Below are 112,574 nucleotides of genomic sequence, written 5' to 3'. Positions count from 1 at the left end.
CCGCACGGTGGTCAACAGCGGCGGCAGGGCCTTGGCCGCGAGCTCGTCCCGCTGGGCGGCGGGCAGATCCGTCATGGCCGCGGGGTCCGCCTCGAAGCGCTCGAAGTAGTGCTTGGACAGCTGCGACGCCCGGAACGCGGGGTAGCCCGCGTCCTGCAGGAACTGCTTGCGGCCGGCCATGTCGAAGTCCGCGAGGTGCAGCGGGGGCTTGCCGCGCCGCGCGGGCTTGAACACGAGCTGGCCGGTCTTGGGTTTCGGGGTGATCTCAACGGGTTGTGCCGTCATGGGAATCCTCTCCCTGTTCTCGGGGTGGTTCTGTGGTGTCAGGGGTCGGGTGGACGTTGCGGGACGAGCTGTGACGATCGGACCTGCGGCGGCAGGCCGTCAGGCGGCGGGGATCGGGACCGGGCGGACCCCCAAGGGTTCGAGTTCGGAGCGGCCACCGTCCTCCGCGGTGAGCACCCACACGCCCTGGCTGTGGCGGCACACGGTGTGCTCCCACTGGCTCGCGCGCGAGCCGTCGGTGGTCACGACCGTCCATTCGTCCTCGAGCACGCGGGTCTCGATCCCGCCGCGCACGAGCATCGGTTCGATGGCCAGCGCCATGCCCGTGACGAGTTTGGGCCCGCGATTGCTGACCGCGTAGTTGGGGACGTCCGGGGCCATGTGCATCTCGGTGCCGATGCCGTGGCCCACGTAGTCCTCGAGGATCCCGAGACGCCCGCCCACGGTGTCCCGCACGTGGTCCTCGACCGCGCGGCCGATGTCCCCCACGTGGGTACCGGTGGCCATCGCGGCGATGCCGCGCCACATGGCCGCACGCGTGACGTCCGACAGTTCCTGGTCGGCGGGGTCGTGGGTCGTCCCCACGAGCACGGTGCGCGCGGAGTCCCCGTGCCAACCGGCCACGATCGCACCGCCGTCGATCGATACGATGTCACCGTCCGCCAAGACGCGCTGCCCGGGGATTCCGTGCACGACCTCGTCGTTGACGGAGGTGCACACCGTGGCCGGGTAGCCGTAGTAGCCCAGGAAGTTGGACTGCGCGTCGTACTCGTCCAGGACCTCGCGGAATGCACGGTCGAGGTCCGCGGTGGTGGCCCCGGGGACGGCGGCCGCGACCGCGGCGTCGAGCGCGAGTGACGTGACCACGCCCGCCCGGGACATGGCCGCCAACTCGGCGTCCGACTTCAATTGGATCTTGCGGCGTCCGAACACGGTGCTCGGGACCTCCCCTGATGGTTGATGTTCGTCTGACGGGCGAGCCCCCAGACCGACTCTTCGCGCCGGTCTGGGGGCTCGTGATGGTTCTGGTGTTCGACGGCGCGCCCCCGGCCGCGGCCGAGCGGCGCCGTTCGTGTGGATTGCGGCTCAGGCGGGCAATGCCGCCAGGATGCGCTCGGTGACCTCGTCGATGCCGCCGAGTCCGTCCACGCGCGTGACGATGCCCCGGTCCTCGTACAGCTCCACGACCGGTGCGGTCTGCTCGTCGTAGACGTCCAGACGGTGCCGGATGACGTCCTCGGTGTCGTCCGTGCGGCCCTGGTCCTGGGCGCGGCCCAACAACCGGGAGACGAGTTCCTCGTTGTCCGCGGTAAGCAGCAGCACCACGTCCAGGGAGACCCCGTTGGCCTCGAGGATCCGGTCCAGTTCACGGACCTGGGCCACGGTGCGCGGGTACCCGTCCAGCAGGAAGCCGTCGCGGACGTCGTCGTGCGACAACCGGTCACGCACCATGTTGTTGGTCACGGAATCCGGGACCAGGTTCCCGGCGTCCGTGTAGCGCTGGGCTTCCTTGCCGAGTTCGGTCTGTTCCTTGATGTTGGCGCGAAAGATGTCACCGGTCGAGATCGCGGGAACGCCTAGTCGCTCGCAGATCCGCGCGGCCTGGGTGCCCTTGCCCGCGCCCGGCGGTCCAATGATCAACATGCGGGTCATGTTCTCTCCTTGCGTCAACGTCAGGTTCTCCCCCACTCTACCGGGCGGTGGACCAGCCTGCCGTGGCCGTGCACGGGCTCAGGTGCGCAGCAGACCCTCGTAGTGGCGCTGTTGCAACTGGGCGTCGATCTGCTTGACGGTGTCCAGACCCACGCCCACCATGATCAGCAGCGACGGGCCGCCGAAGGGGAAGTTCTGGTTCGCGTCGAAGAGCACGAGCGCCACGAGCGGGATCATGGACACGATGCCCAGGTACAGCGCACCGGGCAGCGTAATCCGGGAGAGCACGTAACGCAGGTAGTTCTCGGTGGGACGGCCCGCGCGGATCCCCGGGATGAAGCCGCCGTAGCGCTTCATGTTGTCGGAGACCTCTTCGGGGTTGAACGTGATGGACACGTAGAAGTACGTGAAGGCCACGATCAGCAGGAAGTAGACCGTCATATAGATCGGGTGGTCACCGCGAGCCAGGTACGTGTTGACCCAGTTGACCCACCCCGGAACGGGGCTGCCGTCGTCGGGCATCGCGAACTGCGCGATCATCGTGGGCAGCATGAGCATGGAGGACGCGAAGATGATGGGGATCACGCCGGCCATGTTGACCTTGAGCGGGATGTAGGTGCTGGTCCCGCCGATCGTGCGGCGGCCCACCATGCGCTTGGCGTACTGCACCGGGATCCGGCGCTGCGACTGCTCCACGAACACCACGCATGTGATGACCACCAGTCCCACGGCACACACGCCCAGGAACAGGCCCCAACCGCGGGTGCGCAGGATGTCACCGAGCGCGGACGGGAACGTGGCCGCAATGGAGGTGAAGATCAGCAGGGACATGCCGTTACCCACGCCGCGGTCCGTGATGCGCTCACCGAGCCACATGATCACGGTGGTGCCCGCGGTCATCGTGAGGATCATGATCACGAGCACCAAGAGGGAGTCGTCCGGAATGACGGGCAGGGGGCAGTTGCCGAGCAGGTTGCCCGAACGCGCCAGGGAGATCACGGTGGTCGCGTTCAACGCGGCCAGCCCGATCGTGAGGTAGCGGGTGTACTGCGTGAGCTTGGTCTGCCCCTGCGCACCCTCCTCGTGCAGTTCCTGGAACCGCGGGATCACCACGCGCAGCAACTGCACGATGATGCTCGCGGTGATGTAGGGCATCACGCCCAGCGCGAAGATGGACAGCTGCAACAGGGCCCCACCGCTGAACAGGTTGACCAGGTCGTACGCGCCACCCGTGGTGTTGCCCAGGGCGAGACACTGCTGCACGTTGCCGTAGTCCACACCCGGTGCGGGGATGAACGTCCCCAACCGGTAGATCACAATGATCCCCAGTGTGAACAGCAGCTTGTTGCGCAGCTCCGGCGTGGTAAACGCCCGTGCGAAAGCACTGAGCACAGGTCCTCCTCCAAAAACGTGGTGGCCCGGTGGGTTCCGACCCCGGGCAAGTCTAGCGAAGGATCCGCCGCGACCCCGGCGGTCGGTCTTGCGACATCCTGGTAAAGCGATTCCGGCGACGCGGTCCGGGCGTCGTCGTGGGGGTAACGCAACGGGCCCCGCGCCGGCAATCCGGCACGGGGCCCGTTCCAGTTCAGGGATTCACCCTACAACCGAACACTGGGATCGGTTCATGCGTTCTGCGTGGACCCACCAGCCGCGGCGATCTTCTCCGACGCGGACGCGGAGAACTTGTCCGCGGTGATGTTCAGTGCCACGGAGATCTCCCCGCTACCGAGCACCTTCACGGGCTGGTTCTTGCGCACCGCACCCTTGGCGACCAGGTCCGCGACGGTGACCGTGCCACCCTCGGGGAACAGCTCGCCCAGGCGGTCCAAGTTCACGACCTGGTACTCCACGCGGAACGGGTTCTTGAACCCGCGCAGCTTGGGCAGGCGCATGTGCAGCGGCAGCTGACCGCCCGCGAAACCGGCCTTGACCTGGTAACGCGCCTTGGTGCCCTTGGTACCACGGCCCGCGGTCTTACCCTTCGAGGCCTCGCCACGGCCAAGACGCGTCTTGGCCTGGTGCGAGCCGGGGGCGGGACGCAGGTGGTGGACCTTCAGAGCGTGGCGCTTGCTCTCGGTGTTTTCAGCCATGCTCAGGCCTCCTCAACCTCTACGAGATGCGACACCGTGTTGATCATGCCCACGGTGGCGGCATCGGCCTTGCGCTCCACGACCTGGCCCGGACGCTTGAGACCGAGCGAACGCAGCGTGTCGCGCATGTTCTGCTTCTGACCGACCACGGAGCGGACCTGCTTCACGCGCAGGGACGCGCCGGTGGCCTGAATGCGCTTTCCGTTCATCAGGCACCTGCCTTCTGGATGTCACGCAGCAACGGCGCGGGAACGACCTCGTCCATGGGCAGGCCACGGCGGGCCGCCACGGAGGCGGGCTCCTCGAGCTCACGCAGCGCCTGGATGGTCGCGTGCACGATGTTGATCTGGTTGGACGAGCCCAGGGACTTGGACAGCACGTCGTGGATACCGGCGCACTCGAGCACCGCACGCACCGGACCACCGGCGATCACACCGGTACCCGGGGTCGCCGGGCGCAGCATGACGACGCCAGCCGCGGCCTCACCCTGCACACGGTGCGGGATGGTGCGGTTCTCCACGCGGGGGACCCGGAAGAAGTTCTTCTTGGCCTCCTCCACGCCCTTGGAGATCGCGGCGGGAACTTCCTTGGCCTTGCCGTAGCCCACGCCGACCATGCCGTTGCCGTCACCGACGACCACGAGAGCGGTGAAGCTGAAGCGACGACCACCCTTGACGACCTTGGACACACGGTTGATGGTCACGACGCGCTCGAGGAACTTGTCCTTGTCGTCGTCGCGCCCGCCGCGGCCCCCACGACCACCACGGTCGTTGCGGCCACCGCGCTCGTTGCGACCGCCACGGTCGTTACGACCGCCGCGGCCACCGCGGTTCTCGTCGGTCCCCTGGCGCTCCGAGGTGTTCGCCTCGGTCGTCGTGTTGGAACCGTTGGTGGCTTCGCTCACCTGAGTTTCCTTCTCGTTCTTCTGCTCGCTCACAGCGCCAGACCTCCTTCACGGGCACCCTCGGCCACCGCGGCCACGCGGCCGTGGTACTTGTTGCCGCCGCGGTCGAACACGACGGTCTCGATCCCCGCAGCCTTGGCACGCTCGGCGATCAGCTCACCGATGCGCTTGGCCTTGGCGGTCTTGTCGTCGGACGACGCACGCAGATCGCTTTCCATGGTGGACGCCGAGACCAGGGTGAAACCCTTGTCGTCGTCGATCACCTGGGCGACCATGTGGCGGGTGGAACGCGTGACCACCAGACGGGGGCGCAGCGCGGTTCCGGCGATGTGCTTGCGCACGCGGCGGTGACGCCGTGCCCGCTGAGCAGCCTTCGACTTTCCCTTGATTACGAGAGCCATGATTACTTACCAGCCTTTCCGGCCTTGCGGCGGATCTGCTCGCCGGCGTAGCGCACGCCCTTGCCCTTGTAGGGATCGGGCAGACGCAGGGAGCGGATCTTCGCGGCGACCTGGCCAACCTGCTGCTTGTCGATACCGGAAACGGTGACCTTGTTGGCGCCCTCGACGGACAGCGTGATGCCGTCCGGAGCGTTGAAGGGCACCGGGTGGCTGTAACCCAGAGCGAACTCCAGGTTGGCACCCCTGGCCTGGACACGGTAACCCGTGCCCACGATCTCCAGCTGCTTGGCGTAGCCCTGCGAGACACCCTGGATCATGTTGGAGATCAGGGTGCGCGTGAGGCCGTGCAAGGAACGGGATTCGCGCTCGTCGTTGGGGCGGGACACCTGCACGGTGCCGTCCTCGACGACCACGGTGATGGGCGCGGGCACGGTGTGGGTCAGTTCGCCCTTGGGGCCCTTGACCTGCACCACGGAACCGTCCACGGAGACCTCCACACCGGCGGGCACAGAGATCGGGAGACGTCCAATACGTGACATGTCTTCTTCCTTTCTTCTTCTGTGCTACCGGTTACCAGACGTACGCGAGGACTTCCCCGCCCACGCCCTTCTTGCCGGCCTGCTTGTCGGTCAGCAGTCCGGAGGACGTGGAGAGGATCGCGATGCCGAGGCCGCCGAACACGCGGGGCAGCTCGGTGGACTTCGCGTACACGCGCAGGCCCGGCTTGGAGATGCGGCGGACACCGGCGATCGAGCGCTCACGGTTGGAACCGAACTTCAGCGACAGGGTCAGGGTCTTGCCCACCCGGGCAGGTTCTTCGGACCAGTCGGCGATGTAGCCCTCGGCCTTGAGGATGTCCGCGATCCGAGCCTTGAGCTTGGAGTACGGCATGCTCACGGTGTCGTGGTAGGCCGAGTTCGCGTTGCGCAGCCGCGTCAGCATGTCTGCGACGGGATCTGTCATTGTCATGTGGGCTTCAGCCCTTCCTCGTCAGGGTTTCCCTGCCGGTTGCAGCCCGCAGGGACCTTCTGACGTCGATGGAATCAGTTGGTCTTGAACGGGAAACCGAGCGCCTTGAGCAGCGCGCGACCCTCGTCGTCGGTCTTGGCGGAGGTGACCACGGTGATGTCCATACCGCGCACGCGATCGATCTTGTCCTGATCGATCTCGTGGAACATGGACTGTTCCGTCAGACCGAAGGTGTAGTTGCCGTTGCCGTCGAAGTGACGGTCGGACAGACCACGGAAGTCACGGATACGCGGCAGCGCGAGCGTGACGAGACGGTCCAGGAATTCCCACATCCGCTCGCCACGCATGGTGACGTGCGCGCCGATGGGCATTCCCTCACGCAGCTTGAACTGCGCAATGGACTTCTTGGCCCGGTTGACCACGGGCTTCTGACCGGTGATGGCGGTGAGGTCCTTGATGGCGTTGTCCACCAGCTTGGAGTCCTTGGCCGCCTCGCCCAGACCCATGTTGACCACGACCTTGACCACGCGCGGCATCTGCATGACGTTCGCGTAGCCGAACTGCTCCTGCAGGGCCGGGACGACGGTCTCCTGGTACTTGGTCTTGAACCGGGGGGTGAACTTGGTTTCGGTGGTTTCGCTCATCACAGATCCTTGCCGGTGCTCTTGGACACGCGAACGCGGACGGTCTTCTGCTTGCCGTTGCGCTCCACGGTCTCGGTGCGGTAGCCCACACGGGTCGGCTTGCCGGTCTCCGGGTCCACGAGCATCACGTTGGAGATGTGGATCGGAGCCTCGGACTTGACGAGGCCGCCGGCTTCGCCCTGGGCGTTGGCGCGCTTGTGCTTGGTCACGACGTTGACGCCCTCGACCACCACGCGGGAGGTCTCGGTGATCACGCGCAGGACCTTGCCCTGCTCGCCCTTGTTCTTACCGGTGATGACCTGAACCAGGTCGCCGGTCTTGATCTTGAATTTCGCCATGTCAGAGCACCTCCGGGGCCAGCGAGACGATCTTCATGAACTTCTTGTCGCGCAGCTCGCGGCCCACGGGGCCGAAGATGCGCGTGCCGCGGGGGTCCCCGTCGTTCTTCAAGATCACTGCGGCGTTCTCGTCGAAACGGATGTAGGAACCGTCGGGACGGCGCCTCTGCTTCTTGGTACGGACCACAACCGCCTTGACGACGTCACCCTTCTTGACGTTGCCGCCGGGGATGGCGTCCTTGACGGTGGCGACGATGATGTCGCCAATGCCTGCGTAACGGCGTCCGGATCCACCGAGCACACGGATGGTGAGAATTTCCTTCGCACCCGTGTTGTCGGCGACCCTCAGCCGCGATTCCTGCTGAATCACTGATTTACTCCTGTCGTCGCGCTGGTTCTCATCCGATGGTGCTGAATGCCGAGCCTTGCGGAACGGTGGTCGTGTGAACGCTCCACGCCACGGTGTTCCCCGTGACCGTAGGAGGGGTCCGGGGCGTGCGCGGAGTTCGTACGCGATGATCGCTCACACATGGATGGCGAACGGGTTCGCCGTGCTGCCCTGCTCGGATTCGTGGCTGAATGCAGAATCAACGAGCAAGTTGTGGCAGCAACCGCGGCGTGCAACGCGCGGAGCCGCCCACGGACGCACCGTGGGGCTTGCCGCCGTCCCGGTACGGTGCGCACAGCGCACGTGGGGCGGACGTGGATTCTGACTCAGCAGGGTCGAAGTCAGAGTGGGCACACGTGTGTCGACACGCGTACTGGCCTACTCTACCGCGCCCCGGCGGGGAACGCCAATCGATGTACAGGCCGACGGCCGGGGCGCGGGTGGACGCGGGAACGGCGCCGGGCAGCGCCGTCGTGCACGCGCAAGGGCCCCCGACCGCAACCGGTCGGGGGCCCTTGACGCTGTCGAGGAGGACTTACTTGGCCTTCTCGATGATCTCCACGATCCGCCAGTTCTTGGTGGCGGACAGCGGACGGGTCTCGGCGATGCGCACGAGGTCCCCGACGCCGCAGGTGTTCTGCTCGTCGTGGGCCTTCACACGCTTGGACTTGCGCAGCACCTTGCCGTACAGGGCGTGCTTGACGCGGTCCTCGACCTGGACGACCACGGTCTTGTCCATCTTGTCGGAGACCACGTAGCCCTGGCGGGTCTTGCGGTCACCGCGCTCGGCCGCGGCCGATTCGTTGTTAACCTGCTCGCTCACTTGGCATCATCCTCAGACTTGGCAGCCTTCTTCGAGGCCTTCTTCTCGGTCTTCTCAGCAGCCGACGCCACGTCCTCGCGGATCCCGAGCTCGCGCTCACGCAGCACGGTGTAGATCCGGGCAATGTCGCGTTTGACGGACTTGAGACGCCCGTTGCTCTCGAGCTGACCGGTCGCGGCCTGGAAGCGCAGGTTGAACAGCTCTTCCTTGGACTTGCGCAGCTGGTCGGTGAGGGCACCGGTGTCGAGAGCCGCGAGGTTCTCCATGTTCAGATCCTTGGATCCAATAGCCATTGATCATTCACCGCCTTCGCGACGCACGATGCGTGCCTTCATCGGGAGCTTGTGGATGGCCAGGCGCAGCGCCTCACGCGCCACGTCCTCGCTCACGCCGGAGATCTCGAACAACACGCGTCCGGGCTTGACGTTAGCGATCCACCACTCGGGGGAACCCTTACCGGAACCCATGCGGGTCTCGGCGGGCTTCTTGGTCAGGGGACGATCCGGGTAGATGTTGATCCAGACCTTGCCGCCACGCTTGATGTGACGGGTCATGGCGATACGCGCGGCCTCGATCTGACGGTTCGTGACGTACGCCGGGCTCAGCGCCTGGATGCCCCACTCGCCGAACGTGACCTGGGTTCCGCCCTTCGCCTGACCCCGACGACGCGGGTGGTGCTGCTTACGGAACTTCACACGACGTGGGATGAGCATTACTTACCACCCTCTGCGTTGGTCGCCTCCGCAGCGGTGTTCTGCTGCGGGGCTGCGGCGGAGTCGCGCTCACGGCGTCCACCACGGTCGTTACGGTCATTCGGGCGACGACGACGCTCGCCCCCGCCGCCACCGCGACGGTCGTTGCGACCCCGCGAGGAGGGAGCAGCGGCCTGCTGGGCAGCGAGTTCCTTGTCGGTGAGGTCGCCCTTGTAGATCCAGACCTTCACGCCGATGCGGCCGAAGGTGGTCTTGGCCTCGAAGAAGCCGTAGTCGATGTTCGCGCGCAGGGTGTGCAGGGGCACACGGCCTTCGCGGTAGAACTCCGAACGGGACATCTCCGCCCCGCCGAGGCGGCCGGCGCACTGGATCCGGATGCCCTTGGCACCGGCGCGCTGCGCGGACTGGATGGCCTTCTTCATGGCGCGACGGAACGCGACACGGGAGGCCAGCTGCTCGGCGACACCCTGAGCGACGAGCTGGGCGTCGGTCTCCGGGTTCTTGACCTCGAGGATGTTGAGCTGGATCTGCTTGCCGGTGAGCTTCTCGAGCTCACCGCGGATCCGGTCCGCCTCGGCGCCGCGGCGGCCGATCACGATGCCCGGGCGCGCCGTGTGGATGTCCACGCGGACGCGGTCACGGGTGCGCTCGATCTCGACCTTGGCGATGCCGGCGCGCTCCATGCCCGTGGACATGAGCTCGCGGATTTTCACATCCTCGCGGATGTAGTCCTTGTAGCGCTGACCCGGCTGGTTCGAGTCCGCGTACCAGTGCGAGACGTGGTCGGTGGTGATACCCAGACGGAATCCGTTGGGGTTGATTTTCTGTCCCACTTAGCGGACCTCCTCCTTCTCCGGGGTCGCCACGACCACGGTCACGTGGCTCGTGCGCTTGTTGATGCGGAACGCACGGCCCTGGGCACGCGGCTGGAACCGCTTCATGGTGGGTCCCTCGTCCACGAAGGCCGCGGAGACCACGAGGTCTTCCGGCTTGAACGCGAGACCCTCGCGGTCGGCCTTCTGCCGGGCGTTGGCCACGGCGGATTCGAGAACCTTGAACACCGGCTCTGAAGCTGCCTGCGGGGCAAACTTCAGAATCGCCAACGCCTCATTCGCCTGCTGGCCACGAATCAGGTTGACGACGCGCCGGGCCTTCATAGGCGTCACGCGGATGTAGCGCGCAGATGCCTTGGCTTCCATTGCTTTCCTTCTCTCGTCTTGTCGAAGAAGTGCAACGTGCTCACCCCGAGGGGTCAGCGACGCTTGCCCTTCTTGTCGTCCTTCACATGGCCGCGGAACGTGCGGGTGGGGGCGAATTCGCCGAGCTTGTGCCCGACCATCGACTCAGTGATGAACACCGGGACATGCTTGCGTCCGTCGTGCACGGCAATCGTGTGTCCGAGCATGTCGGGCACGATCATCGAGCGGCGGGACCACGTCTTGATGACGTTCTTGGTGCCCTTCTCGTTCTCCTTGGCGACCTTCACGAAGAGGTGCTGATCAACGAAAGGGCCCTTCTTGAGGCTGCGTGGCATTAGTCAGGCTCCTTAGCGCTTGTTCTTGCCGGTACGACGACGACGCACGATGAGCTTGTCGCTTTCCTTGTTGGGGCGACGGGTGCGTCCCTCGGGCTTACCGTTGGGGTTGACCGGGTGACGACCACCGGAGGTCTTGCCCTCGCCACCACCGTGCGGGTGGTCCACGGGGTTCATGACCACACCGCGGACGGTCGGGCGGATGCCCTTCCAGCGGTTACGTCCGGCCTTGCCCCAGTTGATGTTGGACTGCTCGGCGTTACCGACCTCGCCCACGGTCGCACGGCAGCGCACGTCCACGTTGCGGATTTCACCGGAGGGCAGGCGCAGCTGACCGTACTTGCCCTCACGGGCGACCAACTGCACGGATGCGCCGGCGGAACGGGCGAGCTTGGCTCCCCCACCCGGACGCAGCTCCACCGCGTGCAGCACGGTACCCACGGGGATGTTGCGCAGCGGCAGGTTGTTGCCCGGCTTGATGTCGGCATTGGGGCCAGACTCCACGACGTCGCCCTGACGCAGGCGGTTCGGCGCGATGATGTAGCGCTTGGTGCCGTCCACGTAGTGCAGCAGCGCGATCCGAGCCGTACGGTTCGGGTCGTACTCGATGTGGGCGACCTTCGCGTCCACGCCGTCCTTGTCGTGACGACGGAAGTCAATCACGCGGTACTGGCGCTTGTGCCCGCCACCCTTGTGACGGGTGGTGATGCGGCCGGTGTTGTTACGACCGCCCTTCTTGGGCAGCGGACGCACCAGGGACTTCTCGGGCGTGGTGCGCGTGATTTCTACGAAGTCCGCAACCGACGAGCCACGACGGCCCGGGGTTGTCGGCTTGTGCTTACGGATAGCCATGTTTTGAGTTCCTCGTTAAAGTGGTCTCCGCTCAAGAGAGCGGACCGCCGAAGATGTCGATGGAGCCTTCCCGGAGGGACACGATGGCACGCTTGGTGGCCTTACGCTGTCCCCAGCCGAAGCGCGTGCGCTTACGCTTACCGGGACGGTTGAGGGTGTTCACGGACGCGACCTTGACACCGAAGATGTGCTCGATCGCGTACTTGATCTCGGTCTTGTTGGCGGAGGGGGCCACCTGGAAGGTGTACTTGCCCTCGTCGATCAGACCGTAGGACTTCTCGGAGACCACGGGACGGATGATGACGTCGCGCGGGTCCTTGTTGTAGATAACGCTCACTTGGCGTCCTCCTGCTTGCTACCGGACGCGGCTGCGACGAACGAGTCGTAAGCGGCCTTGGTGAAGACCACGTCGTCCGAGACGAGCACGTCGTACGTGTTGAGCTGATCGGCGTACACGGCGTGCACGTTGACCAGGTTGCGCACGGACAGCGCGGCGTTGTCCTCGCCACGGTTCAGCACCACGAGCAGGTTCTTGCGCTCGGTGAGCGAACGCAGCGCCTCCTTGGCGGCCTTCGTGGACGGCTGCTCGCCGCTCACCAGGTCCGCGACCACGTGGATGCGGCCGTTACGGGCCCGGTCCGAGAGGGCACCGCGCAGGGCGGCAGCCTTCATCTTCTTGGGCGTGCGCTGGGAGTAGTCACGCGGCGTGGGGCCGTGCACCACGCCACCGCCGGTCATGTGCGGGGCGCGGATGGAGCCCTGACGAGCCCGGCCGGTGCCCTTCTGCTTGAACGGCTTGCGACCGGCGCCGGAGACCTCCGCGCGGGTCTTGGTCTTGTGCGTGCCCTGACGGGCGGCGGCCAGCTGGGCGACGACGACCTGGTGCAGCAGCGCCACGTTGGTCTGGGCGTCGAAGATCTCAGCGGGCAGCTCGACGTTGACGGTTTCAGTTGCCATGAGTATCAGGCTCCCTTCACGGTGGAACGGACGAGGACGACCGATCCCTTGGGGCCCGGCAGGGCGCCCTTGATGAGCAGCAGGGAGTTCTCGGCGTCGACAGCGTGCACGGTCAGGTTCATGGTCGTGTGACGGGCGTTGCCCATCCGGCCGGCCATGCGCATGCCCTTGAACACGCGAGCGGGGTACGATGCGCCGCCGATGGAACCCGGCTTGCGGTGGTTCTTGTGTGCACCGTGGGAGGCGCCCACACCGGCGAAGCCGTGGCGCTTCATGACACCCGCGGTGCCCTTACCCTTGGTGGTGCCGACGACGTCGACCTTGGCACCGGCCTCGAAGAGCTCGACGGACAGTTCCTGTCCCAGCTCGTACTCAGCGGCGTCGGAAGTACGAAGTTCGACGACATGACGACGGGGCGTCACGCCTGCAGCGGCGAAGTGACCGGCCAGTGGCTTGGTCACCTTGCGGGGATCGATCGCACCGAAGCCGATCTGCACGGCGTTGTAGCCGTCCTTGTCCTCGTTGCGCAGCTGCGTCACGACGTTGGAGTCGGCCTTGACCACGGTCACCGGCACGAACTTCCCGTTCTCGTCCCAGACCTGGGTCATGCCGAGCTTCGTGCCCAGCAGGCCCTTCACCTGGCGTTCGAAAGTGGTAGTCATTGGGGTGCGATCCTTTTTACAGCTTGATTTCGATGTTCACGTCAGCGGGCAGGTCGAGACGCATGAGCGAGTCGACGGCCTTGGGCGTGGGGTCGATGATGTCGATCAGCCGCTTGTGGGTGCGCATCTCGAAATGCTCACGGCTGTCCTTGTACTTGTGCGGCGAGCGGATCACGCAGTACACATTCTTCTCGGTGGGCAGCGGGACGGGTCCCACCACCGTGGCGCCTGCGCGCGTCACCGTCTCAACGATCTTCCGGGCCGAGACGTCGATGACCTCGTGGTCATAGGACTTCAGCCGGATGCGGATTTTTTGTCCCGCCATGGCGTCGTGACTCTCTTTCTTCAAGTACTTCCCTGTATGGAGTCCGCGGACTCCTTGTGCTCGGCGATCGTGCTCGCCACCCCGCACAGACTGAATCCGGAAACTTCCGGGTTCCTCACCCTGTCGGGGCCCCGGCACCCGAACTCGGGCGTGTCGCGCGAGGAGCGCGCCGCCCGGTCCACACAATGATGCGGTGCCGGTTGAAAAATGGTTGTCCGCGGTGATATCCGCGTGGAAGTTCGCTGCATTGCGTTTGCTTCGGTTGCGCGACTGCTCCGCACCCGGTTCTCGCAATGGACTCCACGCGCTCGACTGGCGCACGGGAATCCCGCGTCGCTGAGCGAACAACAGCGACCATTCTGCCAGAGATCCGGGGGAGCGCGCAAACCGGCCACGTCCCTACTCCCTCGGGCCGGCGGGCACGCCGCCGCCCGAACATGCGAGAACCCCGCGGTCCTGAACGGACCACGGGGTTCTCGAAGGTTCGACTCAGCGCCTCACCGGATCAACGGGTCTTACTTGTTGATCTTGGTCACACGACCGGAGCCCACGGTGCGGCCACCCTCACGGATGGCGAAGCCGAGGCCTTCCTCCATGGCGATCGGCTGGATCAGCTCGACCGTCATCTCGGTGTTGTCACCGGGCATGACCATCTCGGTGCCCTCGGGCAGGGTGATGACGCCGGTGACGTCCGTGGTGCGGAAGTAGAACTGCGGGCGGTAGTTCGAGTAGAACGGGTTGTGACGCCCGCCCTCTTCCTTGGACAGGATGTAGACGTTGGCCTCGAAGTCGGTGTGCGGGGTGATGGAACCCGGCTTGCACACGACCTGGCCACGCTCGACGTCGTCGCGCTTGAGACCGCGCAGCAGCAGACCGCAGTTCTCGCCGGCCATGGCTTCGTCCATCTGCTTGTGGAACATCTCGATACCGGTCACCGTGGTCTTCTGCACGGGGCGGATGCCCACGATCTCGACCTCGGAGTTGATCGGCAGGGTACCGCGCTCGGCGCGGCCGGTCACCACGGTGCCGCGACCGGTGATCGTGAAGACGTCCTCGATGGGCATCAGGAAGGGCTTGTCGGTGTCACGCACGGGGTCCGGGACGTTCTCGTCCACGGCCTCCATGAGGTCCTCGACAGACTTGACCCACTCTGCGTCGCCCTCGAGGGCCTTCAGAGCGGAGACGCGCACCACGGGGGCGTTGTCGCCGTCGAAGCCCTGGTCGGACAGCAGCTCGCGGACCTCCATCTCGACGAGGTCGAGCAGCTCTTCGTCGTCGACCATGTCGGACTTGTTCAGCGCCACCAGCAGGTAAGGCACGCCCACCTGGCGGGCGAGCAGGACGTGCTCGCGGGTCTGGGCCATGGGGCCGTCGGTCGCGGCGACCACGAGGATCGCGCCGTCCATCTGAGCGGCACCGGTGATCATGTTCTTCACGTAGTCGGCGTGACCGGGGGCGTCCACGTGGGCGTAGTGACGCTTGTCGGTCTGGTACTCGATGTGAGAGATGTTGATCGTGATGCCGCGCTGCTTCTCCTCCGGGGCGGAGTCGATCGCACCGAAGTCACGCTGCTCGTTGACGTCCGGGTACTTGTCGGCCAGAACCTTGGAGATCGCAGCGGTGAGCGTGGTCTTGCCGTGGTCAACGTGGCCGATGGTGCCAATGTTGAGGTGCGGCTTGGTGCGCTCGAACTTGGCCTTCGCCATGATGTGTTCCTCCTAGAACATTGAGGTGAGACTTGCTCGACTGCTCCGGACCACGGAGCGTGGGACCACAGCGCTTCAGACGCTGCGCGTGTCGAAACCTGTGCAAGTCTACTTCTGGATTACGAATTTACTGAAATCACGGGGCGTGGGCCCCGCCGGCTCACTCGCCGCGGTTCTTCTGGATGATCTCCTCGGCCACGGCCTTGGGGACCTCCGAGTAGCTGTCGAACTCCATCGAGTACACCGCGCGACCCTGGGTCTTGGACCGCAGGTCACCGATGTAGCCGAACATCTCCGACAAGGGCACCAGGGCCTTCACGAGCTTGACACCCGCGACGTCCTCCATGGACTGGATCTGGCCACGGCGGGAGTTCAGGTCACCGATGACGTCACCCATGTACTCTTCCGGGGTACGCACCTCCACGGCCATGAGCGGCTCGAGCAGGACCGGGTTGGCACGCCGGGCACCTTCCTTGAACACCATCGAGCCGGCGATCTTGAACGCCATTTCCGAGGAGTCCACGTCGTGGTAGGCACCGTCGATCAGGGTGGCCTTGACGCCCACCACCGGGTAGCCCGCGAGGATGCCCAACTGCATGGCGTCCTGGATACCGTGGTCCACCGAGGGGATGTACTCGCGCGGCACGCGACCACCGGTCACGGCATTGTCGAACTCGTACAGCTCCTCCGCGTCCAGCGGCAGCGGCTCGAAGGAAACCTGCACCTTGGCGAACTGGCCGGAACCACCGGTCTGCTTCTTGTGGGTGTAGTCGACCTTGTCCACGGCCTTCTTGATGGTCTCGCGGTAGGCCACCTGCGGCTTGCCCACGTTGGCCTCGACCTTGAACTCGCGCTTCATGCGGTCCACCAGGATGTCCAGGTGCAGCTCGCCCATGCCGCCGATCTCGGTCTGGCCGGTCTCGTCGTTGAGGGACACCGTGAAGGTGGGGTCCTCCGCGGAGAGCTTCTGGATGGCGGTGGACAGCTTCTCCTGGTCACCCTTGGTCTTGGGCTCGATGGCCACGAAGATCACAGGCTGGGGGAAGCTCATGGACTCCAGCACGATCTGGTTGTTCGAATCGCACAGGGTGTCGCCCGTGGTGGTGTCCTTCAGACCGATCGCCGCGTAGATGTGACCGGCGGAGATCTCGTCCACCGGGTTCTCCTTGTTGGAGTGCATCTGGAAGAGCTTGCCGATGCGCTCGCGCTTGCCCTTGGTGGAGTTCATGACCTGCTCGCCGGCCTTCGCCTTGCCGGAGTACACGCGGATGTACGTGAGCTGGCCGTAGAACGGGTGCGAGGCGACCTTGAACGCGAGGGCCGCGAAGGGGCCGTTGGCGTCCGCGGCGCGGGTCATGACCTCTTCCTCGTCGTTGATGGCGTGGCCCTGCACGTCCTCCACGTCGAGCGGGGAGGGCAGGTAGTCCACCACGGCGTCGAGCATGGGCTGCACGCCGCGGTTCTTGAACGCCGAGCCACACAGCACGGGGTAGGCCTGGGAAGTGATCGTCAGCTTGCGGATGCCAGCCTTGATCTCGTCCTCGGTGAGCTCCTCGCCGCCGAGGTACTTCTCCATGAGCTCGTCGTCCGCCTCCGCGACGGCCTCGACGAGCTGGTTGCGGTAGTCATCCGCGCGGTCCTTCAGGTCCTCGGGGATCTCGCGCGTCTCGTACTTGGCACCCAGGGAGACGTCACCCTTGGAGTCGCCCTCCCACACGAGAGCCTTCATGGTCACCAGGTCGATGACGCCCACGAAGTCGTTCTCGGCACCGATCGGCAGCTGCAGCACGAGCGGGGTCGCGCCCAGGCGGGACTTGATGGTGTCCACGGTGAAGTAGAAGTCGGCGCCCAGCTTGTCCATCTTGTTGACGAAGCAGATGCGGGGCACTTCGTACTTATCGGCCTGGCGCCACACGGTCTCGGACTGGGGCTCCACGCCCTCCTTGCCGTCGAAGACGGCCACGGCGCCGTCGAGCACGCGCAGGGAGCGCTCGACCTCGACCGTGAAGTCCACGTGACCCGGGGTGTCGATGATGTTGATCTGGTAGTCGTGCCAGTAGCACGAGGTCGCGGCGGACGTGATGGTGATGCCGCGTTCCTGCTCCTGAGCCATCCAGTCCATCGTGGATGCACCGTCGTGCGTTTCGCCGAGCTTGTGGTTGATGCCCGTGTAGAACAGGATTCGTTCGGTGGTCGTGGTCTTACCGGCATCGATGTGAGCCATGATGCCGATATTGCGGACCTTCTTGAGGTCGGTAAGCACGTCGAGTGCCACGATGGTTCCCTTCGTAAAAGGTAGTGCCGGGCCCTGGTGTCGGCCCCGCGCGGGGCGGGGCCGACAGGACTACCGAATTTTACCAGCGGTAGTGGGCGAAGGCCTTGTTGGATTCGGCCATCTTGTGGGTGTCCTCGCGGCGCTTCACAGCGGCACCGAGGCCGTTGGAGGCGTCGAGGATCTCGTTCTGCAGACGCTCGGTCATGGTGTTCTCACGACGCGCCTTGGAGTAGCCCACGAGCCAGCGCAGCGACAGCGCCTGGGCGCGGCCTGCCTTGACCTCGACCGGCACCTGGTAGGTGGCGCCACCGACACGACGGGAGCGGACCTCGAGGGCGGGCTTGACGTTGTCCAGGGCCTTCTTCAGGGTGGCCACGGGATCGGAGTTGGTCTTGTTGCGCACACCCTCGAGGGCACCGTAGACGATGCGCTCGGCGGTGGACTTCTTGCCGTCCTGCAGGACCTTGTTGATCAGCTGCGTGACCACGGGCGAGCCGTAAACGGGATCGACGACGAGGGGGCGCTTGGGAGCGGGACCTTTACGAGGCATTACTTCTTCTCCTTCTTCGCGCCGTAGCGGGAGCGAGCCTGCTGACGGCCCTTGACACCCTGGGTGTCGAGCGCGCCGCGCACGATCTTGTAACGGACACCCGGCAGGTCCTTCACACGACCACCGCGCACGAGCACGATGGAGTGTTCCTGAAGGTTGTGGCCCTCGCCCGGGATGTAGGCGGTGACTTCCACGCCGCCGTTGAGCTTCACACGGGCCACCTTGCGCAGCGCCGAATTCGGCTTCTTGGGGGTCGTGGTGAACACGCGGGTGCAGACGCCGCGCTTCATGGGGTTGCCCTTGAGCGCGGGAGCCTTGGTCTTCACGACCTTGGAGTGCCGGCCCTTGCGGACCAGTTGCTGGATAGTTGGCACAGTGCCTCCTGTTGGAACGGGACCGGCGGTGGCCGCCCCCGTTGATGGCGGAATATTGATCCCGGGCCCGCCGGGACGGATCAGCAGTAGTGACTGCGACGAAACCGTGTCCGAGCATGACGAAAGATGGCATCTAGGTACAAGGTGCGTACCACAGGACGGTGTCCGATTTGCCATCTGAGGACTGCCCGGAATCGAGCAATTCTTCCTTAGCATAGCAGCTCGCGTCTCAGGAGGAGAAATCGCTTTTGCCGGAGGTCACGACGTCCGCCGACAGGGCGGCGGCGCACCGTTGCAGGGCGGGGACCACGCGGCGGTCCAGGTGTTCCACGTCCCCGGATCCGAGGCCCGCGCGCATGGACACGTTGATCGCGGCCACCACCGCTCCCGTGCCGTCCGTCACCGGCACGGCCACGGAGCGCAGCCCGAGTTCGAGTTCCTGGTCCACCACGGCGTGGCCGGCACGACGCACGGCGGCGATCTGCGCCCGCAGCTGCGTGTGGTCCGTGAGTGTCAGCGGGGTCAAGCTGCGCGGTTGCGCCCGCTCGAGCAGTTCCGCGAGCTCCTCGGGGGGCAGTGCCGCGAGCAGGACCCGGCCCATGGAGGTTGCGTACGCCGGGAACCTCGTGCCGAGCGAGATGCTCACGCTCATGATCCGCTGGGTGGCCACGCGCGCGACGTAGACGATCTCCGCGCCGTCGAGCACGGACATGGACGTGGATTCCCCGAGCTCGTCCGACAACGAACGCAGGTGGGGCTGGGCCAGTTGCGGCAGCGACAGCGCGGAGAGATAGGAGTAGCCCAGGCTCAGTACCTTGGGCGTGAGTTCGAAGCGCCGCCCGTCCGAGCGCACGTAACCCAGGGACTCGAGCGTGAGCAGGAACCGGCGGGCGGTCGCGCGGGTCAGCTGGGTCTGCCGGGCCACCTCGGACAGGCTCATGGCGGGGCGTTCGGCGTCGAACGCCCCGATCACGGCGAGCCCGCGCGCGAGCGACTGCACGAAACCGTCCCCGGGGGCGGAGTCGTTGCTACCGGTCGTGGTGACCACCCTCTCTCCCCCACGACGCCGCGTGGGTCACTGATCGACACGGCGATGGCACCGCGAACGGTCCGCGCGACACCATCGGCACACTACCCGGCAGAATACCGCGCGGGTCACTGGGCGGGTGTCAGCTCCACATCCACCTGCTGGGCGAGTTCGTCGAAGCCGACACCGAAGGTCTCGCGCACCGTGACCTTGCCGTCTTCGAGGAGGAACACGCCGAGGTCCGTGTAGATCCGGGACACGCAGCCCACGCCCGTGAGCGGCATGGTGCACTCCTTCACGAGCTTCGACTGACCCTTCTTGGTCTTCAGGGTCATCATCACGAAGGTCTGCTTGGCGCCGGTGGCGAGGTCCATGGCACCGCCCACGGCGGGGATCGCGTCCGGCTTACCGGTGTGCCAGTTGGCGAGGTTGCCTTGCTGGTCCACCTGGAACGCACCCAGCACGCAGCAGTCCAGGTGACCGCCGCGCATCATGGCAAACGAGTCTGCGTGGTGGAAGTACGAGCAGCCCTCGGTCTCGACCACGGGGATCTTGCCGGCGTTGATCAGGTCCGGGTCCACCTCGTCCCCGTGGGCCTCCGCACCCATCCCGAGCATCCCGTTCTCGGTGTGCAGGGTGACGTCGTCCTCGGCGCTGAGGTAGTTGGAGACCAGGGTGGGCTGGCCGATGCCCAGGTTCACGTACGCCCCGGCGGGGATGTCCCGCGCCACGACCTCCGCGAGTTCCTCCGGGCTCAACGGGTGATCACTGTTCTGCGGAACGCTCATGCCGCACCTTCCTCTCGCGGGTCCTGCTGCTGGGGCCGGTTGATCTGCACCACGGTGTCCACGTAGATCCCAGGGGTCACCACGACCTCGGGATCGATCTGCCCGCGCTCCACGATGTCGCTGACCTGCACGATGGAGTGCGTGGCCGCCGCAGCCATGATGGGGCCGAAGTTGCGCGCCGTCTTGCGGTACACGAGGTTGCCGGCCTTGTCCGCCCGGTACGCCTTGGTCAGGGAGAAGTCCGCGTGGATGGGGTACTCGAGCACCTGGTGCTTGCCGTCCAGCTCGCGCACCTCCTTGCCCTCGGCCAGGGACGTGCCGTAACCGGTGGGCGTGAAGAACGCCCCGATCCCGGCACCGGCGGCGCGGATCCGCTCGGCGAGGTTGCCCTGCGGGACGACCTCGAGCTCGATCTCACCGGCGCGGTACTTCTCATCGAAGTGCCACGAGTCCGACTGGCGCGGGAACGAGCAGATGATCTTCTGCACGCGGCCCAGCTGGATCAGCTTGGCGAGACCCACGTCCCCGTTGCCGGCGTTGTTGTTCACGACCGTGAGGTCCTTGGCGCCGTGTTCGATCAGGGCGTCGATGAGTTCCACGGGCTGACCGGCCACACCGAAGCCGCCGATCATCACGCACGCACCGTCGTGGATGAGCTCCACGGCCGCCGCGGCGCTGTCTGCAATGTTGAGCATGGTGTGCCTTTCTCGAAAAGGTTGGAGGGGTCTCAGCCCTGGGCGTTCTCGTTCTCGAGCACCACCGCGAGGCCCTGCCCCACGCCGATGCACAGGCTGGCCACACCCCAGCGCTGCCCGCTCTCCTGCAACCGGCGGGCCAGGGTCCCCAACACGCGGGTCCCGGAGGCGCCGAGCGGGTGGCCGATCGCGATGGCCCCGCCCCACTGGTTGACGATGCTCTGGTCCACACCCCACTGGCGCAGGCACGCGAGCGACTGCGCGGCGAAGGCCTCGTTGAGTTCCACGGCGGCGACGTCGTCCCACGTGATCCCCGCGCGGCGCACGGCGATGTTGGCCGCCTCCACGGGCGCCTCACCGAAGAACTGTGGTTCGTTGGCGGCGGCACCGCGGCCGGCGATACGGGCGATGGGCTCGCGACCGAGCAGCTGCGCACCGCGCTCGCTGCCGAGCCACACGGCGGACGCGCCGTCGTTCATGGGAGAGGAGTTACCGGCGGTGACGGTCGCGTTGTCACCACTGCGGAACACGGTGCGCAGACCGGCGAGCGTCTCCGGGGTGGAGTCCCCGCGCACGGTTTCGTCCCGGGTGAGCTCCACGCCCTTCTTGGTGTTGGGGGCCACGCTGACCGTGATGTCGTCGTACTTGCCCTCGTCCCACGCCTTGGCCGCGAGCTGGTGGGAGGTGGCCGCGAACGCGTCCTGGTCCTCGCGCGAGATGCCGTGCTTCTCGCGCAACTGCTCGGTGGCCTCACCGAGGGACACCGTCCACTCGCTCGGCATGTCCGGGTTCACGAGGCGCCAGCCCAGGGTCGTGTTGGCGAGTTCGAGGTTCTGCATGGGGTAGGGCCGCTCGGTCTTGGGCAGCACCCACGGCGCGCGGGACATGGACTCGACGCCGCCCACGAGCAGCAAGTCCCCTTCCCCCACCTCGATCTGACGGGAGCCCATCATCGCGGCGTCCAGGGACGAACCGCACAACCGGTTGATCGTGGAGCCGGGAACGGACACGGGCAGACCCGCGAGCAGCGTGGCCATGCGCGCCACGTTGCGGTTCTCCTCACCGGCGCCGTTGGCATTGCCTAAGTAGACCTCGTCGATCGTGGCGGGGTCCAGCTCGGGTGCGCGTTCCACGAGCGTGCGCACCACGAGGGCCGCGAGGTCGTCGGGACGGTGGCTCGCGAGCGCGCCACCCACCTTCCCGAACGGGGTACGGATGGCGTCGTAGACGTATGCGTGGTTCATGGGGATCCTCACCGTGGTAGCTCACCCGGCCGCGGCCGGGGCGGCGCCGGGCTCGGGTGTCCGGTCACCGCGTTGCATGTGTTCAGTCTAGAGCGCGGTGCTCGCCATGTGAACACTTGTTCGCATGGCGAACAACTCCGGTCAACCCGAGTACTCCGACAGCGCCTTCTGCGCGTGCTTGAACGCGTTGTTGGCGGACGGGACGGAGAGGTAGATCGCGGACTGCAGCAGGATCTCCTTGATCTCGTCCGTGCTCAGCCCGTTGCGCAACGCCGCCTTGACGTGCATCTCGAACTCCTCCCAGTGACCGGCGGCGATCAGCGCGGTCAACACGCACGCGCTGCGCATCCGGCGGTCCAGGCCGGGCCGGGTCCAGATCTCACCCCACGCGTAGCGCGAGATGAAGTCCTGGAAGTCCTCCGTGAACTCGGTCTTGCCGGACTCCGCGCGGTCCACGTGGGCGTCCGAGAGCACCTCCCGGCGCACGGTCATCCCGTCCTGCAGAGCCTGTGCTTCGGTGCGTTGCGAGCGTGGGTTCATGTCTGTTCCTCGTTCCTGGTCTCGTGCTGGTTCGTGTCGTCGTTCCCGAGATCGTGGCCCGTCATGCCGCGTCCCGTGAATCCGTGTCTCGTGCGCTTGCGGCTCCCCGCGGGTGCCGCGGATCGATCGAGCGCGCGTGGACCGCGTCAGCGCGCGGCCGCCACGAGCTCCGCGATCGTGTGGGCCACGAGCTCGGGTGCGGCCACAGGTACGAGGTGGGCGGCGTCGTCGACGACCTCACAGAGCGCGTGCAGCGCGTCCGCGAGACCCTGGGCGACGTCGGGCCCCACCATGGCGTCCTGCGCACCGGCCACGACTGCGGTGGGGACGGACGCTGGGCGCGTGCGCTCCCGCAGGTCGAAACCACCCAGCGCACGGCAGGCCGCGGCGTAACTGAACCGGTCCGTCCCCTGCAGGTCGTGCAGCAACGGGGTCCCGCGTTCCGAGTGCTCGGCCAGGAAATCGGGGGCGAACCACGCCTTGGCACACTCGATCACCTGGGTGGGTGTGCCGGCACTCGCGACGAGCTCGGCGCGCTCGCGCCACATCCGCGGGTCCGGGAAGTAGTTGCTCGTGGCGATCAACGCCGCGGACGCCACCCGCTCGGGATCCTGGGCGAGCAATTGCTGCACCGCCGCTCCCCCGATCGAGGTCCCCGCCATGTGCCACGACCGCGCACCGGTGTGCTCGGTGACGGCGTCCGCCACGGCGCGGGCGAGTTCTCCGAGCGTGAATTCCTGCGCGGGATCGCTGACCCCGTGGCCCGGAAGGTCCCAGCCGATCACGTGGAACCGCTCGGCCAGCAGCGGGGCCACGGCCGCGTAGAGATGGGTGACCGAGGTGCCCAGTGCGGGGCCGAGCACCACGAGGGGCGCACCCTCCGCGAGGTCCTGCGGTCGGGTGAATTCCACGAGTCCCGGTGCGGGAACCGTCATGCCGTCGTCCTTTCCTCGTGCCGGGCCACGGCCCGGTCACACAGTTCGCCCGACGCGCCCAGGTAACCGCGCGGGTCCAGCAGGCTCCGGACCCAGCGGGTCACGGACTGCGGATCCCCGACGGACACTCCCTCGGGCAGAGTCGGGTCCTCTTCCGCCGCGATCTCCCGCGCCAGGGCGCTCGCGAGCGCGTCCGCGTCCCACGGCTCGGCGCGCACCGCGGCCTGCACGCGCTGCTTCGCGTTCTTGACCTCGCGCTCGCTCAGCACCGGCGCGAGTGCCGCGCTCAGCCGTTCCGCCATCACGCCCGTTCCCGCGCGCTCGAGGTTCTGCGCCATGCGCTCGGTGTCCACCGTGAGCCCCCCGGCCAGCTCGGCAGCGTGCGACGACGCCGCGGTCGCCAGTACCGCGAGCTCGCGCAACGCGGCCCATTCGGCATGCCAGCCGCCGTCCGGGCGTTCGTCGTCCGCGGCGCTCGCACCCGCGAACACCTGGGACAGCAGCCCCGGGGCCGCGATGCCCGTGCGCTTGAGCAGCACGCTCAGCACGGGGTTCTGCTTCTGCGGCATGGCCGAGGAAACACCTCGCCCCTCCGCGGTGGGTTCGCGCAGCTCCCCCACCTCCGGCCGGGACATCATGAGGACGTCGTTGGCCATGCGGGCCAGTGCGGCGGTGGTCTGCGCGTAGCCGCTCGCGACCCGCAGCACCGGCACGCGGTCGGTGTGCCACACACCGTTCGGCAGCTCCAGGCCGAGCTCGTCCGCCCAGTGGCCCAGCAAATCGGTGACCCGCCCGAAGGTCTGCTCCGACGTTGCGCCGTCGGAGCAGCGGGCCATCGTGGCGGCCAGGCTCCCGGACGCCCCGCCGTACGACACGGGAAGCCGTGCGGCGAGCACGGCGTCCACGGCGTCGTCGACCGCTGCGAGCCACGAGGCGGCCTTGAGACCGAAAGAAATGGGGAGTGCGTGCTGGGTGAGGGTCCGTCCGACCATCACGGTGTCGCGGTGCTCAGCCACGATGCGAGCGAGAGCGTCCCCCGTGCGGGCGAGGTGCGCGAGGATGCTCGAGCGGACGTCACGCATCACCAGCGCGAGGGCCGTGTCCATGACGTCCTGGCTGGTCAACGAGGCGTGCACCGCACTAATCGGCGCGCCGTTCTCCTCGGTGACCGCTGCACGGTAGGCCGCGAGCAGGGGGATCACGGGATTGCCTCCGCCCTCGGACGCGACCGCGAGGTCGTTCAAGGCCGCTTCGTCGAGCGCCACGCTTTCAGCTGCGGCGTGGGCCGCCCGAGCGGCGTCGGGCGCAACGAGCCCGGACCGCGACTGGGCCGCGACCCACGCGTCCTCCACACGGAGGATCGCGCGGGCCACGGCACGGTCGTCGGCGAGCTCTGCGGCTCGGTGGCTCCCCGGAGTGAGAAGACCGGTGAAGATCATCAGATCCCCGGGTAGGCCAGGAACACGGTCTCGCGGTCCCCCTGCAGGTGCACGTCGAAGTGCAACGAGCCGTCCGACTGACGCTCTGCGATCATCGTGGCGCGTTCGGCCTCGGACAGCGAGGACAGCAGCGGATCGTTGGTCAGTGCGTCCGTATCCTCGGGCAGGTACACGCGGGTGAACAGTCGGTTCAGCAGACCGCGCGCGAACACCGTGAGGCAGATGAACGGGGCCTTGCCGTCCTCGGTGGGGCCGGGGTTGACCGTGGTGAAGTCGTAGTGCCCCACGTTGTCCACCGCCACGCGGCCGAAACCGGTGAAGGTGTAGCCGTCCCGCTTGAGCGAACCGGGCTCCTGCGAGACCTGGCCGTTCTCGTCCGCCTGCCAGATCTCGAGCATGGAGTCCGGAACCGGCGTGCCGTGGCCGTCATACACCGTGCCGTGCAGGCGCACGGCGTTCGGGTGCGAACGGTCCACGAGGAACTCCCCGCCCTCGTAGGGCAGCGCGTAGCCGTAGAAGGGTCCGATGGTCTGGCCCGGGGTGGGCACCAGGCGCTCAGTGTTCTCAGACATTGCTGTCGTCCTCCGTCCAGGTTCGGTTCGAACCGCTCAGCACGATGTCCCAGCGGTAGCCGAGCAGCCATTCGTGCTCGGAGATGTCGTGGTCGTAGTCCGCCACGAGACGCTCGCGCGCCTTGGGGTCCACGATCGACTGGTAGATGGGGTCCAACGCGAACAGCGGGTCACCCGGGAAGTACATCTGGGTGATCATGCGCTGCGTGAAATCCGTGCCGAACAGCGAGAAGTGCACGTGCGCGGGGCGCCACGCGTTGAGGTGGTTCTTCCACGGGTACGGGCCCGGCTTGATGGTGATGAACGAGTAGGAACCGTCGTCACCGGTCAGACAGCGGCCCACGCCCGTGAAGTTCGGGTCGATCGGGGCCGGGTGCTGATCGCGCTTGTGGATGTAGCGACCGGCGGCGTTGGCCTGCCAGATCTCCACGAGCTGGTTGCGCACGGGGCGGCCGTCGCCGTCCAGGATGCGCCCGGAGATCCGGATCCGCTCACCGATGGGCTCGCCGCCGTCCTGGATTGTCAGATCCGACTCCAGCGCGTGCACGTCCCGCTGGCCGAAGGCCGGCGCGTAGAGCTCGATGGTCTCCGGGTCCGCGTGGCGGGGGTCCTTGGTGGGGTGACGCAGGATCGAGCTGCGGTACGGGGCGTAGTCCAGACGAGGCTGGGTCTCCTCCGTGCCGGCCTTCTCGTACTGCTTGCTGATGGCGGCCATCTCGTCGTTGAGCTGGTTCTGGGTGTCGGCGGCGTCGTCCGCGTCCTTGACGTACGGCGGGTCGAAGGTGTCGTCGTTCTCGGTGGTCATGATCATCTCCTCGGGTGAGTGGATCGGAGTCTGGGTCCGGTGTGCTCAGGTGCGGTCCTGCCAGCCGGTGTATGACTCGGCGAAGTAGCCCGAGCCGTACGTGGAGTTCGTGACGGTCTCGAACTCGCCCCGGCGGCGCTTCATGTTGAAGGGGTTCTCCCCCGGCTGGATATGCATCAGGTTGGTGACCCAGTACGAGAAGTTCTGGGCCTTCCAGATCCGGTCCAGGGCCTTGGCGGAGTACCCGGCCAACCCGCGCTCGTCACCGGAACCGAAGAACTCGATGATCGCCGGCGCGAGCACCCGCACGTCGCAGAACGCGAGGTTCAGACCCTTGGCGCCCGTGGGCGGCACGGTGTGCCCGGCGTCCCCCACCAGGAACATGTTCCCGTAGCGCAGGGGCTCGCACACGTACGAGCGGAACGGCAGCACGGTTTTGTCGAAGATGGGCCCGCGCTGCAGCTGCAACCCGTCCGGGCCGTCGATGCGCCGCTGCAACTCGGTCCAGATCCGCTCGTCGTCCCAGTCGTCCACGTTCTCATTGGGGTCGCACTGGAAGTACATGCGCTGCACGGTGTCGCTGCGCTGCGAGATCAACGCGAAACCGTACTGCGAGTTCGCGTAGATCAGCTCGGGTGCCGACGGCGGCGCTTCGCACAGGATCCCGAACCACGCGAACGGGTACTCGATGAAATTGTCCGTGCGCACGTCCTGCGGGATCTGACGCTTGCAGATGCCCTTGGAACCGTCCGCGCCCACGAGCAGGCGGCTACGGATCTCGAGCTTCTCGCCCTCCTTGGTGGTGCACAGCACCGTGGGCTGCTCCGTGGTCAGGTCCCGGACCTCGGTGTCCGTGACTTCCCAGCGCACGTCACCGCCGTCGCGCTCGCGCGCCGCCGCAAGATCCACGAAGACCTCGTTCTGGGGGTACAGCCACACGGACTGACCCACGAGCTTTTGGAAGTCGATGCGACGGCTCTCGCCCTCGAAGCGCAGCACGGTGCCCTCGTGCTCGTGGCCGTGCGACAGCACGCGCCCGTCCACGCCGGTCTCGGCGAGCATCTGCACGGTCCCCGCTTCGAGGATGCCCGCACGGTGGGTGTTGGCGATCTCGTCGTGGCTGCGTTTCTCCACGACCACGTTGTCGATCCCGGCCCGGTGCAACAGGTGGGAGAGCATCAGTCCGGCGGGCCCCGCCCCCACGATGGCCACCTGGGTGTCGATGATCGTTCGCTCCTCGAGCATGTGTCCTCCTTGCGCACGTCGTGGGTCACATTATGTTGGAGCCACATGGCGCGTATCTCATTGATTCCGTTCAATGGGACGGGGGCCGCGCCTGTGACGCGGGGTACGACATCGCTGCGGCCGGTACGCGGCTCCCCGTTGCGCCTTGGGCGGAGGTGTTTCCCGCGAAGATCACCCACAAGGGGTTGTCAGAATGCCCCCAGGGCGCGGGAGATCCCGTGGCCGGCAACCCGTAACGTTTGCACGATGGCCGAGACGTCCGGATCTCGCATGTCGCTCAGGGGCAGCACCGCTCCGAGGGCCGCTGCGCGGTGCCCCGGGGGGACCTTGAGCGGGACCGCCACTCCCCCACTGCCCTCGTCGATGCGTTCGCGCTGGATCGCATAACCGCGCTGCGCGAAGACCCGCAGGTCCGCCGCGAAGCGTTCCCTGCCCACGAGGGCACCGCCCGGTTCATCCGCGACCGCCCGCGCCGCGGCGGCGTCATGGTACTGCGCGATGAACTCGTCCGAACAGTGGCACAACAGGGCGAGACCCGTGGCCGAGCGGTGCAGTGGAAGGCGTCCGGCGACGATCGAGCGCAGTGGGACCGCCGAGTCACTCGCGGCGATCCGCTCGGCGAACAGGACGTCGTGGCCCTCGATCACCCCCACGTGCACGTGTTGGCGCAGCACCGCGTGCACGTCCGACATGAACGGGATCGCGACCGCTGCGAGGTTCTCGGCGGATGCCGCGCGGGACGCGAGCTCCCACAACCGGGTCCCCACCCGGTAGGTCTGCGCGGAACCGGACTCGAGCCACCTCGCGCGCTTCATGTCCCCCAGGATCCGGTGCACCGTGGAGGATGGCAACCCGGTGGCCGCGCAGATCTCGCGGAAGGTCAGCTCGGGACGTGCGGGGCCGAACGCGTCCAGGACGCGATCGAACCGGGTGATCAGTGATTCACCGGACGCCGAGTTGGCCATGCTTCGCCTCCGTTCATGGCTCCCGCGAAAGCCGAACCGCGGGATCCTTGCCCGCTTCAGCCTACGACCCCGCGGCCGTGCCTCTCCCGGCACGAAGCCGCGGCGAGGGTGGCCGCGACCGGGACGAACGCGTTCGGGTCGGTCGCAACCGGGGCGCGGTGGCCGGGTACCGCGCCGTCGTCCGGAACGGGTCCGGGTACGCGAGAGCCCGGGTGGCCCTCCCCGAAGGGAAGCCCACCCGGGCTCTCAGATCACACGCCTACTCGGCTCAGTGACCGCCGAAATCGTAGTCGTCCAGGGGGATCGCATGGAACTCGGAACCGAGCCCCCCGGCGTTCTCCTCGGCGTAGCTGAAATCGGTGAACGCGGAGGGATCCGTGAACATGGAGGCCTTGGCCTCCTCGGTGGGCTCCACGTCCACGCTGTTGTACCGCTCCAGACCGGTACCGGCGGGGATGAGCTTACCGATGATCACGTTCTCCTTCAGACCCAGCAGCGGATCCGACTTGCCCTCCATGGCGGCCTGCGTGAGCACACGGGTGGTCTCCTGGAAGGACGCGGCGGACAGCCACGAGTCCGTGGCCAGGGAGGCCTTGGTGATGCCCATGAGCTCCGGACGCCCGGCCGCGGGACGCTTGCCCTCCGCCACCGCGGCGCGGTTGGCCTCGAGGAAGCGCACGTTGTCCACCAGCTCACCCGGCAGCAACGAGGTGTCGCCGGACTCGATGATGGTCACGCGCCGCAGCATCTGGCGCACGATGACCTCCACGTGCTTGTCGTGGATGCCCACGCCCTGGGAGCGGTACACGCCCTGGACCTCATCCACGAGGTGCTTCTGCGCCTCGCGAGGACCGCGGATGCGCAGTACCTCCTTGGGGTCCACGGCACCGGTCACGAGCTGCTGACCGACCTCCACGTGATCGCCGTCCGCGACGAGCAGCTTGGCGCGGCGCAGCACCGGGTAGGCGAACTCCTCGTCACCGTTGTCCGGGACCACCACGATCTTCAGCGACTTGTCCGTGTCCTCGATGCGGATCCGGCCGGCCACCTCGGAGATTGGGGCCACGCCCTTGGGCGTGCGGGCCTCGAACAGCTCCTGGATACGGGGCAGACCCTGCGTGATGTCACCGTCCGAGGACGCCACACCACCGGTGTGGAACGTACGCATGGTCAGCTGGGTACCGGGCTCACCGATGGACTGGGCGGCCACGATGCCCACGGCCTCGCCGATGTCCACCAACTGGTTGGTGGCCAGCGAACGGCCGTAGCACGCGGCGCACACGCCCACGGCGGACTCGCACGTGAGGACCGAGCGCACGCGCACCTGGTCCACACCGGCGTTGTAGAGCTTGTTGATCATGGCGTCGGACATGTCCACGCCCGCCTCGGCAAGCACTTCGCCGTTCTCGTCCGCCACGGCGCTGGCCAGCACGCGGCCGTGCACCGTGTTCTCGATGTCCTCGTGCAGCGTGCGCACACCGGTGTCGGTGATGTCCGCGAGCGGCAGGGTCAACCCGCGCACCGTCTGGCAATCGGACTCTCGCACGATCACGTCCTGCGAGACGTCCACCAGTCGACGGGTCAGGTAACCCGAGTTGGCGGTACGCAGAGCGGTGTCCGCGAGGCCCTTACGCGCACCGTGGGTCGCGATGAAGTACTCCAACACGGACAGGCCCTCACGGTAGGAGGACTTGATCGGTCGGGGCATGATCTCGCCCTTGGGGTTCGCCACCAGACCACGGATACCCGCGATCTGACGCACCTGCATCCAGTTACCACGTGCACCGGAGGAGACCATCCGGTTGATCGTGTTCCCGGCGGTCAGGTTGTTGCGCATGGCCTCGGCGACCTCATCGGTGGCCTTGGACCAGATGTCGATGAGCTCGGAGCGGCGCTCGTCGTCGTCGATCAGACCCTTGTCGTACTGGCCCTGGATCCGCGCGGCCTGCGCCTCGTAGCCCTCCATGATGGCGGGCTTCTCCGGCGGGGTGGCGATGTCCGAGATGGCCACGGTGACACCCGATCGGGAGGCCCAGTGGAAGCCGGCGTCCTTGAGGTTGTCCAAGGTCTTGGCCACCTGGGTCATGGGGTAACGCTCTGCGAGGTCGTTCACGAGCGCGGACAGGTGCTTCTTGTCCGCGACGTTCTCGTCCCACGGGTAGTCGGCAGGCAGCGTCTCGTTGAACAGCACGCGACCAAGCGTGGTCTCCACGACGGCGGGCTGACCTTGCTCCCAGCCCTCGGGCGCTTCCCACCCGGCGTACGGCACGAAGTCCTCGAGCTCGATCTTGCAGCGCGAGTTCAGGTGCAGCTCACCGGAGTCCGCGGCCATGATGGCCTCGGCCACGGAGGAGTAGCTGTTGCCCTCCCCGGCCCAACCCTCACGCACGGTGGTGAGGTGGTACAGGCCGATGATCATGTCCTGCGAGGGCAGGGCGATCGGCTTGCCGTCCGAGGGCTTGAGGATGTTGTTCGAGGACAGCATCAGCACACGCGCCTCGGCCTGCGCCTCCGGAGACAGCGGCAGGTGCACGGCCATCTGGTCACCGTCGAAGTCGGCGTTGAACGCGCCGCACACGAGCGGGTGCAGCTGGATGGCCTTGCCCTCCACGAGCTGCGGCTCGAACGCCTGGATGCCCAGACGGTGCAAGGTCGGTGCGCGGTTGAGCAGCACGGGGTGCTCCGTGATGACCTCTTCCAACACGTCCCACACCTGCGGGCGGTAGCGCTCCACCATCCGCTTGGCGGACTTGATGTTCTGCGCGTGGTTGAGGTCCACGAGGCGCTTCATCACGAAGGGCTTGAACAGCTCCAACGCCATCTGCTTGGGCAGCCCGCACTGGTGCAGCTTGAGCTGCGGGCCCACCACGATCACGGAACGACCGGAGTAGTCCACGCGTTTGCCCAGCAGGTTCTGACGGAAGCGGCCCTGCTTGCCCTTGAGCATGTCGGACAGCGACTTCAGCGCACGGTTGCCGGGGCCCGTGACCGGGCGACCGCGGCGGCCGTTGTCGAACAGCGAGTCCACGGCCTCCTGGAGCATGCGCTTCTCGTTGTTCACGATGATCTCGGGCGCACCGAGGTCCAACAGCCGCTTGAGGCGGTTGTTGCGGTTGATCACACGACGGTAGAGGTCGTTGAGATCGGACGTCGCGAAGCGGCCGCCGTCCAGCTGGACCATGGGGCGCAGTTCCGGCGGGATGACCGGGACGGCGTCCAGGACCATGCCGAGCGGCGAGTTGTCCGTGGTCAGGAACGCGTTGACAACCTTGAGGCGCTTGAGCGCACGGGTCTTGCGCTGGCCCTTGCCAGTGGCGATGGTCTCGCGCAGGGCCTCGGCCTCGGCAGCGAGATCGAAGGTCTCGAGGCGCTTCTTGATGGACTCGGCGCCCATGGAGCCCTCGAAGTACATGCCGTAGCGGTCCACCATCTGGCGGTACAGGGCCTCGTCGCCCTCGAGGTCGTTGACCTTGAGGTTCTTGAAGCGGTCCCAGACCTTCTCGAGGTAGTCGATCTCGCGATCGGCGCGCTTGCGCACGTTCGCCATCTGGCGGTCCGCGGAGTCGCGCAGCTTGCGCTTCTCGGCGGCCTTGCCACCCTCTTCCTCGACGCGCGCGAGATCGTTCTCGAGCTCACGGGCGATCGCGTTGATGTCCGCGTCGCGGGTGTCCTCGAGCTGCTTCTTCTCACGGTCGATCGCGGCCTGCAGGTTGGGCAGGTCGTCGTGACGGGCCTGCTCGTCCACGGACGTGATCATGTACGCCGCGAAGTAGATGACCTTCTCGAGGTCCTTCGGGGCGAGGTCCAGCAGGTATCCCAAGCGCGAGGGCACGCCCTTGAAGTACCAGATGTGGGTCACGGGAGCGGCGAGCTCGATGTGACCCATCCGCTCACGACGCACCTTGGCGCGCGTGACCTCCACGCCGCAGCGCTCGCAGATGATGCCCTTGTAGCGCACACGCTTGTACTTACCGCAGTAGCACTCCCAGTCCCGGGTGGGGCCGAAGATCTTTTCGCAGAACAAGCCGTCCTTCTCGGGCTTGAGCGTGCGGTAGTTGATGGTCTCGGGCTTCTTGACCTCGCCGTAGGACCAGCCGCGGATCTGATCCGCGGTCGCGAGGCCGATACGCATGAGGCCCAGTGAAGAATCGTTGGACATAAGGTCCTGTCCCTCTTTCTAAAATCCTGAAGTGTGTTCGGGCTGATCGATGAACGAGAGGGGTCTCAGACCTCTTCGACCGAGCTGGGCTCGGAGTGGGAGAGGTCGATACCGAGTTCGTCCGCAGCCCGGAAGCTGTCGTCCTCGGAATCACGCATTTCCACCGCGTTACCGTCCGCGGAGAGGACCTCCACGTTCAGGCACAGGGACTGCATTTCCTTGATGAGCACCTTGAAGGATTCGGGCACACCCGGTTCAGGGATGTTCTCGCCCTTGACGATCGCCTCGTACACCTTGACGCGGCCGTGGACGTCGTCCGACTTGACGGTGAGCAGTTCCTGCAGGGTGTAGGCCGCGCCGTACGCCTCGAGCGCCCACACCTCCATCTCACCGAAACGCTGACCGCCGAACTGCGCCTTACCGCCCAGCGGCTGCTGGGTGATCATGGAGTACGGGCCGGTGGAGCGCGCGTGGATCTTGTCGTCCACCAGGTGGTGGAGCTTCAAGATGTACTGGTAGCCCACGGACACGGGGTCCGGGAACGGCTGACCGGAACGGCCGTCGTAGAGCTTGGCCTTGCCGGAACGCCCGATCAGGCGGTCACCGTCCCGCGTGGGGTTGGTGTGGTCCAGCAGGTCGAAGATCTCGTCCTCGCGAGCGCCGTCGAACACCGGGGTGGCCACGTTAGTGGGACCGGTGGACTTCGGGAAGTTGCTCAGACCGTGCAGCCACTCGGGGTCGCCCTCGATGTTCCAGCCCTGCTTGGCGAGCCAGCCGGTGTGGACCTCGAGCACCTGGCCCAGGTTCATACGACCGGGCACGCCCAGCGGGTTCAGGATCACGTCCACGGGGGTGCCGTCCTCCATGAACGGCATGTCCTCGATGGGCAGGATCTTGGAGATGACGCCCTTGTTGCCGTGACGACCGGCGAGCTTGTCGCCGTCCGTGATCTTGCGCTTCTGCGCCACGTACACGCGCACGACCTGGTTGACGCCGGCCGGGAGGTCGTCGTCCTCGTCGTCGCGGTCGAACACGCGCACACCGATCACGGTGCCGGACTCCCCATGGGGAACCTTGAGGGAGGTGTCACGGACCTCGCGGGACTTCTCACCGAAGATCGCGCGCAGCAGCCGCTCCTCCGGGGTCAGTTCGGTCTCGCCCTTGGGCGTGACCTTACCCACGAGGATGTCACCGGCCTGGACCTCGGCACCGATGTGGATGATGCCTCGCTCGTCCAGGGCGGAGAGCACCTCTTCCGACACGTTGGGGATGTCACGGGTGATCTCCTCGGCACCGAGCTTGGTGTCGCGGGCGTCGATCTCGTGCTCCTCGATGTGGATGGACGTCAGGACGTCCTCGGAGACCATGCGCTGGGACAGGATGATGGCGTCCTCGTAGTTGAGGCCTTCCCAGGACATGTACGCGATCAGCAGGTTCTTGCCCAGTGCGAGTTCACCGTGGTCGGTGGAGGGCCCGTCCGCGATCACGGTGCGGGGCTCCACGCGGTCGCCCTCGGAGACGATCACGCGCTGGTTGTACGTGTTGCCCGGGTTCGAGCGCACGAACTTGTTGATCGGGTAGAGCTTGGTGGTGCCGTCGTCGTTCAGGACGGTCACGAGGTCCGCGGAGACTTCCTCGACCACGCCGGACTTGGTGGCCAGCACCGAGTCGCCGGCGTCCAGGGCGGCGTAGCGCTCCATACCGGTGCCCACGAGCGGCGCCTCGGACGTGAGCAGCGGCACGGCCTGACGCTGCATGTTGGCGCCCATGAGCGCGCGGTTGGCGTCGTCGTGCTCGAGGTACGGGATCAGGGCGGTGGCCACCGACACCATCTGGCGCGGGGACACGTCCATGAACTCGATGTCCGTGGGGGCCACGAGCACCGCTTCACCCGAGCCGTCGGAGGCACGCGCGAGGACGGCATCCTCAGCGAAGCGACCGTCGTCGGTCAAAGGGGCGTTGGCCTGCGCAATGGTGAGCCCGCGCTCGTCGTCCGCGGTGAGGTAGACGACGTCGTTGGTTACGGTGCCGTCCACGACGCGGCGGTAGGGCGTCTCGATGAAACCGAACGGGTTGATCCGCGCGTAGGTCGCGAGCGAACCGATCAGACCGATGTTCGAGCCTTCCGGCGTCTCGATCGGGCACATGCGGCCGTAGTGCGAGGGGTGCACGTCACGGACCTCCATGCCCGCGCGATCGCGGGAGAGGCCACCGGGACCCAGCGCGGATAGACGACGCTTGTGCGTGAGGCCCGCGAGCGGGTTGTTCTGGTCCATGAACTGCGACAGCTGGGAGGTCCCGAAGAACTCCTTGATCGCGGCCACGACCGGGCGGATGTTGATCAGGGTCTGCGGCGTGATCGCCTCGACGTCCTGGGTAGTCATCCGCTCGCGCACCACGCGCTCCATGCGGGACAGACCCGTGCGGATCTGGTTCTCGATCAGCTCGCCCACCGCGCGGATGCGACGGTTGCCGAAGTGGTCGATGTCGTCCACGTCCACGTGGATCTCACGGGCCTCGCCGTCACGCGTACCGGGCATGGTGGAGCCGCCGTCGTGCAGGGTCACGAGGTAGCGAATCATGGCGACGATGTCGTCGAGGGACAGCACCGAGGCGTCCGAGTCCGTGAACGGCTTGTCCAGACCGAGCTTGCGGTTGAGCTTGTAGCGGCCCACCTTGGCGAGGTCGTAGCGCTTGGGGTTGAAGTACATGTTGTCCAGCAGGGACTGGGCGGCGTCCACCGTGGGCGGCTCCCCCGGGCGCAACTTGCGGTAGATGTCCAGCAGCGCCTCCTCGCGGGTCTCCGTAGTGTCCTTCTCCAGCGTCGCGCGGATGGAGTCGAACTCGCCGAACTCCTCGAGGATCTTGGACTCGGTCCAGCCCAGCGCCTTGAGCAGCACGGTCACGGACTGCTTGCGCTTGCGGTCCAGGCGCACACCCACCTGATCGCGCTTGTCGATCTCGAGCTCGAACCACGCACCGCGGGACGGGATGATCTTGGCGGAGTAGATGTCCTTGTCGGACGTGCGGTCCTGGCCCTTCTCGAAGTAGGCACCCGGGGAACGCACCAGCTGGGAGACGACGACGCGCTCGGAGCCGTTGATCACGAACGTGCCCTTCTCGGTCATCAGGGGGAAGTCGCCCATGAACACGGTCTGCTGCTTGATCTCGCCCGTGTTGTTGTTCATGAACTCGGCCTTGACGTACAGCGGGGCCGAGAAGGTCGCGTCGCGGTCCTTGCACTCGACCATTGTGTACTTGGGGTCGTAGAACTCCGGCTCGGAGAAGGACAGGGACATGGTGCCCTGGAAGTCCTCGATCGGGGAGATCTCCTCAAAGATGTCGGACAGACCGGAGGTCGTGGGAACGCTGGTGTCACCCGTCTCCTGGGCTTCGACCACGCGTGCCTGCCAGCGCTCGTTGCCGACCAGCCGATCGAAGCTGTCGGTCTGCAGAGCGAGCAGGTTGGGGACGTCCAGCGGTTCGTGGATCTTCGCGAAGGAAACGCGGCGAGGAGTGTTATCACTCGTGGGGTGGTTGGCGGAGACGTTCGTATCGGTGCTCGAGGCGACCAAGATGTGATCCTTCCACAGACATGCAGTGAATACGCGAGGTTCCCGGGGAGAGAAAAAGGGGCCGGTTTTCGATGCTCGTCGACAACCGCCCCTGCGGCGCCCACCGCTATATGAAGGCACGCATGCATAAGGGACAACGCAAAGTACCAGCTTAGGCGAACTGCGCCCGTTTGTCCACACCGGTGCTGGACGAAATCCCGTCCGGGCCGTAGGATGCCCGCCCCTCGGGCGGCGCACCCTCAGGCGACCCCGTTCTCCCGGGCCAGCTCGACGGCGCGTCCCACGCCTTCACGCCACGGGTCGCCGTGTCCGGGCAGCACCAGGGTGGCTCCCGTGACCTCGAGTGCGGCGAGGGATTCCACGGCCATCGCGCTGTCCGCGGTGGCGGCGCGAGCCACGATGCGGGGGCCCGTGAGACCCGAGTAGGGGTCCAGGGTCACGAGCGCGTCCCCCGATATCACGGCGTCCGCTGTGGGGACGTACAGCGCGCAGTGCCCGTACGTGTGGCCCGCGGTGAACACGACCCGCGGGCGGCCCGGGACGGGGACGGTCTCCCCCGCGGTCAGCTCGCGGGTCACGGTCACGCCCCGCACCATCGCGGCGCCACCGGCGATCATGGACGCGAGGATCGGCACGGCGCGCGGGTGACGCAGCGGGTAGACGGCCGTGGGGTTCTCGTGCGCGTAGCTGTAAGGGTGTGCCGCGAGGTGCTTGTCCCGCTGGTGGGCGTAAACGGGAATCCCGAGCCGGTCCACGAGTTTCGCGGCGACCCCCACGTGGTCGAAGTGCGCATGGGTCAACACGAGCGCTTTGATGTCCTCCGGGGCGTGGCCGAGTTCGCGCACGGCCCACCCGAGTTCGTTCCACACCCTGGGCAGACCGGCGTCCACGACCGTGAGGCCGTCCGAGTCCTCCAGGACATAGCAGTTCACGTTGTGGTTCTGGATCATATGGATCCCGGGGGCGGCGTCGCGCAGGAACACGTCGTTCTCCTTGTCCGTCCCGCCCCGATCACACGGGGCGGGACCCTCACCGGCCCGCGCGGTCCTCGGAACGTGCACGGCGGAGCGGGCCTGCCTAGAGACTACTCCGGGCGGCTCGCTCCCCACACCACCCTTCAGGACCGCTTGTAGAAGGGCAGCGCGGTGCGCGTGACCTCCACGGCGCGCCCGCGTGCGTCCTGGACGCTCACCTCACCGGCGTCGATCCCGTCGACGGCGTCCGTGGCCACGAGCGCCATGGCCACCGGCTTGCCCAGCGTGGGCGAGGGCAGCCCGCTCGTCACCTCACCCACGGTGCGCTCCCCCACGTGCACGGTGTAGCCCGCGCGCACGGGTTTGCGACCCAGGCCCTCCAGACCGATGAGGGTGCGTTCGGGCGTGCCTTCCAGCATCGCCGCGAGCACGTCCCCGCCAACCGTGGTGGTGCCGGCCTCCGCCTTCTTGCGCAGGGCGATCTCCACGAGCTTGCCGAGTCCCGCTTCGACCGGGGTGATCTCCGTGGACAGTTCGTGACCGTACAGCGGCATCCCGGCCTCGAGCCGCAGGGAGTCGCGCGCCGCGAGACCCGCCGCTCCCACGGGGGCCTCCTCCGTGCCGAGCTCGGCCGCGGTCGTCAGGAGCGCGTCCCACAGCACGGGCGCGTCCTGGTTGTCGCAGTACAGTTCGAAACCGTCCTCGCCCGTGTACCCGGTGCGGGCCACGAGCACGGCCACGTCCGCGCAGCGTGCGCGCACGCACGCGTAGTACTTCAGCGCGGCGACGTCCTCGGCCGGTTCCAAGCGCGTGGCCTCGAGCACCTCGAGGGCGCGCGGACCCTGGACGGCGATCAGCGACGTCGCCGGACCGTTGTCCGTGACGCGCACGTCGAAGCCCTGGGCGCGCTCCTGGAGCGCACGCACGACCGTCTCCTGGCTGCCCGCGTTCGGCACCACGAGGTACTCGTCCTCGTCCGTACGGTAGGTAATGAGGTCGTCCAGGATCCTGCCCTGTTCGTCCACGATGATCGAGTACTTGGCGCGGCCCACCGTGAGCCCGGAGAGCACACCCACGAGGGCGTAGTCCAGGAACGCGCCGGCCTGCGGACCCGAGACCGAGACCTCCCCCATGTGGGACAGGTCGAAGATCCCGGCGCCGCGGCGCACCGCGTGGTGCTCGGCGGTGTCGCTCGCGTAGCGCACGGGCATGGTCCAGCCACCGAAGTCGGTGAACCGCGCCCCCAACCGCTCGTGGGCCTCGTACAGTGCGGTGTGCTGCTCGCTCATCGAGTCTCCCCCTGTGCTACTGCTGCGGTGTTGTACGCGGCGTCGAACGCCTCGATGGGCGGGCACTCGCACACGAGGTTGCGGTCCCCCGCGGCGTTGTCGATCCGGCCCACGGGGGGCCAGTACTTGACCCGGCGCAGGGACGCGGCCGGGTAGGCGGCCTGCGAGCGCGGGTAGGCGCACTGCCACTCGTCCGCGGTGAGCACTTGGGCGGTGTGCGGGGCGTTGCGGATCACGGAATCCTCGAGGGACACGGTGCCGTCCGCGATCTCCTGCATCTCCGCGTGGATCGTGCGCATCGCGGCGATGAACCGGTCCTGCTCCTCGAGGCCCTCGGACTCGGTGGGCTCGACCATCAGGGTCCCGGCGACCGGGAACGCGAGCGTGGGCGCGTGGAATCCGAAGTCCACGAGGCGCTTGCACACGTCCTCGGCCGTGACGCCGGAGGCCTTGGTCATGGGCCGCAGGTCCAGGATGCACTCGTGGGCCACGAGCCCGCCGTCCCCGGTGTACAGCGTGGGGAACACGTCCGCGAGCGCGCGGGAGATGTAGTTGGCCCCGAGCACCGCGGTGCGCGTGGACTCGGTCAGCCCCTGCGCGCCCGTCATGGCGATGTACATCCACGTGATGGGCAGAACCCCCGCGGAACCGTAGGGAGCCTGCGCCACGGGGAAGCCCGCGCCGTGCTCGTCCAGGTCCGCGTCCGCCGGGTTGCCCGGCAGGTACGGCACGAGGTGTTCAGCCACGGCCACGGGACCCACACCGGGCCCGCCGCCGCCGTGCGGGATGCAGAAGGTCTTGTGCAGGTTCAGGTGGGAGACGTCCCCGCCGAAGCGGCCGGGCCGTGCCAGCCCCATGAGCGCGTTGAGGTTCGCGCCGTCCACGTAGACCTGACCACCGGCGTCGTGTACCGCGGCGCACACCTCGGTGATGTCCGTGTCGTAGACGCCGTGGGTCGAGGGGTAGGTGACCATGATGCCCGCGAGCTCGTCCCCCACCGCCTCGATCTTGGCCGCGAGGTCCGCCTGATCGATCGTGCCGTCCGCGGCGGTCGCCACGACCACGACCTTGAGGTCCGCGAGCACGGCCGACGCCGCGTTGGTCCCATGCGCGGAGGACGGGATGAGGATCGTCTTGCGCTGACCCTCGCCGCGGGCCAGCTGGTACCGCCGGATGGCCAGCAGACCCGCGAGTTCACCCTGCGAACCGGCGTTGGGCTGCACGGACACCGCCGCGTAGCCGGTGATCTCCGCGAGCCATGTCTGCAACTGCTCGATCAGTTCGGTCCAGCCCCGGGTCTGATCCGCAGGGGCCAACGGGTGGATACTCGCGAACTCGGGCCACGAGATGGGTTCCATCTCCGCCGCCGCGTTGAGCTTCATGGTGCACGAGCCCAGCGGGATCATGGTGCGGTCCAGCGCCAGGTCCTTGTCGGAGAGTTCGCGCAGCCACCGCATGAGCGAGGTCTCGGAGCGGTGCGTGTGGAAGACCGGGTGGGTCATGTACTCGTCCGTGCGCAGCCACTCGTCCGGCAGTGCGTCCGCGCTCGCGGCTTCCCCGGAGTCCGAGGTGCGCGCGCCGCACGCCTCGGACACCGCGGTGAGCACGTCCTGGACGTCCCGCTGCGTATGGGGTTCACCGAAGCTCACGCCCACCGTGTCCTGGTCGATGCGACGGAGGTTGATCCCGCGGTCCGCGGCCGCGGCCACGATGCCGTCCGCCCGGCCCGGCGCGGAGAAGGTCACGGTGTCGAAGAACCGCTCGTGGGCGACGTCGATCCCGCGCTCCCGCAACCCGGCGGCGAGCTCCGTGGCGAGACCGTGCAGCCGCTCGGCGAGGGCGCGCAGTGCGACGGGACCGTGGTGCACCGCGTAGGCCGCGGCCACGATCGCGAGCAGGGCCTGCGCCGTGCAGATGTTGGAGGTCGCCTTCTCGCGTCGGATGTGCTGCTCACGTGTCTGCAGCGCGAGCCGGTACGCGGGTGCGCCCGAGGAATCGGTGGACACCCCCACGATGCGCCCCGGCAGGGAGCGTTCGGTACCCTTGCGGGTCGCCATGAACGCGGCGTGCGGGCCCCCGAAGAACAGGGGCACCCCGAAGCGCTGGGCCGAACCGACCGCGATGTCCGCGCCCAGCTCACCCGGGCTGCGCAGCATGGTCAAGGCGAGCAGGTCGGTGCTCACGGTCACGAGCGCGCCCGCCTCGTGCGCGGCGTCGATCACCGCGGTGGGATCCGTGACGTCCCCGTCCGCACCGATCTGCGCGACGACGACGCCGAAGACGTCACCCTCCGAGACCGCCCGCGCGGCGGCGTCGGGATCACCGAGGTCCGCCGTGACAAGCTCGATACCCGCGGCACGGGTGCGGCCCGTGAGCACGGCGAGGGTCTGGGGCAGGCTGCGGCTGTCCACGAGCACGCGCAGGCTCTTGGATCGGCGGTTGGCGCGGCGCATCATGAGCACGGCCTCGGCCACGGCGGAGGACTCGTCCAGAAGGGACGCGTTGGCCACCTCGAGGCCGGTGAGGTCGATCACCGCGTTCTGGAACGTGAGCAGCAACTCGAGCCGGCCTTGGGAGATCTCGGGCTGGTACGGCGTGTAGGACGTGTAGAACCCGGGGTTCTCCAGGATGTTGCGTCGGATCGCGGCGGGCGTCACGGTGTCGTGGTAGCCCTGCCCGATCATCTGGCGCATCACGGTGTTGCGCGCAGCGATCGAGCGCAGGGCCGCGAGGGCCTCGGGCTCGTCGAGGGGTTCCGGCAGGTCCAGGGCGTCCCGGACACGGATGCTCTCGGGGACGGCGCGGTCGATCAGTTCGTCGAGGCTGGCTACCCCCACGGTGCGGAACATGACGGCCATGTCATCGGCGTCGGGGCCGATGTGGCGTGACAGGAAGGACATACGAGGGTCTCCTGGGCTGCTTGTGGGCGCGCGAGGGCCCGGTGAGTCCTCCCCGCTCTGTATCGCAACCTGAGAGATTTCGCCGGCGGGCGCAGCAACTCGCGCCCGTCGACCTGCCCCGTCGGTGCTCTCCCCGTGACAGGGGTGAGCTCTTCAGAGTGGCCCGGTGCGGCGGTACGGGTGCCTGAGAGATTCCCGGGGAGGGTTTGCTCCTTCGGCGATGGCGCGATGCCCGCGGTACCGGTTCACGTGGTTCCGGCTCACGAGGATCCGCCATGCTCTCCCGCCGTACGGTGACGGCCAGATGGTCACACACAGTTTCGCACATCACACCGCTACGGGGAATGCGCGAAACCCCGCACCGATGATCGGTGCGGGGTTTCGCGGGGATGTCGTGCCGGACGGACCCGGGGGTCACGTCACGGGACACGGCGGGCGCACGAGGCGCCGTGGATCACTTGACAGTGACGGAGGCGCCGGCGCCCTCGAGGGCTTCCTTCGCCTTGTCAGCGGCTTCCTTGGTGGCGCCTTCGAGGACGGCCTTGGGAGCGCTGTCCACGAGGTCCTTGGCTTCCTTCAGGCCCAGGGAGGTCAGGCCGCGAACTTCCTTGATGACCTGGATCTTCTTGTCACCGGCGGATTCGAGGATGACGTCGAACTCGGTCTTCTCCTCCTCGGCCCCACCGGCGTCGCCGCCGGCGGGAGCGGCACCGGCCACGGCCACGGGGGCGGCAGCGGTGACGTCGAAGGTCTCCTCGAACGCCTTCACGAACTCGGACAGCTCGATGAGGGACAGTTCCTTGAAGGCCTCGATGAGTTCTTCGGTGGTCAGCTTAGCCATGGTATTGGCTCCTTACTTGTACGTGGTGCCGGTGCTGGTGGCGCCGGCGAGGTGTGCGTGGGAAGAACACGGGTGTTTCCCGGGCGCTCGCCCGGGACCCCGCAACCGGGTCCCCGAAGGGATCAGGCGGCGTTCTCGCCCTGTTCGTCCAGCTTGGCGCGCAGGGCCTCGGCGGTGCGCACGGTCTTGGACAGCGGGGCCTGGAACAGCGCAGCAGCCTTGGACATCGACGCCTTGGCGGCGCCGGCGACCTTGGCCAGCAGAACCTCGCGGGACTCGAGGTCCGCGAGCTTCTTGATCTCGGACTCGTCCATCGCGACGCCATCCAGGTAACCGCCCTTGACGACCAACTGGGGGTTGTCCTTGGCGAAGTCACGCAGACTCTTGGCGGCCTCGACGGCGTCACCGGAGACGAACGCGATGGCCGAGGGGCCCGTGAGCTTGCCCTCGAACGCGTCGATACCGGACTCGCGAGCCGCGATGGCGGTGAGCGTGTTCTTCACCACGGCGTATTCGGCGTTCTCACCGAGGGAACGGCGCAGCGTCTTCAGCTGAGCCACGGTGAGACCGCGGTACTCCGTCAGGACGGCAGCGTGCGAGTTGGAGAAGAATTCCTTCAACTCCGCAACCGCGGCAGCCTTTTCAGGATTCGCCATGGTGCTCCTTCCTTACATGTGGGTGCCGGCCCGCGTCCCGTACGAGGACACGAAAAAAGCCCCGCGCAGATGCCCGGGGCTCGAGACCACGTCCTGATCACACGCATGAAGATGCGGTTTTGAGGAGCGGGATTCGTGCTGGTTCACCTGCGCTGGACGGTTCACGTTTCCGGGAACCTCTTAGATCGCGCGTACCGGGGCACGCGTGATGACCGGCGGTCTTTGGTACATCCATCGTACCCCAGGGCGCGGTGCCCACCAAATCAGCGGGGCGCGGGTGCCCATCAAATCGTCAGGGCCCGGTTCACTCCCCCGTGATGCGCTCCGGGTGGGTGTAGACGTTGCACCGGCCCTTGCGGTTGAACCCCACGACCGTGACCCCGCGCTCCCGCCCGTGGGTCACGGCGAGTGCGGAGGGTGCGCTGACCGCGGAGAGCACGGGGATCCCGGCCATGGCGGCCTTGCTCACAAGCTCGAACGACGCCCGAGCGGAGACCTGCAGGACCGCTTCGTGCAGCGGCAGCAGTCCTCGCTGCACCGCCCACCCGATGACCTTGTCCACGGCGTTGTGCCGGCCCACGTCCTCCCGGACCACGAGGGGTTCGTCCCGGCCCACGGGGAACAGCGCCGCCGCGTGCACCCCGCCCGTGGCGGAGAAGACCCGCTGGTGCTCCCGCAACTCATCCGGCAGGGACACGAGCCGCGCCGCGGTGACGAGTGGACGCGGGTGCGCCACGGGGTACGCGGAGGACTTGACCACCCCGTCCAACGACGGCGTGCCACACACCCCGCACGACGAGGATGTGAACACCTGGCGCTGGGCGTCCGCGCGCGGCCCCGGGGCCGCCGGTGCGAGCCGGACGTCCACCACGTTGTACGTGCGGTGCCCGTCCTGGTCCACGCCCGAGCGGTAGTCCATCTTCACGATGTGCGAGACCTCCGTGATCACGGCCTCGCTCAGCAGCAGCCCCGTCACGAGTTCGAAGTCGTCCCCGGGCGTGCGCATGGTCACGGTGAACTGTTGCCCGTTCAGCCGGATCTCCAGGGGTTCCTCCCCCGCGAGCCGGTCCGGACCCGCGCGCACTTCCCCGTGGGCGTCGAACGTGCGCACGCGGGCGGGGACGATGATCCGAGCGGCCATCTCAGGCGTCCAGCCCCACCCAGTTGTGCTGCCCGTCCTCGAAGCTCTGCCGCTTCCAGATGGGCACGCGTTCCTTGATGAGGTCCACGAGCTGCGCGCACGCTTCGAACGCCTCGCGACGGTGTCCCGCGGCCACGGCCACCTCGAGCGCGCTGTCCCCCACGGCGAGCGCGCCGATCCGGTGCGCGGCCCACAAGCGCACGTCCGGGTGGGCGCTCGCGATCTCACCGACCACGTCCCGCATGACCTCGCCCGCGCTGGGGTGGGCGCTGTACTCAAGCGCCGTGACACCGTCCTTGCCGCCGTCGTGGTCGCGGATCACGCCGCTGAACCCGACGACCGCCCCGCACCGCGGATGCTGGACCGCACGCTGCGCCTCGGCCGCATCCAGGGGGTCGGTCGTGACGAGCGCCAGCAGCACCTCGCCCGCCGAGGGCTCGGCGCCCGGCGCGTCGTCGTCGTCGGACGACGACGCCGCCGCTGCGGGCACCCGCGCGCCGACCGTGCCCGCGGCGGGGGCGGCGTCATGGCCGGGCACGTCCGTGCGCTCGGCGTGGCCCGGGGAGTCCGGGACCGCCGCGGGGACGACCTCCCCCTGCGCGGAGCGCGTCACGGAGCGGTCCTCCCCGTGACCGTGCACGTCTTCGAGCTGCGCGCTGATGTGGTCCAGCAGGGGGTCCAGCACGGTCATCCCGTCCTTGACGCCCCCGCGCGAGCCCGGGAGGTTCACCATGAAGGTCTGGCCGGTGTGCCCCGCGACCCCGCGGCTCATCACGGCCGTGGGGGTCTTCTGCAGCCCCGCGCTCCACAGCGCGTGCATGATCCCCGGCGACTCGCGCTCCAGCACCCGGGCCGTGGACTCGGGCGTGACGTCGTCCGAGTTCAGTCCGGTGCCCCCGGTCGTGATCACGAACCGCGGGGCGGCAGGCCCGGACGCCGATGTGAGGTTGCGCAGCAGCTCGAGGACCTCGGGCCCGTCCGGGATCACGCGCAGCGTCACGTCCAGGCCGCGGCCCCGCAACCAGTCCCGCAGTAGCGGCCCGCAGCGGTCCTCCGCCGTGCCCGAGGCCGCCGAGCTGGACACCACGACCACCACGGCGCTGCGCCCCTCCAGGTGGGTGTCGCCTACCTCGTGTCGACGGGAGGGACGGCCGTGGGCCGGATCCGCGTGCTCACTCATCGGGCGCTCCAATCGCCGCTCTTGCCGCCGGACTTGGCGAGCACGCGGGTGTCGGTGATCGTGGCGGCCTTGTCCACGGCCTTGATCATGTCGTACAGGGTCAGCGCGGCCACGCTCGCCGCAGTGAGGGCCTCCATCTCCACGCCGGTCACACCGCGGGTGCGCACGGTCGTCTCGATCACCACGCGGTCCTCACGCGGGGTGAGGTCCACGGTCACCTTGCTCAGGGGCAGCGGGTGGCACAGGGGCACGAGGTCCGGGGTGCGCTTGGCGGCCATGATCCCGGCCACGCGCGCCACGGCGAGCGCGTCCCCCTTGGGCAGCCCCCCCGAGGCCAGCAGGTCGATCACGTCCGGGCGGGTCATGAGCACGGCCTGGGCGGTGGCCTCGCGCGAGGTCACCGCCTTCTCGCTCACGTCCACCATGTGCGCCGTGCCGTCCTCCCGCACGTGTGTCAGGTGCTGTTGTCCGGGCTCCGGCTCTCGTTCGCTCACGCTGGCTCTCCTGTTCGTTCCGTTCCGTCTGCTGCGCCCGCGGGCACCGGGTCGTCGTCCGCGGGCAGCACGCCGCCGTCCACCGGCAGCACCGCCACGGTCGTCCCGGCAGCGAGTTCGTGCTCTCCGGGCGGGATGCGCACCAGGACGTCCGCATGGGCGGCGGCGCTCAGCAGGTGCGACGACGCTCCCCCCACGAGACGCACGCGCGGGACCGTTCCGTCCCCCGGGTGTTCCATACTCCCGCGGCGCAGCTGGGTCCTGGTGTCCAGCGGTCGAACCGCCTCGCCCAATTCGGCCGTGAACCACCGCGGCGACGGGCAACACCCCCACGCGGCCGCGAGCGCGGGACGCACGAAGACCTCGCACGAGACCCACGTGCTCACGGGATTACCGGGCAGGCAGATCACGGGCACGCCACGGAACGTGCCGTGTCCCTGGGGGCCTCCCGGTTGCATGGCCACGTGGCCGAACCACGTGTCCCGGCCCTCCCGCTCGAGGCCCTGGCGCACGACCTCGAACGCGCCCGCGCTGATCCCGCCGCTCGTGATCACGAGGTGGGGTCGTGCCTCGGTGACAACGTGATCCAGGGCTCGCACGAAGGCGTCCGGGTCATCGTCCACACGGACCCGGGTCACCGATTCGGCGCCCGCCTCGGACAACCACGCGGCCAGCAAGGGGCCGTTGGCGTCGTGGTACATCCCGGGGCGCGGCGCGTGCCCGTCGGGCGCGATCTCGTCCCCTCCGCTTACCACGACCACACGCGGTCCGGTGCGCACGGACACCTCGGTTCCCGGGCCCAGTCCGAGCGCGGCGCACGCACCGAGCGCCGCAGCCCCCAGCCGCGTTCCGGCGGGCAGCGCCACGGCGCCGCGGGCGACGTCGCTCCCGGCCGCTCGCACGAAGGTGCCCTCGGTGACGGACCGGGCGACGTCGGGGCTGATCGTCACGGCCGGGACGTCGAAGCGCGGGGGACGCACCCGTTCCACGGGGATCACCGCGTCCGCGCCCTCGGGGAGCACGGCCCCGGTCATCACGGCGGTCACGGTACCGGGTGTGTGCCGCGCCGGTTGGGCACCCGCGGGCCGCACGTCCGCGACGGGCAGTTCGATCCCTTCAACATCCCCTGGCTGGGGCGGGACGGAGGGGGTCAGATCGGCCACGCGCACCGCGAACCCGTCCATCTGCGAGTTCGCCAACGGTGGCAGGTCCGCCTCCGCCACGAGGTCCCGGGCGAGCACGCGTCCCGCGGCGCGCGTGAGGGGCAGGAGTGCGGCGTCGTCGTGGGACGCCGAGTTGAGCAACTCGACCAGCGTGCGCTGGTGCGTTTCGATACAGCGGGACATGGCTCCAGGGTAGCCACCCCGCCGGGGGTTCCGCCCGTGCTGGGGGCAGCACCTACACTGGACGGTATGTCCGTTTTCCTCGGTAATCCCCATGTCCTCCCCGTTCGCGGGGTGCCCACGCAGGGGCCGTTGACGGACCGCTTCGGACGTACCGCCACGGACCTGCGCATCTCCCTCACGGACAAGTGCAACCTCCGGTGCACGTACTGCATGCCCGCGGAGGGCATGCAGTGGCTGCCGCGTGAATCGTTGCTGACGGTCCCGGAGATCGTGCGTTTGGCCGCCATCGCCGTCTCGGACTTCGGGGTGCGGGAGATCCGACTCACGGGCGGGGAACCGCTCATCCGCCCCGATCTCGAGGAGCTCGTGGCCGCCCTGACCGAGCGCATGCCGGGGATCCCCGTGTCCATGACGAGCAACGGCATCGGACTCGCCGGGCGTGCCCAGGCCCTCGCGGACGGCGGGATGACCCGCGTGAACATCTCCCTGGACACCCTGTGCGCGGACACCTACGAGAAGCTCGCCCGCCGCGGGCGGCTCACCCAAACGCTCGAGGGCGTGGCTGCCGCCCAGGACGCGGGCATGAGCCCGGTCAAGCTCAATGCCGTCCTGATGCGCGGGATCAACGACCACGAGGCGCCCGCGCTGCTGCGCTGGGCCCTGGACCACGACTGCGCCCTGCGCTTCATCGAACAGATGCCCCTGGACGCGGACCACGGCTGGACCCGGAAGAACATGGTCACGGCCACCGAGATCCGCGAGTCCCTGTCCCGGGACTTCGACATCACCCCGGACACCGCACCCCGCGCGGGCGCCCCCGCGGAGAAGTACCTCGTGCGGGAACGCGGTCAGGACACCGTGGTGGGGACCGTGGGGATCATCGCGTCCGTCACGGAACCGTTCTGCGAGGACTGCACGCGCACTCGGATCACCGCGGACGGCCACGTGCGCTCGTGTCTGTTCTCCCACCACGAGACGGATCTGATGCACCTGTTGCGCTCGAACGCAACCGACCGGGACATCGCCCAACGCTGGCGCGATGCCATGTGGGTCAAGCCGCGCGCCCACGGGATGGACCACGCGGGCCTCGACTCCGGGGACTACGTCCAGCCCGACCGCAGCATGAGCGCGATCGGGGGCTGAGACCGTGCTCGTGCGTTATTTCGCGGCGGCCGCTGCCGCGGCCGGGACAGAGGAAGAGCACGTGGAGACCACCACGGCGCTGACCCGCTCCGAGCTGCAGCAACTGTTGGTCACCCTGCACCCCGTGGCCCCACCGGGCGAACGCACGTTGGCCCAGGTGTTGCCGCAATGCTCGTGGCTCGTGGACGGTGTGGCCGCCCGGGACCAGGAGTCCCCGCTGGCCCCGGCCGCCACGGTGGACGTCCTCCCGCCCTTCGCGGGGGGCTGATCGGATGCCTGGTCCTACCCCACCCGCGTGGAGTAGCGGTCTCGAACCCCTGCACCACGCGGCGCGTGACGCCGCCCGGACCCTCGCACACCGGGCCGGTTCGGTGCTCGCGGACTCCCGGCCCGGCGGCGCGATCGAGATCGTCCCCCTGGACCGGGCGGCGGGTCGCACCGCGGCCCACGACGTCCGCGCGGCATGTTCCGTCCCGCACTACGCCTCGAGCGCGATGGACGGGTACGCGGTCCACGGACCGGGACCGTGGCGCGTCGTCGCCCCGGGCTCCCGTGCGGGGGCATCCGACGGACGGCGACTGGATGATCACCTGGCCGACGGCGCTGCGCCGTCCGCGCCGCTGCCGAGTGCCGCGTCCGCGGTCACGCTTGCGCCCGGCACGGCCGTCCCCGTGGTCACGGGCGGCGTGATCCCGGACAGCACCACCACGGTCATCCGCGAGGAATTCGCAACCCGCCGCGGCGAGCTCCTTGAGCTGTCCCCCGGCAGCCCGCGCACGGAACTCGCGGGCAGGCACATTCGCCCGGCCGGAACGGAATGCGCCGAGGGCGAGACCGTGGTGCGGGCGGGCGCCGTGCTCTCCCCCGCGCACGCGGCGTTCCTGGCCGTGGCCGGACGGGACGACGTGCCCGTGTGTACCGTCCCGCGCGTGGCCCTGCTGCTCACGGGTTCCGAGGTGCGCACCAGCGGGCTCCCGGCTCCCGGGTACGTGCGCGATGCGTTCAGCATGTCCCTGCCGCCCATGGTGAAGGCCTTCGGCGGGCGCACGGTCACGGTGAGCCGCGGTCCCGACGACGCCGCGGCGCTGCGTTGCCTGCTCCGCGAACTGAGTGCCGAGCACGACCTCGTGGTCACCACGGGTGGCACGTCCCGCTCGCACGCGGACTTCGTGCGTCCCCTGGTGCAGGACGAGTGCCACGTGCTCGTGGACCAGCTGGACCTCATGCCCGGTCACCCCACATTGTTCGCAGCCGCGCGGGACACCGCCGTGCTCGCGCTGCCCGGCAATCCCCTGGGCGCCATGGTGGCGTTCCTGCTGCTGGGTGGGGCGTTCCTGGCCGGCCACCTGGGCCGCGATGCCCAACCTTTCGCCCCCGCGATTGCCGGGGAGGATCTGGCCGACGCCCGCTCCGAACGATTGCTACCGGCCCGGCGGCACGAGGACGGCTGGGTGCCGTGCCGCGCGGTGGGCTCCAACATGGTGCGCGGACTCGCCGCGGCGCAAGGGCTGCTGTCCGTGCCCCGGGACGGGCTGGCCCGCGGACAGGAGACCGTGGTGCTGCCCCTGCCGTGGTGAGTGACCGGCCCCGGCGGTCAGTGGATGCTGAAGTCCTGCTCCCAGATCGCGGACTGACCGGCGTCCCGGAAGCCTAGCTGGGCGTTGACCCAGTTCATCCGGTCGTTGCCGCTGTGGGTCCACGAGTACACGGTCCGGACCTCGGGGGCCACGTTCGCGAGCTGCTCGAGGTTGGCGAGCTTGAGCCGCATCCCCAACCGGTGCCCGCGGTGGGTGCGCACCACGAGGGTCTCGTCCTGCAGGGCCAGGGCCGGGCGGTGCTGCGCGAGGATCAGTTCGGTCATCCCCACGAGCTCGCTCGTGCGCACGTCCTGGATCACGGCCATCAGGGACCGGTCGCCGTCCTCCTGACGCAGCTGTTCCGTGCGGCGCACCCGCGCGCTGTCCCACGGGTCCGGGTCCGCCACGATCGGGCGCACGAACGAGTCCGTGGGGATCTTGGCGTGCAGCTGCGCGAGCGGGGCCAGGAGCTCGTCCGGGGCCTCCCCCACCCACGTGTGCAGGCGGTAGTGGTCCGCGAAGGGCACGGCCTCGAGGGATTCGTGGATGCGCGCGGCGCGCTGTTCGTCCAGCGGCACGGGCAGGAGCGCGAAACTGCTGACCGTGCGCAGGGTGTACCCGGCGTGCTGGGCGAAGCGGGTCTGGCGGTGGCTCGCGGGCAGGCGCCCGGAACCATCGGCGGCGTCGAGCCATGGGACGGGAGCCACGGGGCTCGCACCGCCGTCGGCCGTGCCGTCCGCGCTGCCGTCCCCGGGGCCGGAGGGATCGCGCGCCTCGGACGCGGGGTGCTCGGTCACGAGGCGGATGAACCGGCGGGACTCACCCCGCGCAAGTTGCTCCGCAGCACTCAGAAGAGCGCGCCCGATCCCCTCGGAGGTCTCGTCCGGGGCCACGTCCACCGCGATCTGCGCCATGTCGGTGTCCGTGATCAGGGGCATCCGCACCTCGGCGCGCCCCACGAGACGGTCGTCGAAGTACGCGCACAGGACGTTCACGCGCTCGTAGGGGTCGTGCAGGTCCCGGAAGATGTCGTGGGCGCCGTTGCTGAGCTGACCGGTGCCCCACACGTGTCGCCGGGAGGACTGCACGAGCGCGGCCACGCGCCCCAGGACCCGCTGCGCCTCGTCATCGAAGGTGTCGGGGATGCACAACAATTCGATGCGTACCGGTGACGGCTCCGTCACAGTGATCTCCTTCCGCGCCGCCCGGCCGGGACGGCACCCGGGCGACGGGCCCCGTCCACGGAACCCGGCCTCAAGTACATCAAGAATTCGTAACGGTGTTTCCATCGTCCCACGAAAGAAGGGTCCGGCCGGTGACGGCACGGACCCTTCCCTCGACGGCAGGGAATGCGAGCGTTCCCTCGTTACGTACCCGCGATCACGCCTGGGTGGTGACCTCGGTGGCGCTCGGGTCCACAGGGATGCCCGGGCCGAACGTGGTGGCCACGGTAGCCTTGGTGATGTAACGGCCCTTGGACGCGGCCGGCTTCAGACGAAGCACCTCTTCCAGCGCGGCACCGTAGTTCTCGGCCAGCTTCTGGGCGTCGAAGGACGCCTTGCCGATGATGAAGTGCAGGTTGGAGTGCTTGTCCACGCGGAAGTCGATCTTACCGCCCTTGATGTCGGACACGGCCTTGGCCACGTCCATCGTCACGGTGCCGGTCTTGGGGTTCGGCATGAGGTTACGGGGACCCAGGATCTTGCCCAGGCGGCCCACCTTGCCCATCATGTCCGGGGTGGCCACGGCGGCGTCGAAATCGGTCCAACCGCCCTGGACCTTGGCGATCAGGTCGTCGGAACCCACGAAGTCCGCACCGGCGGCCTCGGCCGCGGCGGCCTTGTCACCGGTTGCGAACACGACCACGCGGGCGGTCTTGCCCGTGCCGTTGGGCAGGTTCACGGTGCCGCGGACCATCTGGTCCGCCTTGCGGGGATCCACACCGAGGCGCATGGACACCTCGACGGTGGAATCGGACTTGCTGTTCTCGGCCAGTTCCTTGGCCAGGGCGACCGCCTCGGCGGGAGCGTAGAACTTGCCCGCCTCGATCTTCTCGGCAGCTGCCCGGTATGCCTTGCTGCGCTGTGCCATCTGCTTGTTCTCCTTGTGCAGTTGTGGTCAGCGGGCCGCGCTCGGCCCTGCCACGATGGTTGTCTTCGGTACGAGCTCGGAAGAGCTCAGTTGACCTCGATGCCCATGGAACGGGCGGTGCCGGCGATGATCTTCGCGGCGGCCTCGACGTCGTTGGCGTTGAGGTCTTCCTTCTTGGTCTCGGCGATCTCACGGACCTGGTCCATGGTGATCTTCCCGACCTTATTGGTGTGTGGGACACCGGAGCCCTTGGCGACGCCGGCGGCCTTCTTGATCAGCTGCGCGGCCGGCGGGGTCTTGGTTACGAACGTGAACGAGCGGTCCTCGTACACGGTGATCTCGACCGGTACGATGTTGCCGCGCTGGGATTCCGTGGCCGCGTTATAGGCCTTGCAGAATTCCATGATGTTGACGCCGTGCTGACCCAGCGCGGGACCCACCGGGGGAGCCGGGTTGGCGGCGCCCGCCTGGATCTGCAGCTTGATCAGGCCTGCGACCTTCTTCTTGGGAGCCATGTGATGGTCCTTCTTCTAGCTGTGCGTACCGCCGCACAGGAGCGTACGACGGCGAGTGGTCGCCGTGGCGCGGCGACCGAACGGAAACACCCCGGACCAAAGCACATCCGAGGCCGGATTCCGAAACCTGATGGGACTAGATCTTGGTGACCTGGTCGAAACCGAGGGTCACGGGGGTCTCGCGTTCGAAGATGGACACCAGTACCACGAGCTGCTGGGATTCCACCTTGATCTCGGAGATCGTGGCCGGGAGGGTCTCGAAGGGGCCCTCCTTCACGATCACGGACTCGCCGACCTCGAAGTCCACGGTGACCTGCTGGGCGCCACCCTGGGCACCCGCGCCGGAACCGGCGGTCTCGCCCAGGCCCTTGGCCTTTTCGGGGGTCTCGAACGTGGGGGCGAGCATGTCGAAGACCTCGTCCAGGCGCAGCGGCACCGGGTTGTAGGCGTCCTGGCCCACGAAGCCCGTGACACCCGGGGTGTGGCGCACAGCGCCCCAGGAGGCATCCGTGAGGTTCATGCGCACGAGCACGTACCCGGGGATCCGCACGCGGCGCACGGTCTTGCGCTGCGAGTTCTTGATCTCCACGACCTCTTCCATGGGCACCTCGATCTGGAAGATGTCCTCTTCCATGTTGAGGGACTGGATGCGGGTCTCGAGGTTGGTCTTCACACGGTTCTCGTACCCCGCGTACGTGTGGATCACGAACCAGTCGCCCTCTTGGCGGCGCAGCTTGGCCTTAAATTCCACCGCGGGGTCGACGTCGTCCTCGGCGGCTTCCGCCGTGGCCGCGGCGTCCTCGGTGGGGACGGGCACAGCCTCGCCGTTACCCTCGGCGGCGTCGAGGTCGGCTTCCTGCACGGTGCGCTCGTCGGAGTCCTGCTGCGGATCCGTGGTCTCGGTGGTCTCGGACGTGCTCTGCGCCGACTCGTCCCGCGCAGCGTCCGCCATCAGGGAGTCGAACTGAGCGGGCTGGGTGTCGTCGTTATCGAGCTCGTGATCGGTCACCGGGGATTCCTGCTTTCTGTGGACGTCTGGAAGTGGTGGAAGGACTTACTGGGCCTGGTCGCCGTTCCCGAACAGCCAGATGGCCACCTGACCGAAGCCCAGGTCCAACAGGGAGATCAACACCATCATGAACGCCACGAACGCCAGCACGACCAGGACGAAGTTGACCAGTTCCCGGCGGGACGGGGCGACGACCTTCTTGAGTTCTCCCACGACCTGACGGATAAACAGCCAGATCCGGCCGAAGATCCCACGTTTGTGATCGGAACCGGCAGGTTGACCCGGGGTCTGTCCTGTGACGGTGTGCGACATCGGCTCTCCCCTGCGTGAAGCAACTTCTCGGCGGTGGTGTGCGTGCCGTTGTGGGTCCTGAAGCAGGGCAGACAGGACTCGAACCTGCAACCTGCGGTTTTGGAGACCGCTGCGCTACCAATTGCGCCACTGCCCTTCGACACCGTGCCGCAGCCGTGCGCGACACGAAATCCGGTGCCCGAGCCTATCATCGGCCCATCATCCCGCCGTCGGGAGTCCATCCCGGGGCAGAGCGCACCGCACTGGTGGCGGCACCAACAGACCATGGTACGCGCCCGCCGCGTCCCGTGCAAAGCAAGGGTCCGGCCACCTAAGCTGGGAGCGGTGTCCGCGTCCCCGGTCGGACCCCGGGCCCGTCAGGTTCCCGTACGGATTCGTGCGCGGGCCAGTGAGAGGCCCGCTCGCCGGGACGACCCGGTCAGTCCAAGCAGCCCAGTCAGCCCAGGAGAAATGATCACCATGTCACCAGCGCAGCAGCGCATCTCGCATCGGATCTCGGCGATCGCGGAGTCCGCGACCCTCGCCGTGGACGCCAAGGCCAAGGCCCTCAAGGCCGAGGGGCGGCCGGTGATCGGCTTCGGCGCGGGTGAACCGGACTTCGCGACCCCCGACTACATCGTGGATGCCGCCGCCGAGGCCCTCCAGGACCCCAAGAACTTCCGCTACTCCCCCGCCGCGGGACTGCCCGAGCTGCGTTCAGCGATCGCGCAAGCCACGCAGCGCGACAGCGGATGGGCCGTGGAGCCCTCCCAGGTGCTCGTGACCAACGGCGGCAAGCAGGCCGTGTACCAGGCGTTCCAGACGGTCGTGGACGACGGCGACGACGTCCTGCTGCCCGCCCCATATTGGACCACCTACCCTGAAGCCATCCGACTGGCCGGCGGCAACCCCGTGGAGGTCTTCGCGGGTGCGGACCAGGAGTACAAGGTCACGCCCGAACAACTTGAGGCCGCATACACGGAGCACACCAAGGCCCTGTTGTTCTGCTCGCCCTCCAACCCCACGGGTGCGGTCTACACCGCCGAGGAGACCCGGGCCGTGGGTGAATGGGCCGCGGCCAAGGGCATCTTCGTAATCAGCGACGAGATTTACCAGCACCTCACGTACGACGACGTGGAGTTCACCTCCATGGCCCGCGCCGTACCCGAGCTGCACGAGAACCTCATCCTGCTCAACGGCGTGGCCAAGACCTACGCGATGACCGGGTGGCGTGTGGGCTGGCTGGTTGGTCCCGCAGACGTCGTGAAGGCCGCGACCAACCTGCAGTCGCATCTGAGTTCCAACGTGAACAACGTGGCCCAGCGCGCGGCCTTGGCCGCCCTGAACGGGCCCATGGACCAGGTGGAGCGCATGCGCGAGGCCTTCGACCGGCGTCGTCGCACGATCGTGGACGGGCTCAACGCGATCGACGGCGTGGTGTGCCCCACCCCCACCGGTGCGTTCTACGCGTACCCAGACATCACGGCGTTGTTGGGCCGCGAGTTCGCGGGCGTCACGCCCACCACGAGCGCGGAGCTCGCGGAACTGATCCTCGAGAAGGCCGAGGTGGCAGTGGTCCCGGGTGAGGCCTTCGGCCCGTCCGGGTACCTGCGCCTGTCCTACGCCCTGGGCGATGACGATCTCGCCGAGGGCCTGTCCCGTCTGCAGAACTTCCTGGGAGGCACCGAATGAGCGTCAAAGAGACCTTGCACGAGCTGGACGAGTTGCTGCCCTCCGCCGTGGCCCTGCCCAGCTCGGCTGTGGTGGCCGGCGGACTGATCGGCGGTTACGCGGTGGCCCGTTTCACGGGGGTGCGCGCCCTGGGCGGCGCGGTCCTGCTCGCGAAGGGCGTGGTCGCCGGGCGCACGTGGTATCGCTCCGCGGGACCCGCCACGACCGCGGGCCTGAGCGTGCTGTACCTCGCCGGGTTCGGACTGTCCCACCCGCTGGCCAAGAAGATCGGCGCGTGGCCCTCGGTGTTCACCGTGGCCGCTGTCAACGCCGCGGCGTCGTGGGCGCTCGTGGACCGGCACAACTTTCGGGGCAAGGCCGCCTGAGGCCCCCGCGCGGACGCACCCTTCACCGCGCACGCACCCTCCCCGGCGCACGCACCCCCGATGGCGGATGACCGCTGTCGGGGGTGCTGCTCGTTCAGGGGCGCTGTTCGTGCGGGGAACGACATCCGTTCAGACGGCGCGGCCCGTTCGGGGAGCACCGTCCGCACGAATGATCAGTGCGCGGATTCCCGGGCCGAGCGGCGTTGTGGGACGACGGCGACCGCGAGATCCACCACGCCCCGTCGCGGGCCTACTACGACCGGAAACGCGCCCAGGGCAAACGCCACAACCAGGCAATCATCGCCCTGGCCCGCCGGCGGACCGACGTCCTGTTCGCGATGCTGCGTGACGGCACCCTCTACCAAGACCCCACCGACCCTCAGACCGCGTCATCAGTGGCCCTGGCTGCTTGACGAAAACCATAGAGGCACCCCCCCCGCGTGCGCGGACCACGTGAGTCCCGACGACGCGAGAAACAGGAAATCGAGGGCCAGCCACACGCCCGTGGCCGTGTGGCACGACCGAGTCCGGCGATACGTATTGGCCTCCCCCGGACGCGGGACCAGGGTGACCCGGGCGCAGCGGCCCCGCCCCACGCGGCGTCGGTGCAGCACCACGAGCACGATCCTGCTCACGGCCATGACACCCAGCCACGAGGCCGCGAGTTCGCTGTAGAGCCGCCCGGGCTCACCCACCAGCAGGTCCCGGCGCAACCGGTCGATCGTGGTGCGCAGCGGCAGAGTGCAGTCTTTGCAGCAGGGCCATGAACCAGGCGTGGGAGGGGCGCGCACCCTCGCAGGCACGTTCGGACGACGGTGCGTTCCGTGTTGCGGACATGATGAAGTACCTCTCGACGGCATGTGGTGAGGACACCCCGCAGGTGAGTGCCCGGGGTGTGCTCGAAAGGAAAGCGGCTCAGACGGAGAGAGCCGGCGGTCCGCGTGGGGAGATGATGCGCACGGGTGACCACGCGCGCGGGGGCAGGGGGTAGGCCAGGGGGACGGGGCGCAGGGCGTGACCCTGGGCGTGGGCCGTCCCGATCACGTGGGAGGACGGCCCCGCAGCATGACCGCCCAGCGAGAACGGCGCGTGGAAGAGCACCTGGCTCAGCGCCACGGCACACGCGGTTCGTACGGCGCCGAGACGCCGCCCGGCGAGAAGCACGCACACGAGCCCCACGATCGAGAGGGTCAACGCCAGGAGGGCCACGTTCGGCGGGTTCGGGTCCACCGCGTAGTGGGACGTGGCCGCGCACAGGGTGGATACGCCAGCGGCCGCCCAGCCTCGAATCAATCAGGCCGGGCGGCTCACGGGGGTGGAACCAACCATGGACGCTTCCGGGGGACGGTGGGAGGAGCCGGGTATCAGTCGTCCACGGCGTCGCGGCCGCGGCGCACGATCAGCGGGTCTGGCGGGTACACCACGGAGGTGTCCTTGTCCTCGTAGTCGAACTGGTTGAGGAAGAAGCGCATGGCGTTGAGGCGGGCGCGCTTCTTGTCGTTGGACTTGATGGTGATCCACGGGGCGTGGTCCGTGTCCGTGCGGCGGAAGGTCTCCTCCTTGGCCACGGTGTAGTCCTCCCAGCGGTCCAGGGACGCGAGGTCCATGGGCGAGAGCTTCCAGCGGCGCACCGGGTCGATCTGGCGGATCGCAAAGCGCGTGCGCTGCTCGTGCTGCGTCACCGAGAACCAGAACTTGGTCAGGTGGATCCCCGAGTCCACGAGCATCTTCTCGAACACGGGCGCCTGCAGCATGAAGCTCTCGTACTGCTCGTCCGTGCAGAAGCCCATCACGCGCTCCACGTTGCCGCGGTTGTACCACGAGCGGTCGAACAGCACGATCTCACCGTTGGTGGGCAGGTGCTGGATGTAGCGCTGGAAGTACCACTGGCCCTGCTCGCGGTCCGAGGGCTTGTTCAGGGCCACCACGCGGGCGGCGCGGGGGTTGAGGTGCTCGGTGAAACGCTTGATGGTCCCGCCCTTGCCCGCGGCGTCCCGGCCCTCGAACACGATCACGTGTTTGAGGTCGTTGTCCTGACCCCAGTACTGGAACTTCAACAGTTCGATCTGCAACTGGTACTTCTCGAGCTCATAGTCCTCGCGGGACATCCGCTCGTCGTACGGGTACCCCTCACGCCACGTCTCCACCGCGCTTCCACCCGGGTCGATCAGATCGGGGTCCGGGGACTGCCCGTCCCGCACGGTGTACCCCTGGTCCACGAGCTTGTCGATGAACTCGCGCAGGTTCTCCCGGGCCGGTTCTTGCTGGGCGGTCATAACGTCCTCCTGGTGGCCTGACATCGCGAACGGCGTGTTCACAGATCCTCCCCCGATCTTAGTTGTCCACATTAACCACGGGTGGACGGGACCCACCATGTGCCGCGCATCCGTTCATCCGGTGTCCCGGGCAACGCCGAGCGCGCGTCACTAGGATGGAAAGGGCACAACGACACGACACGACAGAGGGGAACTGAGGCACACATGCGAATCGGGCTCATGACCAGCGGCGGGGACTGCCCCGGACTCAACGCGGTGATCCGCGGCGCGGTGTTGCACGGCATCAAATCCTTCGATCACGAGTTCGTGGGCTTCCGGGACGGCTGGCGCGGCGTCGTCGAAGGGGACATCATCGACCTGCCGCGGCAAAGCGTACGCGGCCTCGCGCGCCAGGGCGGGACCATCCTGGGCACCTCGCGCACCAACCCCTTCGACGGCCCCCAGGGCGGTCCCGAGAACATCGCCAAGGTCCTGGAGCGTCACGGGATCGACGCCGTGGTCGCGATCGGCGGCGAAGGCACCCTGGCCGGCGCCAAGCGGCTCGCGGATGCGGGGCTGCCCGTGGTGGGCGTGCCCAAGACCATCGACAACGACCTGCAGGCCACCGACTTCACGTTCGGTTTCGACACCGCGGTCTCGATCGCAACGGATGCGATGGACCGGCTGCGCACCACCGGCGAATCGCATCACCGGTGCATGGTCGCGGAGGTCATGGGCCGCCACGTGGGCTGGATCGCGCTGCACTCCGGCATGGCCGCCGGCGCGCACGCCATCCTGATCCCCGAATTCCGGGAGTCCATGGAGCAGGTTTCCGAGTGGGTCCGTGAGGTCCACGAGCGTGGCCGCTCACCGCTCGTTGTCGTGGCGGAGGGCTTCATCCCCGACGACCGCGAGGAGGCCATCGCGGGCAAGGGCACCGAGGCGTCCGGGCGCCCGCGGCTGGGGGGCATCGGGGACTTCGTGACGCGGGAGATCGAGGAGAACACCGGCATCGAGACCCGCAACACGATCCTGGGTCACATCCAGCGCGGCGGCGCGCCCACCGGCTTCGACCGTGTCCTGGCCACGCGACTGGGGATCGCCGCCGTGGGGATGGCCACCGAGAAGCAGTGGGGCAAGATGTGCGCGCTGCGCGGCACGGACGTGGTGCGCGTGGACTTCTCCGAGGCGCTCGACGGGCTCAAGGTGGTACCGCAGGACCGCTACGACGAGGCCAAGGTGCTGTTCGGTCGCTGAGCCCCGACTCGTGGTGACGCCCCGTTCCCCTCCGAGGGGAACGGGGCGTCACCACATGTCAGTCGTGTTAGGTCAGAGCCGCATTCCACCGCCGCGCGGACCGCGCATGAGCCCCTGGGCCCGGCCCACCACGGACCCGGCATCCGGGGGGACCACCACGGTCTGGGCGGCGGCCCACTGTTCGGCGGGTGCGTCCGCGGACGTGCCGCCCGCGGCGTCGTCGGACGCGCCGTTGCCGTTCGATGCGGCCTCCTCCGAGCCCTGCACGACGGTGTCCCGCACGGTGAGCACCGCGTCCGGGGCGACCGAGCGTTTGAGCACGGCGAGCGCGATGGGGCCGGCCTCGTGGTGCAACTGGGCCGCGGTCACGCGACCCACGACCTTGCCGTTCAGCTCGACCGTGGCCCCGGGGCCCGGGAGCGTGTGCTGGGAACCGTCCAGGTCCAGGAACGTGAGCCGGCGCGGCGGGTGGCCCAGGTTGTGCACGCGGGCCACGGTCTCCTGGCCCTTGTAGCAGCCCTTGGCCAGGTGCACGGCGGTGCGCATCCAGTCCAGTTCGTGCGGAATGGTCTTCTCGTCCGTGTCCGCGCCCCAGCGCGGCCGCCAGGCCTCGATCCGCAGGGCCTCCGCGGCCCACGAACCGGCGAGCGAGTACCCCTGTTCCTCGAGAGCCGCGACCGCGGTCTCCAACGACGCGAGCGGAATCAGGTGTTCGTACCACGAGCGCGCGGCACCCGGGTGGTCCTCGGTCACGGCGTAGGCGTGACCGCCCGCGCCGACGCCCGGCCACGGGTCATGCCACACCAGCACGGGGTTGGTCTGGGCGGAAAGCAGCTCACGAAGGTCCCGCGTGGCGACGAGCACCGCCCAGCGGTCACTGACGTCCTCGATCTCCACCCGCAGGGCGAAGCGCATGGTGGTCAGCCAGTCGGCGAGCCCTGCGGCCTCCCGGGCCTCGGTGATCAACCACGTGGTCCCGCCATCGTCAACCACGTGCGGAGCGAATTCCACGCGGCCCTGGATGCTCAGGAAGAGGGTTTCGGTACTGACTCCCGGGGTCAGTCCGGTGAGCACCTGCGACGACAAGGTGGTGAGCCAGCTCAGTCGATCGGGGCCACTCACGGTCACGACGCCGCGCTGGGACTGGTCCACCACGGCCCTCCCCCGGGCCAGGGCGCGCTGTTCGTGCACGGGGGCGCCGTAGTGCGCCGCGACCCCCTCGTCCAGCGCTTCCGCGGTCACGGCACCGTGGCGGTGCAACAGGACGGAGGAGTATGAGGGTGCGGTGTCAGTCACTTCTGGGGTTCGACCTTGCTCAGTTCGGCGGAAGCGTGCGTAGCGAGTTCGTGGCCCTGCGCGGCCATGTCCCACGCCCACATGAGGTGGTTGTTGACGAGCCCGTAGAGCCGGGTCCCGGAGACGTACTCCTTGGCACCGCGGGCGCGGATCACGGCGTCCGTGCTGAGGTCCACGCGCGGGCCCTTGATCTGGCCCAGGTACAGCTCGGCGACGCCGCCGGGCTGGGCGATCGTCACGGAGATGTCGAAGCCGCCGTCCGCGTTGCGCAGGTCCTCGACGTCCTGTGCGGACTTGAGCACGGGCACGGGGTCCGGCGGGAGCATCCCGGGTCCGATGTCGCCGTCCTCACGAGGACGGGCGAGCTCCCAGAACCCTTGTTCGTACGTGGCCTCGCGCTGGGGTTCGCCCTCTTCGTTGAGCAGCGTGGTCTGCGCGCGGTAGATCATGAACGGTAAGCCGGTCTGTGCGAACGTGACGCGTTGCCGGAAGGCACGCTGTTCGGCGTCGCCGTATCCCATGAAGCCGTTGCCCTCCCACGTGCCCAACAGCCATGCGAAGGGAACGAGTTCGGGGGTCAGGTCCGTGGGGATCTCGACGGGCACGAGTTACAGCTGGCCCTTGAAGAGGCTGAACACGACCTTCAAGGAGATTCCGAGGATGCACAGGCCCGCGAGGCCGAGCAGGACGAGGTAGAAGATTTCGAGAGCAAGCATGGCTTCACGCTACCACGGCGGCCAGTAGCTGGGTCGCGAAAACGGCCACCATACCGAACAGTGCCACGGGTGTGACACCGAGCGTGATCATGCCCCTGCGGCGCAGGTTCTCGGGGGCCGCGGAGATCACGCGGGCACCGGCGACCACCAGGATGATGGTCAGCGGGGCGCCCACGCCCGCGACGGTGAGCCACCTGCTCAGTCCCTGGTCGTGGGCCACGCGGGAGAACGCAATCCACCCCGAGGCGGCAACCGCGGCCAGGACCCCCGTCGCGGAGGCCAGCGCGGATTCCAGACGGTACTTGGCACCCTCCCCCCGCACGAGTTCGGCCACGCACACGGCCATGAAGGACACACCGATGATCGCGGGCAACCACACGAGGCGCTGGGACGGGACGAGTTGTACGAGCAGGCACGCGAGGGTGCCGGCCACCGCGATGAGCACGTTGTGCCGGCGCCGCGCCTGGATCCCCGCGGCGGCGGGCCACCCCACACCGATCGTCACGGCCATGGCCACGGACACGAACAGCGGCGCCCACGAGCCGATCACGCCCGCCGTGAGCGCGAGGACGAGCGCCACCGCGGCGGCGACGATGATGCGCGCGTACTTCATGGTGGGGTTCCTTCGGGGCCGAGGGCGGGCGGTGTGGTGCGTACCCGTTTCAGCGTAACCGGCGCGGGCCTCGCGGCGGGTCACGTGTACCCCCGCACGTCCACGGGGCCCGCCTATACTGGCCCGGTCATCGGCCGTGCCCGCGCGGGAGCGGTCACCTCGCGTCCGAGCGGATCCCACAGTGACCCACATCGCCCTGCTCAGCACCGCCTCCCCCGCCGTGGAGTCTGCCCTGCCCGCGCTCGAGCTGCTGCCGCACCGGGTGCGGGTGCACGCCCCGGACGAGAGCAGTGCACTGACCGGGTCCGCGCGCCCGGACGTGGTGATCGTGGACGGCACCCGCAACCTCGTGACGGCGCGCAACACTGCCGTCTCCCTGTCCGGGCTCGAACGCCCGCTGCCCGTGCTCGTGACGGTGACCGAAGGCGGGATGGCGGCCGTGGCGCCGTCATGGTGCGTGAGCGACGTCCTGCTGCACACCGCGGGACCCGCCGAGATCGAGGCGCGGTTGCGCCTCGCGCTCGCAGACGCCGGGACGAACGCGCTCGAGAACGACGACGCCGTGATCCGCGCCGGGGCCGTGGTGATCGACGAGAACTCCTACACCGTGAAACTGGGCGGGCGGGCCCTGAACCTCACGTTCAAGGAATTCGAGCTGTTGAAGTTCCTGGCCCAGCACGCAGGCAGGGTGTTCACGCGCCACCAGTTGCTCTCCGAGGTGTGGGGCTACGACTACTACGGCGGGACGCGCACGGTGGACGTCCACATCCGTCGGCTGCGAGCCAAACTGGGTGCGGATCACGAGCACCTGATCACCACGGTGCGTAACGTGGGGTACAGCTACACCGCGGGCAGGGACCAGACGCCCTGATCGCGCGCCATAACCCACCGAGGAGGCATCCCATGTCCGTGACCGTGACCGCCCACGAGGATATCCCGTTCCCCGACGATCTCGTGGCGCTCGCCGAGCGCGCCCACGCCGCGGACGGCGAACCGCCGTTCTCCGACCAGACCCTCGTGGACGTGCGCTCCGGCCGTGCGGGGGTCACGTGCGTCGCGGCCACCGACGGCGAGCGCCTCGTGGGTGCCGCGGTGGTCGTGCCGCAGCCGGATCGCGCGTCCACGTACACGGTGGAGCTCGTGGTGGACCCCGAGCACCGCAACCGGGGTGTGGCCACGGCGATCGCGGGGCAGCTGCGCGCTCAGCTGGACGGCACCGTGGAGGCCTGGGCCCACGGCAACCACGTGGCCGCGCAACGCCTCGCCGAGCTCCACGGCCTCGAGGCCGTGCGGGACCTCTACCAGCTCAAGCGCGCCGTGGCCGGCGCCGAGGACGTCCCCCTGCCCGTGGACCTACCGGAACATCTCGAGATCCGGGCGTTCGAGGTGGGCCGGGACGAGCAGTCGTGGTTGCGGGTCAACGCCGCGGCGTTTGCCAAGCACCCCGAACAGGGCCGCATGACGCTCGCCGATCTGCAGGAACGCGAGAACGAGTCGTGGTTCGATCCCCGGGGTTTCCTGCTCGCGGTCGCCGCGGACGACCCGGACGACGTCGCGGGCTTCCACTGGACCAAGGTGCACCCGGCCTCGGGGGACGCCGCGGCCATCGGTGAGGTCTACGCCGTGGGGATCGCCCCGGACCACCAGGGCCACGGACTCGGCCGCGCCCTGACCGCGGCGGGCATCAACCACCTGGCCGAACAGGGGCTGGACGAGGTCATGCTGTACGTGGACGCGGACAACCCCGCGGCCGTGGCGCTGTACGAATCCCTGGGCTTCGAGCGCTGGCACGTGGACGTCATGTACCGCAGCTGAGACGGCTACGATCGTTACCGAACCCCGCCCGCGCCGCGCGGTCGAGTCGAGCGTCCGACTACGGAGAGCAGGTCATGGCGAAGAACAAGACCCTGAGTAAGTACGACATCCTCGCCGCCGGCTGTGTGTGCTGGCGGGTGGTGGACGGCGAACTCCAGGTGTTGGTCATCCACCGCCCCCGCTACGACGACTGGTCCTGGCCCAAGGGCAAGCAGGACGACGGCGAGACGCTGCCGGAGACGGCCGTGCGCGAGCTGCGCGAGGAGACGGGGTTGCACATCACCCTGGGGGTCCACCTCGCGGACACCGAGTACACCGTCCGCGGTCATGACAAGCTCGTGCGCTACTGGGCCGCGGAGGTCTCCCCCTTCGCCCACACGTCCCCGGAGGACGACGAGGTGGACCGGATGAGCTGGTTGCCCGTGGCCCGGGCCCGCTCGATCCTGACCAACGAGGACGACACCGCTCCCCTGGACGAACTCGCCCGCCTGTACGCGCGGGCCTCCCTGGCCACCCGCCCCGTGATCGTGATCCGCCACGCCAAGGCCAAGCCGCGTTCCTCCTGGCAGCGCGCCGAGGGGGACCGCCCGCTCGCCGCCACGGGCAAGCGTCAGGCGCTCGCCGTGACCCGGTTGCTCGCCGCGTGGCAACCGAAGCGCGTGGTGACGTCCCCGTGGTTGCGCTGCATCTCCACCGTGGTGCCCTACGCCAAGAAGTACGGGATCAAGGTCAAGGAGCGCTCACAGCTGACGGAGGCCGCCCACAAGCGCCATCCCAAGCGCGCGGCCCAGGTCACCGAGCAGCTCTTCGACACCGAGCGTCCCGTGGTGCTGTGCACCCACCGCCCCGTGCTGCCCACCGTGTTGAAGGTGCTCGCCAAGCACCTGCCGCCCGCGCTCGCAGCGCAACTGCCGGACGCGGACCCGTACCTGAGCCCCGGTCAGATGATCGTGCTGCACATGCCCCGGGCCTCGCAGAGCGCCCGCGCCGTGGGCTTCGAGATCATTTCCCCGTTCGACGACTGACACCACCCCGACCGCCGGGCCCCCGGCCCGCGTTCATGCCCACGCCGACGCCGCTGTCCCCACCCGGGCGCGCCCCGACCGTTCGTGAGGTGCGCGCCGCGCGGAGGCCGCCGCAGCGGCGTCGTGAGAGGAGACCCATGCCCATCCCCACTCCCTACGAGGACCTCCTGCGGGACGTGCTCGAGAACGGGACCCCCAAGACGGACCGCACCGGCACGGGGACGCTGTCGGTTTTCGGACGCCAGATCCGCTACGACCTGGGCGGCTCCTTCCCCCTGCTGACCACCAAGCGCGTGCACTTCCGCTCGGTGGCGCTCGAACTGCTGTGGTTCCTCTCTGGCTCCTCCAACGTGCGCTGGCTGCAGGAGCGCGGGGTGAGCATCTGGGACGAGTGGGCGGATGAGAACGGGGACCTGGGGCCCGTCTACGGCGTGCAGTGGCGCAGCTGGCCCGCCGGGCATGGGGAGACGATCGACCAGATTGCCCGCGTAGTCGAGTCCATCCGCACCACTCCGGACTCGCGCCGGCACATGGTCACCGCGTGGAACCCCGCGGAGGTGGACCGGATGGCGCTACCCCCGTGCCACGCGCTATTCCAGTTCTACGTGCAGCCGCGCGAGGACGGTCCGGACGCCCTGAGCTGCCAGCTGTACCAGCGTTCGGCGGACCTGTTCCTGGGCGTGCCGTTCAACATCGCGTCCTACGCGCTGCTCACCGTGATGATCGCGCAGCAGTGCGATCTGGTCCCGGGTGAGTTCGTGTGGACCGGGGGTGACTGCCACATCTACTCCAACCATTTGGAGCAGGTGCGCACCCAGCTCGCGCGTGAGCCCTACCCGTACCCCCGGTTGCAGTTGCGCCGGCACCCGGAGTCGATCTTCGACTACGAGTTCGAGGACTTCGAGGTGCTCGACTACCAGCACCACCCCGGTATCAAGGCCCCGGTGGCGGTATGAACGGGGACGTCGTGAACGGGCGAGGCTCGGACGCACTCGCCGCGATCGTGGCTCCCGCAAAGGGTGAGCGGCGCCCGAACGGCGGGAGCAACGTCGCCGTGGGCGGGATCTGGGCGCAGTCCCCGGACGGCGTGATCGGGGCGGACGGCAGCATCCCGTGGCACGTGCCCGAGGACCTGAGGTTCTTCTCCCGCACCACCGTGGGGCACCCGGTGATCATGGGTCGGCGCACGTGGGAGTCCTTCCCGGAGCGTTTCCGGCCCCTGCCGGGGCGGCCCAACATCGTGATCACCTCCCGTCCGGACTCGGTGCCCGCGGACGGTTCGCGGGTGTGGGCCGTGGACTCGTACGACGCCGCCGTGGCCCTCGCGCTGCGCCTGCTGCCCCCGGCCCCCGGCGCCGATAACGCCGCGCCCGCCGGGACCTCGTCGCGCACCGACGCTGCATCCTCGGACGGGCCATCCCTCGTGCCGGGGACCGCGCGCGAGATCTGGGTGATCGGCGGCCCGGGGGTGTGGCGCGAGGCCGCCGCGTACGCTCCGCTGCCCCTGACCCGGGCGCTCGTGACCACCATCGAGCTGGACGTCACCGGCGACACCCACGCCCCACACCTCGACGACGAGTGGGCGCGGCGCGAGGTCGCGGGCTGGGCCGAGTCCGCCAAGGGGGTCCGTTACCGGATCGACGAATACACGCGCGGTGCCGCGACCGGGACCGTGACCAGGGGCGATGGGATAGCGTGATGGGACACACAGCTCGAGATGGAGGTCCCCACCGTGACGACTGAACCCACACCGCAGATCAACAACAGCCCAGACCTGAAGGTCGTCCCCAACCACGACGCTTCACGTTACGAATTGTGGGACGGGGAGCAGTACATCGGGTTCCTGGGCGTGGAGGTGCTCGAGGACGGCACCGTGGACCTGCAGCACACGATCATCTCGGAGGCCTTCGGCCGCCGCGGATACGCGCGGACACTGGTCACGCGCGTGCTGGACGACTACCGGCAGCGCGGCCTCAAGGTCCGGGTCACGTGCAGTTACATCCAGGACTACATGCGTCGCTTCCCGTCCTACCGGGAGCTGCTGGCCACCACCCCGGACCCGCGGACTCGGGGCTGAACACGGTGCCTCGCTAGACTGGGGGGCATGACTTCACAACCCGCCGCCGTAGGTTTCATCGGATGGCGCGGCATGGTGGGCTCCGTGCTCATGGACCGCCTGCGCGCCGAGAACGATTTCGCCCAGCTCGATCCCGTGTTCTTCTCCACCTCCAATGCGGGGGGTCCGGCCCCCTCGGTCGGGAGCGCCGGGGATCCTGGTGTGCTGCAGGACGCCCACGATCTCGAGGCACTCTCCAAGTTGCCCATCCTGGTCACGACCCAGGGCGGGGACTACACCAAGGCCGTGCACAGTGAGCTGCGCAAGAACGGCTGGGACGGCATCTGGATCGACGCCGCCTCCACGCTGCGCATGAACGACGACGCCGTGATCGTGCTGGACCCCGTCAACCGGGACGTCATCGACGCCGCCCTGGACCGCGGCGTCAAGGACTTCGTGGGAGGCAACTGCACCGTCTCGTGCATGCTCATGGGGCTGGGCGGGCTGTTCCGCAACGAGCTCGTGGAATGGGCCACGTCCATGACGTACCAGGCCGCTTCCGGCGGCGGTGCGCGCCACATGCGCGAGGTCATCCAGCAGTTCGGGGACATCCACGCGAGCGTCGCCGACCCGTTGGCGGATCCCGCCTCCGCAATCCTGGAGATCGACCGCGCCGTGCTCGCCAAGCAGCGCGGCGGTGAGCTGGACACCACCCAGTTCGGGGTCCCGCTGTCCGGGTCCCTGATCCCCTGGATCGACGCCGATCTGGGTAACGGCCAGTCCCGCGAGGAGTGGAAGGCCGAGGCGGAGACCAACAAGATCCTGGGCCGCTCCGGGGACCGGACCATCCCGGTGGACGGGTTGTGCGTGCGGATCGCCGCGATGCGTTCCCACTCCCAGGCGCTGACCGTCAAGCTGCGCGAGGAGGTCCCCGTCGCGGAGATCGAGCGCTTGCTGGACGCGGACAACGAATGGGCCACCGTGGTGCCCAACACCAAGGAGGACTCCATGCGGGACCTCACGCCGGTGGCCGCCTCCGGGTCCCTGCAGATCCCGGTGGGTCGTATCCGCACCATGTCCATGGGTCCGCAGTACATCTCCGCGTTCACCGTGGGCGACCAGTTGCTGTGGGGCGCGGCGGAGCCCGTGCGGCGCATGCTCAAGATCGCCACGGGAACCCTCTGATCATGAGGTTCTGATCCGGGCGTTTCGGTGCGCGCGTTGATCCGCGCGTTTGGTGGGGTTCCCGGACCTAGCGAGGATCATCAGGGGTCGTGGCCCGCATGTGCCGCGGCCCCTGCACCATGGTGTGGGGCTTGTCCTGGGCACGCCGGTAGCGCCACTGCGCCATGATGTTGGCCCACCACCGCCACGCACGCAGCGCGACTTGCTTGATCCGCTGATTCAGCCGGTGGGCCCATTCGAACTCGGTGCTCCAGATCCCCAGCCCCAGGAAGATCGCAAGCCACCCGGGCCCGGGCGTCACGAGCATCACGATCCCCGCGAGCACGAACACCCCGCCGAGCACGATCACGGTGGCCTTGTGCAGGACCCGCAGCACGGGGTGGCGCTCGGACCACGCGCGCAGCCGCAGCACCGCCCGGTGCACCCGGCCCCCGCGTTCGCCGCGCTCGATCTCCTCGTGCAGCTCGGAACTCATGCGCGCGTCCCACTCAGGTGGTGCGACGCGCCGGCGCCGCTCGCCCCGATCATCACGACTGCTCCGTTCGTCCCATGGGTCGCGCTCGTCAGAGCGACAGCCCGATCAGCACGGGCTCGGGGGCCAGTCGTACGCCGAAGACCTGTTCCACGCCGCGCTGTACCGTGCTCGCGACGGCGGCGACGTCCTCCCCGGAAGCGGTGCCCCGGTTCGTCATGGCCAGCGTGTGCTTGCCGGACAGCGCCGCGCGTCCTCCGGCGACCTCCCCGCCGTCCAGGTCCAACAGCTCGTTTCGGGTGCCCAGCAGCCCGAATCCCTTGCCGAAACCGGCGTGGTCGATCAACCACGCCGCGGAGAATTTCACCGCGCCGGGAACCTCCTGTCCCGTGGCGTCCAGGACCGGGTAGCGGGGGGCGTCCGCGGGGATCCGATCCGTGAGTTCGTCCTCCGGGACCACCGGATTGGTGAAGAAGGACCCAGTGCTGAACGTGTCCCTGTCCTCGGGGTCCAGGACCATGCCCTTGCCCGCTCGCAGTCGCAGCACGGTGTCCCTCACGGTCGCGAGCGGTGCGCTCTGGCCCGTCTCGACCCCGAGAGCGGCGGCCAACTGGGCGTAGCGCACGGGCATCGACTGCTCCTGCCTGCGCAGGCGGAACGTCACGGACAACACCACGTAGCGCGGTGAACCGTGAGTCATGCTGCGCTTGAGCAGGGAGTCACGGTAGGAGAATTCCAGGTCCGCGAAACCGAACGTGAGCTCCTTCCGGGCTTCCCGGTCCCACACCCGCACCCGCACGATGCACTGGGAGACCTCCGCGCCGTACGCGCCCACGTTCTGCACGGGCGTGGCACCCGTGGTGCCCGGGATCCCGGCCAGGGTCTCCAGACCGGCAAGCCCGCGCTGCACCGTCTCCCGAACGGTGTCCTCCCACGGCTCTCCCGCGGCGACGTCCACGAGCGCCGTCTCCGAGTCGCGGTCGGCCGAGCCGTCCTCGTCCGTGACCGTGATCCCGCGCGTGGCCACGTGCACCACGGTTCCTGCGAACGGCTGATCGGAGGCGAGGATGTTGGAGCCGCCGCCCACGATCAACACGCGCTCACCGGCGTCGTCGGCGTGGGAGACCGCGTCGACGAGTTCCACTTCCGTGGTCACCTCCACGACCTTCTCGGCGGGGCCCCCCACGGCCGTGGTCGTGAGGTGGGACAGGCGTGCTGCGTTCATGAGGCACCACTCTAGTGCGGGAACTGCACAACCGCCTGAGCCTTGACGAGCACCTTGAGCTCCTTGGCCTCGGCCGGATCCGTGTCCGGTTCGGAGAGGTCCGGAGCGGTCACGGTGAGGTCCACGCGCACCGTACGCGCCTCGGGATCCACGACTCCGATCACCCCGCTCACGGTCAGCGCGGTGCCCGGGACCACGCGGTCCTCGAACGCGTTGGGGACCACCACGGGCTTGCTGAACCGGGTCTGGTAGTCCACCACGGCGCCGGGATCGCCAGCCCACTCGGTCACCAGCGCCACGGCCGCACCCATGGTGAACATCCCGTGGGCGATCACGTTGGGCAAGCCCACGCCCTGCGCGAAATCCTGGTTCCAGTGGATCGGGTTGAAGTCACCAGACGCGCCCGCATAACGCACCAGGTCCGCGCGCGAGACCTCCACGCGGCGCTCCCCGATGAACTGGCCCTTCTCGAGCTCGTCGAACGTGATGTTCACTGGTCCTCCCCGCGTACCAACAACGACGACACGGTGGTCGCCACCTTCTCCCCCGACACCGTGGTGATCTCCACGCGAGAGGTCACCATGGCCCCGGATCCCAGGGGACGCACGTTGTCCACCGTGACCGCGGCTGTCAGCTCGTCCCCGGCGACCACGGGGCGGTGATGCGTGAACCGCTGGTCCGCGTGCACTACGCGCGAGAAGTCGATCCCGGCCTCGGGATCGTTGACCAGGGCGGCGTCGGCCCGCTGGGACACGATGATCGCGAACGTGGGCGGGGCCACGAGGTCCGCGTACCCGGCAGCGCGCGCCGCGGCGACGTCGTGGTGGGCGGCATCCGTGGCGTGGACGGCGCTCGCGAACTCGCGGATCTTCTCGCGGCCCACGAGGTACGGGGGGATGGACGGGTAGGTCCTGCCCACTACGTCGGCGGATATGGCCATGACTCTCCTCGATCGCTGGGAAGAATTTCTCCCAGAGTACTGGGCGAGCGGGCCCGCACGAACTACCGGGGCCGTGCACGCGCTCGTCCAGCCGCGCCCGGGCCTGCGCGTAGGCGTCCTCGGACAGCGGGTAGAAGAACGCCCGCGGCACGATCGAGGGGCCGTGGTCCAGCAGGTGACGGACGTAGTCCTCCACCGCGGGGTTCTCATCGAGCGCGGTGCGCGAGACGTAGACGTAGACGTAGAGTTCACGGCCGAGCGGGTAGCGCCCGGAGACCACGGACTCCCGGTCCGATGCCACGCCGTCCACAGACAGCGTGGTGATCCGGTTGCGACCCCCTCGGGTGCCGCGAGGTAGTTGTCGACCCCCATGAAGGCCAGGGAGTACGGTGCCTCGGCGGCCCAGTGCGCGACCTGCGCGAGGTCCGCACTGTGCTCGTAGTCCTCGCGGATGGCCCCGGGTTCCCCGTTGACCTTCTGGGTGAAATCGAGGAACCTCCCGGACCCCTGGTTGCGACCGAACAGGTCCATGGGCTCGTGGGGCCAGCCTTCCCGCAGGTCCGACCACGTGTCCACCGAGGATCCCGGTTCCCAGATCCGCCGCAGCTCCGCCATCATGATGTCCCGGACGGCCTCGTTCTGCTCGTTGGCGATCAGCACGATCGCGTCCAGGGCAATGGGCAGTTCCACGTACTCCACGCCGTTGTCCGCGCACGCCGCGCGGAAGTCCACGGGGTCCTCGGGGCCCGGGATGGGGGTCGAGGCGTTGTTGATGTCCGATTCACCCGCGCAGAACTTCTCGAACCCGTTGTTGCTGCCCTCGGACGAGATCTGCGCGTTCGTGCCCGATTCCCGCACGGCCATCGCTTCTCCCCCGCTTCCCGGTCGGTGCTCGCGGCACCCCCGTCCGCGGCGTCGTCCGCCCGCTCGTCCCACGGCCTGCCGGCACGCTGTTCACGCACCGCGCCGCGTACGAACGCGCCCACCGCCCGCCAGTCGATCCGGGCCTCCTCGAGCAACGTGGCCAACCTGTCGATCTCGCGGTGCTGGGCCTCCAGTTCCTGGGACGTCTCGCGCCATTGCCGGCGCCGCTCCAGCTCCTCTCGCAGCCGGGCCACCCGTTCCTCGGCGTCGACGATCAGTTGCAGCAGTTCTCGTTCGTCCGTCGAGGTGGACGGGTGTCCGGGGTTCATGCGGTCGCTCTCCTCGGCGCTCGATGTGGCTCGCGATCAGAAGACGGAGGTCAGCAGGATCATCACGCCCGGGATGGCGACGAACACACCGAGCACCCAGATCACCACGTAGAGCGTGTTCTCGGCGCCCAGGTTCCCGAGCCACGCGGCGGCTTTGATGAGGATGGGCCGCAGGAAGAGGATCCCCGTGATCACAGCCATCGCGAAGACGTTGTAGAGCAGGTGCACGGTTGCCGCCGTCATCCCGGCCGTGCGCTCGATCCCGGAAAACCGAACGCCGCGATGATCGCCGTCATGGTCGTGCCGATGTTGGCGCCCACCGTGAACGGGAAGATCTGGCGCAGTGAGAACGTGCTGGACGCCGCGAGCGACACCGCGAGCGACATCGTGGTGGAGGACGACTGCACCAAGACCGTGACCAGCAGGCCCGCCAGGATGCCGGAGATCGGGCCTCGGCCGATCGCGGAGTGGAAGATCCTCTCGGCGTGACCGACCAGCAGCAGCTTGAGCAGTTTGGAGATCATGCGGATCACCAGCAGGATCAGTGCCACGCCCACGAGGATCATGCCGATCCCCGCCCAGACCTCGGGGAGGAAGGACGTCAGGGCGCCGCCGATCAGGTCCGCGCCGGGATCCGTGATCGTGGAGACCACGTCCCGAACGTGCCGAACATCATCTCGATCGCCAGGAAGATCACCAGGGCCAGCAGGTTGTACATGTCGTGCACGGACGCCGCGGAGAAACCGCGCCGGAACTGTTCCCGGTCACCGGCCGCACCCAGGGAGACCAGTGTAGAGGTCACGGTTGTACCCACGTTGGCGCCCATCAGGATGAGGATGGCCGTGCCCAGCGGCAGGCCACCCGCGACCATGCCCACCACGATCGAGGCGGTCGTGGACGAGGACTGCGTGAGCACGGTGGCCAGGATGCCGATGGCCAGACCAACGAACGGGTTCTCGGCGACACTGAACAGCTCCTCCGCGCGCCCACCCGTGGCGGCGCTGAAACCGTCACCAATCCATCCCACCGCGGTGATCAGGACATAGATGCCGAACGTCACCAGGAACCACTCGAGGACGTTGCGCGTGCGCTCGGAGACCGGCAGCCGCGCCAAGATGTTGGGTGTCTGCTCGTCCTTCTCGGGACCCGACTGCGCGTCCTTCTCGGTGGGTCGCTGTGCCAGCGTTGATCCGCTACCCGACATGGTGCCTCGCCCCTCCGACGTCCGATTGTGCCCGCCCGCCCCGGAGGCTGCTCCGGAGTGCGGCGCCCTGTTCCTCGAGTGGAACAGGGCCAAGCGGCCGCGAGGTGAATCGGGCTCGTCCGCGAGTCGACCTGACGGACGGGTGGCTCAGCGATCGGCGAGGAGGTCGCCCGTTCCCGGACTGCTCAGCAGCGGGTGGTGCGGGACCGGCTGTCCCGGACCAATTGTGCCCGGGGACGACGAAGGCGCCGCTCCCCGAGGGGAACGGCGCCTGAACGGTAGCGGTGGACGGGCTCGATCCGTCGACCTCACGATTATGAGTCGTGCGCTCTAACCAGCTGAGCTACACCGCCACATCATGGATGAAACCCACGGTTCGCAAAGAGCCGCAGGTTCTCATCATGAGAGCCCCGACCGGGAATCGATCCCGGGACCTCCATCTTACCAAGATGGCGCTCTACCACTGAGCTATCGGGGCAACGCGGAATACTCTAACAGGAGATGAGCGGGTCGCAAAAACGAGCACCTCACCCCACAAGCCGCGCCGATTCACCCGCCATGGTGTGCTCCTTGATGAGCCAGCGGGCCTCGGGGGCGTCCGCCCGACCGACCGCTTCCACGAGGTCCCTGTGCAGGTCCAGGCGGAAACGGATGTACTCGTCCAGGGGGCATCTCCAGGGATGACTGCACCGAGGCGGTGCGCACCTCCACGACGTCCAACAGGCTCAGGTAGATGGAACGCAGCAGTTCGTTGGGACTGATCCGGGCGATCCTCGCGTGCAACTGCTAGTTGGAGCGCACGAAGGCCACCGGGTCCGGGGCCTCCCACGAGCTCATGGCCAACAACGTGTGGGCCAGGTCCTTCCCGGGCACCGAGATCGCGCGCCGCAAGGCGTGGGGCGGGCGCGACGACCTGCGGGTCGAGTACAACACCGCGAGCCCTTCGTCCATGTGCAACATCGGCCAGCACGATCTGGAGCCCATCCTGCGGCCGCCGGCGAGCGCCACGGGGCGAGCATCCGGTTCGGCACCGAACTGCTCGAACTGACCCAGGACGGCCGCCGGGTCTCCACGATCGGTCTGGTGGGCCGCGGGCGGTTCACCCTGCTGACCGGGATCGGCGGGGCGCCGTGGCGCGAGACCGTTCGCGTCGTCGGCGAGGAACTGGGTCTGCAGATCGCCGTCCACGGCATAGGTGCGGGACAGGACCTCGCGGATCCCACCGCCGAACTGCGCGCCGCGCTGCACAGCATCCTGGGCACCCCCGCAAGGGATGCACCCTACGCCCAGAACGCCCCCGCCCGGGGCGAACTGCTCACGGAAGGAGCCTGATCATGGCCCTGGGACTGTTGGTCATGAGCCCGACCCTGGGGCTGTAGCTCTTCGGCTGAGGCACGAGAACCACCACTGCAGCATCACCGAGGCGGAGCTCGCGCACCGCGTCACGAGTGACCCCGAGAAGTGGGGACCAAGGCGGGCCCGCCCATGGCTGCGGACCGCGCCGGGATCTCGTCCGCACCGATCGTGGACGGGCACACGTACCTGGTCGATTGCGGACGCGCCTGCGTGACCCAGTTCCACAAGGCGGGGCTGAGCTTCGCGTCCCTGCGGGGGATCTTCCTGACCCATCTGCATGCCGATCCCGTGGCCGACTACTTCAACGACTTCATGATGGCGTCCACGACGGGCCGAAAGAACGGGGACGTTATCCCCGGCCAGCTCGCGGTGTACGGTCCCGGGCCCGCGGGCGGTCTGCCGGAACCGTTCGGGGGTCGGCCGGTGGGGATCGCGAGCCCGGAGGAACCCACACCGGGCACCAAGTCCATGACCGCGCACCTGCTGCGGGCGTTCGCCTACACGAACAACATCTTCATGCGGGACGAGGACGTCCGGGACTACGACTCCCTCGTGGCCGTCAACGAGATCATGCCCCCGCACTCCGCCCACGTGATGGTTGAGGACATGGGACCCGTGGTGCAGGCCTCCCATGTGGACCACCTGGTGCTCTCGCACATCGAGAACACGGGCGGCACCATCGATCCCGTGGAGTGGCACCGGCTGGCGTGCCGCCGCTACGACGGCGCGGTGACCGTGGGGCAGGACCTGCAGATCATCACGGTGGCCTGAGCCGCACGCGTCAGCGCACCTCACACCTCACGGGAACATGAGAAGCAGAAAAGGGCCGTGGCCGGGACGATCGTCCCGGCCACGGCCCTTTGTGCTGTCACTCACCGGCCACGCCGATGACCGACCACGTCAGCGACCGTCCCGGCTGAGCAGGCCCTGCTCAGTCGGCCGGCTCAGTGGCTCGCAGCGAACCGGCGAATCCGCGAGTCAGCGGCTCACGGTGAGGCAGTGAACCGACTAATCAGCGACCCGAGTAGCCGCCGTTGTCCGGGCGGTTCTTCCGACGCGGCCGGTCCTGCTGGTAGGACCCGCCACGGGAACGGCCGCCGCCGCGATCGTCGCGGTAACCGCCACGATCCTCGCGGTACCCACCGCGATCCTGGTAGCCGCCCCGGTCCTCACGGTATCCCCCGCGGTCACCACGGTCGCCGCGGTAGCCCCCGCGGTCGTTGCTCGAGCCCCGATCCCCGCGGTACCCGCCCCGGTCGTTGCGGGGTCCACGGTCACGGTCACCGCCGCGGAAGGGCTTGCCCCCGCGCGCGCCACCGGGTCCGCGATCCTCCTGGATCCGGATGGGCGAACCGTTGATCTGGGTGTTGGCCAGCTTGTCGAGGGTTCCCGCGGGGAGGTTCTCGGGCAGACCCACAAGCGTGAACGTGGGGCGGATGTCGATCGCACCGATCTGCGAACCGTTGAGACCGCCCTCGTGCGTGAGGGCACCCACCACGGCGCCGGGGACTACGCGATCGCGGTGCCCCACGGCCAGCTTGTAGGTCTTCATCCCGGCCTCGTCCCCCGGGGAACGGCGATTGCGGGGGCCGTCGCCGTCACGGCGCTCGCGGTCCCGCTTGCGCTGCGGCAGCTCGGGCAGGTCCTCCAGGAGGAACGGGCGGCCGTTCTGGGCGATCACGGCGAGCGCAGCGGCGACCTCGACGGCGTCGACGTCGTGCTCGGACTCGTATTGCTTCACGAGCTCACGGAACAGCGAGAGGTCCTCGGAGTCGATGGTCTCCTCGATCTGCTGCGCGAAGTTCTCCTTGCGGGTCTGGTTGACCTCGTCCGTGGAGGGCACGCGCATCTGTTCGACGGGCTGGCGGGTGGCCTTCTCGATCGCGCGCAGCAGGTACTTCTCGCGCGGGGTCATGAACAGGATGGCCTCACCCTTACGCCCCGCGCGGCCGGTGCGGCCGATGCGGTGCACGTAGGACTCGGTGTCGTGGGGGATGTCGTAGTTGACCACCAGGGAGATCCGCTCGACGTCCAGACCGCGGGCTGCAACGTCCGTGGCCACGAGGATGTCGATCTTGCCGTCGCGCAGCGAGTCCACGGTGCGCTCGCGCAGGTTCTGTGGGATGTCACCGTTGATCGCGGCGGCGGTGTAGCCGCGGGCCTTGAGCTTGTCCGCGATCTCCTCCGTGGCGGCCTTGGTACGCACGAAGACGATCACGCCGTCGTAGTCCTCGACCTCGAGCACGCGGGTCATGGCGTCCAGCTTGTGCGGGCCCATGACCTGCATGTACCGCTGCCGGGTGTTGCTGCCCGTAGTGGTCTTGGCCTTGACCGTGATCTCCTGGGGGTCATGCAGGTACTGCTGCGCGATCCGGCGGATGGCCTTGGGCATAGTGGCGGAGAACAGAGCCACCTGCTTCTCCGTGGGGGTCTGCGCCAGGATCTTCTCGACGTCCTCGGAGAAGCCCATGCGCAGCATCTCGTCCGCCTCGTCCAACACCACGTACGCGATGTCGTCCAGGTTGAGCGAGCCCTTGGCCAGGTGGTCGATCACGCGCCCCGGGGTTCCCACGACCACCTGCGCGCCGCGCTTGAGGCCCGCGAGCTGCGGACCGTACGAGGAGCCGCCGTACACGGGCAGCACGGTGAAGTCGTCCAGGTGGGTCGCGTAGGAGCCGAAGGCCTCGGCGACCTGCAGCGCGAGTTCGCGGGTCGGCGCGAGCACCAGCACGCGCGTGCTGCGGTGCGGGCCGTGCAGGTCGGACAGCTCCGCGAGCTTGGACAGTGCGGGCACCGCGAACGCGGCGGTCTTGCCCGTACCGGTCTGCGCGAGCCCGACGACGTCGCGGCCGCTCAGCAACGCGGGGATTGTCGCGGCCTGGATGGGCGAGGGGTACTCGTAGCCCACCTCGTCCAGTGCCGCCAGCACACGCGCGTCCACGCCCAGTTCGGCGAACGTAGGCAGGTTCGGTTCGGACTTCTCGGCGTCGGCGGGCTTCTCCGTGGAGCTGTTCTCGGCGCGCTTCTCGGCAGAGTCGTTCTCGACGGGCTGCTCGGCCGGCTCGGCGGCGTCGTCGTCCCGGGCGGGCTGCTCGGCCTCGGAAGGCTGGTCGGCGGGCTCGGTTGCCTCGCCGCTGTCGGTGCGCTGCGCGTCGACGACGACGTCGTGGTTGTCGGGGGCGTCGGTCACGGCGGGAGCGGCGTCGCGCTCGGGGGTTTCGTGCTCGGGGGTCTCGTTGTGGGGATTTTCGTTCTGGGACAGGGAGTCAGTGGACACGGAAGAACCTCGCTTCGGTGGAATGGAGTGATTGTCACCGGTGCGCGCGGTACTACCGCTGAAGTCCTGGACCGACATGCCCGCTACGGCGAAACGGTTACGACAGACAAGAAACCGGGATGATAAACCACTAGCCTACCGCACGGCCGGGCCATGTTAGGCCGATCTGCGGGCCACCACGATGTTCGCCTCGTCACTCACGACCGTGTAGTCGACCCCGTACATGTCCCGCGCGTAGCCCGTGACGTCCGCTGGTGGCTCGCCGCTCCACGTCCCGCCGAGCCGGTCCACGACCACGTACTCGGGGGCGGGATCGTCCCCGTTGCCGATCCAGTGCACGCGGGTGGTGCTCACGAGCCCGTTCATGAGCGAGAGGTCCGTGGCCACGCTCGCCCCGTGCGGGATGCGCTCCACCGCGGCGGCCTTGGCGTCCTGACGCGGATCGGGTTGCCATGCCTCGGCGGTGGCCAGTTGCGCTAGCGGTTGCTGGGTGCCCACCGCGAGCGCGACGACCAGCGCCGCCCACGGGGCCGCGCGCGCCATGGTGCGCAGCACCGCACCCTCGCCGGGGAGGAACGGTAAGCGGTCACGGGTGAGGCGTCCGTTCGAGGCCCCGCTCCCGGCATGATCCCCCGCGGTTCCTCGGCGCGCCGGGCCGTCTCGGACGACGACGTCGCTCCCCGCCTCCCGCGCGCGATCCGCATCGTTGCGGAGCCGATCGATGGCGTCCACGAGCGCCACGAAGACCACGGGCATCAACACCGCGCTGTAGTGCCACCCCGGCCCCCAGTAGCCGTGGTTGGGGGACAGCATGCGCCACGCGAGCGTGGGCAGCGCCACCAGCGCGAGGGGTGAGCGCACCGCCACCACGGCGCCGATCAGCAGCAGGAGCAGCCACGTGACAAGCTTCTCAACCGGGACGACCTGCAACACGACCACGGAGGTGGGATCGCGCAGCAGAAGTGCCAGGTCGATCTTGTCCGAGTACGCGAACTCCCCCGCGGGGTTGAGCGCGGGCAGGATCACCCCCACCGCGAGCGCGGAGGCCAGGATGCCCCACACCATGAGTGCTGCGCCCCACCGCGCGGCCGGATCCCGCAGGACCGCTCTCGCGGGATCCGCCGATGTCTGTGCGACGCCGCGGTCCCCATCCTGGCGGGCATCCGCGGTGACACGATCCTCAGTCCCGTGCACGTGCACGGCACTGCGCCCTGCGCCGCGGTGGGTGTAGGCGCGGAACTCGGCCCAGCGGCGTCGTACCGCACGGCTCCACCCACGCGCGAACGGGACCAGCGCGTGACCGAGCATGAGCGCCCCGATCACCGCGACCGTGACCCCCAGGTCTTCCTTGACGAGGGCCACGGGCACGCTCCACAGGGCGGCCGCGCGCCACCGCCGTTCCCGCAGTGCGCACAAACCGAGCGCGAGCAGCGGCACGGCGAGCGCGATCTCGTGGAACTGCACCGCGACCGCGTTCTGCAGTCCGAAGCTCGCCGCGTACGCCACGCCGATCGCGACGGCCGGGGCGGGGCGCAGGACATGCAGGGCACACCGCGTGACGACGGCGGCGGAGCTCCCGAAGAGGACGTCCTGCAGGATCATGAGGGTGAGTGCGGAGGGGAACACGGCGTAAATCGGTGCCAGGACGATCAGCAGCGGGTGGAAGTGATCCCCCAGGAGATTGAACCCGTGGCCCTTGATGTCCACGATCGGTGCGTGTCCGGAGGCGTACGCGGAGAGCAGTTGCGTGAAGATCGCGTTGTCCCACGAGGGGACGTCCCAGCGGATCCACTGGCTCCAGGAGAACGCGCAGTACACCGCGGTCGTGAACGCTCCCACGAGGACGGGTAGCAACCATGCGGGACGAGTCCGCCCGGGGTTGACCGATGCGGGGGAACGGGCCACGATCCTCCCTCCGGGGTGCCTGTGCCGGGCGGCGGGGTTGTCGGACCCAGTATGCCAGCCGGGTGCGCGCGAGGGTGTCGGAGACCCGTGGCATCATCTGCGCATGACCACCACGGTGCGGACAGCGCAAATCACCGGTTCGGGGGACTCCCCCACCCGGTTGCACTGGACGCCACCCGGGCCCGTGCACCTGGGCCAGACCCTGCGGGTGCTCGGGCGCGGTGCGGACGATCCCACGGTGCGCATCCTGAACGAGGACTGCGTGTGGATCACCACGCGCTCGAGCGGGTTGCCGGTGAGTGCGCGGTTCTCCCGCCCACCTCGCGTCGCGGGTGAGAACCCCCTGGACCGGGACGTCGTCGTGGACGCGTGGGGTCCGGGCGCGCAGCAGTGGTTGCCGTCCGCGCCCCGGTGGGTGGGCCACGACGATTCGTGGGAGGAGTTCGAGTCCTCGGCGGGTTTTGCGCAGTTGCCGCACCGGCTCGTCAGGGCGCGCCACGACCACCCGGGGATGCGCTTGCCGGCCACGGGCACCGTCCTGGACCGCGCCGTCGTCTCCATCCTGGAACAGCGTGTCACGGCGATCGAGGCCGTGCGGGCGTACCGGGCGCTGCTGCGCTGGATCGGTGAGGAGGCACCCGGGCCCGCTCCGCGCGGGATGCGGGTGCCGCCCACGGCCGAGCAGTGGCGCAGGGTGCCGTCCTGGCAGTGGCACCGGGCGGGCGTGGACCCCGCCCGTTCCGCGACGGTCATGCGCACGGTGCAGCGGGCGTCGGCCCTGGAGCGCCTTGGCCGGGAGCCGGATCCGGCGCGGGTGCGGGCCGCAGTGCAATCGATCAGCGGGATCGGTGTGTGGACGGCCGCGGAGATCACCCAGTGCACCCACGCAGACCCGGACGGCGTGAGCGTGCGGGACTTCCATCTGGCCGACTACGTGTGCTGGTTCTTCGACGGCGCCCCCGGATCGGACGAGCGCATGCTCGAACTGCTCGAACCGTGGCGAGGTCACCGGCAGCGGGTCGTGCGGCTCATCAAGGCCAGTGGGCACCGCAAACCCGCGTTCGGACCCCGCCTCACACCCCAGGATCATCGTCACCACTGACGGGGTTTGATGGGCCCGCCCCTGGATCGGCGCCGCCGCGGCGAATGGGCTACTCCAGAGCGGCGTCGCCCCACAGAGCGGGCGGGGCATGATGTCGCGTGCCGCGCGTGCTGCTCTCCCGCGGAGGACAGCCCGACTGAGGTTTGGCTTGCCTGCCTGGCGGGGTTTTCATTTGCGACGCAAACTATCTGCATGGCACAGCACACCGCGGTGGAACCGCACGCGACCAAGTCCGGGGAGAAAATGAACAAGCTGCGCGCCGGGGTCCTGGGCGCGAACGACGGCATCGTGTCCGTGGCCGCGACCGTCGTCGGCGTGGCCGGGGCCACCGCGGCCACGACGCCCGTGCTCGTGGCCGGTTCGGCCGCCGTGATCGGCGGCGCACTGTCCATGGCGCTGGGCGAGTACGTGTCCGTGTCGAGTCAGAAGGATTCGCAGGAAGCTCTCATCGAGAAGGAGAAGTGGGAGCTACAGGCCATGCCGGAGGCCGAGCTCGACGAACTCACGCAGATCTACCGGGATCGCGGGTTGAGCGAGACCACGGCCCGACAGGTCGCGGTGGAACTGTCCGAGAAGGACGTGTTGCGTGCCCACCTGGATGCCGAACTCGGGATTGACCCGGATGACATTCCCAGCCCGTGGGGTGCCGCGATCTCCTCCGCGGTGGCGTTCCTGCTGGGTTCATTGTTGCCGCTGCTGGCCATCCTGCTCCCGCCCGCCCCATGGCGGATCCCCGTCACGTTCGTGGCCGTGCTCGTGGCGCTCGCGCTCACAGGGACGCTCGGTGCCCGGTTGGGTGACACCCCGCACGTGGCCCGTGCCGCGACCCGCGTGGTGGTGGGCGGTGCGCTGGCCCTGGGTGCGACCTTCCTCATCGGTTCCCTGCTGGGGGTTTCCGCGGCGTGACGGGCCGCAGGAAGAACGACTGACGGGCGGCGGGGTCCCACATCCCGCCGGACAAGCGGCCCGGGCATTCAGACCGGATATACGGAGAGGGCGACTCCTTCGGGAGCCGCCCTCCGTGTTTCATGGGCGTGTGCCGTGTGGCGCGGGCATCACATCATCTGTGTATGACGAGAAGTGCGCGCCACTGCCGGGTCTACATACGCCGTGGAACTCAGGATCAGTTCTGCTGATCCCCCGCGGCGCCGGTCTCCGCCTCGGCGGCCTGCTTCTCGACCTCCGCGCGGACCTCGTTCATGTCCAGGTTCTTGACGGCGTCGATGACCTGCTCGAGCGAGGATGCGGGAAGCGCGCCGGGCTGCGAGAACACCATGATGCCCTCGCGGAACGCCATGAGCGTGGGGATCGAGGAGATCTGGGCGGCGGCGGCCAGGCCCTGCTCGGCCTCGGTGTCCACCTTGCCGAATACGATCTCGGGGTTGTTCTCGGAGGCGGCCTCGTAGGTGGGTGCGAACTGCTTGCACGGTCCGCACCAGTCCGCCCACCAGTCCAGCAACACGATGTCGTTGTCAGAAATGGTCTGGCCCAGGGTGTCCTGGGTGATGTCTACAGTAGCCATGAAACCAGCGTAGGACTCCGTTCCGCCGGGCTCCAGAACGTTCACTGCGGGCTCAAGGAACGCCCTGGGCGCCGCGCCGTCGGCATTCCCAGGAATCACCCGTGAGGAGCCACCCGTGACCTTCAGACTCGGTATCGCCACGTGGGGGGGAACGCGCTCCCCACCCCGACACGGGTGAGCTTCCCAGCCCGCGGGAGGGGTTCCTGCAGCTCACCGAGTTGGCCCGCACCGCGGACCGGGTGGGCCTGGACATCGTGGCCGTCGGTGAGGGTCACGGGGCGGAGCACGTCAACCCGGATCCGTTGCAGCTGCGGGCCGCGGGACACGGGATCGGCGTGATGCTCAACGTCATGGAAGGCCGTTGGGACCAGCTCGTGCCGTACGTCAAGGCGTACCGGGAGGCGCTGCGCGGCTTCAGGCACTCCACGCGCGGCGCGGTGGGCCTGCTGCTGCCGGGCCTCGTGGTGTCCGACGACGACGACGCCCGCTCCCCCGACGCCCTCACCCTCGCCTATCCGCACTTCGCCGCCAGCACGAGAACCTTCGGCGCCGCAAGCGCCGACGACCCCGCGTGGACACCGGAGGAGTTCCGCGAACAGTGCGGGCCGGAGGGTGCGCTGCTCGTGGGCGGTGTGAGCGACGTCGTCACCAAACTGCGGGCCATGCGCGAGACGTTGGAGCTGGATCGGGTGCTCGTGCGCGTGGACGTGGACGGCCTGCCCCACGACGCGGCGCTGCGGACCGTGGAACTGCTCGGTCGAGAGGTCCTCCCGGCGCTGCGCTGAGCCCACCCCCGCTGCTCGGAACTCCCGCACCTGCCGTCCACCCCGCTACCCACATCCATGGGCTCCGCCCCGACACATCACGCCCCATCCTGCGGCTTTTACTGAGCTAAAGCAGAAATGGGCGCCCTCAGCTGCTTGTGCTCCACTAGGAATTCGATGCGGTCGGCACAGAGGGCGGATGAGCCGCGGAGCAGGGCGCGGCAGAGCTTGGCAGGGAAGTCGCGACTGCAGCAGGGCCCTGGGACGAAAGAAGGGGCTCCCCGGATCATGTCATCCGGGGAGCCCCTTCGGGATGATCGCTCATCCCCGTGGGTGGCAGGTGAGGGATTCGAACCCCCGTAGGCAGTGCCAGCTGATTTACAGTCAGCCCCCTTTGGCCGCTCGGGTAACCTGCCGAGAGCGCACAGAGCGCATTGCACCCCCGCCGTGCGGGAGCACCTCAACATTACACAGCACACCCCCCGTCCCCCAAATCAGCGCGGGTGCCCCCAGAACCCCTGAACGGCCGGGAGCGTGACATCGGTGCCCCCACGCGGGTGACCGCGAACTGCGCGGGGAGCCCGATCACCACCGATCCGCCCGGTTCCGGCACGAATGCGCTCATCGCGGGCAATTAGGCTGGTGGGTGACATCACGCACCCAACACGCCCAGGAGGACAACCGTGGCTTCGGAATCATCATTCGACGTGGTCAGCAAGGTCGACAAGCAGGAAGTGTCCAACGCCCTGAACCAGGCCCAGAAGGAAGTGGCCCAGCGCTACGACTTCCGCGGGGTGGGCGCGGATATCGACTTCTCCGGCGAGAAGATCCTGATCAAGGCCAATTCGGAGGAGCGTGCCCAGGCCGTCCTGGACGTCTTCCAGTCCAAGCTGGTCAAGCGCGGGATCTCCCTGAAGTCCCTGGACGACGGTGAGCCCTACGCCTCCGGCAAGGAGTACCGCATCGAGTGCTCTATCAAGGAGGGCATCGCCCAGGACCAGGCCAAGAAGATCACCAAGCTCATCCGTGACGAGGGCCCCAAGGGTGTCAAGGCCACCATCCAGGGTGATGAACTGCGCGTCTCGTCCAAGTCCCGTGACGACCTGCAGGACGTGATCGCGCTGCTCAAGGGATCGGACGTGGAGGTCGACCTGCAGTTCGTGAACTACCGCTAACGTGACCCGGCCCCGGCGCTGCGCCAGCACCGCGTCGGCCCCACGCCCGTCACACGCCGGTCCGCATCCGGAGACCAGGAAGCCGTGAGCCCCGAGCGGGGATCACGGCTTCTTCCGTAAGGGGTTCGCCCCCCGGGCACGACGGCGGACACGCGGGCCGCAGTCGTGGGACGACGCGACGGGCCAGTCGCACGCGACGCCCACCGCGACGTCGAAACCCGAACGCCGCGTCAGCGGCCGTAGAACCCGCCGTTGCGTGCCATGTTCTGCAGCCGCTGCACGCGGTCGTCGGTGGAGGGGTGGGTGCGGAACAGGCCGGAGACCGCACCGCCGCGGAACGGGTTGGCGATCATCAGGTGGGACGTGTTGACCACCTTCTGGTCCTCCGGGTTCATGGGCCGCTGGGACGCGCCGCTCTCGATCTTGCGCAGTGCCGAGGCGAGCGCAAGGGGGTCGCCGGTGAGCTTGGCGCCGTCCTCGTCGGCGTCGTACTCGCGCGTGCGGGAGATGGCGAGCTGGATCACGGTGGCCGCGACGGGTGCGAGGAACGCCATGAGCAACCCCACGAGCATGTTGCCACCACGGTTGTCATCACCGCGCCCGCCGCCGAAGATGGCCGCGAACTGCAGCACCTGCGCGGCGGACGTGATGAGTCCCGCCACCGCGGCCGCCACGGACGAGGTCAGGATGTCCCTGTTGTACACGTGCATGAGTTCGTGGCCGAGCACCGCGCGCAGCTCGCGTTCGTCGAGCATCTGCAGGATCCCCTCGGTGCAACACACCGCGGCGTTGTCCGGGTTGCGTCCGGTGGCGAACGCATTGGGGCTCATGGTGGGCGCGATGTACAGCCGCGGCATGGGCTGCTCCGCCCGGCGGGAGAGCTCCTCCACGATCCGGTACATGGCCGGTGCCTGTTGCGGGCTCACGGGCACCGCTCGCATGGACCGGATGGCGAGCTTGTCCGAGTTCCAGTAGCTGTATGCGGTACTGATCAGCCCGATCACCGCGAACAGGATGATGAAGAACGAGCTGCGCGTGGCCCCGGCGATGATCCAGCCGATCGCCAGCAACACCACCCACATACCGCCCAACAGCAGCACAGTCTTCAGTCCGTTGTAATGGCGGTGCATTCAGTGTTCTCCTGTGGGGTCTAGCGGGGCAAGAAAATGTTGAGGGATACCGACGGTACCAATGCGGACGGCGGCAACGGCGGCGCGGGCAGTGGGGGAAATGTGGGCAGCGGGGGCAGCCCGTCGAGGCAGATGATCTCCCGCCCTCCCATTCCGAGCGACACCTCGCAACCGGGGTCCGTGGTCGTCGGGGGCGGTGGTGCCACCCCCGTCGAGGGGGACGGGACCGGTGTTTGCGTAGCGTCCGACGGCGCGGGGGAGGTTCCCTCGCCCGGGTCCGCGGGGTTCCCTCCCGGGTCCGCGTCACCCGGGGACGGGCTCGGCGACGGCGTGGGCGGGACGTCCGGATCGGTGCCGAGGTCGGGGGCAGAGGACGACGTCGCACCGCCCGCTCCGTTGCCCGGCGCACCCGGGTCCCCGGGCAGTGGCGCACCGCCCGGCCAGCGACCTTGCGAGTCACCCTGATTGCGGCCGGCCTGGCCGTCCGGGCCTTGTCCCTGGGGGACGTCCTCGCGGGCCTGCTTGGGGCGGGACGCGTCGGAATCGCCGAGGGCCACGGACCCTCCACCGTCGGAACCGCCCGAGTCCCCCTGAGCCACGGACGCGGAATCTCCACCATCGGCGGCACCGCCGTCCGAGTCCCGACCGGCGGAATCCCCAGCGCGGGAATCACTGCCGTCCGCCTCGTCGTCGCGACCGGCTGCGGGTGTCTCGGAGGAACCGCGGGCGCCGGACGCAGCGGCGTCGCCGTCGGAAGAGTTCACATCCGGGGGGACGGCGGCGGCGGGCGCACCGCCCGAGGGATCGTCCGGCGAGTTGGACACGGCCACGAGCCCCACGGCCGCGGCGGCCGCAACCAGGACGCCGACCGCGGCGATCGCCAGGCCCGTACCGGACGATGCGAACGCAGCAATCCCCGTGGACTGCCCTGCGGCTGCAGCCCCGGACGAGGCGCCCGCGCCGGCCCCGGAGCCGCCGGCACCCGGACCCCCGGAGGTTGCGATGGCGCTCCCCGCCGCGCCGTCGAAAGCCGGGGTCCCCGCGACTCCCGGAGCCTGGGACGCGGCACCCCCGAAGCCCGCCAGGGACGTGCCGGTGAGCGCGTCCACGAGCCGACCGCCCGCACCGGCCCACAACGGAAGTCCGGCCAGGACGGGCAGGAGCCAACCCCGCATCCCGATCCCGAGGTCCTGGAGCTGCAGGTACTCGGCGGTGCAGCGGGGACAGCGGTCCAGGTGTTCCTGCACGACCTTGGTGCGCGACGGGGTCAGGGAATCGCGCGCGAACGCACCGAGCTGTCGTGAATACTCGCCGCAGTCCTCGAGGGCCCGCGCCGAGACGTGTTCCTGCATGTAGGCGGTGCGGAGTCCCTCCCGTGCGCGCGTGCCCAGCGCGGAGACCGCGTTGGGTTGAATGCCCACGGCGGAGGCCACCTGACGCGGCTTGCGCCCCTCGATCTCGAGGTACCACAGCACTTCCTGCCAGCGCTCTGGCAGGGACGCGAACGCGCGGGCCACCACCACGGAGTCCACCTGGCGCACTACGGTGTCCTCGAACAGTTGCACACGGTCCAGCGGCCCGTCCGGTTGGGGGTCCACGGGACGCGTGCGGCTGAGTTCGTTGGCGCGGTCCGCAGCGAGCCGGGACACGGCCGTAACGAGGTAGGCGCGCAGGAACTCCCGGGGGCCCTTGCCCTCCTTGAGCAGCGCGAACACGCGCGTGAACGCCTCGGAGACGAGGTCCTCCGCTTCCGGCTCGTTGCGGGAATGCATGCGGGCCACGGCCAGTGCCGCCCCGCGGTGCCGTTCGTAGAGCGTGGCGAAGGCATGCGAGTCACCCTCGCGGACCGCGCGTAACAGGTGTTCGTCGCTGATGCGTTGGCCGCCCTGGCCCGGGTGGTCCCCGGTGCCGGGAACTGCTCTGTGTGACATGGCGCTCTCTGCCCACTGGAAGTAACTCGGTACCTCCATTGTGACAGCCGCGGGCGCTGCGCGGCAGTCCGCGACCCCGCCCCTCCCCCGCGTTCCCGCTGTCACCGCGCCAGCCCGGTCATGGCCGGGGGCGGGACCGGCGCCCCCACGCCGGTCCCGCCCCCGTCTCCTAGTGCCATCTCCCTCCCCCGCGCCGGACAGCCCGTCCGGCAAAGAGACGCTCTCACCCGCCGCGTGCCGCGCGATGTGTCCCCGTGGTGATCGCGGCACCGGTTCGCCGGTCCCAGAGCGATCGGACCGTCCGGGATCCCGCGCAGCCCGCGCGGGATCCACTACGTAGACGCACGGGATCGGAAATCATGACGCGAGATCCGAAAACTTTTTTCGCGGGTCCCGTCACGGATGACGACGCCGCTGCGCGCGGCCTTCCGCGCGCCCGTCCCGGACCGCGACGGCCCCACGTGGCGGGCGGGCCGCGAGCGCACCACGGCGGTGACCCGGGACCGCGGGGGGCATGTCGGCGGGGACGGCGGCGTTGACAGCGCGGGAGCGCCGTGAGTGCAACTATTGTGAGTGGCTCAGAATAAGAATAGAATGGACCCCATGGAGACCACCGTTCAGGCTGCACCGCACCCGTCGCGGGATGCGTGGACCTCGCATCTGCGCTCGCACGGGCGCAGGGTCACCAGACAACGTCTTGCCGTGTTGGACGCCGTGTCCGCGGTTCCGCACGCCACCGCCGAGGACACCGTGCAGCAGGTTCGCTCCGTGCTGCCCAACATGTCCGTCCAGTCCGTCTACGTGGTCCTCGCGGACCTCGCGGCGATCGGGATGGTGTCCAAGTTCGAGCCGCCCGGATCCCCCGCGCGCTACGAGATCCGCACCGGGGACAACCACCACCATGCGTACTGCGTGCGCTGCGGAGTGGTCCAGGACGTGCCGTGCGCCGTGGGCCATGCCCCGTGCCTCACGCCGTCCCAGGACCACGGCTTCGAGCTGCTAGCCGCGGAGGTCGTCTACCGGGGTGTGTGCCCCCGCTGCCAGGAAGAGCTCGCGGCGAGCGCGACCGAGGCCCGCTGAGCCACGCTCTGACACCGGCTCCCTGACGCGCGGCCCCTGACATACAGCCCTGGCGCACCCCCGGACACGCCCCGCGGGTGTGGAAACTGCGGACGAGATGCGCCGCAATTCCGACCCACCGACCTCTCAGTCGCGAGGCTGCGAGGTACCGCCCTGTTCGCGCTGCGTGACGAGCTCCAGCATCTCCCGCAGCTGCGCCGTGGGCAGGGTGGCCACGGGGGCCATGGCATTGAGGCAGATGGCCGCCGCACCCGATTCGAGCGCGAACTCCAGGATCTTCCGGGACGGGGCCGAGCGCACCGTGAGCGCCGGGTCGAGGGCGGCCACCTCCGCCGCGGACGTGAAGACCAGCAGGGTGTCCGGTGCGGCGCCCTCCTCGGAGGGTTGGACCATGACCGGGATCGCGTTCTCCCCCTCGTCCCGGGTGCCGAGCATGAGGTGGCCGTTCGGGTTGAGCAGGGCCCCCAGGACGTCCGCCATGGCATTGTCCAGCAGCGCTTGCTTGAGTGCCTCGTTGTGGGGTGAGCGGCCCACCCACTCGATCTGCTGGCGGGGGATCCGCAGGGCGTGTTCGGACGCCGGGTCCACCACGATCTCGTCGTACTGGGTGTCCTGCACGACCATCTCGATCATCGCGCTCGCGCGCTGGCGCAGCAGGACGGGTTCGGCTAGATCCGGGTTCTTGTTGCTGCGGGTGAACATCTCGCGGGCCTGCTCGGCGGTCGTATACACGGCCAGTGCGCGACCGCCGTCGGGCTGGGCGACCGCCTGGACCCGGATGTGGGACTGCGGCCCCACGGGCTGGCCGTCCTCCCCCGGGACCAGGTCCGATCCGGAGATGTCCAGCAGCACGGTCCCGGCCAACGCCTCGCGCAGGGCCCCGGCCAGGGTCCGCTCCCCGGGTTCGCGTGTGAACGCCTCGGCCGCCGCGCGCAACCGGGGGTGCACGTCCCCGTGGGAGTCGTCCTCTGAGGTCGGTGCGAACGGCAGCTCGACCCCGGCCTCATCGGCCAGTTCCAGGGCCCACAGCGGCGTGCGCTCCTGGGTACGCGGGAACTCAGTCAGCTGAGCCAGCACGTCCCGGCCCGTGTAGGCGCCCTCGTCCGCGTAGGGGCGGGGCAGCTCCCGGAAATTGTAGGACGCGCTCGTGTGCAGCGTGGGCTCGGGCCACCCGCTCGCGGCGATGCTCACGGACGCGGTGAACCAGCTCCCCCGCCCGGGCACCGCGCAGCTGCGCTGCAGTTGCGCGATCGTCTCCAGCACCGGGCTGTCCTGCTTGATGGGCCCTGCCGCCCCGGGGATCACGGAGCCGTCCCTGTTCTCGACCACCCGCAGATGGACCCGCCCGCCCTGGGGCTTGAACTCCACGAGCATGGTGTCCCAACCCGGTTCCGTGCGCAGGACGGACATCACCCATTCGCCCACCCGTGCCACGAGTTCACGCTCACCGGGTGCGGGGGTCGTCGATTCGGGCCGAGGCTCAGAGGTCATGGTGTGGTGTCCCTTCGACCCGTGAGCCACGGGTCCGCTCGCTGTAAGATCGCGCGATCTCCCCCGGTCGCTGCCGGGCGCCGCGCGCCCCCAGCCTAACGAACCGCTCGCGTGCAAGGCCCCAACACGGCCGCGGGGTACGACGTCGCTCGGTGCGGCCGCGGCGTCGTCGTCGGGTACGTGCCGCGGGCGGATACAGGGGCCCCACAGGCACCGACGTGCCGTCCGGCGCGCGCTGGCGTCCGCGCCAGTTGTTAGCCTGGACCCATGACGAAAACTTTGCAGGAGTTGATCGACGCGTCGATCTTCCTTTCCACCGAATACCAGGCAGTGCTGGCGGAACTGTCCCAGGGCGCGGAGTGGGACGTGGACTTTTCCGCGCCGTCGTTCACCCTGCAAACCACGCCTCCCGTCACCCTGACCCCCTACCTGCTGGGCACCGAATCGGCGTCCCGCGGGTCCTTCGTGTGGTCGTGGCAGGAGCTCGGGCACTTCAACCCGCGCGTGGTCTCCGCCGCCGTGCAGGCCAAGCAGGCCGGTGAGCGTCACGAGGTCTCCGAGCTGACCACGGACGAGCTGCCCCTCGAGGACGGTCTGGCCCGCCGGTTGACCCTGGCCGCCAAGGCCGTCACGGGTCTCTACGCCCACTACCCCGCGCGCGCCGGTGGCAACATCACGGCGTGGTTGCTGCTGGACGGCCCCGAGTTCGAGCTGCCCCGACTCACGGAGCAGCGCATGATGCAGGTCATCGGGGAGTCCCTGACCACCGACACCGCCGTGGACCACAACCTTGCCGTAGCCAGCTACGCCAAGCTGCGCGGCGCCCACGTAGAGTGGGACACGGACGCCACCTGTGTGGTCACCGTGCACGACGGCGCTCAGCGCTTCTGGTTCGACGACCACCAGATCACGGGCGTGGAACCCGCTGAGCCCTCCGTGGGCGAAGACGAACTGCGCGAGCTCGAACACCAGGCGCAGACCCACCGCGAGGCCCTGCTCGAGGACCGCCGTGCCGCGGTGGCCCAGGCCGAGCAGCTCGGTGAGCAGCAGCGCGTGGAGTCCGCCGAACGCAAGCGGCGCGAGCGTGAAGAAGCCGCCGCAGCGGCGTCGTCCACGTCCGAGCGGGAGGAGCCGCTGCCCAGCGAGCTGTCCCGCGAGGAGATCGAGGCGCCCGAGCCCGAGCAGCCCGAGGGGGACGTGGCCGTCCCCGCGAGCGAGGTGCGGGACCCGGACCGCCCGTTCGACCAGGAACCCACCTCCGGACCCGCCGAGCCGGGTCGCGTGGAGACCACGGTGCTGCCCGGTCCCTCCGGGGATGCGGCCACCGCCGGCCCACAGGCCTCCCCGCACCCCAACACCACGGCCATGTCCCGGATCCCGGACCCCGAGTTCGCCGCGGCCCAACCGGGGATGCAGGACGAGGACGCGGCGCGGGACACGCGCGAACCCACTGCGCCGGAACCGAGCGAACCCGCGACGGAGCAGCCAGTCCTGCGGGACGTCTCCGAGGACACCGTGGCCCGCGAGCGGGCCGAGCGGGAGACGGTGGTCGCCCGCGAGACCGTCGCCGGCCCCGGCGCTGCTGAGGACGACATCTCCGCCCCCGCCGTGGTGGACGGCCAGGAGGTCGAGACCAACGAGCAGGCGGAGAAGAAGGGCAAGAAGAAGCGCGGTTTCCTGAGCCGTTTCTTCGACCTCTGATCGCGAACCGACGCGGCGGTCACCGGGGATAGGATCGGACGGTGACTGACAACGCGACTTCCGGCCCGGGCCCTCACCAGCAGAAGAGGGCCCGGGCCGGTTTCGGCTACGGGTTCGCCGCGTACGGGATCTGGGGGTTGCTGCCCCTGTACTTCGTGGTCCTGGCCCCGGCCACGGCGTACGAGATCGTGGCCCTGCGCATTGTCTTCTCCCTGGTGGTCTGTCTGCTGATGCTGGCCGTGACCCACTCCGTGGGCCGGTTCATCCGGTTGTTCCGGGACGGCTCGGCGGTGCTCGCGCTCACGGTGGCCGGTGTGCTGATCGCCGGGAACTGGTTGCTGTACACGGTCGCCACGACCACGGGGCACACCCTCGAGGCGTCCCTGGGGTACTTCATCAACCCGCTCGTGGCCATCCTGCTGGGTGTCCTGGTGCTGCACGAAAAGCTGCGCCCCCTGCAGTGGACCGCGATCGCCGTGGGTGCGCTGGCCGTGGTGATCATGGCCGTGTTCTACGGCGCGGTGCCGTGGCTCTCACTGGGCCTCGCCTTCACGTTCGGCTTCTACGGCCTGGTTAAGTCCCGCGTGGGCTCGCGCTATCCCGCGCTGATCACCCTCACCGGGGAGACCGCCATGATCACGCCGCTCGCGCTCGTGGCGGTCGCGCTGCTGGGCGCCCAGGGACAGATCACCCTGACCTCCGGGGGCACCGGGCATTTCCTGTTGCTGCTGTCCTCCGGCGTGATCACCGCTGTTCCGCTCCTGCTGTTCGGCGCCGCCGCCGCCCGGCTGCCCCTGAGCACCGTGGGCATGCTGCAGTACATCGCACCGATCGGCCAGTTCATCCTGGCCGTCCTGGTCTTCCACGAGGAGATGCCCCCGGAGCGCTGGGTCGGTTTCGGCCTCGTGTGGCTCGCCGTGGTGCTGCTCGTGCTCGACGCCGTCCGCGCCCCTCGCGCGCCCCGTCTCCCCCGCCGCTGAGCGCACCAGGTCTCACCGCCACTGACAGCACCCGATCCCCCGCCGCTACGCGCACCCGGGGCCCGGAACGAGAAAAGGCCACCCCTGACCAGGGGTGGCCTTGTCTCATGGGACCGTGTGAATCAGATCCGCGACTCGGGAGCCGCGCCGGCGTTCACCCGGGATCCCGGGTCACCATCGGTGGCCGCGCGGTGCGCGGCGTCCTCACGGGAGCCCTCCGACGGGGTGTCGAGCTCGTCGACCTCCTCGGGCGAGCGCTTGATGTTGATCAGGGCGAGCAACAGCCCACCCCACACGGTGACCATGGCCACGATCATCATGACGACGGACATGGTGCTCATGAGAGTTCTCCTTCCGAGCGGCGGGGCTGGACCTGGGCAGACGACCGGCCCGCGGCGTCGCCGACAGGGTCGGTGTGACCCGATCCGGCGTGCGCCCACGGGGCCTGACGCTGCACCACGGTCCCGTCCTCGATGGCGCGCAGGGAGAAGTCCTGGCCCAGTGCGGGGGTGCGGGTCGCGGTGTCCTGGTAGTGGGACAGGGGCTCGTGGCGCGCGAGGGTGCCGCGGTCCACGTAGGCGTCCTGGATGGCGGGGGCGGGGCTCGTGAGGGCCTCCGCGGTGCGCCGGGACCAGGGCAGTCGGGACAGCAGGTAGGCAAAGACGATCAGGGCCACGGCCATCCCCCACCCGAACGTGTTCACGAACCACTGCGGCATGTCGTTGTAGCCCTGGGACACGGTCTCGGTGAGCTGGTCGATGAGGATGTAGCCCAGGATCACCGGGGTCACACCGCCCACCATGATCATCCACGTGCGCCCGAGCTTGAAGGACGAGACCGAGTTGATGTGGTCACGCAGCGTGGGCAACGCCGAGAAGCCCGCGGTGAGCAACAGCACGGACACCAGGGCCGCGGCCACGATGCCGAAGTTGTTCACGAACGCGTCCACGACGTCCAACAGGTTCAGCCCCGTGGTCGTGGGGAAGAACAGCAGGGAGATCGCGGCGAGCGGGATGACCACGATGGCCACGGCCGCGGGGCGCGAGAGCCCGAGCTTGTCGCGGAAACCGGCCACGATGACCTCCACGATGGAGATCAGGGACGTGAACCCGGCGAACGCCAGGGCACCGAAGAACAGCACACCGATCAGCGTGCCGAACGGGGCCTGGGAGATGATGGCCGGGAAGGCGATGAACGCGAGACCGATCCCGGACGTCGCGACGTCGGCGACTTCCGTCCCCGAGGCCGAGGCCATGAAGCCGAGTGCTGCGAACACGCCGATACCGGCGAGGATCTCGAAGGACGAGTTCGCGAAACCGACCACGAGCGCGGAGCCGGAGAGGTCCGAGCGGGGCTTGAGGTAGGACGCGTAGGTGACCATGATGCCGAAACCCACCGAGAGGGAGAAGAAGATCTGCCCGTAGGCCGCGACCCACACGGAGGAATCACCCAGTGCGGACCAGGACGGGGTGAACAGGGCATCCAGACCCGCGGCGGCACCCGGCAGCGTCAGGGCCATGCCCACCATGATCAAGAACATGACCACGAGCAGCGGGATCAACACCACGTTGATCTTCCCGATCCCGTTCTGCACGCCCATCATCAGCACGATCAGCAGCACGAGCCACGCGATGGCCGTGGCGATGAACACCGGCCAGATGAAGTCGAAGCCGATCGTGACCTCGTCCGAGACCCGCATGTAGTCGCTCATGAAGAAGGTCGCGGGGTCGTCCCCCCACGCCTTGCTGAACGAGAACACGGTGTACTGCATGGCCCATCCGATGATCAGGGCGTAGTACACGGCGATCACCACGCAGATGGCCAGCTGCCACCACCCGATGGTCTCGAGTTTGTGGTGCAGCCGTCGGAAGGACAGCGGGGCGGACCCGCGGTAGCGGTGACCCACCGCGTAGTCGAGCATGAGCAGCGGGATACCGGCGGTCAGCAGGGCCACCAGGTAGGGGATGATGAAGGCGCCGCCGCCGTTGTCGAACGCGACGTACGGGAACCGCCAGATGTTGCCGAGCCCCACGGCGGAGCCGATGGCGGCGAAGATGAACATGGTGCGCCCGGAAAATGCTTCCTTCGCGGCGCGACCACGTGTCGTGTCTGTGGACATGGATGAACCTCACGCGGGACGAATCCCATCGGCGCGCACGCGGAAGCCCTCGTGGCGCGCAAGTGGATTACGGATGCGCCAAGCTTACTGAGAACTCAGCCCCTGCGATGCACCACGCCGTGCGCGAATTCGATCAGTGCCGCTTTGGCCACGGAATCGTCGAGCGGTTCGAGGGCCGCGATGGCCTCGTCCGCCCAGTCGTTGGCAATCCGCCACGCCTCCGCAGCCGCGGGGTGCTCGGACACGGCCTCGACGGCGCGGGCCAGGGCGGCGTCGTCGGACAGGTCCCCGTCCACGAGCTCGAGCAGCTCGCGCGCGGAGGCCGCGGCGGCCGGGTCGGAGCCGGCGGCGTCGCGGCGCAACAGCAGGACCGGGAGGGTGTCCACGCCCTCGCGCAGATCCGTACCGCGTATCTTGCCGGAGACGTCCGGGTGGCCGGTGAGGTCGATGATGTCGTCCGCGAGCTGGAACGCGAGTCCTACCTTCTCACCGTAGACGACCATGAGATCCACCACGGAGCGGGGCCCCCCGCCCAGCAGGGCGCCGTACTGACCGCTCGCGGCGATCAACGAACCGGTCTTACCGGAGAGCACCTTGATGTAGTGGGCCACGGGATCCTCGTCCGGGGCGGGACCGGTGGTCTCCTGCAGCTGCCCGATCACCAGGCGCTCGAACGTGGTCGCCTGGATCATGAGAGGTTCCTGGCCCAGGGCGGAGACCATGGCGGAGGCACGCGCGAAAATCATGTCCCCGGTGAGGATGGCCACGGTGTTGCCCCACACCGTGTGCGCGGTCTGCACGCCCCGGCGCATGGGGGCGGAGTCCATGACGTCGTCGTGGTAGAGGGAGGCCAGGTGGGTCAGTTCCACGACCGCGGCGGCCTCGATGACCTCGTCCGTGACCTCACCGGCCACTTCCGCCGCGAGCAGCGTGAGGAGGGGCCGCACCCGTTTACCGCCGGCGTCGAGCAGGTGCCGGGCCGTGACGTCCGCGATCCGGTCCGCGGAGTGCACGGACTCTGCCAGCCGCTGCTCGATCCGATCGAGGCTGCGCAGCATGAGCGGGCCCAGGTGGGAGTCCTGGGCGATGAGCTCGAACCCTTCGGGCAAGCGCAGGGAGTCATTCGGGCGGCTGGGGTCAGTCACGATCCACCACTCTATCGACAATTCAGCTCGCGGGGGTCAGTGCGTCCAGCACCGCGATCGCGCGATCGGTCACAGTCCGGGCGGGCCGGTCCGACAGTTCCGTCATGACCCGCACCGCGAAGCGCATCATGGCCGGGACACTCATCCCCGCCCGTAGGGCCGCGGTGAGGATCGCCGGGTGGCCGATGAGCTCGGCGAGCGCCCGGCCCTGCGTGAAATGGGCCCCCCATTCGGCGCGCACGAGCTGCGGGTAGCGGGCGAGCGCGTTCTCCCGTTGCTGGGGCCCGTTGGCCTCGGCGGCGTCCACGATGCACGACGCCGCGAACAGCGCGGACTCCATGGCGTTGGAGATCCCCTCCCCGTTGAACGGGGACACGAGCCCCGCGGAGTCCCCGAGCAGCATGAGCCCGGGAACGTAGTGCGGGGTGCGGTTGCCGGCCATGGGCAGCGCAGCCGAACCCACCCGGCCCACCTGGTGCTCCGGGTCAAAGGTCCACTCGGCGGGCATGGACGCGGCCCAGTCACGCAGCACCGCGCGGTAGTCGAGCTTGCCGAACGCGGGCGAGGTGTCCAGGATGCCCAGGCCCACGTTCGCGGTGCCGTCCCCCACGCCGAAGACCCAGCCGTAGCCGGGCAGCAGGGAGCGCTCGGGGTCCGTGCCGTCCGCGAGTTCGAGCCACCCCTCCATCCAGTCGAGCTCCGAGCGCGGGGAACGGTAGTACGTGCGCACGGCCACGCCCAGGGGCCGATCCGTGCGCCGGTGCAGACCCGCGGCCACGGCGGTGCGGGTCGAGTTGCCGTCCGCGGCGAGCACGAGGTCCGCGCGGTGCTCCTCCGTCTCGGATGTGCGTCGCCCGGTCGCCGGGTCCATCACGGCTGCCTGCACGCCCACGATCCGCCCGGTGTCATCACGCAGCACGTCCCGCACCGTGCGGTGCTCGATCACGTGCGCACCGGCACGCCGGGCGTGCCGCACCAGGTCCTCGTCGAAACCCGCGCGCGTGCGCACGAGTCCGTAGGACGGGAAATCGGTCAGTTCGGGCCACGGGACCTCCACGGTGCGCCCGGACGCCACGAGTCGCAGTCCCTTGTTGGCCTTATAACCCTCCGCGGTGCCGTGCGGCAAGCCCATGAGCTGCATCTGGCGCACGGCCCGCGGCGTGAGCCCGTCCCCGCACACCTTCTCCCGCGGGTAGCCGCTCTTCTCGAGCACGGTCACCGCGATCCCCTGGCTCGCCAACCAGTACGCCGCCGTGGCACCGGCGGGGCCTCCCCCGCTGATCAAGACCTTCACTGCGCCGCGGCCCTCCGCTTCCTGTGTTCTTCGTTGTGATTTCGGCGCGCCCGCGTGCTGGACGGACCACCCGCCCATTGTGTCATCGCCCGCCGACGCCGCTGTCCCCGCCGTCGCCGCTCCGCCCACGGACTCGGCAGGAAGCCGGGCCGGTCCCGGTCCCACCCGACCGACACCGCCGCGCCCACGCGCGCGTCCTATGCTTGAGGACGATGACACCCGAGTTCCCCGCGCCCCGCCTGAGTGCGCTCACCCTTCCCCTGTCCGAGGTTCCCGCGGCCGCGGAGTTCGCCCGCAACCCGGACGTCCGGCGGTTGCTGGGTAGCGCGGACCCGGCCACGTGGATCATGCGCGGCAAGGGAATCGTCGGCCTCGGTCGCGTGGCGGCCTACCGCGTGCGGGGCGGGACCCGGTTCACCTCCGCGCGCGTGTGGTGGGACGAGCTTCGCCAGGACGCGACCGTGCATGACTCCGTGCAGCGCCCCGGCACCGGTTTGCTGGCCTTCGGGGCGTTCGCGTTCGCGCCGTCCTCCACGGTGGACTCCGGGCTCATGGTCCCCGAGCTCGTGATCGGCACCGACGCCCACGGCGCGTGGCTCACCCTGATCTCCACCGGACCGTCCGAACCCACGGTCGAGGACGTCGACGCCGCGTGGCGTCGCCTCGTGCGCGCCGCACCCGCGGTGGCGCGGCCTGAGGAACCGGACGCAGCGGCGTCGTCGTACCCCACGGCCGTGCCCGGGACCCTGGACGAACAGCGCTGGATGGAGGCCGTCGCGGACGGCGTGGGGATGATCCGCGCGGGGGAGCTCGACAAGCTCGTGCTCGCGCGGGACGTGGTCGTGGACACCGGGCGGCCCATCGAACTCGGTGCGGTGCTGGGGCGGTTGAGCGAACGCTTCGCCACGTGCTGGACGTACTGCGTGCGCCTGGGCCCGGAGCAGGAAGGCTCCGAGCAGGAGGGCCCGGACGACGGGGAGGGTGCGGGCCGGTTGCTTGGCGCGACCCCCGAGATGCTCATCCGGGTGCATCGCGGCACCGCCATGGCCCGTGTGCTCGCCGGGACCCTGGACCGCCAGGACCTGCCGGACGGCGCCAACCCCGAGGACTTCGCCGGTACCGAGCTGGGCGGGTCCGAGAAGCAACAGCGCGAACACCGCTTCGCCGTGGACTCTCTGATCACGGGGCTGTCCCCGTACGCGGATGAGGTCTCCGGCGGCGAGCACCCCTTCATCCTGGCGCTGCCGAACGTGTGGCATCTCGCGTCGGACGTCACCGCGCAATTGCGTGCGGGCGTGGACGGGACCCTGCCCTCGGCCCTCGAACTCGCGGAGGCCGTCCACCCGACCGCCGCGGTGTGCGGGACGCCCACCGAGACCGCCGGGGCCGTGATCGAGGACCTCGAACGCATGGACCGTGGGCTCTACGCCGGCCCTGTGGGCTGGCTCGACGGCGCGGGTAACGGCGAGTGGGGCATCGCCCTGCGCGGCGCCGTGCAGCTGGACGCGCACCGGGCGCGCGTGAGCGCCGGCTGCGGGATCGTGGCCGAATCCGATCCGCGCGCCGAGCTCGCCGAGACCTGGGCGAAACTGCGCCCCATGCTCGAGTCCCTGCCCGCACGGTGGGACCGGGAGTAAAGGGATTCCGGGCCGATCCGGGCACCCCGTAGTAAAATCGCCACGAGTTTCACCCGGAACCCCACATCTCCCCGAGGAGCACACATGTCAACCCTGCGCCGACTCGTTCCCGCGCTCGCCGTCCTCTCCGCCGCAGGCTTGGCACTGACCGGTTGTGAATCGACCTCCGGGGGCGGCTCCCAGGCCGGTGGCTCCGACACGTTCACCGTGTGCACCAACTCTCCGTACCCGCCGTTCGAGTTCGAGAAGGACGGCAAGATCGTGGGCTTCGACATGTCTCTGGGGGACGAGATCGCCAAGGACCTGGGCCGGGAGAAGAACGTGGTGCAGGCGAACTTCGAGACCCTCGAGTCCGGAGCGGCGCTGGACACCGACCAGTGCGATGCCGCCATTTCCGGGATCACCATCACGGACGCCCGCAAGCAGTCCGTGGACTTCTCCAAGCCGTACTTCAACGACCAGATCGCCCTGCTGACCACCAAGGATTCCGGGATCCGCGGCTTCGACTCCGTGGGGGACAAGACCGTGGGCGTACAGCAGGCCACCTCCGGTGAGCAGTTCGCCAAGGACAAGCACCTGAAGACCCAGCAGTTCGAGGACGTGGAGCTCATGTTCCAGTCCCTCGAGTCCGGTGGCGTGCAGGCCGTGTCCGGGAACATCTCCACGCTGTCCAAGCGCGTGAAGGACAACCCGGACCTCGAGGTCGTGCAGACCGTGGACACCAACGAGAACCTGGGCGTGGCCGTGAAGAAGGGCAACACCGAGATCCTCGACTCCGTGAACAAGACCCTGGACCGCATCACGAGCGACGGCACCATGGACAAGATGAAGAAGGAGTGGATGGGCCTGTAGGCTCCACTCCCCGAGAGCAGGACATCCGTGCCGGGCGGTGTGACACCGCCCGGCACGCATATGTGGGCAACCCACGGACAGGGAGACATCCATGGCCATGACCACCCGGCAGCGCGCCAAGCTGTCGCGGGGCATCCAGTACGCCGTACTCGTCGTCGTACTGGTAGCACTCGTGTTCCTCGCGGACTGGAACGTGCTCTACCAGCGCGTGTTCAACCCCGAGGTCGCACTGAACCAGTTCCCCGGGATCATCACCGTGGCGCTGAAGAACACCCTGATCTACACGGTCCTGGGCTTCGTGGTGGGCCTGACCCTGGGTGTGGTCCTCGCGCTCATGAAGCTCTCCTCCGTGGCGCCCTACCGGTGGATCGCGACCCTCTACATTGAGTTCTTCCGCGGCGTGCCCGCGCTGCTCGTGTTCCTGGCCCTGGGCTACGGCATCCCCCTGGCCTTCGGCTTCCGCTTCAACCACTACGTGACCGTGATGATCGCGCTCGGCGTGGTCGCCGCCGCGTACATCGCCGAGTCCCTCCGCGCAGGTCTGCAGGCCGTGCCCCCGGGGCAGTACGAGGCTGCCCGCTCCCTGGGCATGTCCCACACCCGCGCCATGGTCACGATCGTGATCCCCCAGGCCCTGCGCATCGTCCTGCCGCCGCTGACCAACGAGGTCATCCTGCTGACCAAGGACTCCTCCCTGGTCTATCTGCTGGGCATGGGCGTGCAGCAGTACGAACTCACCAAGTTCGGCCGCGAAGGCATCTCCGACGCCGGCGCCGGGCTGACCCCGCTCGTCGTGGCCGGCATCTGCTACCTAATCATCACCGTGCCGCTGGGGCTTCTGTCCCGCCACTTCGAAACCAAAACCGACCGGGTCAAGAAGTCCTAGGAGCTCCCAGTGTCCACTTCCGCAGCCTCCCCCGATCCCGCATCCTCCGACCCGTCGGCGACCCCCGGGGCGGATCCCGCCCGGGGTTCCCAGCACGACGCCGCCTCTACTGCACGTCCCAGCTCTGCCGCGACCGGTCCGGGCCGTTCCGCTGCCCCGTCCCCGGGTGCATCTCGCGCGTCCTCCGACGACGCCGCTGCCGCGTCCGACCGGGGCCACTCCGGTTCCGCCGCGGTGCACGTGCGCGAGCTGCACAAGTCCTACGGGGACCTCGAGGTGCTGCGCGGGATCGATCTGGACGTGGCCACAGGTGAGGTCGTGTGTCTGATCGGGCCCTCCGGTTCCGGCAAGTCCACCCTGTTGCGCTGCCTCAACCTCCTGGAGTCCCCGCAGTCCGGGACCATTTCCGTGGGCGGGTTCACGGTCACGGACCCGGATCTGGACGTGGACGCCATGCGCCGCCGCGTGGGCATGGTGTTCCAGCAGTTCAACCTGTTCCCCCACCTGAGCGTGCTCGAGAACTGCACGGTGTCTCAGGTCAAGGTGCTCAAGCGCTCCAAGGAGGAGGCCAAGCGCATCGCCCTGGCGAACCTGGAACGCGTGGGTCTGGAGGCCAAGGCCGGCCAGCGGCCCACCCAGCTCTCCGGCGGTCAGCAGCAGCGCGTGGCGATCGCCCGGGCGCTGTCCATGGACCCCGATCTGATGTTGTTCGACGAGCCCACCTCCGCTCTCGATCCCGAGACCGTGGGCGACGTCCTCGCGATCATGCGCCAACTCGCGGATGACGGGATGACCATGCTCGTGGTGACCCACGAGATGTCCTTCGCACGCGACGTCGCCGACCGCGTGGTGTTCATGGACGGCGGCGTGGTCGTGGAACAGGGCCCCGCCCGCGAGGTCATCGGCTCACCCCAGCACGAGCGCACCCGCACGTTCCTCTCCCGGGTCCTCAACCCCACCACGGTGGACACCCCGGAGTAATCCGCCCGTCGACTCCCGTGAAACGGGGGCCCCGCCCCCGTGATCCCGCAGCAATGGGCGGGGCGCTCGACGCCGCGTGGAAGCACACGACGACGGCGCCGCTATTCGGGGAAGAACAGCGGCGCCGTCGTGGTGGAACACGGGTGCCGAGCGGGTGCCCGACCGGATCGGTGGATCAGACGCGATCCGTGACAGGGATGTCGGTGGCGGGCCCCGGGATGTCCTGGGTCTCGAGGCTCTCCTCGGCCTTGGCCTTGGCCTGTTCCACCGTGCGCTGACGCGGCACGAGGATGGTTACGAGCGCACCGAACAGGGCCACGGCACCGAAGATGTAGAACGCGGTGGCACCTCCCAGGTTGGCGGCCAGGCGCCACCCGCCGATGAGTGGGCCGAAGATCCCGCCCAGGCGGCCGGAGCCCCAGGCCACGCCGGCGGCACGTGCTTGGTCGTGTAGTAGTTGGACGTGAAGCCGTAGATCAGCACCTGGGTACCCAGGGTGCCCCCACCGGCGATCGCGATGACGATGAACAGCACCGGCAGCGGGAACGCGAAGGTCATGAGCGCCAGGGTGATGGCCGCGAGCACGAACGTGGTGGCCACGATGCGTTGCGGGCCCGAACGGTCCGCGAGCTTGGAGGCGAGCATGCCGCCGATCACCGCGCCCGATCACGACGTCATGAGCGGCCCCTGCGGGAGGCGATGAACCGCGGTCAGCCCCGGTTCACCATCCCGGAGGGCCGCACCGAGATCACCTCGACCTGAGAATCCCGCGTGGCGTCCACTGCCGTGCGCACCGCCGCGGCAATCTGCTCGGGGCGGATCCAGTCCTCGGGGTGGTACTCGTTGCCCATGTACGCCTGCAGTTCCTCCTGCATGTCCGTGGCCACGCGCCCCGGGTGCACCGAGCTCACGCGCACGCCGTTCTCGCGTTCCTCCTCACGCAGCGCGTCGGTCAGGGCGCGCAGGGCGAACTTGGTCCCGGAGTACAGCGCCGCCGACGGGCCCGAGGTGAACCCCGAGCCCGAGTTGATGGCCACGACGTCACCGCCGGCCACGCGCAGCTGGGGCAGGGTCAACCGGGTCAGCTGGGCCACGGAGATCACGTTGACGTCGAAGATCCGCTCCCACTGCTCCCGCGTGGCCTCCTCCACCCGCGCTTGCGGTGCGATCCCGGCCGAGTGGACCAGCACGTTGAGCCCCTCGAACTCGTCCCGCAGGGGTTCCCACGCCGCGGCGACCTCCTCGTCCGAGCTCACGTCCGCGGTGAACGCCCGGGTCCCCGGACCCAGCCCGGCGAGTTCGTCGCGGACCCGCTGGACGTCGTCGGCGGAACGTCCGCCCACGAAGACGATGTGGTCCCGTGCGAGGTCCTGCACGATGGCCCGGCCGATGCCGCGGGTGGCGCCCGTGACGAGCGCGGTGCGGACGGTGGTCGTGTGAGTGCTCTGCTCAGTCATGACGCCATGCTAACGAGCGCCCCGGACACCATGGGCGGCGCATACGGCCGCGGCCGGCCCGGGACGGTACGCACGGCGCACGGTGAAAAACATGTGAGCGCCGAGTGGCATTCACTCCCCCGCGCGATGCTCCCGTTCGGAGGGCTCGCCCTCAAGGTACTCCCGCACCGCTCGCGCACCGGCGTCCCTGGCGGCCACGTTGAAGTCCCGCAGGCTCTGCCGGTCCAGTGTGACCTCGATGACCCGCCGGCCGGCCACGGGTGCGGCGAGCGCGGCGGCGAGTTCGATCGCGGTGTCCGCGCTCACGTACTGGACCCCGTACGCCGCACACAGCTCCGCGATCCCCACCGTGTGGGGGGTTCCGAAGAAGCGCTCCACGGTCGCGGTGTAACGCGGGTCCCGGCCCAGGTCCCCGTGTTCCAGGGTCTGGAAGATCCCGCCGCCGGAGTCGTTGACCACGATTATGTGCAGGTCCGGAACGCGTTCGCCGGGTCCCAGGAGCAGTCCCCCGGCGTCGTGCAGGAACGTCAGGTCCCCCATGACGGCACGCACGGGCCGCCCCGTCCCCAGTCCCACGCCGTGCGCGGTGGCCACGGTCCCGTCGATCCCCGCGAGCCCGCGGTTGGCGATCACCGCCAAGGGCCCCCGGGCGCGGGCCACGAGATCCAGGTCCCGAACGATGTTGGAGGACCCCGCCACGAGTACCGACCCGTCCGCGCACGCTGCGTCCCACACCGCCCGCGCAACGTGCAGGCGCGTCAGCGAGGGTTGGTCGTCCGCGAACCGCAGCACCGCGGCGTCGGCGGCGGCTCCCGCCTCGCGCCACGCCTCGAGCCACCCGGGTTCCGCGGGTCCGACGGCGCTCGCTGCCTCCTCGAACGAGCCCGCCGCGTCCTCGGGGCGCCTGCCGTGCTCGAACCACGGGGCGGGATCGGGTCGCACGGCGATCACCCGCACGTCGGGGCGCTTGAGTAGCGCCGAGACACGGCGACTCAGGGTCGGGCGGCCCACGAGGATCACCGAGTCCACGCGCTCACCGAGGGGTGAGTCCAGCACGCTCTCGTAGGACGCGATGGCGGCCTCTCCCGCGCGCGCCTGGGACGAGGGTTCGGCGAGCAGGGGCAACGAATGCTCCAGCGCGAAACGCTCGGTGGTAGGCCCCGCGCCGTCGCCGGCAAAGATGAGGGGATGTGCGGTGCCCGCGGTCGCCGAGGGTGCCGAAGACTCAGAGTCGGAAGACACCCGCCGCGCGGCATTGGAACGCATATCCGCGCCGTCGGCCTCGGAAGTCACACGCACGGGCTCGTTCCATGGCGCCGACTCCGTGATTCGCACCGACTCGGCGGGCGGGAGGAACGGCTCCAGGAGCACCGACCACGGGTGCACCCGGATCCGCGCGGCACCCCCGGAACGCACGGGCCGCACCTCACTCGCGAGGTCGCGGGCCCAGCTGCGCAGGTGACGGTGGTCGTCGTTGCACACGGGGTACAGCGGATCACGCAGGGCCACGTTCACATGCACGGGTCCGGGCGGATCCTGCTCATCGCCGGGAAGGGCGGCCAGGATGTGATCGAGCAACGATTCCACGTCCTCGCACTGCTGCGGCCATGACAACTGCGGATCGTCCGGGGGTAGCAGGTCCACGGCCGCGCGCACGAAGTTGGCGAACATCCCGGGTTGCCGCGTGGTCTGGTTCGCGCCGGTGCCGCGCAGTTCGGGCGGGCGGTCCGCGCTGAGCACCACCAGGGGGACCCCCGCGTGGGAGGCCTCCATGACCGCCGGGAGCAGCTCACCCACGGCCGTCCCGCTCGTGGTCACCACGGCGCACGGCAGGCCCGTGGAGCGGGCGATGCCGAGGGCGGTGAAGGCGGCGTCGCGCTCGTCGATCCGCACGTGTACCGACAGTGCACCGCTGGCCTGCGCTGCGGCCGCGGCATATGCCAGCGGCGCGGAACGCGACCCCGGGGACACCACGAGGTGTTCCATCCCGCGCATCGCGAGGGCGCGCAGGACGGCGGTGGCCGAGACGAGGCTGGGGCTGATCACGCTCCAGAGCGTATCGACCGGCACCGACACGCACAGCGGCCCCGGTGCCACGCCGTCGTCGACGACGTGGACCGGGGCCGCAAAGGTCACTCAGGGACGGCTCAGATGGCCCACTCCCCCGCGTCCGCGCGGAGGTTACCCAGCACACCCGGGGTGTTGACGCTGTTGTCCTGCACCATGCCCGCGGCCTGCGTGCGACCGGACTGTGGGTCGATGAGCAGGAACGAGCCCAGCGCGTGCGACTGCGTGTACGCAGTGGTGAACAGCGGTTCGGCCACGCGCACGGTCACCCGGCCGATATCGTTGAGCTCGAACGACTCCACCGATTCCGCGGCGAGGCTCTCGAGGTTCAGCCGCCCGTCGAGCGAGCCCACGATCCCGCGCACCACGCGCGTGGTGTGCTTGAGCAGCACGCGCTGGCCCTCGCGCAGGGGCTTCTCGTCGTCGAGCCAGCACACCACGGCCTCCACCGACTTGGTGCCCGACGGCGCCCCGGCCGGTTCCGCGATCAGGTCACCGCGCGTGATGTCGATCTGGTCTGCGAGCGTGAGGGTCACGGACTGCCCGGCCACGGCGTACTCGGCGGGAGCCCCGGCCACGTCGATGCGCTCGACCGTGGTGGTGCGCCCGGCCGGTTGCACGGCGACCTTGTCCCCCACGGCCACCGAACCGGAGGCAATCTGGCCCGCGTAGCCGCGGTAGTCCACGAACTCCGGGGACAGTGCGGCGGACTGCGGGCGGATGACGCACTGCACGGGCAGCGCGAACCGTTCCGCCTGGGTGAGCTCGGACGAGTCCGGGAGGTTCTCGAGCCAGCTCAGCAGGGACGGACCGTCGTACCACGGGGTGTCCTGGGAGGCCTCGACCACGTTGTCGCCGCGCAGCGCGGAGACCGGGATGATCCGCAGGTCCAGCACACCCAGTTCGTCCGCGAGTTCGTGCAACTGTCCGCTCAGTCCCCGGAACGCTTCTTCCGCATCGGGCAACAGGTCGATCTTGTTGACTGCGACGATCAGGTGCGGCACTCCCAGCAGGGCCCCGACAGCCAGGTGGCGCCGGGTCTGCTCCATGATCCCGTGGGTGATGTCCACGAGCACGATCAGCGCGTCCGCGGTGGAGGCACCCGTGACGGTGTTGCGCGTGTACTGCACGTGCCCCGGGCAGTCCGCGAGGATGAAGCTGCGCGCGGGCGTTGCGAAATAGCGGTAGGCGACGTCGATCGTGATGCCCTGCTCGCGTTCGGCCCGCAGCCCGTCCGTGAGCAGCGCGAGGTCCGCGGCGTCCAGGCCGCGGGACTGGCTGACCCGTTCGATCGCGTCGAGCTGGTCCACCAGGATGTTCTTGGTGTCGTGCAGTAAGCGGCCCACGAGCGTGGACTTGCCGTCGTCCACGCTGCCAGCCGTGGCGATCCGCAGCAGGCTTGCTCGGTTCTCGGTGCTCATCTCTAGAAGTAGCCCTCTCGTTTGCGGTCCTCCATGGCGGCCTCGGACACGCGGTCGTCCGCGCGGGTGGCCCCGCGTTCGGTGAGGGTGCTGGTCATGACCTCAGCCAGCACCTCCTCCGCGGTCGTGGCCGGGGACTCCACGGCACCCGTGCAGCTCATGTCACCCACGGTGCGGTAGCGCACGGTGCGCTGCTCCACGGTCTCGTTCTCCCGCGGGCTCACGTACTCACCCACGGCGAGCCACATCCCGTCGCGGCTGATCACGTCCCGCTCGTGGGCGTAGTACAGCGGGGGCAGGTCGATGCCCTGCTCGGTGATGTAGGACCAGATGTCCAACTCGGTCCAGTTGGACAGGGGGAACACCCGCACGTGCTCACCGGGGCGGTGGCGCGTGTTGTACAGGCTCCACAGTTCGGGGCGCTGGTTACGCGGATCCCACTGGCCGAACTCATCGCGCAGGCTGATGATGCGTTCCTTGGCGCGGGCTTTCTCCTCATCACGCCGGGCGCCGCCGTAGACGACGTCGTGCTTGCCCTCCGTGATCGCGTCCAGCAGGGGAACGGTCTGCAACTGGTTGCGGGTGCCGTCCGGGCGCTCAGCCAGGCGGCCGTCGTCGATGTAGTCCTGGACCTTGGCGACCTCCAGACGGATCTTCAACCGCTCCACGGTGCGGTCCCGGAACTCCAGGACCTCCGGGAAGTTGTGCCCGGTGTCCACGTGCAGCACGGGGAACGGGATGGGGGCCGGCCAGAAGGCCTTGGCGGCCAGGTGAAGCATGACCACCGAGTCCTTGCCGCCGGAAAACAACAGCACGGGGCGCTCGCCCTCGGACGCCGTCTCGCGGAAGATGTGGATGGACTCGGCCTCGAGACGCTGCAGCTGGGAGAGTGTCACGGACTCGGAGGTGGTCGTGGTCATAGGTGGATCCCGCATTCTGTCTTGCCCACACCGGACCAACGACCGGCGCGGGGGTCTTCTCCGGGCGCGACCTTGCGCGTGCACGGTGCACACCCGATGGACGGGTAGCCCTGGCCCAGCAACGGGTTGACCACCACGAGGTTCTGCTCGGCGTAATCGACCACGTGGTCGAAGCTCCAATCCACCACAGGGTTGAGCTTGACCATCTGGTGGTGCTCATCCCACTCCACAGGCGCGGCGTTCGCGCGGTGGGGTGTCTCCTCGCGCCGCAGCCCGGTCACCCAGGCCTCGTAGCCGGCCAGGGCCTTGTCCAGCGGCGCGACCTTGCGCATCCCGCAGCACAGGCCCGGGTCACGGTCGTGGAGCTTGGGACCGTACTTGGCGTCCTGCTCGGGCACGGTCAGCTCGGGCAGCAGGGTCCGCACGTTCACTGGCCAGTCCGAGGCGAAGCGATCGCGGGTCTCGAGGGTCTCCGGGAAGTGGTAGCCCGTCTCCAGGAAGAGCACGTCCACGTCCTTGACGTGATTGCTCACCAGGGCGGGGACCACGGTGTCGGAGGCCATGGAGCACGCGACCGCGAGCTTCTTCCCGAAGGTCTCGGCGGCCCACGCGAGCACCTCGTCCGGGTCCGCATCCCGCAGTCCGAAGCGCTGCTGCGCCTCCTCGACGAGCGCCTTGAGCTCCTCGACGGAGCGGGTGCGTCCGGGGGAAGCGGCCGCGGGGTCCTGCTCGATGGTCGTGGTGTGAGCGGACGACGACGACGCGTCCGCCGCGCCGCTGTTGCCTGCGGTGTCGGTCCTGGTCATTTCAGTGAATCCTCCTGGGCGTTCAGGGCCCACTCGGCGAAGCTCTGGTGAGCCTCGCGCTCGTCGAGGAACGTGCGGGTGACACGCTCCACGTAGTCGGACAGGTCATCTGCGGTGATCTTCAGCCCGCGCACGGTGCGACCCAAACCGCCCTCCTCGCGGTCCGGGGAGGCCAGGCCGCCGCCCAGGTGCACCTGGAACACGTACTCCTCACCGATGTACTGGCCCTTGAGACCGATGTCCGCGGTCTGGATACGCGCGCACGAGTTGGGGCACCCGTTGATGTGCAGGGAAATGGGGGTGGGGATCTCCACATCCTGGAGGCGCTGCTCCATGTCGTCGATCACCCGCGCGGCAAGACCCTTGGTCTCCACGAACGCGAGCTTGCAGAACTCGATCCCGGTGCACGCGATCGTGGACCGGCGGAACGGGCTGGGCTTGGCGTGCATCCCCCACGGGCGCAGCGCCTCGATCAGGGAATCCACGTTCTCCGGGGCCACGTCCAGCACCAGGACCTTCTGGTGCGGGGTCAACCGGATCCGGCCGGAACCGGCGGCCTCGGCGGCGTCGGCGAGCGCCACGAGGGCGTCACCGCTCAGGCGACCCGCCGTCAGCGCGAAGCCCACGTACTTCTTGCCGTCGTTCTGCTCATGAACCCCCACGTGATCCGCGTGACCCACGGCGCGCTCGGGGGCGGGACCGTCCGGCAGCTCGCGACCCAGGTACTCGTCCTGGAGCACCTGGCGGAACTTCTCCGGGCCCCACTCGGCGAGCAGGAACTTCAACCGGGCCTTGGTGCGCTGCTTGCGGTAGCCGTAGTCGCGGAAGATCGCAGTGACCCCGGCCCACACGGGCACGACGTCCTCCGGCGCCACGAAAGCACCCAGGCGCTCCCCCAACCGCGGGGACACGGACAGTGCACCGCCCACCCACAGGTCGTAACCGGGACCGAGTTCCGGGTGGTTGACCCCCACGAAGCTGACGTCGTTGATCTCGTGCACCACGTCCAGGGTGCGGCTGCCGGTGATCGCGGTCTTGAACTTGCGCGGCAGGTTCACGTAGTCCGGGTTGCCCACGAACTCTGTGCGCAGCGCCTCGAGCTCGGACGTGGGATCGATGATCGGATCCGCCTCGACGCCCGCCACGGGGCTGCCCAGGAACACGCGGGGGGTGTCACCGCACGCCTCGAGGGTCGTGAGCCCCACCGAGTCCAGGCGTTCCCACATCTCGGGGACGTCCTCGATGCGCAGCCAGTGCAGCTGGATGTTCTGCCGGTCGGACACGTCCGCGGTGCCGCGCGCGAAATCCCGGGAGATGCCACCCAGCACGCGCGTCTGCTCCGTGGTCAGCTGTCCGCCGTCTAGGCGGATGCGCTGCATGAAGTACTCGTCCGAGAGCGATTCGGCGTCCAGCTTGGAGGTCGACGCACCGTCCACGCCCTGCTTGCGCTGCGTGTACAGGCCCAACCAGCGGAACCGCCCGTGGACGTCGTCCGCGGGGATCGAGGCGTACCCCGTCTTGGAGTACGTGTCGATGATCCGCTGCCGGACGTTGAGCGAGTTCTCCTCCGCTTTGAACTCCTCGTTGTGGTTCAGCGGCGTGCGGCCGCTGACCTTCCACTGACCCAGATCGGTGCCCTTGCGGGGTCCGCGCACGCGGCCGGACGCCGCGGCGGGGGCCTTGTCCTGGGTGTCGGCGGAGGGTGTCATGGGTGCTCCTTGGGTGAGGGGGAGGCAAGTCGCTCCAACGTACCGAGCGAGCCCTCAGTGCAGCGATTCACCGTCACAAACACGTCACATAGCCGGCCTTCCCCCTGGTCACCCGCGGGTACAGGCCGACGTCGCTCGGCCGACACCGCGGCGTCGTCGCCCGCTGTGCCCGGGCACGACGACGCGGGCGGAACCGCGGTCCCCGCGATCCCGCCCGCGCATGCGTGCGGTGGTGCTACGAGCTCAGCCCTCGAAGGACTTGGGCGCCTGGCGAGCGCGGCGCTTGAGCTCGGCATTGCTCTTGCCCTGGTACCCGCGGTACTTGGGGCCGTTCTTGCCGTTCTTGCGGCGCTTGTCCTGGTTGCGGCCCTTACCCGGCTTGTCGCTCACGCCACCGGGGAACTCGGGCTGGTCCTCGCGGTTCTTGTGGAAGACCTGGACCACCGCGGGGCGCGGCATGGAGAACTCGCCGGCCCCGGCGCGCGTGGGCAGGACGTAGTCGGGGAAGTACGAGCGGGGCTGCTCGAACGTGCCGTCCTCACCGGGGTGCTGCACGGCCACGTAGACCATGCCCTCGGTGTCGTGGATCACGGGACCGCACGTCTCCGCGTCCTGCGGCACGGCCAGGAACTGCTGCACGCGACCGCGATTGGCACCCTGGAGGTCCACCTTGAACAGACCGTCGTTGTAGCCGATCTTGGAGGGCGCACCGTCCGTGGAGATCCACAGGTTGCCCGCCTTGTCGAAGGCCACGTTGTCGGGGCACGAGATCGGGGAGACCTTTTCCTTGGGGAACCCCCCGAAGTACGTCCCCGAATCCTTGGTGGGGTCACCGCACACGAGCAACAGGTTCCAGTCGAAGCGCGTGGCCTGGGGCCGGTTATTGCGCTCGGTCAGTTCCAGGATGTACCCGTCACGGTTGCCGGTGCGGGGATTGGCCTCGTCCACGTCCGCCTTGCCGGGCTTGCCGCGATCGGAGTTGTTGGTCAGCGCCGCGTACACCTTGCCGGTGTGGGGGTTGGGCTCCACATCCTCCGGGCGGTCCATCTTGGTGGCGCCGGCCTTGTCCGCGGCGAGGCGGGTGTAGACCAGGACCTCCTCCACGGACATGCCGCGGACCATGGACTTTCCACCCTTGAGCAGGGGCAGCCACTCGCCGGTGCCGTCGAACTCGCCGTCGCGGGGCAGCTGGCCCGTCCCAGTGATCTCGGGGGCCTGGGAGTTGCCGCGCAGCCGGGCCACGTAGAGGTCGCCCTCGGAGAGCAACTTCATATTGTGGGCCTTGTCGCCCTTGCGGTATTTGCGGGACGAGACGAACTTGTAGATGTACTCGAACTTCTCGTCGTCACCGGAGTACGCGACCACCGTGCCGTCGTCACCCACGCGCACGTTCGCGCCCTCGTGCTTGAAGCGGCCCAGCGCGGTGTGCTTGATGGGCGCGGAGTTGGGGTTCTGCGGGTCGATCTCCACGATCCAGCCGAAGCGGTTGGGCTCGTTCTTGTACCCCTCGATCCGGGCGTCGAAGCGCTTCTCTACCTCGGGCCAGCGGCGGGACGGCATGGTCGTGGGGAAGCCGTAGCGCTTCTCCTCGGCGGTGCCGGAGGTGATGAAGTACTGGTGCACGTTCTCCTCACCGGAGAGCACCGTGCCCCACGGTGTCACACCGCCCGAGCAATTGTTCTGGGTGCCCAGCACGCGCTTGCCGGTGGGGTCGTCCTGCGTCTTGAGCAGATCGGACCCCGCGGCGGGCCCGTCCATCACGAACGTGGTGGTCAGCGTGATGCGACGGTTGCGAGCGCCACCGCGCACATAGGTCCACGGCTCCCCCACCTTGGTGCGGGAGATCTCCACGACCGACATGCCGTGCGCCTGGATCGCGGTCTTGACCATGTTGGTCAGGTTGGTCTTGTCGTAGCCCGCCGGGAACATGGTGTTCTCGTTGGTGTACTCGTGGTTGTTCACCAGCACGCCCGTGAGCCCGTTCGGGTCCGGGATGATGTCCAGATAGTCCGAGTTGAACCCGAACTGCTTGGCTTGCGCTTCGGGGGTTTGGTTCTTGGGGTCGAACTCCGGGGAGTCGTAGAACAGGGGGTCACCCCAGCGGATGATGGGCGACCAGTCGTAGCCCTTGGGCACCGAGAGGTCGTCCACGGTCATGTCCACGGGCTTGATGGGCGTGAAGTCCAGGCGGGCACGGCCCTGACCCCAGTAGGCGTAGGTGGCCTCGGCCGGCTGGGCGGTCGCGGCGACCACACCCACGGTCACGGCCCCGGCCATCCCCAGACCCAGGGCGGCACGGCGGCTGACGGCTGCGGAGATGACGTCGTGCACGTACTCGTTGCCGGATGTGTTCGCGTCCGGGGTCATGCACTGGCTACCGCACTTGAGTTCACACGTGAGCGGGCTTCGCTTGCCGTTGACGTGGCCCAGCATGGGCAACAGGCGACGGCGTTCGGGCGCTTGGGTCATGGCGTGGCTCCCTGGGTGGGACATGCGTTGATGCATGTCAGCGAGTGGTTCCGCTGCTCAGCCCACCATCACGGCGTGATCGCCAAGCAACCACCGGGCGAACGACGGGTTAATTGCGCGTCCGTCACGGACCACCTTCGGGGCCCCGCGCGCCGCGTGCCGCATTGTGGCGACTTTGGGTCCCGGGCTGCATACAGGGGCGGGTTTCA

Annotated in this window: 114 protein-coding genes, 4 tRNA genes, 2 pseudogenes and 1 riboswitch (1 of these 121 running past the window's edge); of the genes and pseudogenes, 27 read left to right on the top strand and 93 right to left on the bottom strand. The window is 68.7% G+C overall.

The features are described from left to right. The 50 genes from rlmN to glp all read right to left on the bottom strand — a co-directional run. Nucleotides 1-285, bottom strand: the 5' portion of a protein-coding gene (gene rlmN / locus B3I25_RS11505; protein ID WP_064847279.1) for a 23S rRNA (adenine(2503)-C(2))-methyltransferase RlmN. Its footprint begins 864 nt before the window's first position; the window shows 285 of its 1,149 coding nt (coding positions 1-285); its start codon is at nt 283-285; the stop codon falls past the left edge of the window. A 99-nt stretch (nt 286-384) separates the two neighbouring features. Then, nucleotides 385-1,218 (bottom strand): type I methionyl aminopeptidase, encoded by an 834-nt coding sequence (gene map / locus B3I25_RS11500; RefSeq protein WP_082943453.1) that lies wholly within the window; start codon nt 1,216-1,218, stop codon nt 385-387. Between the two features lie 153 nt (nt 1,219-1,371). Then, nucleotides 1,372-1,938, bottom strand: a complete 567-nt coding sequence (locus B3I25_RS11495; RefSeq protein WP_064847280.1) for an adenylate kinase — start codon at nt 1,936-1,938, stop codon at nt 1,372-1,374. Between the two features lie 78 nt (nt 1,939-2,016). After that, nucleotides 2,017-3,330 (bottom strand): preprotein translocase subunit SecY, encoded by a 1,314-nt coding sequence (gene secY, locus B3I25_RS11490; protein WP_064847281.1) that lies wholly within the window; start codon nt 3,328-3,330, stop codon nt 2,017-2,019. A gap of 230 nt (nt 3,331-3,560) precedes the next feature. Further along, nucleotides 3,561-4,028 (bottom strand): 50S ribosomal protein L15, encoded by a 468-nt coding sequence (rplO, locus tag B3I25_RS11485; RefSeq protein ID WP_064845207.1) that lies wholly within the window; start codon nt 4,026-4,028, stop codon nt 3,561-3,563. 2 nt (nt 4,029-4,030) lie between these two features. Continuing rightward, entirely contained in the window at nt 4,031-4,237 is a 207-nt protein-coding gene (gene rpmD / locus B3I25_RS11480) for a 50S ribosomal protein L30 (protein WP_035959642.1), read from the bottom strand. After that, the gene (gene rpsE / locus B3I25_RS11475; RefSeq protein ID WP_064845208.1) at nt 4,237-4,965 is read right to left on the bottom strand and encodes a 30S ribosomal protein S5; all 729 of its coding nucleotides are present in this window, start codon (nt 4,963-4,965) and stop codon (nt 4,237-4,239) included. Before rpsE ends, rpmD begins: the two co-directional genes overlap by 1 nt. Next, nucleotides 4,962-5,333, bottom strand: coding sequence for a 50S ribosomal protein L18 (gene rplR / locus B3I25_RS11470; RefSeq protein WP_035959658.1), 372 nt, complete (start codon nt 5,331-5,333; stop codon nt 4,962-4,964). Before rplR ends, rpsE begins: the two co-directional genes overlap by 4 nt. Nucleotides 5,334-5,335: 2 nt before the next feature. Next, the gene (gene rplF / locus B3I25_RS11465) at nt 5,336-5,872 is read right to left on the bottom strand and encodes a 50S ribosomal protein L6 (RefSeq protein WP_064845209.1); all 537 of its coding nucleotides are present in this window, start codon (nt 5,870-5,872) and stop codon (nt 5,336-5,338) included. A gap of 31 nt (nt 5,873-5,903) precedes the next feature. Beyond that, nucleotides 5,904-6,302, bottom strand: coding sequence for a 30S ribosomal protein S8 (gene rpsH, locus B3I25_RS11460; RefSeq protein ID WP_035959672.1), 399 nt, complete (start codon nt 6,300-6,302; stop codon nt 5,904-5,906). A 74-nt stretch (nt 6,303-6,376) separates the two neighbouring features. Continuing rightward, complete coding sequence (gene rplE / locus B3I25_RS11455) at nt 6,377-6,946, bottom strand: 50S ribosomal protein L5 (RefSeq protein ID WP_035959679.1); 570 nt, start codon at nt 6,944-6,946, stop codon at nt 6,377-6,379. Beyond that, nucleotides 6,946-7,284, bottom strand: a complete 339-nt coding sequence (gene rplX / locus B3I25_RS11450; RefSeq protein ID WP_035959685.1) for a 50S ribosomal protein L24 — start codon at nt 7,282-7,284, stop codon at nt 6,946-6,948. Before rplX ends, rplE begins: the two co-directional genes overlap by 1 nt. 1 nt (nt 7,285) lies before the next feature. Beyond that, on the bottom strand, nt 7,286-7,654 hold the full coding sequence (gene rplN, locus B3I25_RS11445; protein WP_035959693.1) for a 50S ribosomal protein L14: 369 nt from the start codon (nt 7,652-7,654) through the stop codon (nt 7,286-7,288). A gap of 553 nt (nt 7,655-8,207) precedes the next feature. Continuing rightward, nucleotides 8,208-8,495, bottom strand: coding sequence for a 30S ribosomal protein S17 (gene rpsQ / locus B3I25_RS11440; protein WP_035959699.1), 288 nt, complete (start codon nt 8,493-8,495; stop codon nt 8,208-8,210). Beyond that, on the bottom strand, nt 8,492-8,788 hold the full coding sequence (gene rpmC, locus B3I25_RS11435) for a 50S ribosomal protein L29 (protein WP_286739156.1): 297 nt from the start codon (nt 8,786-8,788) through the stop codon (nt 8,492-8,494). Before rpmC ends, rpsQ begins: the two co-directional genes overlap by 4 nt. A 3-nt stretch (nt 8,789-8,791) precedes the next feature. Then, a complete protein-coding gene (rplP, locus tag B3I25_RS11430; RefSeq protein WP_064845210.1) occupies nt 8,792-9,208 on the bottom strand; it encodes a 50S ribosomal protein L16 in 417 nt (138 codons plus the stop codon). Further along, a complete protein-coding gene (gene rpsC / locus B3I25_RS11425) occupies nt 9,208-10,041 on the bottom strand; it encodes a 30S ribosomal protein S3 (protein ID WP_085106408.1) in 834 nt (277 codons plus the stop codon). Before rpsC ends, rplP begins: the two co-directional genes overlap by 1 nt. Next, complete coding sequence (gene rplV, locus B3I25_RS11420; RefSeq protein ID WP_012397693.1) at nt 10,042-10,407, bottom strand: 50S ribosomal protein L22; 366 nt, start codon at nt 10,405-10,407, stop codon at nt 10,042-10,044. A gap of 53 nt (nt 10,408-10,460) precedes the next feature. Beyond that, nucleotides 10,461-10,742: a 30S ribosomal protein S19 gene (rpsS, locus tag B3I25_RS11415; RefSeq protein ID WP_035959716.1), complete on the bottom strand. Its 282-nt coding sequence runs from the start codon at nt 10,740-10,742 to the stop codon at nt 10,461-10,463. Nucleotides 10,743-10,754: 12 nt separating this feature from the next. After that, the gene (gene rplB, locus B3I25_RS11410) at nt 10,755-11,594 is read right to left on the bottom strand and encodes a 50S ribosomal protein L2 (RefSeq protein ID WP_035959718.1); all 840 of its coding nucleotides are present in this window, start codon (nt 11,592-11,594) and stop codon (nt 10,755-10,757) included. Nucleotides 11,595-11,625: 31 nt separating this feature from the next. Continuing rightward, on the bottom strand, nt 11,626-11,931 hold the full coding sequence (gene rplW, locus B3I25_RS11405) for a 50S ribosomal protein L23 (RefSeq protein ID WP_035959727.1): 306 nt from the start codon (nt 11,929-11,931) through the stop codon (nt 11,626-11,628). Further along, entirely contained in the window at nt 11,928-12,551 is a 624-nt protein-coding gene (gene rplD, locus B3I25_RS11400; protein WP_035959733.1) for a 50S ribosomal protein L4, read from the bottom strand. The genes rplW and rplD overlap by 4 nt, the downstream gene beginning before the upstream one ends. A 5-nt stretch (nt 12,552-12,556) precedes the next feature. Beyond that, nucleotides 12,557-13,213, bottom strand: coding sequence for a 50S ribosomal protein L3 (rplC, locus tag B3I25_RS11395; protein ID WP_035959743.1), 657 nt, complete (start codon nt 13,211-13,213; stop codon nt 12,557-12,559). Between the two features lie 16 nt (nt 13,214-13,229). Then, nucleotides 13,230-13,538 (bottom strand): 30S ribosomal protein S10, encoded by a 309-nt coding sequence (rpsJ, locus tag B3I25_RS11390; RefSeq protein WP_003803825.1) that lies wholly within the window; start codon nt 13,536-13,538, stop codon nt 13,230-13,232. Nucleotides 13,539-14,053: 515 nt separating this feature from the next. Then, on the bottom strand, nt 14,054-15,244 hold the full coding sequence (tuf, locus tag B3I25_RS11385) for an elongation factor Tu (RefSeq protein WP_064845211.1): 1,191 nt from the start codon (nt 15,242-15,244) through the stop codon (nt 14,054-14,056). 160 nt (nt 15,245-15,404) lie between these two features. Further along, nucleotides 15,405-17,519 carry an elongation factor G gene (fusA, locus tag B3I25_RS11380; protein ID WP_131332470.1) on the bottom strand — a complete coding sequence of 705 codons (2,115 nt, stop codon included), beginning with the start codon at nt 17,517-17,519 and terminating at the stop codon, nt 15,405-15,407. 79 nt (nt 17,520-17,598) lie between these two features. Next, the gene (rpsG, locus tag B3I25_RS11375) at nt 17,599-18,069 is read right to left on the bottom strand and encodes a 30S ribosomal protein S7 (protein ID WP_064845213.1); all 471 of its coding nucleotides are present in this window, start codon (nt 18,067-18,069) and stop codon (nt 17,599-17,601) included. Further along, entirely contained in the window at nt 18,069-18,443 is a 375-nt protein-coding gene (gene rpsL, locus B3I25_RS11370; protein WP_012397684.1) for a 30S ribosomal protein S12, read from the bottom strand. Before rpsL ends, rpsG begins: the two co-directional genes overlap by 1 nt. Before the next feature lie 229 nt (nt 18,444-18,672). Continuing rightward, complete coding sequence (locus tag B3I25_RS11365) at nt 18,673-19,491, bottom strand: IclR family transcriptional regulator domain-containing protein (protein WP_098054391.1); 819 nt, start codon at nt 19,489-19,491, stop codon at nt 18,673-18,675. A 107-nt stretch (nt 19,492-19,598) separates the two neighbouring features. Then, complete coding sequence (locus B3I25_RS11360; RefSeq protein WP_064845215.1) at nt 19,599-20,258, bottom strand: 3-oxoacid CoA-transferase subunit B; 660 nt, start codon at nt 20,256-20,258, stop codon at nt 19,599-19,601. Then, nucleotides 20,255-20,953 carry a 3-oxoacid CoA-transferase subunit A gene (locus B3I25_RS11355; protein WP_035959791.1) on the bottom strand — a complete coding sequence of 233 codons (699 nt, stop codon included), beginning with the start codon at nt 20,951-20,953 and terminating at the stop codon, nt 20,255-20,257. The genes B3I25_RS11360 and B3I25_RS11355 overlap by 4 nt, the downstream gene beginning before the upstream one ends. A gap of 32 nt (nt 20,954-20,985) precedes the next feature. Continuing rightward, nucleotides 20,986-22,197, bottom strand: coding sequence for a thiolase family protein (locus tag B3I25_RS11350; protein ID WP_064845217.1), 1,212 nt, complete (start codon nt 22,195-22,197; stop codon nt 20,986-20,988). A 141-nt stretch (nt 22,198-22,338) separates the two neighbouring features. Further along, nucleotides 22,339-22,737: a carboxymuconolactone decarboxylase family protein gene (locus tag B3I25_RS11345; RefSeq protein WP_064845218.1), complete on the bottom strand. Its 399-nt coding sequence runs from the start codon at nt 22,735-22,737 to the stop codon at nt 22,339-22,341. Nucleotides 22,738-22,883: 146 nt separating this feature from the next. Continuing rightward, nucleotides 22,884-23,672, bottom strand: a complete 789-nt coding sequence (locus tag B3I25_RS11340; protein ID WP_206398535.1) for an alpha/beta fold hydrolase — start codon at nt 23,670-23,672, stop codon at nt 22,884-22,886. Further along, a complete protein-coding gene (locus B3I25_RS11335; RefSeq protein ID WP_064845220.1) occupies nt 23,669-25,111 on the bottom strand; it encodes a lyase family protein in 1,443 nt (480 codons plus the stop codon). The genes B3I25_RS11340 and B3I25_RS11335 overlap by 4 nt, the downstream gene beginning before the upstream one ends. Continuing rightward, complete coding sequence (gene pcaG / locus B3I25_RS11330; protein WP_064845221.1) at nt 25,111-25,683, bottom strand: protocatechuate 3,4-dioxygenase subunit alpha; 573 nt, start codon at nt 25,681-25,683, stop codon at nt 25,111-25,113. Before pcaG ends, B3I25_RS11335 begins: the two co-directional genes overlap by 1 nt. Beyond that, the gene (pcaH, locus tag B3I25_RS11325; protein WP_064845259.1) at nt 25,676-26,488 is read right to left on the bottom strand and encodes a protocatechuate 3,4-dioxygenase subunit beta; all 813 of its coding nucleotides are present in this window, start codon (nt 26,486-26,488) and stop codon (nt 25,676-25,678) included. The genes pcaG and pcaH overlap by 8 nt, the downstream gene beginning before the upstream one ends. 45 nt (nt 26,489-26,533) lie before the next feature. Next, entirely contained in the window at nt 26,534-27,733 is a 1,200-nt protein-coding gene (locus tag B3I25_RS11320) for a 4-hydroxybenzoate 3-monooxygenase (RefSeq protein WP_064845222.1), read from the bottom strand. A 188-nt stretch (nt 27,734-27,921) separates the two neighbouring features. Continuing rightward, nucleotides 27,922-28,698, bottom strand: coding sequence for an IclR family transcriptional regulator (locus B3I25_RS11315; protein ID WP_064845223.1), 777 nt, complete (start codon nt 28,696-28,698; stop codon nt 27,922-27,924). 268 nt (nt 28,699-28,966) lie between these two features. Further along, nucleotides 28,967-32,857 carry a DNA-directed RNA polymerase subunit beta' gene (locus B3I25_RS11310; RefSeq protein WP_286739130.1) on the bottom strand — a complete coding sequence of 1,297 codons (3,891 nt, stop codon included), beginning with the start codon at nt 32,855-32,857 and terminating at the stop codon, nt 28,967-28,969. Nucleotides 32,858-32,922: 65 nt separating this feature from the next. Beyond that, nucleotides 32,923-36,432, bottom strand: a complete 3,510-nt coding sequence (gene rpoB, locus B3I25_RS11305; protein ID WP_286739129.1) for a DNA-directed RNA polymerase subunit beta — start codon at nt 36,430-36,432, stop codon at nt 32,923-32,925. 239 nt (nt 36,433-36,671) lie between these two features. Then, the gene (locus B3I25_RS11300) at nt 36,672-37,415 is read right to left on the bottom strand and encodes an MBL fold metallo-hydrolase (RefSeq protein ID WP_098054410.1); all 744 of its coding nucleotides are present in this window, start codon (nt 37,413-37,415) and stop codon (nt 36,672-36,674) included. A gap of 134 nt (nt 37,416-37,549) precedes the next feature. After that, on the bottom strand, nt 37,550-38,695 hold the full coding sequence (gene gcvT / locus B3I25_RS11295; RefSeq protein WP_286739126.1) for a glycine cleavage system aminomethyltransferase GcvT: 1,146 nt from the start codon (nt 38,693-38,695) through the stop codon (nt 37,550-37,552). Next, a complete protein-coding gene (gene gcvP, locus B3I25_RS11290) occupies nt 38,692-41,595 on the bottom strand; it encodes an aminomethyl-transferring glycine dehydrogenase (RefSeq protein ID WP_286739124.1) in 2,904 nt (967 codons plus the stop codon). The genes gcvT and gcvP overlap by 4 nt, the downstream gene beginning before the upstream one ends. Nucleotides 41,596-41,757: 162 nt before the next feature. Next, a riboswitch (glycine riboswitch) is annotated at nt 41,758-41,891 on the bottom strand. Nucleotides 41,892-42,049: 158 nt separating this feature from the next. Beyond that, entirely contained in the window at nt 42,050-42,436 is a 387-nt protein-coding gene (gene rplL, locus B3I25_RS11285) for a 50S ribosomal protein L7/L12 (RefSeq protein ID WP_035959869.1), read from the bottom strand. Nucleotides 42,437-42,558: 122 nt separating this feature from the next. Continuing rightward, the gene (gene rplJ, locus B3I25_RS11280) at nt 42,559-43,092 is read right to left on the bottom strand and encodes a 50S ribosomal protein L10 (RefSeq protein ID WP_035959878.1); all 534 of its coding nucleotides are present in this window, start codon (nt 43,090-43,092) and stop codon (nt 42,559-42,561) included. Between the two features lie 304 nt (nt 43,093-43,396). Continuing rightward, nucleotides 43,397-44,233 carry a formate dehydrogenase accessory sulfurtransferase FdhD gene (gene fdhD, locus B3I25_RS11275; protein ID WP_064845229.1) on the bottom strand — a complete coding sequence of 279 codons (837 nt, stop codon included), beginning with the start codon at nt 44,231-44,233 and terminating at the stop codon, nt 43,397-43,399. A gap of 1 nt (nt 44,234) precedes the next feature. Beyond that, nucleotides 44,235-45,413, bottom strand: coding sequence for a molybdenum cofactor biosynthesis protein MoaE (locus tag B3I25_RS11270; RefSeq protein WP_193518902.1), 1,179 nt, complete (start codon nt 45,411-45,413; stop codon nt 44,235-44,237). Continuing rightward, the gene (gene moaC / locus B3I25_RS11265) at nt 45,410-45,838 is read right to left on the bottom strand and encodes a cyclic pyranopterin monophosphate synthase MoaC (RefSeq protein ID WP_240505604.1); all 429 of its coding nucleotides are present in this window, start codon (nt 45,836-45,838) and stop codon (nt 45,410-45,412) included. The genes B3I25_RS11270 and moaC overlap by 4 nt, the downstream gene beginning before the upstream one ends. A 65-nt stretch (nt 45,839-45,903) precedes the next feature. Then, complete coding sequence (gene glp / locus B3I25_RS11260) at nt 45,904-47,253, bottom strand: gephyrin-like molybdotransferase Glp (RefSeq protein ID WP_286739119.1); 1,350 nt, start codon at nt 47,251-47,253, stop codon at nt 45,904-45,906. A gap of 66 nt (nt 47,254-47,319) precedes the next feature. On the opposite strand from glp, the gene moaA reads away from it, so the two are divergent. The 3 genes from moaA to B3I25_RS11245 are packed head-to-tail and all read left to right on the top strand — an operon-like array spanning nt 47,320 to nt 49,973. Continuing rightward, nucleotides 47,320-48,396, top strand: coding sequence for a GTP 3',8-cyclase MoaA (moaA, locus tag B3I25_RS11255; RefSeq protein ID WP_082943125.1), 1,077 nt, complete (start codon nt 47,320-47,322; stop codon nt 48,394-48,396). Nucleotides 48,397-48,400: 4 nt separating this feature from the next. Beyond that, a complete protein-coding gene (locus B3I25_RS11250) occupies nt 48,401-48,664 on the top strand; it encodes a MoaD/ThiS family protein (RefSeq protein ID WP_064845233.1) in 264 nt (87 codons plus the stop codon). 4 nt (nt 48,665-48,668) lie between these two features. Then, entirely contained in the window at nt 48,669-49,973 is a 1,305-nt protein-coding gene (locus B3I25_RS11245; RefSeq protein ID WP_098055951.1) for a molybdopterin molybdotransferase MoeA, read from the top strand. A 17-nt stretch (nt 49,974-49,990) separates the two neighbouring features. On the opposite strand, the gene B3I25_RS11240 is transcribed toward B3I25_RS11245, so the two are convergent. The 6 genes from B3I25_RS11240 to B3I25_RS11215 form a co-directional block, all read right to left on the bottom strand. After that, nucleotides 49,991-51,157: a GNAT family N-acetyltransferase gene (locus B3I25_RS11240; protein ID WP_064845234.1), complete on the bottom strand. Its 1,167-nt coding sequence runs from the start codon at nt 51,155-51,157 to the stop codon at nt 49,991-49,993. Between the two features lie 196 nt (nt 51,158-51,353). After that, nucleotides 51,354-52,064, bottom strand: coding sequence for a 50S ribosomal protein L1 (gene rplA, locus B3I25_RS11235; protein WP_064845235.1), 711 nt, complete (start codon nt 52,062-52,064; stop codon nt 51,354-51,356). An 86-nt stretch (nt 52,065-52,150) separates the two neighbouring features. Then, complete coding sequence (gene rplK / locus B3I25_RS11230; protein WP_035959909.1) at nt 52,151-52,579, bottom strand: 50S ribosomal protein L11; 429 nt, start codon at nt 52,577-52,579, stop codon at nt 52,151-52,153. A gap of 136 nt (nt 52,580-52,715) precedes the next feature. Further along, nucleotides 52,716-53,588 carry a transcription termination/antitermination protein NusG gene (nusG, locus tag B3I25_RS11225; protein ID WP_144931494.1) on the bottom strand — a complete coding sequence of 291 codons (873 nt, stop codon included), beginning with the start codon at nt 53,586-53,588 and terminating at the stop codon, nt 52,716-52,718. A gap of 45 nt (nt 53,589-53,633) precedes the next feature. Further along, on the bottom strand, nt 53,634-53,900 hold the full coding sequence (gene secE, locus B3I25_RS11220; protein ID WP_064845237.1) for a preprotein translocase subunit SecE: 267 nt from the start codon (nt 53,898-53,900) through the stop codon (nt 53,634-53,636). Nucleotides 53,901-53,963: 63 nt separating this feature from the next. Next, nucleotides 53,964-54,036, bottom strand: a tRNA-Trp gene (locus B3I25_RS11215). A 314-nt stretch (nt 54,037-54,350) separates the two neighbouring features. On the opposite strand from B3I25_RS11215, the gene B3I25_RS11210 reads away from it, so the two are divergent. The 3 genes and pseudogenes from B3I25_RS11210 to B3I25_RS11200 form a co-directional block, all read left to right on the top strand. Further along, complete coding sequence (locus tag B3I25_RS11210) at nt 54,351-55,571, top strand: pyridoxal phosphate-dependent aminotransferase (RefSeq protein ID WP_186313787.1); 1,221 nt, start codon at nt 54,351-54,353, stop codon at nt 55,569-55,571. After that, the gene (locus tag B3I25_RS11205; protein ID WP_286739106.1) at nt 55,568-55,936 is read left to right on the top strand and encodes a hypothetical protein; all 369 of its coding nucleotides are present in this window, start codon (nt 55,568-55,570) and stop codon (nt 55,934-55,936) included. The genes B3I25_RS11210 and B3I25_RS11205 overlap by 4 nt, the downstream gene beginning before the upstream one ends. A gap of 242 nt (nt 55,937-56,178) precedes the next feature. Beyond that, nucleotides 56,179-56,349 (top strand): annotated as a pseudogene (locus B3I25_RS11200) (IS110 family transposase); the annotation flags it as partial. Here the strand turns inward: B3I25_RS11200 and B3I25_RS11195 are convergent. From B3I25_RS11195 to ppk2, 3 genes are all read right to left on the bottom strand, one after another. Further along, complete coding sequence (locus B3I25_RS11195) at nt 56,329-56,727, bottom strand: PepSY domain-containing protein (RefSeq protein ID WP_286739105.1); 399 nt, start codon at nt 56,725-56,727, stop codon at nt 56,329-56,331. The pseudogene B3I25_RS11200 and the gene B3I25_RS11195 sit on opposite strands and share 21 nt — an antisense overlap. A 124-nt stretch (nt 56,728-56,851) precedes the next feature. Beyond that, nucleotides 56,852-57,229: a hypothetical protein gene (locus B3I25_RS11190; protein ID WP_286739104.1), complete on the bottom strand. Its 378-nt coding sequence runs from the start codon at nt 57,227-57,229 to the stop codon at nt 56,852-56,854. A 71-nt stretch (nt 57,230-57,300) separates the two neighbouring features. Beyond that, nucleotides 57,301-58,212: a polyphosphate kinase 2 gene (gene ppk2 / locus B3I25_RS11185; RefSeq protein ID WP_172644385.1), complete on the bottom strand. Its 912-nt coding sequence runs from the start codon at nt 58,210-58,212 to the stop codon at nt 57,301-57,303. 204 nt (nt 58,213-58,416) lie between these two features. Between ppk2 and B3I25_RS11180 the strand changes: the two genes are divergently transcribed. Further along, nucleotides 58,417-59,448: a 6-phosphofructokinase gene (locus B3I25_RS11180; RefSeq protein WP_085108437.1), complete on the top strand. Its 1,032-nt coding sequence runs from the start codon at nt 58,417-58,419 to the stop codon at nt 59,446-59,448. Nucleotides 59,449-59,520: 72 nt separating this feature from the next. Here B3I25_RS11180 and B3I25_RS11175 read toward each other — a convergent pair whose 3' ends face one another. The 3 genes from B3I25_RS11175 to B3I25_RS11165 form a co-directional block, all read right to left on the bottom strand. Beyond that, nucleotides 59,521-60,744 (bottom strand): YgfZ/GcvT domain-containing protein, encoded by a 1,224-nt coding sequence (locus B3I25_RS11175; RefSeq protein ID WP_286739102.1) that lies wholly within the window; start codon nt 60,742-60,744, stop codon nt 59,521-59,523. Then, nucleotides 60,741-61,349 carry an FABP family protein gene (locus B3I25_RS11170; protein ID WP_206478969.1) on the bottom strand — a complete coding sequence of 203 codons (609 nt, stop codon included), beginning with the start codon at nt 61,347-61,349 and terminating at the stop codon, nt 60,741-60,743. Before B3I25_RS11170 ends, B3I25_RS11175 begins: the two co-directional genes overlap by 4 nt. 115 nt (nt 61,350-61,464) lie before the next feature. Next, nucleotides 61,465-62,073: a hypothetical protein gene (locus B3I25_RS11165; protein ID WP_206398546.1), complete on the bottom strand. Its 609-nt coding sequence runs from the start codon at nt 62,071-62,073 to the stop codon at nt 61,465-61,467. Between the two features lie 181 nt (nt 62,074-62,254). Here B3I25_RS11165 and B3I25_RS11160 point away from each other — a divergent pair, with 181 nt between their 5' ends. The 7 genes from B3I25_RS11160 (at nt 62,255) to asd (ending at nt 68,154) form a co-directional block, all read left to right on the top strand. Continuing rightward, nucleotides 62,255-62,944, top strand: a complete 690-nt coding sequence (locus tag B3I25_RS11160; protein ID WP_035960005.1) for a winged helix-turn-helix transcriptional regulator — start codon at nt 62,255-62,257, stop codon at nt 62,942-62,944. 32 nt (nt 62,945-62,976) lie between these two features. Further along, entirely contained in the window at nt 62,977-63,888 is a 912-nt protein-coding gene (gene mshD, locus B3I25_RS11155) for a mycothiol synthase (RefSeq protein ID WP_286739097.1), read from the top strand. A gap of 74 nt (nt 63,889-63,962) precedes the next feature. Further along, nucleotides 63,963-64,913, top strand: coding sequence for an NUDIX hydrolase (locus B3I25_RS11150; RefSeq protein WP_064845244.1), 951 nt, complete (start codon nt 63,963-63,965; stop codon nt 64,911-64,913). A 137-nt stretch (nt 64,914-65,050) separates the two neighbouring features. Next, the gene (locus tag B3I25_RS11145; protein ID WP_286739093.1) at nt 65,051-65,869 is read left to right on the top strand and encodes a thymidylate synthase; all 819 of its coding nucleotides are present in this window, start codon (nt 65,051-65,053) and stop codon (nt 65,867-65,869) included. Further along, nucleotides 65,866-66,612, top strand: a complete 747-nt coding sequence (locus B3I25_RS11140) for a dihydrofolate reductase (protein ID WP_286739091.1) — start codon at nt 65,866-65,868, stop codon at nt 66,610-66,612. Before B3I25_RS11145 ends, B3I25_RS11140 begins: the two co-directional genes overlap by 4 nt. Nucleotides 66,613-66,645: 33 nt before the next feature. Continuing rightward, a complete protein-coding gene (locus B3I25_RS11135; RefSeq protein WP_082943131.1) occupies nt 66,646-66,990 on the top strand; it encodes a GNAT family N-acetyltransferase in 345 nt (114 codons plus the stop codon). 27 nt (nt 66,991-67,017) lie between these two features. After that, complete coding sequence (gene asd, locus B3I25_RS11130; RefSeq protein WP_085108425.1) at nt 67,018-68,154, top strand: aspartate-semialdehyde dehydrogenase; 1,137 nt, start codon at nt 67,018-67,020, stop codon at nt 68,152-68,154. Nucleotides 68,155-68,221: 67 nt separating this feature from the next. On the opposite strand, the gene B3I25_RS11125 is transcribed toward asd, so the two are convergent. The 11 genes and pseudogenes from B3I25_RS11125 to B3I25_RS11075 all read right to left on the bottom strand — a co-directional run bounded on the left by B3I25_RS11125 (nt 68,222) and on the right by B3I25_RS11075 (nt 74,139). Next, nucleotides 68,222-68,629, bottom strand: a complete 408-nt coding sequence (locus B3I25_RS11125; protein WP_286739083.1) for a PGPGW domain-containing protein — start codon at nt 68,627-68,629, stop codon at nt 68,222-68,224. An 88-nt stretch (nt 68,630-68,717) separates the two neighbouring features. Beyond that, nucleotides 68,718-69,851, bottom strand: coding sequence for a UDP-N-acetylmuramate dehydrogenase (locus B3I25_RS11120; RefSeq protein ID WP_206478972.1), 1,134 nt, complete (start codon nt 69,849-69,851; stop codon nt 68,718-68,720). Between the two features lie 11 nt (nt 69,852-69,862). Then, nucleotides 69,863-70,345, bottom strand: coding sequence for a MaoC family dehydratase (locus B3I25_RS11115; protein ID WP_270263571.1), 483 nt, complete (start codon nt 70,343-70,345; stop codon nt 69,863-69,865). Then, the gene (locus tag B3I25_RS11110; protein WP_064845251.1) at nt 70,342-70,791 is read right to left on the bottom strand and encodes an FAS1-like dehydratase domain-containing protein; all 450 of its coding nucleotides are present in this window, start codon (nt 70,789-70,791) and stop codon (nt 70,342-70,344) included. Before B3I25_RS11110 ends, B3I25_RS11115 begins: the two co-directional genes overlap by 4 nt. Nucleotides 70,792-71,178: 387 nt before the next feature. Next, nucleotides 71,179-71,655, bottom strand: a pseudogene (locus B3I25_RS11105) (substrate-binding domain-containing protein); the annotation flags it as partial. A 365-nt stretch (nt 71,656-72,020) separates the two neighbouring features. Further along, a complete protein-coding gene (locus tag B3I25_RS11100) occupies nt 72,021-72,227 on the bottom strand; it encodes a hypothetical protein (RefSeq protein ID WP_286739079.1) in 207 nt (68 codons plus the stop codon). Next, nucleotides 72,224-72,637 carry a Na/Pi symporter gene (locus B3I25_RS11095; protein ID WP_286739077.1) on the bottom strand — a complete coding sequence of 138 codons (414 nt, stop codon included), beginning with the start codon at nt 72,635-72,637 and terminating at the stop codon, nt 72,224-72,226. Before B3I25_RS11095 ends, B3I25_RS11100 begins: the two co-directional genes overlap by 4 nt. Beyond that, entirely contained in the window at nt 72,601-73,188 is a 588-nt protein-coding gene (locus tag B3I25_RS11090; protein ID WP_241246957.1) for a hypothetical protein, read from the bottom strand. Before B3I25_RS11090 ends, B3I25_RS11095 begins: the two co-directional genes overlap by 37 nt. Before the next feature lie 279 nt (nt 73,189-73,467). Beyond that, a tRNA-Met gene (locus B3I25_RS11085) sits at nt 73,468-73,541 on the bottom strand. Between the two features lie 53 nt (nt 73,542-73,594). Then, a tRNA-Thr gene (locus B3I25_RS11080) sits at nt 73,595-73,666 on the bottom strand. Between the two features lie 308 nt (nt 73,667-73,974). Then, nucleotides 73,975-74,139, bottom strand: a complete 165-nt coding sequence (locus B3I25_RS11075) for a hypothetical protein (protein WP_193518915.1) — start codon at nt 74,137-74,139, stop codon at nt 73,975-73,977. Here B3I25_RS11075 and B3I25_RS11070 point away from each other — a divergent pair, their 5' ends adjacent. Both B3I25_RS11070 and B3I25_RS11065 read left to right on the top strand, forming a co-directional pair. Further along, a complete protein-coding gene (locus B3I25_RS11070; protein ID WP_286739073.1) occupies nt 74,140-74,520 on the top strand; it encodes a hypothetical protein in 381 nt (126 codons plus the stop codon). It abuts the gene before it with no gap. A gap of 153 nt (nt 74,521-74,673) precedes the next feature. Continuing rightward, entirely contained in the window at nt 74,674-75,315 is a 642-nt protein-coding gene (locus B3I25_RS11065) for a hypothetical protein (RefSeq protein ID WP_143470098.1), read from the top strand. Nucleotides 75,316-75,556: 241 nt separating this feature from the next. On the opposite strand, the gene B3I25_RS11060 is transcribed toward B3I25_RS11065, so the two are convergent. Together B3I25_RS11060 and B3I25_RS11055 are read right to left on the bottom strand one after the other, a co-directional pair. Then, nucleotides 75,557-77,821, bottom strand: coding sequence for a DEAD/DEAH box helicase (locus B3I25_RS11060; RefSeq protein ID WP_414672710.1), 2,265 nt, complete (start codon nt 77,819-77,821; stop codon nt 75,557-75,559). A 156-nt stretch (nt 77,822-77,977) separates the two neighbouring features. Further along, nucleotides 77,978-79,726, bottom strand: coding sequence for a DUF2079 domain-containing protein (locus B3I25_RS11055; RefSeq protein WP_286739071.1), 1,749 nt, complete (start codon nt 79,724-79,726; stop codon nt 77,978-77,980). 103 nt (nt 79,727-79,829) lie between these two features. Here B3I25_RS11055 and B3I25_RS11050 point away from each other — a divergent pair, with 103 nt between their 5' ends. After that, nucleotides 79,830-80,828: a DNA-3-methyladenine glycosylase family protein gene (locus tag B3I25_RS11050; RefSeq protein ID WP_286739069.1), complete on the top strand. Its 999-nt coding sequence runs from the start codon at nt 79,830-79,832 to the stop codon at nt 80,826-80,828. A 192-nt stretch (nt 80,829-81,020) separates the two neighbouring features. Further along, nucleotides 81,021-81,734, top strand: coding sequence for a VIT1/CCC1 transporter family protein (locus tag B3I25_RS11045; RefSeq protein ID WP_098055985.1), 714 nt, complete (start codon nt 81,021-81,023; stop codon nt 81,732-81,734). 217 nt (nt 81,735-81,951) lie between these two features. On the opposite strand, the gene B3I25_RS11040 is transcribed toward B3I25_RS11045, so the two are convergent. Further along, nucleotides 81,952-82,350 carry a thioredoxin family protein gene (locus tag B3I25_RS11040; protein ID WP_064846723.1) on the bottom strand — a complete coding sequence of 133 codons (399 nt, stop codon included), beginning with the start codon at nt 82,348-82,350 and terminating at the stop codon, nt 81,952-81,954. A 218-nt stretch (nt 82,351-82,568) separates the two neighbouring features. On the opposite strand from B3I25_RS11040, the gene B3I25_RS11035 reads away from it, so the two are divergent. Beyond that, the gene (locus tag B3I25_RS11035; RefSeq protein ID WP_286739067.1) at nt 82,569-83,135 is read left to right on the top strand and encodes a hypothetical protein; all 567 of its coding nucleotides are present in this window, start codon (nt 82,569-82,571) and stop codon (nt 83,133-83,135) included. A 313-nt stretch (nt 83,136-83,448) separates the two neighbouring features. On the opposite strand, the gene B3I25_RS11030 is transcribed toward B3I25_RS11035, so the two are convergent. Next, nucleotides 83,449-83,530: transfer RNA gene (locus tag B3I25_RS11030), tRNA-Tyr, on the bottom strand. Between the two features lie 267 nt (nt 83,531-83,797). On the opposite strand from B3I25_RS11030, the gene B3I25_RS11025 reads away from it, so the two are divergent. Beyond that, entirely contained in the window at nt 83,798-84,289 is a 492-nt protein-coding gene (locus tag B3I25_RS11025; protein ID WP_035960096.1) for a YajQ family cyclic di-GMP-binding protein, read from the top strand. Nucleotides 84,290-84,519: 230 nt separating this feature from the next. Here the strand turns inward: B3I25_RS11025 and htpX are convergent, their stop codons facing one another. Both htpX and B3I25_RS11015 read right to left on the bottom strand, forming a co-directional pair. After that, on the bottom strand, nt 84,520-85,419 hold the full coding sequence (gene htpX / locus B3I25_RS11020) for a zinc metalloprotease HtpX (protein WP_286739064.1): 900 nt from the start codon (nt 85,417-85,419) through the stop codon (nt 84,520-84,522). Nucleotides 85,420-85,439: 20 nt separating this feature from the next. Beyond that, a complete protein-coding gene (locus tag B3I25_RS11015) occupies nt 85,440-87,350 on the bottom strand; it encodes a sigma-70 family RNA polymerase sigma factor (RefSeq protein WP_286739063.1) in 1,911 nt (636 codons plus the stop codon). A 603-nt stretch (nt 87,351-87,953) separates the two neighbouring features. Between B3I25_RS11015 and B3I25_RS11010 the strand changes: the two genes are divergently transcribed. Further along, nucleotides 87,954-88,430, top strand: a complete 477-nt coding sequence (locus B3I25_RS11010) for a Fur family transcriptional regulator (protein WP_064846699.1) — start codon at nt 87,954-87,956, stop codon at nt 88,428-88,430. Nucleotides 88,431-88,556: 126 nt separating this feature from the next. Here the strand turns inward: B3I25_RS11010 and B3I25_RS11005 are convergent, their stop codons facing one another. Further along, nucleotides 88,557-89,921, bottom strand: a complete 1,365-nt coding sequence (locus tag B3I25_RS11005; RefSeq protein WP_286739061.1) for an SseB family protein — start codon at nt 89,919-89,921, stop codon at nt 88,557-88,559. A 267-nt stretch (nt 89,922-90,188) separates the two neighbouring features. Here B3I25_RS11005 and B3I25_RS11000 point away from each other — a divergent pair, with 267 nt between their 5' ends. Further along, complete coding sequence (locus B3I25_RS11000) at nt 90,189-91,622, top strand: DUF6882 domain-containing protein (protein WP_144931520.1); 1,434 nt, start codon at nt 90,189-90,191, stop codon at nt 91,620-91,622. Nucleotides 91,623-91,663: 41 nt separating this feature from the next. After that, nucleotides 91,664-92,602 (top strand): EamA family transporter RarD, encoded by a 939-nt coding sequence (gene rarD / locus B3I25_RS10995; protein WP_064846696.1) that lies wholly within the window; start codon nt 91,664-91,666, stop codon nt 92,600-92,602. A gap of 122 nt (nt 92,603-92,724) precedes the next feature. On the opposite strand, the gene B3I25_RS10990 is transcribed toward rarD, so the two are convergent. From B3I25_RS10990 to B3I25_RS10975, 4 genes are all read right to left on the bottom strand, one after another. Beyond that, complete coding sequence (locus tag B3I25_RS10990) at nt 92,725-92,943, bottom strand: methionine/alanine import family NSS transporter small subunit (protein ID WP_064846695.1); 219 nt, start codon at nt 92,941-92,943, stop codon at nt 92,725-92,727. Beyond that, entirely contained in the window at nt 92,940-94,721 is a 1,782-nt protein-coding gene (locus tag B3I25_RS10985) for a sodium-dependent transporter (protein ID WP_286739053.1), read from the bottom strand. The genes B3I25_RS10990 and B3I25_RS10985 overlap by 4 nt, the downstream gene beginning before the upstream one ends. 95 nt (nt 94,722-94,816) lie before the next feature. Further along, complete coding sequence (locus B3I25_RS10980) at nt 94,817-95,779, bottom strand: polyprenyl synthetase family protein (protein ID WP_286739229.1); 963 nt, start codon at nt 95,777-95,779, stop codon at nt 94,817-94,819. A 109-nt stretch (nt 95,780-95,888) separates the two neighbouring features. Then, nucleotides 95,889-97,160: a geranylgeranyl reductase family protein gene (locus tag B3I25_RS10975; protein ID WP_286739050.1), complete on the bottom strand. Its 1,272-nt coding sequence runs from the start codon at nt 97,158-97,160 to the stop codon at nt 95,889-95,891. A 212-nt stretch (nt 97,161-97,372) separates the two neighbouring features. Here B3I25_RS10975 and B3I25_RS10970 point away from each other — a divergent pair, with 212 nt between their 5' ends. From B3I25_RS10970 to B3I25_RS10955, 4 genes are all read left to right on the top strand, one after another. Beyond that, nucleotides 97,373-98,797 (top strand): isochorismate synthase, encoded by a 1,425-nt coding sequence (locus tag B3I25_RS10970; RefSeq protein ID WP_286739048.1) that lies wholly within the window; start codon nt 97,373-97,375, stop codon nt 98,795-98,797. 84 nt (nt 98,798-98,881) lie between these two features. Continuing rightward, a complete protein-coding gene (locus tag B3I25_RS10965; RefSeq protein ID WP_286739045.1) occupies nt 98,882-99,649 on the top strand; it encodes an ABC transporter substrate-binding protein in 768 nt (255 codons plus the stop codon). Between the two features lie 91 nt (nt 99,650-99,740). Beyond that, nucleotides 99,741-100,535: an amino acid ABC transporter permease gene (locus tag B3I25_RS10960; RefSeq protein WP_064846689.1), complete on the top strand. Its 795-nt coding sequence runs from the start codon at nt 99,741-99,743 to the stop codon at nt 100,533-100,535. A gap of 234 nt (nt 100,536-100,769) precedes the next feature. Then, entirely contained in the window at nt 100,770-101,516 is a 747-nt protein-coding gene (locus B3I25_RS10955; protein ID WP_064846722.1) for an amino acid ABC transporter ATP-binding protein, read from the top strand. A 175-nt stretch (nt 101,517-101,691) separates the two neighbouring features. Here the strand turns inward: B3I25_RS10955 and B3I25_RS10950 are convergent, their stop codons facing one another. The 9 genes from B3I25_RS10950 to B3I25_RS10910 all read right to left on the bottom strand — a co-directional run bounded on the left by B3I25_RS10950 (nt 101,692) and on the right by B3I25_RS10910 (nt 112,365). Then, a complete protein-coding gene (locus B3I25_RS10950; RefSeq protein ID WP_179861276.1) occupies nt 101,692-101,835 on the bottom strand; it encodes a hypothetical protein in 144 nt (47 codons plus the stop codon). Then, entirely contained in the window at nt 101,811-102,161 is a 351-nt protein-coding gene (locus tag B3I25_RS10945) for a hypothetical protein (RefSeq protein ID WP_286739041.1), read from the bottom strand. The genes B3I25_RS10950 and B3I25_RS10945 overlap by 25 nt, the downstream gene beginning before the upstream one ends. A 65-nt stretch (nt 102,162-102,226) precedes the next feature. Then, nucleotides 102,227-102,973 (bottom strand): SDR family oxidoreductase, encoded by a 747-nt coding sequence (locus tag B3I25_RS10940; RefSeq protein WP_131332420.1) that lies wholly within the window; start codon nt 102,971-102,973, stop codon nt 102,227-102,229. Nucleotides 102,974-103,084: 111 nt separating this feature from the next. After that, the gene (gene menD / locus B3I25_RS10935; RefSeq protein WP_286739037.1) at nt 103,085-105,019 is read right to left on the bottom strand and encodes a 2-succinyl-5-enolpyruvyl-6-hydroxy-3-cyclohexene-1-carboxylic-acid synthase; all 1,935 of its coding nucleotides are present in this window, start codon (nt 105,017-105,019) and stop codon (nt 103,085-103,087) included. A gap of 101 nt (nt 105,020-105,120) precedes the next feature. Beyond that, nucleotides 105,121-106,461, bottom strand: a complete 1,341-nt coding sequence (locus B3I25_RS10930; RefSeq protein ID WP_286739036.1) for a sulfate adenylyltransferase subunit 1 — start codon at nt 106,459-106,461, stop codon at nt 105,121-105,123. Nucleotides 106,462-106,463: 2 nt separating this feature from the next. Continuing rightward, a complete protein-coding gene (gene cysD / locus B3I25_RS10925) occupies nt 106,464-107,396 on the bottom strand; it encodes a sulfate adenylyltransferase subunit CysD (protein ID WP_035960192.1) in 933 nt (310 codons plus the stop codon). After that, entirely contained in the window at nt 107,378-108,187 is an 810-nt protein-coding gene (locus B3I25_RS10920) for a phosphoadenylyl-sulfate reductase (RefSeq protein WP_242670598.1), read from the bottom strand. Before B3I25_RS10920 ends, cysD begins: the two co-directional genes overlap by 19 nt. Continuing rightward, nucleotides 108,184-109,896: a nitrite/sulfite reductase gene (locus B3I25_RS10915; protein ID WP_064846686.1), complete on the bottom strand. Its 1,713-nt coding sequence runs from the start codon at nt 109,894-109,896 to the stop codon at nt 108,184-108,186. Before B3I25_RS10915 ends, B3I25_RS10920 begins: the two co-directional genes overlap by 4 nt. A gap of 243 nt (nt 109,897-110,139) precedes the next feature. Further along, nucleotides 110,140-112,365 carry a PhoX family protein gene (locus B3I25_RS10910; protein ID WP_098054820.1) on the bottom strand — a complete coding sequence of 742 codons (2,226 nt, stop codon included), beginning with the start codon at nt 112,363-112,365 and terminating at the stop codon, nt 110,140-110,142. Nucleotides 112,366-112,574 lie beyond the last annotated feature (209 nt).

It is taken from the genome of Kocuria sp. UBA1838, from assembly GCF_002338785.1.
Classification (GTDB): Bacteria; Actinomycetota; Actinomycetes; order Actinomycetales; family Micrococcaceae; genus Kocuria; species Kocuria marina.
This window is presented reverse-complemented; position numbering and strand designations above follow the sequence as displayed.

Excerpts from the sequence above, each read along its gene's own strand:
- B3I25_RS11270 (WP_193518902.1), bottom strand. The coding sequence starts at position 45,413 with ATGAGTGAGCACGCGGATCCGGCCCACGGCCGTCCCTCCCGTCGACAC.
- B3I25_RS11210 (WP_186313787.1), top strand. The coding sequence starts at position 54,351 with ATGATCACCATGTCACCAGCGCAGCAGCGCATCTCGCATCGGATCTCG.
- B3I25_RS11360 (WP_064845215.1), bottom strand. The coding sequence starts at position 20,258 with ATGAGCGTTCCGCAGAACAGTGATCACCCGTTGAGCCCGGAGGAACTC.
- B3I25_RS11010 (WP_064846699.1), top strand. The coding sequence starts at position 87,954 with ATGGAGACCACCGTTCAGGCTGCACCGCACCCGTCGCGGGATGCGTGG.
- rpsJ (WP_003803825.1), bottom strand. The coding sequence starts at position 13,538 with ATGGCGGGACAAAAAATCCGCATCCGGCTGAAGTCCTATGACCACGAG.
- B3I25_RS11065 (WP_143470098.1), top strand. The coding sequence starts at position 74,674 with ATGGCTGCGGACCGCGCCGGGATCTCGTCCGCACCGATCGTGGACGGG.
- B3I25_RS10980 (WP_286739229.1), bottom strand. The coding sequence starts at position 95,779 with ATGCTGCGCAGCCTCGATCGGATCGAGCAGCGGCTGGCAGAGTCCGTG.
- mshD (WP_286739097.1), top strand. The coding sequence starts at position 62,977 with ATGTCCGTGACCGTGACCGCCCACGAGGATATCCCGTTCCCCGACGAT.
- B3I25_RS11090 (WP_241246957.1), bottom strand. The coding sequence starts at position 73,188 with ATGTCGGGTAGCGGATCAACGCTGGCACAGCGACCCACCGAGAAGGAC.
- rpsH (WP_035959672.1), bottom strand. The coding sequence starts at position 6,302 with ATGACAATGACAGATCCCGTCGCAGACATGCTGACGCGGCTGCGCAAC.
- B3I25_RS11355 (WP_035959791.1), bottom strand. The coding sequence starts at position 20,953 with ATGCTCAACATTGCAGACAGCGCCGCGGCGGCCGTGGAGCTCATCCAC.
- B3I25_RS11005 (WP_286739061.1), bottom strand. The coding sequence starts at position 89,921 with ATGACCTCTGAGCCTCGGCCCGAATCGACGACCCCCGCACCCGGTGAG.
- B3I25_RS11315 (WP_064845223.1), bottom strand. The coding sequence starts at position 28,698 with ATGGCCAACTCGGCGTCCGGTGAATCACTGATCACCCGGTTCGATCGC.
- rpmD (WP_035959642.1), bottom strand. The coding sequence starts at position 4,237 with ATGAACGGAAAGCGCATTCAGGCCACCGGCGCGTCCCTGCGCGTGAAG.
- B3I25_RS10930 (WP_286739036.1), bottom strand. The coding sequence starts at position 106,461 with ATGAGCACCGAGAACCGAGCAAGCCTGCTGCGGATCGCCACGGCTGGC.
- B3I25_RS11320 (WP_064845222.1), bottom strand. The coding sequence starts at position 27,733 with ATGCTCGAGGAGCGAACGATCATCGACACCCAGGTGGCCATCGTGGGG.
- B3I25_RS11100 (WP_286739079.1), bottom strand. The coding sequence starts at position 72,227 with ATGACGGCGGCAACCGTGCACCTGCTCTACAACGTCTTCGCGATGGCT.
- rplJ (WP_035959878.1), bottom strand. The coding sequence starts at position 43,092 with ATGGCGAATCCTGAAAAGGCTGCCGCGGTTGCGGAGTTGAAGGAATTC.
- B3I25_RS10945 (WP_286739041.1), bottom strand. The coding sequence starts at position 102,161 with ATGCTCGCCTCCAAGCTCGCGGACCGTTCGGGCCCGCAACGCATCGTG.
- ppk2 (WP_172644385.1), bottom strand. The coding sequence starts at position 58,212 with ATGACCGCCCAGCAAGAACCGGCCCGGGAGAACCTGCGCGAGTTCATC.
- rplP (WP_064845210.1), bottom strand. The coding sequence starts at position 9,208 with ATGCTCATCCCACGTCGTGTGAAGTTCCGTAAGCAGCACCACCCGCGT.
- gcvT (WP_286739126.1), bottom strand. The coding sequence starts at position 38,695 with ATGAGCGAGCAGCACACCGCACTGTACGAGGCCCACGAGCGGTTGGGG.
- glp (WP_286739119.1), bottom strand. The coding sequence starts at position 47,253 with ATGTCCCGCTGTATCGAAACGCACCAGCGCACGCTGGTCGAGTTGCTC.
- B3I25_RS11140 (WP_286739091.1), top strand. The coding sequence starts at position 65,866 with ATGAACGGGGACGTCGTGAACGGGCGAGGCTCGGACGCACTCGCCGCG.
- B3I25_RS10910 (WP_098054820.1), bottom strand. The coding sequence starts at position 112,365 with ATGACCCAAGCGCCCGAACGCCGTCGCCTGTTGCCCATGCTGGGCCAC.
- rplV (WP_012397693.1), bottom strand. The coding sequence starts at position 10,407 with ATGGAAGCCAAGGCATCTGCGCGCTACATCCGCGTGACGCCTATGAAG.
- secE (WP_064845237.1), bottom strand. The coding sequence starts at position 53,900 with ATGTCGCACACCGTCACAGGACAGACCCCGGGTCAACCTGCCGGTTCC.
- B3I25_RS11110 (WP_064845251.1), bottom strand. The coding sequence starts at position 70,791 with ATGGCCATATCCGCCGACGTAGTGGGCAGGACCTACCCGTCCATCCCC.
- B3I25_RS11050 (WP_286739069.1), top strand. The coding sequence starts at position 79,830 with ATGACCACCACGGTGCGGACAGCGCAAATCACCGGTTCGGGGGACTCC.
- tuf (WP_064845211.1), bottom strand. The coding sequence starts at position 15,244 with ATGGCGAAGGCCAAGTTCGAGCGCACCAAGCCGCACCTCAACATTGGC.
- rplE (WP_035959679.1), bottom strand. The coding sequence starts at position 6,946 with ATGAGCGAAACCACCGAAACCAAGTTCACCCCCCGGTTCAAGACCAAG.
- B3I25_RS11145 (WP_286739093.1), top strand. The coding sequence starts at position 65,051 with ATGCCCATCCCCACTCCCTACGAGGACCTCCTGCGGGACGTGCTCGAG.
- B3I25_RS10965 (WP_286739045.1), top strand. The coding sequence starts at position 98,882 with ATGTCAACCCTGCGCCGACTCGTTCCCGCGCTCGCCGTCCTCTCCGCC.
- B3I25_RS10920 (WP_242670598.1), bottom strand. The coding sequence starts at position 108,187 with ATGACCAGGACCGACACCGCAGGCAACAGCGGCGCGGCGGACGCGTCG.
- rpmC (WP_286739156.1), bottom strand. The coding sequence starts at position 8,788 with ATGGCTATTGGATCCAAGGATCTGAACATGGAGAACCTCGCGGCTCTC.
- B3I25_RS10970 (WP_286739048.1), top strand. The coding sequence starts at position 97,373 with ATGACACCCGAGTTCCCCGCGCCCCGCCTGAGTGCGCTCACCCTTCCC.
- pcaH (WP_064845259.1), bottom strand. The coding sequence starts at position 26,488 with ATGACCACCGAGAACGACGACACCTTCGACCCGCCGTACGTCAAGGAC.
- moaA (WP_082943125.1), top strand. The coding sequence starts at position 47,320 with ATGTCCGTTTTCCTCGGTAATCCCCATGTCCTCCCCGTTCGCGGGGTG.
- htpX (WP_286739064.1), bottom strand. The coding sequence starts at position 85,419 with ATGCACCGCCATTACAACGGACTGAAGACTGTGCTGCTGTTGGGCGGT.
- gcvP (WP_286739124.1), bottom strand. The coding sequence starts at position 41,595 with ATGTCCTTCCTGTCACGCCACATCGGCCCCGACGCCGATGACATGGCC.
- rplF (WP_064845209.1), bottom strand. The coding sequence starts at position 5,872 with ATGTCACGTATTGGACGTCTCCCGATCTCTGTGCCCGCCGGTGTGGAG.
- fdhD (WP_064845229.1), bottom strand. The coding sequence starts at position 44,233 with ATGGCCGCTCGGATCATCGTCCCCGCCCGCGTGCGCACGTTCGACGCC.
- B3I25_RS11120 (WP_206478972.1), bottom strand. The coding sequence starts at position 69,851 with ATGAACGCAGCACGCCTGTCCCACCTCACGACCACGGCCGTGGGGGGC.
- asd (WP_085108425.1), top strand. The coding sequence starts at position 67,018 with ATGACTTCACAACCCGCCGCCGTAGGTTTCATCGGATGGCGCGGCATG.
- B3I25_RS10915 (WP_064846686.1), bottom strand. The coding sequence starts at position 109,896 with ATGACACCCTCCGCCGACACCCAGGACAAGGCCCCCGCCGCGGCGTCC.
- rplL (WP_035959869.1), bottom strand. The coding sequence starts at position 42,436 with ATGGCTAAGCTGACCACCGAAGAACTCATCGAGGCCTTCAAGGAACTG.
- B3I25_RS11165 (WP_206398546.1), bottom strand. The coding sequence starts at position 62,073 with ATGAAGTACGCGCGCATCATCGTCGCCGCCGCGGTGGCGCTCGTCCTC.
- B3I25_RS11150 (WP_064845244.1), top strand. The coding sequence starts at position 63,963 with ATGGCGAAGAACAAGACCCTGAGTAAGTACGACATCCTCGCCGCCGGC.
- rpsG (WP_064845213.1), bottom strand. The coding sequence starts at position 18,069 with ATGCCTCGTAAAGGTCCCGCTCCCAAGCGCCCCCTCGTCGTCGATCCC.
- rplR (WP_035959658.1), bottom strand. The coding sequence starts at position 5,333 with ATGGCTCTCGTAATCAAGGGAAAGTCGAAGGCTGCTCAGCGGGCACGG.
- B3I25_RS11205 (WP_286739106.1), top strand. The coding sequence starts at position 55,568 with ATGAGCGTCAAAGAGACCTTGCACGAGCTGGACGAGTTGCTGCCCTCC.
- rplK (WP_035959909.1), bottom strand. The coding sequence starts at position 52,579 with ATGGCTCCCAAGAAGAAGGTCGCAGGCCTGATCAAGCTGCAGATCCAG.
- B3I25_RS11495 (WP_064847280.1), bottom strand. The coding sequence starts at position 1,938 with ATGACCCGCATGTTGATCATTGGACCGCCGGGCGCGGGCAAGGGCACC.
- B3I25_RS11015 (WP_286739063.1), bottom strand. The coding sequence starts at position 87,350 with ATGTCACACAGAGCAGTTCCCGGCACCGGGGACCACCCGGGCCAGGGC.
- B3I25_RS10940 (WP_131332420.1), bottom strand. The coding sequence starts at position 102,973 with ATGACTGAGCAGAGCACTCACACGACCACCGTCCGCACCGCGCTCGTC.
- B3I25_RS10960 (WP_064846689.1), top strand. The coding sequence starts at position 99,741 with ATGGCCATGACCACCCGGCAGCGCGCCAAGCTGTCGCGGGGCATCCAG.
- rplA (WP_064845235.1), bottom strand. The coding sequence starts at position 52,064 with ATGGCACAGCGCAGCAAGGCATACCGGGCAGCTGCCGAGAAGATCGAG.
- rplX (WP_035959685.1), bottom strand. The coding sequence starts at position 7,284 with ATGGCGAAATTCAAGATCAAGACCGGCGACCTGGTTCAGGTCATCACC.
- B3I25_RS11075 (WP_193518915.1), bottom strand. The coding sequence starts at position 74,139 with ATGGACGAAGGGCTCGCGGTGTTGTACTCGACCCGCAGGTCGTCGCGC.
- rplB (WP_035959718.1), bottom strand. The coding sequence starts at position 11,594 with ATGGCTATCCGTAAGCACAAGCCGACAACCCCGGGCCGTCGTGGCTCG.
- B3I25_RS11350 (WP_064845217.1), bottom strand. The coding sequence starts at position 22,197 with ATGAACCACGCATACGTCTACGACGCCATCCGTACCCCGTTCGGGAAG.
- cysD (WP_035960192.1), bottom strand. The coding sequence starts at position 107,396 with ATGCGGGATCCACCTATGACCACGACCACCTCCGAGTCCGTGACACTC.
- B3I25_RS11040 (WP_064846723.1), bottom strand. The coding sequence starts at position 82,350 with ATGGCTACTGTAGACATCACCCAGGACACCCTGGGCCAGACCATTTCT.
- B3I25_RS11125 (WP_286739083.1), bottom strand. The coding sequence starts at position 68,629 with ATGAGTTCCGAGCTGCACGAGGAGATCGAGCGCGGCGAACGCGGGGGC.
- B3I25_RS11000 (WP_144931520.1), top strand. The coding sequence starts at position 90,189 with ATGACGAAAACTTTGCAGGAGTTGATCGACGCGTCGATCTTCCTTTCC.
- B3I25_RS11045 (WP_098055985.1), top strand. The coding sequence starts at position 81,021 with ATGGCACAGCACACCGCGGTGGAACCGCACGCGACCAAGTCCGGGGAG.
- moaC (WP_240505604.1), bottom strand. The coding sequence starts at position 45,838 with ATGGTGGACGTGAGCGAGAAGGCGGTGACCTCGCGCGAGGCCACCGCC.
- rpsS (WP_035959716.1), bottom strand. The coding sequence starts at position 10,742 with ATGCCACGCAGCCTCAAGAAGGGCCCTTTCGTTGATCAGCACCTCTTC.
- B3I25_RS11180 (WP_085108437.1), top strand. The coding sequence starts at position 58,417 with ATGCGAATCGGGCTCATGACCAGCGGCGGGGACTGCCCCGGACTCAAC.
- B3I25_RS11340 (WP_206398535.1), bottom strand. The coding sequence starts at position 23,672 with ATGACGGTTCCCGCACCGGGACTCGTGGAATTCACCCGACCGCAGGAC.
- pcaG (WP_064845221.1), bottom strand. The coding sequence starts at position 25,683 with ATGTCTGAGAACACTGAGCGCCTGGTGCCCACCCCGGGCCAGACCATC.
- B3I25_RS11335 (WP_064845220.1), bottom strand. The coding sequence starts at position 25,111 with ATGATCTTCACCGGTCTTCTCACTCCGGGGAGCCACCGAGCCGCAGAG.
- B3I25_RS10990 (WP_064846695.1), bottom strand. The coding sequence starts at position 92,943 with ATGAGCACCATGTCCGTCGTCATGATGATCGTGGCCATGGTCACCGTG.
- rplC (WP_035959743.1), bottom strand. The coding sequence starts at position 13,213 with ATGACTACCACTTTCGAACGCCAGGTGAAGGGCCTGCTGGGCACGAAG.
- B3I25_RS11310 (WP_286739130.1), bottom strand. The coding sequence starts at position 32,857 with ATGTCCAACGATTCTTCACTGGGCCTCATGCGTATCGGCCTCGCGACC.
- B3I25_RS11245 (WP_098055951.1), top strand. The coding sequence starts at position 48,669 with ATGCCTGGTCCTACCCCACCCGCGTGGAGTAGCGGTCTCGAACCCCTG.
- rplD (WP_035959733.1), bottom strand. The coding sequence starts at position 12,551 with ATGGCAACTGAAACCGTCAACGTCGAGCTGCCCGCTGAGATCTTCGAC.
- B3I25_RS10985 (WP_286739053.1), bottom strand. The coding sequence starts at position 94,721 with ATGTCCACAGACACGACACGTGGTCGCGCCGCGAAGGAAGCATTTTCC.
- rplO (WP_064845207.1), bottom strand. The coding sequence starts at position 4,028 with ATGGCTGAAAACACCGAGAGCAAGCGCCACGCTCTGAAGGTCCACCAC.
- B3I25_RS11345 (WP_064845218.1), bottom strand. The coding sequence starts at position 22,737 with ATGAACCCACGCTCGCAACGCACCGAAGCACAGGCTCTGCAGGACGGG.